Genomic DNA, 93471 nt, shown 5'->3' on the forward strand with positions numbered 1-93471 from the left:
GTCGGTCGCTGCTCGTCCGCGCCCGACCTGTCGCGCTGACCGACTCGCTGTTTCAATCCGGCCAGCCCTCCAGCCCCTCCGTGACGGACGCCTCGAGGAGCGGAGAGACACGGCCTGAATTCTAGCGTGCCGCTCCCAGCAGCCGGCGTGCGATGACCATGCGGTGGACCTCGGACGGGCCTTCATAGACGCGCATCGTCCGCACCTTCTGGGCCATCAGGGAGATCGGCAGTTCCTGCGTCACGCCCATGGCGCCGAACGCCTGCTGCGCATGGTCGATCACTTCGGTCGCCATCTCGGTGGCGAAGACCTTGATCATCGACGCTTCCATGCGCACGTCCCGGCCTTCGTCCTGCTTCACCGCCGCGTCCATCACCATCAGTCGGCAGGCATGCAGCTTGGTGGCCGCATCCGCCACCCACCATTGAACGGCCTGGCGATCGGCAAGCTTCTGGCCGAAGGTCACGCGCTGGTTGGCATGGGCACACAGCATGTCGAGCGCGCGCTGCGCCATGCCGATGCACCACGCGCCCATCTGCAGGCGCCGCACCGTGAGGCGGAGCTGCATCGGCGCAAAGCCGGCGCCGAGACGACCCAGCACCTGGCTCTCGTGGACGCGGCAATCCTCGAACACCACTTCGTAGGTACGCTGGCCGGCGAGCATGGGAATGGCGCGCGCCACCACGAGGCCGGGCGTGCCCTTGTCGACCAGGAAGGCCGTGATGCCGCCGCGCGACCCGAGATTGGGATCGGTCACGGCCATGACGATGGTGAAGTCGGCCTTGGCGATGCGGCTGATCCAGATCTTGCGGCCGTTGATCACCCAGTGGTCGCCGTCCTTCACCGCCTTGGTCTTCATGCCCGCGGGATCGCCGCCGGCGCCCGGTTCGGAGATGGCGATCGCCGATACGGTCTCGCCCGCGGCGTAGGGTTCGAGATACTTCCGGCGCTGCTCCGGATTGGCCGTCGCCAGCAGCATGTGCAGGTTGGGCGAGTCGGGCGGAAAGGTGAACGGCACGCAGGTGTAGCCCAGCTCCTCGTTCACGCCGACCAACGCCACGTTCGGCAGGTTGGCGCCGCCCACCTCTTCCGGCACGTCGAGCGCCCACAGGCCGAGATCCTTGCACTGCTTGAAGAGCTTGGCGTTCTCCTCGTCGGACAAAGCCGCAGGCTGGCCGGCAGCGAATCGTTCGAGGATGTTCTTCTCGAGCGGTATGAGTTCGTTGGCCACGAACTTCTTCACCAGATCCCGCAGCATCTGATGTTCTTCGCTGATCTTATCCATAGCAATCCCCTGCTGAACCCTGGCCGGACCCTATCCGACCGTCCTGTTCTTGGCTCGCGACACGGCCGTTCCGCTTCGCCCTGCGGTCGGACGACGCCTCAAGTCGGCCGGCCGATGCCCTTGTTCACGAACGCCAGGCTGTAGGCATTCCGAACGTCGAGCCCCTTGGGGAAGACATCGACGTCGGCCATCTGATCGTAGAAGGCCTGCCACCGTCCCTCGCTCATCGCGCCGATGCCGCCCGTGAGAGCATCACCCGACAGCACGATGCCGCGTTCGTTGAGCACCTTGACCGCATATTCGATACGATCGTCAGTCTGGTCCGGATTGTCGCGCTTGATCAGCGCGTTGGCTGCATCGGTTTCCGGCCCGCCCTTCAGATACTGCGACCAGCCTTCGAGCGTGGCATCGACGAACCGCTGGATCAGGTCCTTCTTCTCAGTGGCGAGCTTGCGCGAGATGGCGATCGTCTCCTGATAGGCGCTGAAGCCGGCGTCGGCGATCAGCATCACCTCGGGCGGCCGGCCGAGCGCCTGGCCGATCGAGTAAGGTTCCGACGACAGGAAGCCCTGCTGCACGGCATTCGGATCGGCGAGGAAGGGCGCCATGTTGAAGGTATAGGGCCGCAGCTGGCTGTCGGAGAGCCCGAACTTCTTGCGCAGATAAGGCCAGTAGGTGACGCGGCCACCATTGCCGATCAGCAGGGTGCGGCCCTTGAGCTTCTCGAAACTGTCGAAGCCTGTGCCCGGATGCGCGATCAGGACCTGCGGGTCCTTCTGGAACAGCGCCGCGATGGTGAAGAAGGGCGCGCCCTCGCGCACGAAGGTCAGCGCCTCGAAGCTGTTCGACATGATCATGTCGACACGTCCGGCCAGAAGAAGCTGGCCGATATTGAGGCTGGGCCCCCCGGGCCTGAGCTCGCATTCGATGCCGTACTTGCGATAGATCCCGGCGGCGATGGCCTGATAGTAGCCGCCATGTTCGGCTTCGGCGCGCCAGTCGGTGTTGAAGCTCAGGCGATCGAGGATCTGTGCCCGAGCCCGTCGCACCAGCGGGACGAGCAGCGGACCGGCCAGCCCCAATCCCAGCGCCCTCCGCCGATTGACCCGCCACGCTCCTGTCATTGGTCCTCCGCCCGGATGCGCCAATCGAACTCGATAGCCAGGATCTCACGCAAGGCGATGGTGGACAGCGACAGCGCATCGACCGACGGAATCCAGTTGTCCCAGAAAGGACGCGTCTGCGGCAAGGCCCGGAAATCGGTGGGAAAGGCCGAAACCGGAAGCTTCTCCCGCGCCGCGATCAGCAGCGCGCGCGGCATGTGGAAGGCCGAGGTCACGAGCGCCACGCGTCCGTCGCCCACCATCTGGTGGACGTTGCGGAGATTCTCGATCGTGTTGATCGACTGCCCCTCGGACACGATGGCTTCCGATGGCACGCCGAGGTCGATCAGGAACAAGCGCATGGCCGACGCTTCCGTGGCGGCAGCCTCGCTGTCGCGCGCCATGAAGCCGCCGCCGCTGACGATGATGCGCGGGGCCACGCCCTGCCGGAACAGCCGGGCCGCCAGCCACATGCGATCCGCCGCATCGTTGAGATCCGGGAATGGCCGCTGCGGCAGGACCGCCGGTGCGATGCCGCCTCCGAGGACGACGATGGCGTCGAAGCAGCAGTGCGGCGGCGCCTGCTCGGCGGCACGGGCCCGCTCTTCGAGACGACTCATCATGGCGTCGGCCACCGGTGGGAAGGACAGGACCAGCGTCTGGGTCACGGCCAGGCCCAGCACCACCGCAGCCAGCCTCACCCAGCGCAGAAGGCGCAGAAGAAGATGGAGGATCGCTCCCAGCGCCAGCGAGGCCGGCGGCAGGACGAGCTCACTCAGGATCTTCAGGACGATGAAACCGGTCATGGCGTGTAGTCGTGGCCGCTATACTAGTCCGCATCGGAGCTGGCAAAGCATGGAGATCATCTCCACCCCTTCCCTGCCGACGCGGCCCGGGGCCGCGAATGCCCTTCCGCCGCTCGCCCCGCCTACTTGGAGCCGGCGTCGCTCTGCCGGCTGCGGTGCGAGACGTGCCACGGCAGCAGCAGGCCCTCGGCATAGTCGACCGCGAAGAACAGCGCCGTCCCGAACAGGCCGAGCAGGACCAGCGACACGAACACGCTTACCGTGTCGAACTGCCCCTGCGCCATCAGGATCTGGAAGCCCAGCCCCTGGCTGCCGGCGACGAACTCACCGACGATGGCGCCGACGAGCGCAAAGGAGATCGCCACCTTCATGCCCGCGAACAGGCTCGGCAGCGCACAAGGGAAGCGGATCTTCACCAGAATCGAAAGCGGCGATGCCTTGGAGACCCTGGCGAGGTTGAGCATGTCGGGATCAACCGACCGCAGCCCCAGTACCATGTCGATGACGATGGGAAAGATCGCCAGCATGAGGGCGATCGCGATCTTGGGCTCGGTCCCGGTCCCCATCCAGATGACGAACAGCGGGGCAAGCGCCACCTTCGGGATCGAGTTCAGAGCCACCAGCAGCGTGTACACCGTCCGCTCGATGAGCGGCGAGGAAACGATGACGACCGCAAGCAGGACCCCGAGCACCACGGCGAGAGCGAAGCCGACGCAGGTCATCGTCAGGGTGAAGCCGAGATTGCGCAGGTAAACGCCCGGCGTCGCCAGGAAGTTGGACAGGATCGCCGACGGTGCCGGGAGAATGAGCGGCGAGGGATGGAACAACCGCACGCCTCCTTCCCAGAGCAGCAGCGCGGCAGCGATGACAATGACGATGTCGCGGGCTTCGCGAGCGGCAAACAGGCGCTTCAACATGCCCTACTCCTTGACGATGCCAAGCTCGGCGAAGTGATGACGGATGCGCGCAACATAATGAGCGAAGTCGGCGCTCTCGCGCACCACCAGGGATCGCGGCCGCGGCAGGTCGATCGTGATGGTGTCGACGACCATGCCGGGCGATCTGCCCATCATCACCACGCGATCGGACAGGAACACCGCCTCCGCGATCGAATGGGTGATGAACAGGAGCGTCTTGCGCGTTTCCTGCCAGATGCGCGCCAGCTCGATATTGAGATCGTCGCGCGTCATGGCATCGAGCGCACCGAAGGGCTCGTCCATAAGCAGGAGTCTGGGATCGGTCAGCAATGCCCGGCAGATCGACGCACGCTGGCGCATGCCGCCCGAAAGTTCCCACGGGAAGCGGCGTTCGAAAGCACCGAGGCCGAAACGCGCCAGGAGGGCTGAGGCCCGTTCGCGGTCGCGGTCCGTCGGCTTGCCCCGGAACTCCACCGAGAGCAGGACATTGTCGAGGATGGTTCGCCAGTCCAGCAGGACATCGCGCTGGAACACGACGCCCAGATTGTCCGGTGGTCCGCCGAGGGAGTGTCCCTCGATCAGGATGCGGCCGGAGGAAGCCTCCTCCAGTCCCGCGACGAGCTTCAGCAGCGTGCTCTTTCCGCATCCGGACGGGCCGACGATGCTGACGAACTCTCCGGCGTGGATGTCGAGATCGACGTCCACGAGAGCCGGCACCGGCCCCCGTGGCGACGCATAGACCTTCCCGACCTTCTGGATGGCGACGTGGATGTCTGCGCCACGTCGGGAACCGATCTCCATGACTACTGCAGCAGCGCGTTGGTGAAGTAGTCGTCGGCCTTCCAGCCCGGCTTCACGACGCCTGCCGCCTCCAGCGACTTGAGCGCCGCCTCCCAGTCCTCCTTCGCCTGCCAGCCGATCGGCTTGCCCTTGGTGGCCGGCGTATCGAAGTAGTCGAGCGTGAGCTTGATCTGCTCGCGCAGCACCTTGGGATCGAGCTTGGCGTCCGGCCGTTCGGCAATCATCGCCTTGACGCCGTCGTCGGGATTGGTGCGCAACCGTTCCCAGGCGCGCTGCTCGATCTGGATCAGCTTGCGCAGCGCAGCACCCTTCTTCTCGATGGTGTCGTCGCGGGCCACGAGTCCATAGCTCGGATAGGAGATGCCCGCGTCGGCCGCCGAGAGGCATTTCGACGGGCGCGAGGCCTCGGCGATCGGCAGCGCCGAATTCGCCGTCGACAACAGGCCGTCGGCACGCTTGGCGATATACGTCCCCCACAGGGCGGCCGGATCGACGAAGTCGACCTTGACGTCGGCTCGGGTCAGCCCGCCCGATTTCAGGTAGCTGTCGATGAGCGGCGCCCACGGGCTTGCCGCGAACACCACCAGCGTCTTGCCCTTGAGATCGGCCACCCGGTTCAGGGGCGCATCACGGTCGACCAGCACGCAGAGATCGGTCTTGCGCTCGAATACGGCGATCGAGCGCAGCGCCGCCCCCTGGCCGCGTGCGGCGCCCAGCAGGCCGACCTGCACCTGGCCGACATCGGCCTGCCCGGCGTTCACGAGCTGGATGGTGTTGCCTGACCCGCGGCCGTCCTGGATGTCGACATCCAGGCCGGCCTCTTTGAACCATCCGGCATTCTTCGCCAGATGCATGGCCGCCTGCACACCCCAGGGCGAGAAATCGAGGCGCACCGACAGCTTTTCCTGTGCACTCGCCGAACCCGGCTGCAGCCCGACGACGGCCAAGGCGGCCGAGACCGCCGTTACCCAAAGAAGTTTCCTCATCTATGTCCCCCTTCTTGATCCCTTCCTCACATAGGTCAGCACCATGTCCACGACGTGCTTGCGCCGGACCGAAACGCGATCGCGCGTGACCAGCTTGCGATCGAGCAGCCAGGACAGCGTGTGCTGGTTCGACAGGAAAAAGTAGGCAAGACCCGAGATCGAGAGATAAAGGTCGATCGCATCGATGTCGGACCGAAAGCTGCCGTCCGCCTTGCCTCGATCGAGGATGTCTTCGAGCGTATCGAGCAGGCCTCGATAGAGCGGTTTGACCCGCCTGGACTTCTTGAGATGGCTGGCGTTGTGAATGTTCTCGACGCTCATCAGCCGAATCATGTCCGGCGTGGCGACGAAATGATCGTAGGTGCTGATGACGAGCTGCCGGAGGGCATCGACCGGCGACAGAGCACGCAAATCCGTATCCTTCTGGTACGATCGCAGATCGATGTAGATCTGCTCGATCACCGCCAGATACAGCGCCTCCTTCGAATCGAAATAATGATAGATCAGGTTGTTGTTGACGCCGGAGGTCGCCGCGATGCGCTCGATCCTGGCACCGGCAAAGCCGTTGGCAACGAACTCGGCCCGTGCCACGGACAGAATGCGCGCCCGCGTCACCTCGGCGTTCCGCCTCTTCTTGGGCGGGCTGGTCTTGCCCTCAGTCGGCATCGACTGTCGCCGTATCCCGCGACGCAAGGCGGCGGCGCGCCCGCAGGGCAGCCGTAGCATCGGCATCGATCTGCCCGCCATCGAGCACGACTGCATAGTGGCGCGCCGCGAATGCCGCCGTGATCTTGCCGTCGAGCAGATCGTCGAGCACCACCGCCGGGTCGCGCTCCAGCGGGTCGCCGAAACCGCCGGCGCCAGCCTGCTGATGGACGACAAGCGTGCCGGTACCGACCGTCGTCGTGATCTTGCTCGGCAGATCCCGCCGGTTGCCGTCGATTTCCATGTAGTTGCTGGAAGGCCCGCCGGGTTCACCGCCGGCGAGGCCGTAGGGCAGGAACTTCACGCGGTCGGTGCGGATCTGCAGCAGCGCCTCGGGCGCCAGGATCCGGTAGCTGCGCCGGATTCCGACGCCGCCCCGATAGCGACCGGCACCGCAACTGTCCGGCACCAACGCATAATCCTCGATGCGGACAGGATGTTCGGCCTCCATCACCTCGACCGGCATGTTGGACAGGTTCTGGGACGCGTTGGTCACGGCCTCGAGGCCGTCCTTGTTCGGGCGCGCGCCCCAGGCGCCGCAGATCATGTCGACGATGATGAAGGGTTCACGATTGGGTCTCAGTCCGCTGATGCAGATGACGCTGTTGCCGCCCTCGCCCGCCGCCGGGACCTTGTCCGGAACGATCTGCGCCAGAGCGCCCAGCATGGCGTCGAAGACGCGGTACCCGGTCAGCGCGCGCGCCGCGCAGGCCGCCGGCATCACCGGGTTGAGGATCGAAGCTTCCGGCGCCCGGACCTCGACACAGCGGAACATGCCGACATTGCTGGGAACGTCTTTGGCCAGTACGCAGCGGACGCTGAGATAGGTCAGGGAGTTGGTGAAGCTCAGGGTGGAGTTGAGCGCACCGCGGACCTGGGGTGAGGAGCCGGTGTAGTCGACCAGCAGCGTACCGTCGTCGCGGACGGTGATCGCGACCTCGATCGGGATCGGCGTCTCCGAGAAGCCGTCGTCATCGATGTGATCGAGAAAGCGATAGATGCCCTTCGGCCAGGTCATGATCTCCTGCCGCGTCAGGCGCTCGGCGTAGTCGAGCAGTTCCTGCATGTAGGCGTCGACGGCATCGGCGCCATACCGCTGGATCAGCTTTTCCAGCCCGCGCCGGCCGACCTGCGCGGCGGCGAACTGCGCGGAGAGATCACCCCACACGCGATCAGGCACGCGAACATTGATCTTGAGCAGCGCCTCCAGCGTCGTGTTCAGCACGCCGCGCTCGTAGAGCTTGAGCGGCGGGATGCGCAGACCTTCCTGAAAGATCTCGGTGGAATCCGAGGCGTTTGAACCAGGCACGCGCCCGCCGACATCGGTGTGATGGCAGATCACGACGGCGAAGGCGCGCCGCTTCCCCTCATGGAAGATCGGCACGAACATGAAGATATCCGGCAGGTGCATGCCGCCGTGATAGGGGTCGTTCATGATGACGACATCGCCTTCGTGCAGATTGCCTTCGTAGGCCTTCAGCACGCTCTCCATGGCCTCGGGGATGGCGCCGAGATGCTGCGCGATGGTCTTCGCCTGCGCCACCATCTGGCCATCGCCCGCGCACAGCGCGGCCGAGAAATCCATCACGTCCTTGACGATCTCGGACCGCGCGATCCGCACGACCGTGTAGGCCATCTCGTCGGTGATCGAATCGAGGCCGTTCTTGATGACGGCGAACGTGATCGGATCGATGTTCATTCTCCAAGCTCCAGCACGACGCTGCCCATCGCATCCTTGTGCACCGTCGCGCCCGGCGGAACGACGATGGTGGCGTCGAATTCTTCGACGATGAGAGGACCTGGCTGCGCCGTCGCACCGAGCGCCGCCCGATCCACAACGTCGACCGTCACCGGCGGTTCGCCGCGCACGAACGACACACGCCGCTGACCAGCACGCCCGCCAGCGGAGCGCCAGCCGATCTTCATGTCGGCGAAGTCGAGCCGGTTCTCGCGCAGGCCGCGGCCCGCCACCCGCACCTTCATGAGCTCGACCGGTGTCTGGTCGCGATAGCCATAGGTCTTCAGGTATTCGAGCATGAACCGCTCCCGGATGAGATCGAGATCGTCACCCTCGAACGGAACGGTGAGTTCCGTCGCCTGTCCTTCGTGGCGCAGGTCGGCCTCCCAGACGAAAGCGCGACGCTCGGGCGGGTAGCCGTCCTGCGCCAGCCGCTGGGCCACATCGGCCTGCAGCCGCTCCTTGATACCGGCGAGGGTCCCGCGATCCATGCGGTCGAGCCGGCTGACGACGGTCGCCAGCGCCGTGTGCTCGATGTCGGAGGCCAGCATGCCGACCGCGCAGAAGATGCCGGAGAGCGGCGGCACGATCACGCGCGGGATGCCGAGCTGGCGTGCCAGATCCGGCGCATGGACGCCGCCGTTGCCGCCGAAGGCCATGAGCGCGAGGTCACGCGGATCCAGTCCGCGCTCGACCGTCACGGCACGCACCGCCCGGGCCATCGCCGCGTTGGCGACCGCGCGGATGCCATGCGCAGCCTCGTCGACGGCGAGGTCGAGCGGCCGGCCAACGTAATCGGCGATCGCCCGCTCGCTGAGGCCGCGGTCGATGGTCAGCCTGCCGCCGGCCAAGCCGTTCGGATTGATATAGCCCAGCACGACGTTGGCATCCGTGACGGTAGGACGATCGTTGCCCAATCCGTAACAGGCGGGGCCAGGCACGGCGCCGGCCGATTGCGGTCCCACCACCAGCAGACCGCCCTTGTCGATGCCGGCAATGGAACCACCGCCCGCCCCCACTTCGGCGATGTCGATGGCCGGGACCTTCAGCATGTAGCCGCCCGCCTTGACGAAGCGGCTGGATGTCGAGATGCCGTCGCGGAATTCGTACTCCGACGTCATGGAGGGTCGGCCATCCTCGATGACGACGGCCTTGGCGGTCGTTCCCCCCATATCGAAGACGATGACATTGCGATCGCCGCGCGCCTCGCCCAGACGGGCCGCACCGATGACCCCGCCCGCGGGCCCCGACGCCACGACGAGGACGGGCTTCTCGCACGTCACACCGGCGGCGAGCATGCCGCCATTGGACGTCATGACGAGGATCGGCGCCGACACGCCAATGCCGCGCAGGCCGGTCTCGAGCTTGCGCAGGTATTCCTGCATCGCCGCCAGAAGGTAGGCGTTGACCACTGTCGTACTGGTGCGCTCATACTCCTTGATCTCCGGCAGCACGGCGCAGGACGTCGTCACCAGCAGACTCGGGAAGCGCTCGCGCAGGATCGCCTCGGTCCGCTGCTCATGGGCGGGATTGCGATAGCTGTTGATATAGGCGATCGCGACCGCTTCGATACCGTCCGCGACCAACGCCTCTGCCGCCGCGATCACGTCGTCCTCGACCAGAGCGACCACCACGGAGCCATCGGCGGCGATGCGCTCCGTCACTTCGAGCCGATGGCGACGGCGGACCAGCGGCTTCGGCTTGTCCCAGGTGAGGTCGAACATGTCGGGCATCCGGATACGGCCGATCTCGAGCACGTCGCGGAAGCCGCGCGTCGTGATCAGGCCCGTCCGCGCCCCCGAGCGCTGCAGGATCGTGTTGGAGCCGACCGTGGTGCCGTGCAGCACCTCCGTCACGGCGCTCGCCTCGATGCCAAGTTCGACGAGAAGCTGGGCGACACCCTCGACGACTGCCCGGCTCGGATCGTCCGGCGTGGAAGAGATCTTGCTTTGGTGAATGACGCCCGCAGCGGTCGCCAGGGCGATGTCAGTGAATGTTCCGCCGATATCGATCGCGACCTTCACCTGTCCGCCCATTTGAGGACCCGCCATGGAGACTCCAGCAAGTAACTAAATGATTAGTTAATTATGGAGATGGCAATTGCGGGCCGTCAACGCCGAATCGCACAATGGAGCGTGCGATGTGAAAGGACGGATTGCAGGCAAAGAAAAAGGGCGGGCGCGACTTCCGTCGCGGCCCGCCCTGAATCCTACGCGCGGATGCTTTAGATCGCTTCCTTCAGATCCTTGGCGACGCGGAAGGCAACCTTCTTCGACGCCTTGATCTTGATCGCTTCGCCGGTCGCCGGGTTGCGGCCCATGCGCGCCGGACGGCTGCGCACCTGAAGGATGCCGAGGCCGGTGATGCGGACCTTGTTGCCCTTCTTGAGGTGCTTCACGACCAAGGTGATGAATTCGTCGAGGGCGCCAGCGGCGTCCTTCTTGGTCATGCCCGTCTTCTCGGCCAGTTCGGCCGCGACCTTGGACAGCGGGACGGTCGGGTTGGAGGGTTTGGTAGCCATAGTGAGGGGTCCCTTACATTTTTTCGTTTCGCCAGCGGGCCCTGACGCCCCAGGGCTTGCGTTGACGGGCCCAAGGTTATCCACGAATCGCGGTCTCGCAAGCCCTCAATGCGCGAAAAATGTCGATTTCTGGGGCTTTTTCGGCCATTTGGACGGTCATCCACAGATTGCAGAGAGTGCGTCGCGTGCCAGCGCCCGATTTGATCCCGACTTTCACCACCGCCGTGAACACCTGGCAGTGCGACGAAAACGACCATCTGAACGTCCAATTCTACACCGAGTTCGGCCACGAGGCCTCGGCCCACCTGCTCGCCACCCTCGGCCTTGGGCCCCGCGCGCAACGCGACCGTGGGCTGCTTCTGCAGCCCCGCTGGGATCACATCCGCTACCTGCGCGAGTTCCGCGTGGTCGATACGGTCGAGGTCCGGTCGGCGCCGACCGAGGTCGGCGACCGCCATCTCGTCATCTACCACGAAGTGCGCAATCCGGCGGACGGCAGCGTGGCCTCGACCGTCACGCGACGCGTCGACAGCGACCGGTCATGGCCGGCAGCCTTTCGCCAGCGCGCCCGCACCGCCTGCATCGAATTGCCGGCATCCGCCCGCCCGCGCAGCGTCGGCTCGCTGGCCGTGCCGGCGATCACTCTGGCCGAAGCGCCGCGCACCGGGTTGATCGAAGTGGGGCGGACGGTCGTGAAGCCCTTGGAATGCGACGAGCACGGCGTCTTCCTGCCGCGTCATCAGTTCGGCCGCTATTCTGACGGCGCACCGTTCCTGTGGAATCATCTCGGCTTCAATCGCGCCGCGATGCAGGAGCGGCAGGAAGGATCGGTCGTGGTCGAGATGCTGCAGCATTACCGGACTCCGCTGCGAGCCGGCGACCTCGCCGTCGTCATGAGCGGTCTTGCCGACTTCAGCGACAAGATCCTCAAGTTCACCCATTTCCTGTTCGAGGCGGAAAGCGGCACACTTGCTGCTTGTGCCGAGGCGGTGGGCATGAAATTCGACCAGAAGATCCGCAAGATCATGACCTTCTCGACCGAGGATCAATGCCGACTCGCGGCGCGCAAGCTGCACCTCTTCGCCTAGGGAGCTGTCATGGACGACAAGACGAGAACCGCTGCCGGCATCGCTGCCGGATTGCAGGGCCTGAAGTACGACGACAAACGACTCGCCGAGATCGCGGCCGAAGTCGAGGCGCTGAACGACGCCGTGCGCAAGGCCGCCACCGAGCGGCTCACCTTCGATGACGAGCCTGCTGCTTTCGCCAGCCTGATGGAACGCGAGGCGCGGCAATGAAAAGGGACGCGCTCGCTCTCGAGGATCTCAGCACCATCGCCGATGCGATCGCCGCGCGCCGCATCAGCTCCGTCGAGGCGACGGAAGCCTGCCTGGCACGGATCGAAAGCTGGCAGCCGCGCACCAACGCCTTCCTGCGTCTCCACAAGGACAAGGCACTCACCCAGGCCAAGACGCTCGATAGCGAACTCGCGGCGGGCAAACGGCGCGGCCCGCTGCACGGCGTGCCGATGGCGCACAAGGACATGTACTACCGCAAGGGCGAGATCTCGACGGGCGGCAGTGGCATCCGCCGCGAGTGGCGCGCCCCGGTGACGGCGACGGTGTTGCAGAAGCTCGATGCAGCCGGTGTCGTCGAACTCGGCTTCCTCAACATGGCCGAGTTCGCGGCCGGTCCGACCGGACACAACGTCCATCACGGCCACTGCCGCAATCCGTGGGACGGCACCCGGGTAACGGGCGGCAGTTCGAGCGGCTCCGGCTCCGCGGTCGCAGCCCGCATGGTCTATGGCGCGCTGGGCTCCGATACCGGCGGATCGATCCGGCTGCCGGCCGCTGCCTGCGGCGTCGTCGGCATGAAGGCGACCTATGGTCGTGTCAGCCGGGCCGGCGCAGTGGCGCGGTCCTGGAGCCTCGATCATGTCGGTCCGCTGACCCGGACCGTGCGCGACAATGCCCGGCTGCTGGCCGTGCTCGCCGGGCACGATGCCAACGATTCGACCAGCAGCCAGAAGGCCGTGCCGGACTACGAGGCGCTGCTCGACGGCGGCGTCTCGAGCCTCAAGATCGGCCTCGCCCTGCCCGACGACGGACCGGCCGCACTCGACGCCCAGATCGGCGCCGCCGTGCAGGCCGCAGCCGATGCTCTCGGCAGGATCGGGGCGAAGATCTCGGCGGTGACGCTGCCCGATTTCACGGCGCTCTATCGTGCCGCCGAGGTGATGGTGAAGTGCGAGGCCGCGGCCATGCATCGGCCGTGGCTTGAGAAGCAGCCGGAAGCCTATGCCAACCAGGTGCGCACGCGCATGGAGGCCGGCTTCTTCATCCCGGCCACGCAGTATATCGACGCACTTCGCCTACGGGCCCATTTCGTTGCCGAGTTCCTGGCGACGATGGATGGACTCGATGCGGTCTTGTTGCCGGCCATTCCCTTTCCGATTCCGACGATCGAGGAAACGGATGTCGAGGCCAAGGGCGGACCGGCAACGCTCAGCATGGTCGGCCGTTTCACCGGCCTCACCCGGCCTTTCAATACGCTCGGCGTGCCGGCGCTGTCGGTGCCGTGCGGTTTCGATTCGAACGGCCTGCCGATCGGGCTGCAGCTCGTCGGTCGGCCGTTCGACGAAGCCCTGCTGTATCGCATCGGCCACGCTTACCAGGGCGTTACCGATCATCATCGTCGTGTTCCTGCATGATGACGTTGCGAACGGCAATCAATGCCCGATGGGTGCACCTTCATTCACGCACCTCATGAAGATGTGAGCAGAATGCATCCTCGCGCCTGAGGCGCGATCCCAATCCGACCCCATTTGGTGTCTAGATCGATTCCAAGTCTGGAGCGATCACCACCAACTGGGGATGGACCATGACAATCAGGCTCGTCGAAGCCTTCGTGGCTACTTCTCTCCTGGTCTGCGGTACCGTCCTTGCCCAGACCTCCGGCGGTTCCTCCTCGCCGCTCGGCATGACGACCCCGCTCGGCATCGGGCCGAGCTCGAGCGTCCAGCAGACGGGGATTCCCCTCGGGGCCATGGAGCTGCCGTCGCCCGGCATCAGCCCGACTCCCGCACCCTGTTCCGCTGTCGCGGATCCAACGATGGGCCAGGGCGTCGGCGCGAGCGCATCGGCAGGCTCCTCCTCCAGCGCGACATCGTCGATGTTCGATGGCGGCGGAACGACCGGCGCGGCATCGAGCGGCTGCGCGACCTCCAGTGTCGATCCCTCGACCACGTCCAACGCCTCGACGTCGGGCATGCCGGGGATCGGCTCGGGCTCCGGCGCCAATCGCATCGGCATCCCGCTCGGTTCGACGGAACTGGGCGCGCAAGGCCTGGCGCCACCGCCGGCGATATCGACAATCACCACACCGATCACGACACCGTCATTTGCGCCGCCATCGACCACGCCCATGTCTGCTGCGCCGCCCATGACTTCGTCGGGCAGCACGGCCCCCTGTCCGAACACGACTCCTGCGTCATCCATAACAGCCAATTCTTCGTGCTGAAGGGCGTTCCGATGAAATGGAAGATCATCCCCACGGCCGTCGTGCTGCTGGCAATCGGCGGCACGATCGCCATCACGCATCGCCTGCCGTTCCAGGCCTCGGCCCATGCCGCGGCAGCGCCACCAGTCCCGACGGCACCGGTCGTGGCCAGCCAGGTCGCGAGCCACGACGTGCCGATCTACCTGCATGGGATCGGTACGGTGCTGGCCTACAACACGGTGCTGGTCCGCAGTCAGATCCAGGGGCAGCTCACACAGATCGCCTTCAAGGAGGGACAGCCCGTGCATGCGGGCGATCTGCTGGCGCAGATCGATCCGAGACCGTATCAGGCCCAGCTCGATCAGGTGACGGCCGCACGGGACCGCGACGAGGCCCAGCTCAAGAATGCCGAGGCCAATCTCACGCGCTATACGCAGCTCGGTCATAGCGGCTGGGCAACGCCACAGCTGATCGACACCCAGACCGCACAGGTCGCACAGCTGCACAGTGCCATCAAGGCGGACGATGCCCTGATCGAAGCGGCCAAGGTACAGCTCGGCTACACCCGCCTGACATCGCCCATCGACGGCGTGACCGGGGTGCGGCAGGTCGATATCGGCAACATCATCCATCCCGGCGATCCCAACGGCCTGGTCGTGGTGACGCAGATCGAGCCGATCTCGCTGATCTTCACCTTGCCGGAAACGGACCTGCCGCGGATCCAGCAGCAGATGGAGAAAGGGCCGCTGTCGGTCCTGGCCTACAGCCAGGACGACACGATCAAGCTCGATGAAGGCAAGCTGATCCTGGTCGACAACGAGATCCAGCAGACCACCGGCACAGTCCGCCTCAAGGCGGAGTTCGGCAACAAGGCGCACCGGCTGTGGCCGGGAGAGCTCGTCGATGCCTGGCTGCATCTCGAGACGCGGCACGGCGGCCTCACCGTCCCGGCCTCGGCCGTACAGCAGGGCCAGAACGGTACCTACACTTATGTGATCAAGCCCGACGACACGGTCGAGGTCCGTCCGATCAAGGTCGCGCAGATCGCCGGCGGCCAGGCGCTGATCGATGCCGGCCTCGTGGCCAACGAGCGGGTCGTGACGGATGGCCAGTACAAGCTGCAGGCCGGCACCCACGTGACCATCCTGCACGGCAAGGCCGCCGAGGAGGCCGCCGCCCAGAGCGCGCAGCAGACGCCGATCCCATGAATCTCTCCGCCCCCTTCATCGCGCGCCCCATCGCCACGGCGCTGTTGATGGTGGGGCTGCTGCTGGGTGGTCTCGCCGCCTATCCCCTGCTGCCGGTGGCGGCGCTGCCCAACGTCAACTATCCGACGCTGCAGGTCACCGCTCAGCTGCCCGGCGCCGACCCGCAGACGATGGCCTCCTCCGTGGCCACGCCGCTCGAGCTGCAATTCGGCCAGATCCCGGGCCTTACTCAGATGACCTCGGCGAGCGCGCTGGGCTATACGCAGATCACGCTTCAATTCGATCTCAGCCGCCCGCTCGACGCCGCCGCGACCGATACGCTGTCGGCCATCAACGCCGCCGCGGCGCAGTTGCCGCTCAACATTCCCTATCCGCCGACCATCCGGAAAGTGAACCCGGCGGACACGCCGATCCTCGTGCTGGCCGTGACCTCGGATACGCTGCCGCTGACGCTGGTCGATGCCTATGCCGAGAACATCCTGCTGCAGAAGATCTCGCAGATCGCCGGGGTCGGGCTGGTCGGCATCGGCGGCCAGCAGAAGCCCGCGATCCGCGTCCAGGTCGATCCGCAGGCCCTGGCGGCGCGCGGCATCGGACTGGAGGATGTGCGCAATGTGCTCGCCCAGGCCAATGTCGATCTGCCCAAGGGCACGCTCAACAGCCCGCGCCAGACCTTTACGCTCAACACCAACGACCAGCTCCTCAACCCCGAGGCCTATAACTCCCTGATCCTGGCCTACCGCAACGGCGCGCCGGTCTATGTGCGCGACGTCGGCAAGGCCATCGACGCGCCGGAGAACGACCTCATCGCCGGCTGGTACAATCACAAGCGCGCGATCATCCTGCCGATCCAGCGCCAGCCCGGCGCCAATGTCATCGACACCGTCAACCGCATCAAGGCGATGCTGCCGGTGCTGCAGGCCTCGATCCCGTCGGCGATCTCGGTGAACACCATCTCCGACCGCACCCAGACCATCCGCGCCTCGGTCAGCGACGTGGAGATGACGCTGCTGCTGACCGTTGCGCTGGTGGTGATGGTGATCTTCATCTTCCTGCGCGATTTCTGGGCCACCATCATCCCGGCCATCACCGTGCCGCTGTCGCTGATCGGCACCTTCGCGGTGCTCTACGAGCTCGGCTACAGTCTCGACAATCTGTCGCTGATGGCGCTGTCGATCGCCGTGGGCTTCGTGGTCGACGACGCGGTGGTGGTGATCGAGAACACGGTGCGCCATCTCGAGGACGGCATGACGCCGATGCAGGCCGCCCTGCGCGGTGCCGGCGAGATCGGCTTCACCATCGTCTCCATCACCCTGTCCCTCATCGCCGTCTTCATCCCCCTGTTCCTGATGAGCGGCTATGTCGGACTGCTGTTCCGCGAGTTCGCCGTCACGGTCAGCGTGGCGCTGATCCTGTCGCTGCTGATCTCGCTCACCCTCACCCCGATGATGTGCGCCTACCTGCTCAAGCCGCACAAGCACCAGCACGGACGGCTCTACCAGCTCTCCGAGCGCGCCTTCGACGGGCTGCTGCACCTCTACGAGGCCGGACTCAAGGTCGTGATGCGGCATCGCTTCGTCACGCTGATGTCGGTGTTCGTCACCATCGGCCTCACCGGCTATCTCTATGTCGTCATCCCCAAGGGCTTCTTCCCGCAGCAGGATACCGGCCTCATCGTCGGCCTGTCCGAAGCCGCCCAGGACATCTCCTATCCGGCGATGCTGCAGCGCCAGCAGGCCGTCATCGACGCCGTGCTGCAGGATCCCGCCGTCGATTCGATCGGTGCCGCGATCGGCGCCGGCGGCGGCAACACCACCATCAACAACGGCCGGCTGTTCATCGCCCTGAAGCCCAACGACCAGCGCGACGCCTCCGCCGACGAGGTCATCCGGCGGCTGCAGACGCGGCTGGCCGGCATCCAGGGCATCACGCTCTACATGCAGGCGGCGCAGGACATCACGGTCGGCGGCCGGCTCTCAAAGACCCAGTATCAATACACGCTGACCGATGCCGATCCCGGTGAACTGAACCACTGGGCCGCCCTCTTCCTCGACCGCATCAAGGCCCTGCCCGGTGTCCTCGACGTGACGACGGACCAGGAGAATGCCGGCCCTCTGCTCGACATCGCCGTCGACCGCAACGTCGCCTCGAGCCACGGCATCCTGCCGGCGACCATCGACAACACGCTCGACGACGCGTTCGGCCAGCGCATTGTGTCGACCATGTACACCATGCTGAACCAGTATCACGTCGTGCTCGAGGTGGCGCCGAAGTTCCAGCTCGGACCCGAGGCGCTGAACGATATCTACGTGACCGCTTCGAACGGCCAGCAGGTGCCGTTGCGCACGCTGGTCAGGAGCGTGACGCGGGTGGCGCCGCTGGTGATCAACCACCAGGGCCAGTTCCCCTCGGTGACGATCTCCTTCAACCTCGCGCCCGGTACGGCGATCGGCCAGGCCGTGGCCGCGATCCAGCAGGTCGAGAAGTCGCTCGGCAAGCCGCTGTCGTTGGCGACCAGCTTCCAGGGCAATGCCCAGGCCTTCCAGTCCTCGCTGTCGAGCACGCCGATCCTCGTCCTGGCGGCGCTGATCGTGATCTACCTCATCCTCGGCATGCTGTACGAGAGCATCATCCACCCCATCACCATCCTCTCGACCCTGCCCTCGGCCGGGATCGGCGCGCTGCTCCTGCTGATGGCCTTCCATTTCGACCTCAGCGTCATCGCCCTGGTCGGCATCATCCTGCTGATCGGCATCGTCAAGAAGAACGGCATCATGCTGATCGACTTCGCGCTCGAGGCCGAGCGCCATCACGGCATGACGCCGGAAGAGGCGATCTACCAGGCCTGCATCCTGCGCTTCCGGCCGATCCTGATGACGACGATGGCCGCCCTGCTGGGCGCGGTACCGCTGATGCTGGGCACGGGCGCGGGCTCGGAGATCCGCCAGCCGCTGGGCTATGCCATCGTCGGCGGCCTGGCCGTCAGCCAACTGCTGACGCTCTACACGACGCCGGTCGTGTTCCTCTATCTCGACCGGTTTACGAAGCGGCGCCGGCGGGGCGAGGCCGAGGCCGCGCATCCCGCCGCCACCGCGCCGACCGCAGCCGAGTAGGAATCGATCCTCCCCGGCTGCGTCGAACGATGCCGTTCAGACGGCGAGGTTCACCGTCACGCTCTTCCTCTGCGTGAAGCTGTCCAGCATGCCTTCGAGCGAGAACTCGCGGCCGATGCCGCTCTGCTTGAAGCCGCCGTAGGACATGCCGGGCGTCTGGCCGCCGCCCTGATTGACCTGCACCCAGCCCGACTCGATCGCATGGGCGGCGCGCAGGCCCTTGCCGATGTCGTGCGTCCACACATAGGCGGCGAGGCCGTAGTGGCTGTCGTTGGCCATGCGGATCGCCTCCGCCTCGTCGCTCCAGCGGATCGCCACCAGCACCGGCCCGAAGATCTCCTCGCGCGCCAGCCGCCAGTCGTTCGAGCGGTCGGCGAACACGGTGGGGACGGCGAAGTAGCCTTCGCTCAGCGGTCCGGTCTTGGGCGGCAGGCCGCCGAACACCAGCTTGGCGTCGGCGCGCTCCATGCCGTCCTGCACGTACTTGCAGACCTTGGTGAACTGCTTGTTGTTGATGATGGTGCCGATGTCGCTCGCCTCGTCGAGCGGATCGCCGATCTTGAGCGCGGTGGTCTTCTTCTCGAGCTTCTTCAGGAAGGAATCGAAGATGTCCTCGTGCAGGAACAGGCGCGAGCCGGCGGTGCAGCTCTGGCTCTGGCGTGTGAAGCGCATGGCGGCGATGATGCCGTCCACCGTCCAATCCTCGTCGGCGTCGGGATAGACGATCGACGGGCTCTTGCCGCCGAGCTCCAGCGACACCGGCACGATGCGCTCGGCCGCCGCGCGCATGATCACCTTGCCGACCTCGGTCGAGCCGGTGAAGGAAAGCTTGCGGATCTTCGGGTGATTGGCGAGCGCGGCGCCGCAGTCGGCGCCGTAGCCCGTCAGCACGTTGAGCACGCCCGCCGGCACGAACTCCTGGCAGATGTCGGCCATCATCAGCACGCCGAGCGGCGCATCCTCGGCCGCCTTCATCACCATCACGTTGCCGGCGCACAAGGCTGGCGCGATCTTGAGCGCGCCCAGCATCACCGGCGCGTTCCAGGGGATGATGGCGCCGACGATGCCGATCGGCTCGCGACGCGTATAGGAGAGAACATGCTCGCCGAGCGGCACGGTCTCGCCCTTCAGCTCCGAGGCGAGACCGCCGAAATAGCGGAAGATGTCGGCGGTCAGCTTAGCCTCGCCGCGCGCCTGCGTGCGCAGGGCATTGCCGGTCTCCAGCGCGATGGTGCGCGCCAGCTCCTCGACGCGCGCCTCGATCGCCTCGGCGATCTTCAGCAACAGCTTGCCACGCTCGCGCGGCACGACATTGCGCCAGGCCGGCAACGCCTTCTCTGCTGCCGCCACGGCGGCGTCGACATCGGTCACGCCGGCGCGCGGCACCTCGGCGATGCCGGTACGCTTGGCGGGATTCTCGACCGTGAAGCGCTCGCCCGAGGCGCTGCCGACCCATTTGCCGTCGATCAGCATGCCCTTGGGGCTGTAGGTACCGGGGACGGCGGGCTGGGGTTTCAACTGCGTGGCGGTGGTCGACATGGGGTCCTCCGGGGTCCAAAAAAACGGGCCGGAGTTTGGCCCGCAGGATCGGCCGCTACAAGGCCGCCGGCAGCACCCGCGACACCCCGAGGGCCGCGATGCGGAGCCCACAGAAAGAGCTCACTCGTCCTCGCCGACCTCCGACAGCAGCCGCCCGTCCTCCGTCCGGCCGTGCAGTTCCGCCAGGGTCGGGAAACGCGGGGACACCGGCTCGGCCTTCTTCTTGCGGTCGGACTTCCTGCCGCCATCGTGCAGCCCGATCTGGGCCATCAGCGCCACCGACCGTAGGGCATTGCTGTAGGAACCTTCCATGTGTGCAGCGGCGCGGATTTGGTCGATATAGTGCAGCAAGCGCTGCGGCGTGACCTCGACCGGCGTTGCGGGACTGTCGGGCAAAAACGCTTTTTCGGGAAATGCCTCGACTTCGACGCCAAGCTCCTGATCCATCACGATTTTACGATCCCGTCCGGCGAGCCTTCCCGAACGTTCCCGAATTCCCGAAACGCCGCGGCGATCGCGAAGGCTCTCCTGTGGCGATGGTGGCAGCTGGCTCGGCGTGGGGTGATAGATCTTCTGATGCTTGTGCCAGTGCACGATGCGCAGATACTCCTCGCCCTCGACGGCGTAGCGCTCGATGCAGCCTTCGCCCTCCAGCTCGGTCAACCAGGCAACCAGGAGCGGCTGCACACCGAAGTCCGTCGGATAGAGGATCTGCGCTAGATCCTCTATCTCGGCGTAGCAGCGCCCCTCGTCGTCGACGACCGTCCACAGAAGCACGAACAGCAATCGTGCGTCGCGACTGACGCGCCCCATGCTGGGTGAGCGGGCGAAATGCGGCTGGATGGTGCGAATACGGGACATGGATGGTACCGCCGGGAACAGGATCGGATAACTCCATGATTGCTTTTTTCGCAATTTATGTCAATGCCGTTACCGCATTTCCAGATGCGACGGGATCCGTACCCGCCCTGCCTACAACGCCTTCTCGAAGACGATCTCGCCATCTCCCCGCCGACCGACCTCGATCCAGCCGTCGCGCCGGTAGAAGCGCTCGGCGCGCGTACCAGCTCCTGTGGTCAGGCGCGCCTCTCGATGGCCGGCCTCGCGCAAATCCTCGCAGGCCAGAGGGAGCAAAGCGCGCGCAATGCCGCGCCCTTCGAAGTCGGGATGGACGAACAGGCCGAAGATTGTCCCATCGCGGATGTCGGCGACGGCGAAGCCTTGAACGCACCCCTCTTCTTCCCAGACCCAGAACGCGCCGTTGTCGTAAATCCAGTCCGCGGTATCGGCGACGGCAGCGGCATTCGCCGGCTCCAGCCGGTTCTCGCGAACGGCATTGCGGACTTCGGTAATACGAGCGCGATCGGCGAAGGCAGCCTTGCGAATCATCCTGTCGATCCAGAATCAAACATTCATAAAGCCATGTACCGCTGGTTCTGCTTCAATGCGGTACGTGGTCGGGCTTCTCGCCCGGCGCTTGCTTTCTTACGGCCTCAACCATCAACCGCAGGGCGTCATCTTCTATAGCACACAACTTGGGAGACCGTCGTGAAGTCGCTGGTTATCCTGGCGCTTGTCATCAGCGGCAGGAGGAGCACTCCGCGCCACTACAGTCATTGCCTTGGACTGTGTGTCGGTCTGGTGATCCTCGCGTCGTTCGCCGCATTTGGGGCGCCAGCATGGGCGCAACAACAGCTGACGGCCGACACTGCCGCAACCACCCCGGCAGGCGCCAGCTTCACCGCACCGGCCGGCTGGCGCCTCACCGAACACACCTCGCTGCGAATGCTCGAGCCACCGGAAGGCGACTCCTCTCTCGTCATCGTCGACGTACAGGCAGCCGACGCTACCGCAGCACTGTCAGCCGGCTGGAAGGCTTGGCATCCCGACTCCACCCGGCCCCTCAAGATCGCGCTGCCCCAGGCGCCCTACAACGGCTGGGAGGAGCGCCATCTCTATCGCTACGAGACCTCGCCCAACGAGAAGGCGGTGGCTTATGCTCTGGCCTGGCGCGCCGGCAGCCAATGGACGGTCGTGGTCGTTGAGGCGAGCCAAGCGACCTTCGAGAAACGCCAGGCCCAGTTCTGGCTCACGGTCGGCAGCCTGCGGCCCAAGGGCTACGCGCGCGAGATGTTCGCCGGCAAGGTGGCGCACAAGCTCGATGCCGAGCATATCGGCGCGCTCCAGGAATTCGTGCGCACGGCGATGTCCGAGCTCGGCATCCCGGGGGTCGGATTGGCGCTGCTGGACGGCGGCCAACTCGTCTATGCCGGCGGCTTCGGCGTCAGGGCGCTGGGTCGACCGGATCCGGTCGACGGCGACACGCTGTTCCTCGCCGCTTCCGATACCAAGGCGCTGACCACGCTGCTGCTCGCCACCCTGGCCGACGATGGCAAGCTGCGCTGGAACCAGCCGGTCACCGAGATCTATCCCGACTTCCGGCTCGGCGACGCCGCGACCACGCGCCAAGTGCGGGTGCGCCATCTGGTATGCGCCTGCACCGGCCTGCCGCGCCAGGATCTCGAGTGGCTGTTCAATTTCGCTGATGCGACGCCGGCCTCGTCGCTGGCGGTGCTTGCGACCATGCAGCCGACCAGCGGCTTCGGCGAGGTGTTCCAGTACAGCAACCCGATGGCGGCCGCCGCCGGATTCATCGGTGGCGCGCTGGTCACCCCCGGCCAGGAGTTGGGTGCTGCCTATGATTCAGCGATGCGGCAGCGGATCTTCGATCCGTTGGGCATGACGCGCACGACCTTCGACTTCGCACGCGCGCTCGCCGACAACCACGCCAGCCCGCACGACGACGATCTCGACGGCAAGCCGACCGTGGCGCGCATGGACATGAATTATTCGATCGTGCCGATGCGGCCTGCCGGCGGCATGTGGACCAGCGCGCGCGATCTGGCGCGCTACCTCGCGCTCGAGCTGGCCGACGGCACGCTGCCCGACGGGCGCCGCCTGGTCTCGGCCACGAACTTGCGCGAGCGCCGCAAGCCGCAAATCCAGACGGGCGAGGATGCCAGCTACGGCATGGGGCTGGCGGTCGACACGCGCTATGGCATTCCGGTGATCAGTCACGGCGGCAGCATGTTCGGCTACAAGAGCGAGATGGTGTTCCTGCCCGAGCACGGCGTCGGCGCGGTGGTACTGACCAACGCGGACTCCGGTGGCTGGCTCACCGGCCTGTTCACGCGTCGGCTGCTCGAAGTGCTGTTCGACGGCAGGCTAGAGGCGGCCGAGCAGTTGAAGGTCGGCGCCGCACAACGCAAGGCCGATCGCGCCAAATGGCGCGAGCGTCTCGTGATACCGCCCGCTGCGAACGACGTCTCGAAGCTCGCGGCCGCGTACCAGAACGAGGCGCTCGGGCGGTTCCGGGTGCGCACCCAGGACGGCGCGACGGCATTCGACTTCGGGCCGTGGCGCAGCGCCATGGCCTCGCGCCATAACGACGACGGCACGACGTCCTTCATCTCGATCGATCCGACGGTCGACGGCTTCAATTTCGTGGTCGGCGCCAAGGACGGCAAGCGTGCGCTGACGGTGCGGGACGGCCAGCACGAGTACGTATTCGTCGAAGCGGTGCCGTAGCAGGTGTGCGAGGCGCTATCTCGACGAGATGCCGCTACAGGCATTTAGCGAGGTCATCGAACAGGAAGCAGACACAGCGGTGCAGGACTTCGCGGATTCTGACCTGCCGCGAGGTGGGGCGCGCCTTCACACCGATTGAAACTTCACTGTAAGGGCCTTGATCAATCCGTTTGGGCGTCTTTCCGACGTAACCGCTCTCGTTCAAAGTGGCGCCCGCGCTGTCGGGGGACGCGCTTCGGGGCGAGGGACAAACATGGGGAGACTCTTGCGGGAGAATCCTGAAAAGACGATTCGTGGCCTGCTGATCGAGTTCGAACGCGACCGCCGCGAGCCGGACCGGTGGGAGAGCTACTGCCTGATCTGCGCCCTCGGCTACATGGTCGGCGGCGACGACGAGGCCGCCGTCCAGCAAGTGGCTTTGGCGCGACTCCCGCATGAGCTGCGCCCACCCGCGCGCTTCAAGCTGATCCCGGCGACGCACAGGGCGCTGAGCACGAGCGACTTCTGCATCGCTCTCGACGAACTCACGCAGGACGATGCTCCACGACGCCGACGAGCTCGGCGTACCTCGCCCCGTCACTAAGATTCTGTCAGGCCAGCGCGCCAGGCGCGAAGGCCATCACGACGTCCTTTTGGCGGGCGCACGCCAGGCCTGAAGCAGAAGACGGCGCTTGCTATGCGGTGTGAGCGACAGTTCCTCCGCGAAGCCCGGCTCCCAGGCCATCGCGCGGATCAGACCCAGCATCACCGGAACCTGAAGGGCCGCCGCGAACAGGCCGCAGACTGCGGCGACGAAGCAGACGAAGCCGTCCGAATCGAGCTTCAGCAGCTCCATCGAATCGGCCGCGATCGCGGCACCGCTGCAGACGATCGCGAACAGCAGCGAGCGGATCAGGGCCATCGAGAGCTCGAGTCGAAGCGTCTCCGGCCGCACCCGCGACCTGCCGAGCGCGAACACGAACATCGTCGCAGCCGCAATCCACGTGGCGAAGCGGGCAGCGGCATAACCCGCGGCAAAGCCCATCACCACGCCAACGAGCGATGGGAGAAGAGGGAAGCCGGTGACCATTGTGGACAAGGAACCTCTGAGTCGTCTCTACCAGAGCAGGCTTACGGCACCATGAGCCGCGCGGATGAGCCTCGTCGTCGAGCGCGCATCCGCAGCGACATCCCTCTGTCGCTAACCTTTCCGAATCGAAATTTCCAGAGTTCTGGCTGCAGATTCTATGCGGAGCCGCGCTCCGAAGCCGACGACCGCACCAATTTCATTGCCAGAACGAAGACGATCTCGATCTGTGTATCGCACCTGCAGCAGTGCGCTGCCGCGACAGCGTACCCCTTACTCATTACGAGGTCAGATACAGCCAAAGCTCCACCTTCTCCGCCGGCGTCGTCTTGTCGAAAGGAGAGGACAGGAAGAGCATGATCTCCGGCCCGACCACATCGAACGTGTGCACGTTGCGGTCCGGCGCCCACTGATAGACGGCGCTCAAGGTGTTGGGCTGGATCTTGCCCATGTAGAGGAAAACGGTGTGGGCCTTGGTCGGACCAACCAGCACGTTCACGCGCCGGTATTTCGTGACATTCAGATAAGTCTCGCCGTTGGCGCCGAGCGGCACCTCGTATCCGCCAGGATAAAGGCTCGGCCAGTCGATCGTCAGCAGTGGCGAGGACCGATCGACGAACAGTGTCTTGGGAATCTCGATCTCGGACTGTGGACGCAGGATCGTTGCCATGAAACGTCTCCTCGGTGTCGTTGTTCGGAGCCGTCGACGCGTGTCACGGAACGCACTGACGCGCCGTATCAGCCGCCGGACTATCCGCTGCGCCCACCAACTTGGCCTTGAGATGAATCAACGGTGCGACTGCACCGCACGCCATGGCCACGGGAGGCAATCGCCCATGACAACGATTGCCTGGCGTCGGCGATCGCCCTCGCGAGGGCGAAGGCTCTACGTCTTTGCCTTTGCCGACTTCCCCTTCTTCTTCTCGGTCAGCTCGCCGTACCTCATGCCTTCGAGCTTGATGCCGTCGGGATCGAGGAAGAAGACCGCGTAATAATCCTCGTAATATTCGTCGGCGGGATCGACGATCGTCACGCCTTCCTTCTCCAGCCAGGCCTGCAAGGCATCGACGTCGCGTCGATTGCGCAGCTGGAAGGCGTAGTGATGCAGACCGACATCACCGATCTTGTAGGCCTTGCGGCCCTCGGCCTCGGCGATCCAGTAGCGGGTATGGCCGTTGGTCCAGCCGATCGTGCCAGGATACTCGTCGGAGATCTCGAAGCCGAGGAATGTGAAAAGCTTGCCGTAGAACGCCTTGGATTTTTGGTAGTCGCTGACCCTGATGGAGATGTGGTCAATGCCGACAACGCGGCATTCGGTCTTTGGCATGACAGCCTCCTCTTCCTGACAGGTGGACAACCGGGCAAGACCTCTTAAGTTGCCTCGCAATGCGTCTTTCCATTCTCGACCAGTCGATTGCCGTCGCGGGACGTCCCCACGCCGAATCGATCCGCAACACCGTGGCGCTTGCCCGGCATTGCGAAAGCCTGGGCTACGACCGCTTCTGGGTGTCGGAGCACCATAACCATCCCACCATCGTCGGCAGCGCGCCAGAGATCGTGATGGCGGCGATCGCCGCCACGACCGAGCGAATCCGCATCGGCAGTGCCGGCATCATGCTGCCGCACTACTCGCCGTTCAAAGTCGCCGAAGTGTTCCGCGTCCTCGACGCCCTCGCCCCCGGCCGCATCGATATGGGTCTGGGTCGTGCGCCCGGATCGGACGGCCGCACCGCCTTCGCGCTCAATCCTGCAGCCAACGAGCGTCCCGAGCATTTCCCGGCCGATGTTCGCGACCTAATGGCCTGGGTGCGCAATGAGCCGCTGGTCCAGGGGCATCCGTTCGCCGCGGTGAAGGCCTATCCGCAAGGCCCGACGGCGCCGGAGACCTGGATTCTGGGAAGTTCCGATTATGGCGCGCAGGTCGCGGCCCTGTTCGGCCTGCCTTACTGCTTCGCCTGGTTCTTCAGCGACGGCGCCGGCGGAGAGCGCGCCATCGAACTCTACAAGAAGAACTATCGGCCAAGCGCGCAGCATCCCGAGCCGCATGCCGCCCTGTGCGTCTGGGCGTTGGCGGCGCCCAGCATGGAAGAGGCGCAGTACCATCTGACATCGCGCGCCCTCTCGCGCATCAACCGCGACAAGGGTCTGCTGGGTCCTCTGGAGGCGCCCGACGTCGCGGCCAAGGCGGTGCTGGGTCCTCACGAGAAAGCGAAGATGGAGCAATTGCGCCGCGATGCCTTCGTCGGCACCGGTCCCGAGGTGGCGGCTCGTATCGAAGAGTTGAAGACTCGGGTCGGAGTCGACGAGATGGTCGTCGTCACCTGGACTCACGACGAAGCGGTACGGCAACAGAGCTACAGCCTGCTAGCAAAGGCCTGCGGTTTCGCACCGGTCACTTAACCGGTAGGCCAAAAGGAACTCCTCGGTCGCCGCCGCGTTGCCGCAATCGGCTCCATATAGCGATCGAGGAGGTCTGACGATGAAGACTTACCGTCGCGTCTGTGCCCTCGTTTCGCTGTGGCTGGTCGCAAGCATCGCCACGGCTCACGCACAATCCGATCCACCCGCCAATCCGCCAGCCGATCCGCCGGCCCGCGTGGGACGCCTGGCCTTCCTGCAGGGCGTCGTTTCGTTCCACGATGCCCAGCAGGACGCCTGGTCGCCGGCCGCCCGCAACATGCCGCTCACGACCGGCGATTCGCTGTGGACCGAACCGGACGGCCACGACGAGATCACCGTTGCAGGCCTGCGGGCGCGCATGGATGGCGATACGCAGCTCGACATGCTGGCGCTGGACGATAGCCAGACCCGCCTGCAGCTCGATCGAGGGCGGCTCGATATCCGGACCTTCGCCTTCGACAGGAACACGCCCTATCGGATCGTGACGCCGCGCGGCACCGTCAGCCTGCTCGATCAGGGCGACTACTATCTCCATGCCGGCTCGACCGACGATCCGACGGTGCTGGGCGTCCGCGCCGGCACCGCCGAGATCGAGACTCCCGACGGCCAGCGCCTCACGGTACCGGCCGGCCAGGAAGGCATCGTGAGCGGCGCCGGCGGGGCGCTGCAGCTCCGCCTGGTACAGACGGCGCCGCCGCCGATGCCAGCCTATTGGGCCGACCGCGATCGAGCCGTCAGTTACCAGCCGCCGCCTTACATGCCGGCCGATGTCACCGGCTATGAGGATCTGGCCGTCTACGGTACGTGGAGGGTCGATCCCGACTACGGCGAGGTCTGGTATCCGAATGCGATGCCGGCCGACTGGCAACCCTACAGCACCGGCTATTGGCGCTTCATCGTGCCCTGGGGCTGGACCTGGATGGATGCGCACCCGTGGGGCTTCGCGCCCTATCATTACGGCCGCTGGGCGCATCGCGGCGACCGATGGTGCTGGATACCGCCCTATCGACGCGAACGACCGGTCTATGCGCCCGCACTGGTTGCCTTCGTGGGCGGCGCCGAACTCGGTGCGGCGCTCGGCGGCCATGTGCACGCGCCGGTCGGCTGGTTCCCGCTGGGGCCGCACGAGCCCTACGTTCCTCCCTACACGGCCGATCGTGGCTACTATCGTCGCATCAACGCGTCGGCCGGCGTCGAGCAGGCGGTGCTGGACGAGCATTGGCGACACGCCCGGGAGCACGAGGCGCTGCACGACGAGCGGTCGGTGAACCGTGCCTTCGCCACGGTCGTGCCGGGCGCTGCGTTCGTCCGCTCGCAGCCGGTGTCCCAGTCGGCATTGACGATCGCTCCGAACAAGCTGGCCGCACTCCCGGTCGCACCCGTCGCGGCGCCGCCCGCGCCATCTCACGCCGTCGCGACGACCGGAGCGGCAGCCAGGCCGGACTCTCCACCGCCGATCACTCTGCCGACAGCGCGGACACCGCTTTCGGGCATGGAGACGTTGGGCCGCCCCACGGCAGTCGAACATCCTTCCGCGCCGGGTCCAAGGATCGTCGGCACGCAGGCGCCACCAACCGGCGGCAAGTCAGCGCTTCCGCCACTCGCACCGCATGTCGCGCCCGCACCCGCCTCTCCGGATATCCTGCGGCCCAGCGACACGCACGCGCCGGCTCCCATCCAAGCGATACCGCATGCGGGCGAAACACCGCGGATCGTGACGGTGCCGCATCCTGCCGAGCCGCATGCGCCGGCAGCGCAGATCGTTCATCCGCTGCCGTCGCCGGCGCCGCAGCCTCACATCGCGACGCCGGTACCCGCCCGGCCGCCTGCGCCGCCGCAGCAAGCCCTGGCCCCTGTCCATCCGACAGCGCCTCCCGCACCGGCCCCGCATCCCGCACTCTCGGGCGAACACGAGGGACGGAAGTAGTAGCGCTGATGGCGGCGCGGCCTCAGAGGATCTGATTGCGCAGCGCCGTCTCGCCGCGCCCCAGCCGATCGAGGTTCTCGACCAGGATGTCGATGACATTGTCCTCGTAGCGTCGCGTCTCGCCCGCCGTATGCGGTGTGATGAAGACGTTGGGCATGTCCCACAGCGGCGAGGCCGCGGGCAGCGGTTCTTCCGCCGTGACATCGAGCGCCGCCGCCCAGATCTTGCCGCCTTTCATGGTCTCGATCAGTGCCGCCTCGTCGGCGACCTTGCCACGCGCCACGTTCACGAACACCGAAGACGGCTTCATGGCGGCGAAGGCGCCGGCGCTCATCAGCCCGGTCGTCTCCGGTGTGAGCGCGCAGGCCAGCGCCACGAAATCGGCCTGCGGTACCAGCTTGACCAGGTCGGTCATGGCATGGATCGAATCGGCGCCGTTGGCGCCCTGCGCCGGATCGCGACGGATGCCGATCACCTTCATGTCGAAGGCCTTGGCCAGCTTGGCGAGATGGCTGCCGATGCGGCCCATGCCCACCACCAGCAGCGTCTTGCCGCCGAGCTCGTCCTCGCGCTGCGTGAGATCGCCGATCATGCCGCGCCACATCTTCTTGTGCTGATTGTCGCGGGCCTCCGGGAGGCGGCGCGCGACGGCCAGAATCAGGGACATCGCATGTTCGGCCACGGCCCGGGCATTGACGCCCGACGCGCTCGCCAGCCTGACCTGCTTCGCCGCCAGCTGTTCCTTCGAATACTGGTCCACGCCGGCGCTGATCGACTGGATGAATTTCAACTTGCCGGCCTGCGGGATGAGATCGTTGCGCCACATGCCCGACACCACCACGACATCGGCCTCGCCGACACGCTTCTGCAGATCGTCATAAGACCAGACCTGGAAGTTGCGGATGCCCGTCTTGCGCGCCTCGAAACGCGCCGACATTTGGTAGGCCGCGTGCGCGAAACAGATCGTGAGCTGGTCCTTGGACGGAAACATTGGCACTCCCCCGACACAAAATGCGAGACTGCGGGCGTACCGCACTCATCGGAGAATTGCCATGGCCATGCGCCGCAATCTGCTTCGCGACCGCCTCGATGCCGGGGAGCCGACCGTCGGCACGCACATTCTCTCGTGCTGGCCGACGCTGGTCGAGCTGATCGGCCATTCGGGGCAGTACGACTATGTGGAATTCACGGCCGAGTATGCGCCGTTCGACATGCATGATCTCGACAATCTCGGCCGCGCCTTCGAGGTCGCCGGTCTCGGCGGCATGATCAAGATCGAGCAGACGCAGTACACGCACCAGGCCATGCGCGCGATCGGTTCGGGCTTCCAGAGCGTGCTGTTCGCCGATATCCGGACCGTGGAGGATGCCAAAGCCGCCGTCGACGCGGTGCGGGCCGAAACGACCATGGCCGCCGGCGCGCGCGGCCGCGGCCGGCTGGGCGTCGGCATGCGGCGCGATGTCGGCGTGGTGCGTCACGGCGGACAACCGGCCTATGTCGAAGCGCTGAACGATGTCGTGATCGCCATCATGGTCGAGAAGAAGTCGTGCGTGGACGATCTCGACGCCATCCTGTCGGTCCCGGGCATCGACATGGTGCAGTTCGGAGCCTCCGACTTCTCCATGAGCATCGGCAAGCCGGCGCAATACGGCGATCCCGAAGTGCTGGCGGCCGAGACGAAGACCATCGAGACCGCTCTGAAGAAGGGCCTGCATCCGCGCGTCGAACTGCGCGATCCGTCGGGGGCGGAGAAGTACCTCAAGATGGGCGTGAAGCATTTCTGCATCGGTTGGGACGTGCGCATCCTAGCCGACTGGTGGGACAGCAAGGGCGCCGAGATGCGCGGCCTGCTCGACGGCAAGGCGGCGGCAAAGGCAGAGACCGTCAGCAAGGTCCGCGGCAACTACGCATGAACACGTCGGTCGAGGCGCCGCCGCGCGCCCCTCGCCATCCCGCCAGCCGTACGCTCCATGGCATCACCATCACCGACGATTACGCTTGGCTGAAGGACGAGAACTGGCAGGACGTCCTGCGCGATCCCGGCCGGCTGGATCCCGAGATCCGCGCCTATCTCGAGGCGGAGAACCGCTACACCGAATCCCTGCTCGGGCCGTTGCAGCCGTTGCGGCAGGAGCTGGTGCGCGAGATGCGCGGCCGCATCAAGGAGGACGATTCGAGCGTTCCCGTGCCCGACGGGCCGTTCGCCTATGGCTCGAAGTATCGGCAGGGCGGCCAGCATCAGCTCATCGGCCGCCAGCCACGCGATGGTGGTGATTTCCAGACCATCCTCGATGGCGATGCGCTGGCCAAGGCGTCGGGCTACTTCCACTTCGGCGGCACGCGCCACTCGCCCGATCATCGCCTGGAGGCCTGGAGCGCCGATCTGCGCGGCTCGGAATATTTCACCGTGCGCGTGCGCGACTGGCAAACCGGCGAGGACCTGCCCGATGTCGTGGAGCAGACCAGCGGCAGCATCGTATGGGGACGCGACTCACGCTTCTTCCTCTATGTCAGGGTGGACGAGAATCACCGGCCGCTGCAGGTCTTCCGCCATCGCCTCGGGACGCCGCAATCCGCCGACGCCCTCGTCTACGAAGAGAAGGACACGGGCTGGTTCACGCGCGTGGAGGAAAGCGCCAGCGGCCGCTTCTGCATCATCGCCGGCGGCGACCACGATACCTCCGAGCAGCAGCTCGTCGATCTTGCCGACCCGGCGGCGACGCCCCGTCTCGTCGCGCCGCGCGAAAAGGGCGTGCAATACAGTGTCGCCGATCGCGGCGACCAGCTCTTCATCCTGACCAATCTCGACGCTATCGACTTCCGCATCGTCACGGCGCCACTGTCGGCGCCCGGCCGCGAGAATTGGCGAGAGCTCGTACCGCATCGGCCCGGCGTCTATGTGCTGGGCATCGATCTCTATGCCGGCCATCTCGTGCGCCTGGAGCGTTCGCGGGCACTGCCCTCGATCGTGATCCGCGACCTCGGCGACGACGGCGAGCATTCGATCGCCTTCGACGAGACGGCCTATTCCCTCGATGTCAGCGGCGGCTACGAGTTCGAGACGACGACGTTGCGCTTCACCTACTCGTCCATGACCACGCCGGCCGAGGTCTACGACTACGACATGGCGCGCCGCACGCGTGTCCTGCGCAAGCGCCAGGAGATCCCATCCGGCCACGATCCGTCGGCCTACGTCACGACGCGCCTGATGGCCAGGGCCGCCGATGGCGCCGAGGTGCCAGTCTCGATCCTGCATCGGCGCGATCTCGCGCGCGACGGTAGCGCCCCGCTGCTGCTCTATGGCTACGGCTCCTATGGCCTCGCCATGCCAGCCTCGTTCGCGGCCAATCGCCTGTCGCTGGTGGATCGCGGCTTCGTCTATGCCATCGCCCATATCCGCGGCGGCACCGACAAGGGCTGGTCCTGGTATCTCGACGGCAAGCGAGAGAAGAAAACCAACACCTTCGACGATTTCGTCGCCTCGGCTCGGGCCCTGATCGATGCCGGCTATACGTCGGCGAAGCGCATCGTGGCGCATGGCGGCAGCGCCGGCGGCATGCTGATGGGCGCGGTCGCCAATCGCGCCGGCGAGCTGTTCGCCGGCATCGTCGCCGAAGTACCGTTCGTTGACGTGCTCAACACCATGCTCGACGACAAGCTGCCGCTGACGCCACCCGAGTGGCCCGAATGGGGAAACCCGATCACCGATGCCGCGGCGTTCCGCACCATCCTGTCCTACTCGCCCTACGAGAATGTCGCGGCCAAGCCCTATCCGGCCATCCTCGCCATGGCCGGCCTCACCGATCCCCGCGTCACCTACTGGGAACCGGCCAAGTGGGTGGCACGGCTGCGCGCCACCATGACCGGCGGCGGCCCGGTCCTGCTGCGCACCAACATGGGCGCCGGCCATGGCGGCTCGTCGGGGCGATTCGACCGGCTGGACGAGGTTGCGCTGGCCTACGCTTTTGCCCTCCGGACCGTCGGCCGCGTCTGATACGCTGCGCAAAAATGAATAGGCAACCGTCCGGCTCCCCGCCGGCCGGCTCAAGAGCGACCATTCCAGGAGGAGCGCCATGAGCGTAATGATCGACAAGCTGCTGAGCGATGCGGTGAAGCAGGGAGATGTGCCCGGCGTGGTCGCGGTCGCGACCGATGCCGCCGGCACGACCTATGAGGGCGGCTTCGGCAAGCGCGTGCTGGGCCAGTCGGATGAGATGACTCCGGATACGGTGGTGTGGCTCGCCTCGATGACCAAGGCCGTCACCGGCGCCGCGGCCATGCAGCAGGTCGAGCGCGGCAAGCTCGGCCTCGACTCCCCGGCAAAGGAAGTGATCCCCTATCTTGGCGAGGTCGGCGTGCTCGAGGGCTTCGATGCCGACGGCAAGCCCGTGACGCGCGCGCCGCGTCGCGACATCACGCTGCGTCACCTGCTGACCCATACGGCCGGCTTCTCCTACGAGATCTGGAATGCCGACATCTGCAAGTACCAGCAGGTTATGGGCGTGCCGGGCATCACCGGCTGCGAGAACAAGGCCCTGACGACCCCGCTGCTGTTCGATCCCGGGGAGCGCTGGGACTACGGCATCAACATCGACTGGGCCGGCAAGATGGTCGAGGCGGTCAGCGGCCAGAAGCTCGGCCAGTACCTGCAGCACAACGTGCTCGGACCGCTGGGCATGGACAGCACGGCCTTCTTCATCTCGCCCGGCATGCGCGAGCGGCTGGCGCGCATCCATCATCGCGGGCCCGACGGCGGGCTGACGCCGGACCTGGCGCTGGAGATTCCGCAGGAGCCGGAGTTCGAGATGGGCGGCGGCGGACTCTACGGCACCGCCGGTGACTACCTGAAGTTCGTGCGCATGATGCTGAACCAGGGCAAGTCCGATCGCGGCGAGCCGGTCGTGAAGCCCGAGACCGTGGCGATGATGTCGCGCAATGCTATGGGCGACACCAAGGTCGTATCGCTCAAGCCGGCGATCCCGCCGCTTTCCAACGAGGCGGAATTCTTCCCCGGCATGGACAAGCAATGGGGCCTGAGCTTCATGATCAATAACGAGGAAGCGCCGACGGGCCGGTCCGCCGGCAGCCTTGCCTGGGCCGGCCTCGCCAACACCTACTACTGGATCGACCAGAAGAAAGGGGTCGGCGGCGTCTATGCGACGCAGATCCTGCCGTTCGCCGACGTGAAGTCGCTGCCGCTGTTCCACGCCTTCGAACAGGCCGTGTACGAGGCCTGACCGTCGAGCATCCTACTCGGCGAGCGTAAAGAGCTCCGTCTCCTCGCGCACGCCGCGCAGGCGGTGGCGTCCAACCGAGATCAGGTGCGGCCGGCTTCGGTCGGCCGCCGCGGTGAACGACTGGCTGACCAGGAGGTTGTGACCGAGCTCCTTGCACAGCAATTCGATACGCGACGACTCGTTCACGGCCGGCCCGATCACCGTGAAATCGAGCCGGGCGTCGGCGCCGACATTGCCGTATTGCACCGTGCCGACATGAAGCGCGATATCGAGGCCGGGCGTGGCCTTGCCCGTCGCGGCGCGTTTCTCCGTCAGCATCTCCATCAGGTAGAGCGCCTCGGCGGCCGCCGTCAGCGCCAGCGCACAGGTCTCGTCCGGCCCCCGCGACGCGGTCGGGAAGATCGCGAGCAGCCCGTCGCCCAGATATTTCAGGACCTCGCCGCCGCGGCGCGCCACCGGCCGCACCATGCATTCAAAGCATTCGTCCAGCAGGGCGATGAGTTCGTCGCCAGGCAGCGTATCGGCAAAGCGGGTGAAGTCGCGCAAGTCAGTGTAGAACACCGCGGCTTCGACACTCTGGACGGTCCCGCGGCGCACCGAGCCGGACAGGATGCGCGCGGCGGGATCCGACCCGAGATAGGAGGCGAGCAGCGCCTCGCCCATCAGCCGGGTTGTCGCGGCCTTTGCCGCCAGCGCGAAAAGCGGCAGCAACTGGTCCAGGATCTGCCGATCAGCCTCGCTATAACCGCCCCTCCGGTCCGTGGTGAAGGAACTGGCCATCCACAGACGATTGGCCGGCTCGGCCTCGTCCGGACCGCGAGCCTCGGGCATCAACTCGCCAAAGGGAAAGATACGCCCCTGCCATTCGGTCATGCCGGCATCCCGCAACTCCGCAAACACCGGGAGCTCGTCCTCTTTCGGCGGTTGGCACAGGTCATGGCCTCGGGCGGCCAGTCCGTCACGGAGCATTGCCATGAAGGGACTCTGTCTAAGCACAGGGTCGTCGATCTCGCCGTGCTGAAACACGAAATGCGTGCTGGGCCCAGTCTCCCGATCCCAGATCATGCTGCGCGCGCGCACCAGCGGATGCAACGTGTTGCCGCCAACGAAGATGCGCGCCACGACGACACCGATGGCATTCAAGCGACGCGCAAACCCGTCGACCAGTTCTTCCGGCGGCAGATTACGCAGGCCGGCATCGATCAGCCATGCGGCGACCTCGTCCGCTCCGGCGAGACTGTTGCCCATGGCCGTCACCGCTTTACCGTCGCGACCTTGCCGCCGGCCTGTTCGGCATTCATCTGCCGGAACAGGCCAACCGCGTGGGCATGAAACGCCCGTTCCTCGGGGCCGGCCAGGGCCTGCGGCCGGCGTTCGTCGTCGAAGTGGCCGAACCTGTCCTCGCCCCGCACCAGCATGGCGGTGACGCGCACGGGGCTGCTGCAGCGCGCCGAGGTCGGGATGTAGCTGATGCCAAGTCCGATACGCCGGTCGCTGGAACGGTTGGGCCGTGAATTGTGGACCAGATGCGTATGGTGCAGGGAGAACTGCCCGGCCTTCACCGGCATGTAGACCGTGCCACTGCGGTCGAAGTCGACGGCCAGCTCCTGACCGCGCGACAGCAGGTTGTCGGTGTCCTGCATCTCGGCGTGACGAAGCTGGCCGAGCTTGTGAGAGCCTGGCACCACCTCCATGCAGCCGGCCTCGATCGGAGCATCCGTGAGCGCCACCCAGGCCGTGACATGACAGGCCGGCTCAAGCGCGAAATAGGTCGAATCCTGGTGCCAGCTCACATAGGCGCCGGAGCCGGGATCCTTGGGCCAGACGCTGAGATGGAACAGGCGGATGTCGGGCCCGATCAGGTCCTCGACCGCATCCAGGATCTGGGGCGCGTGCACGATCTCGTCGACCCAGGGGAAAAGCAGGTGCGGCTTGAAGTTGTGGCCGCGGGCCATCTTCTGGCCCTCGGCGCGCTCGAACGCTTCGAGCTGCGCGCGCCAGCCCTGCGCCTGCTCCCTGCTGAAGGCATCGACCGGGCAGACGAAACCATCGCGCTCATACTGCGCGACCTGCTCGGGACTGAGCTTCTTGTATGTCTTCTGGATCATGTCAGTGCGCCGTCCAACCGCCGTCGACGAAGAGAAGCGTGCCCGTCACGAAGGAAGAGTCATCGCTCGCCAGGAAGAGTGCTGCCTTGGCGACTTCCTCTGGCTGGCCGATGCGCTTCATCGGATGCCGCTCGGTCCAGCCTCGGCGGGCCGCCTCTGGATCGGCCTGGCGTTGCAATGACCGTGCCGGCATCGGCGTGTCGATCACGCCCGGCATCAGGGCATTGACGCGGACGCCCTGCGCGGCGTGGTCGACGGCGATGGTCTTGGTGAAGGAGGCGATGGCGCCCTTCGAGGCGACATAGGCTGCGTTCTTGCCCAGGCTGGACTGCGCCAGCTGCGAGCCGACGGTGACGATCGCGCCCGATCCCGCCGCGATCATGGGTTGGATGGCATGGTGGACCCAGAGAAAGGTGCCCTTGACGTTGATGGCGAAGGTGCGATCCCAGGTGGCCTCGTCGATGCGGTCGACCGTGCCGCCGAGCGACACGCCCGCGGCCGTCATCAGCACGTCCACCTTGCCCCACTTGTCCAGGATACGATGCACGCCGGCACGCGCCTGATCGGCCTGGCTGACGTCGGCGGCGATGGAGACGGTCTCTCCACCCTTCGATTGGATGTCAGTGGCGACCTGCTCGAGCCGCTTCTCGTCGAGATCGACCAGCGCGACCTTAGCGCCCTCGGAAGCAAACAGGAGGGCGGAGGCGGCACCGATGCCGGAGGCCGCGCCCGTGACGATCGCAATGCGGTCCTTGAGTTTCATGGCGCGAGTGTAGACCCGGGTCGTAGCGGTTCTCCAGCGGCTCCGCAGGTCGGCTGACGGTAGCTTCGTTCCCGCAAAGTGCGCTAATCAACAGACGATGACTGCCGTTTCCGCCGCGCAACCGCGGTCTGCCCCTGCCCTCGCCATCGTGATCCTGTCCGTGGCCGCCTTCGCGTCGGCGGCGAACATGCGTGTCGTGGATCCCCTGCTAATCCAGCTTTCCGCCGAGTTCGGCGTGACGGTGGGCGAGGCGTCGATCGCGGCGACGCTGTTCCTGCTGGCCAACGGCGTGTTCGTTCTGGTCCACGGGCCGTTCGGCGACCGGCACGGCAAGATGCCCGTCGTTGCGCTGGCCTGCATCGGCGCCGCGCTCTGCTGCATGGCGAGCGCACTCTCGGTCTCGCTGCGCATGCTGGCGGCCACGCGCTTCCTCACGGGCGTCACCAGTTCGGCCATCATTCCTCTCGCCATGGCCTGGGTCGGCGACAATGTCAGTTACGAACGCCGTCAGGCGACGCTGGCGCGTTTCCTCAGCGGTCAGACGCTGGGTCTCGCGGCCGGCGCGGCGCTGGGCGGCGCGGTGGGTGATTGGCTGGGATGGCGCGCCGTCTTCTGGGTGCTGACGGTGACCTATCTGATGGCGGGCGCCGCGCTGTTCACCACCATGCGGGCGCGACCGGAGATCGCCCTGCCCGGCCTTCGCGCCGAAGGTTCCATGATCGCGCAGATGCTGGGGGTGCTGAAGCGGCCCTGGGCACGCGTCGTCATCATCGTCGTGGCCTTGGAAGGAGGCGCCTTCTGGGGTTGCTTCACCTTCGTCGGCGCCGATCTGCACCAGCGCTTCGGCCTCGGTTATGCCTTCGTCGGACTGGCAGTCGCGGCGTTCGGCGCCGGCGGATTCATCTATGTCACTCTCGCCCCGCATCTCGTGCGCCTGCTCGGCGAGCGTGGTCTTTGCCTGTGGGGCGGAACCGGACTCGGCATCGCCTTCGCCATCCTGGCGATGGCGCCCAGCGCGACGGTGGCGTTCGTCGCGATCATCGGGCTCGGCATCACCTTCTACATGCTGCACAACACGCTGCAGACCAACGGTACGCAGATGGCGCCCGAAGCGCGCGGCTCGGCCCTGGCGATGTTCGCGCTGTGCCTGTTCGTGGGCCAGGCGATCGGCGTGCCCATCGCCGCCCCCATTGTCGATCGCTACGGCGCGCCGCCCATCTTCTGGGCGGCGGCGCTGTTCCTGCCGGCGCTGGCGTGGTGGTTCGCGATGGCGCTGCGGCGGCGCCTCTAGTTCTGCGGCGAGACGCGGAACTGATACGGCTCCTCGAGCGACGCGCATTCCTCGGCGGTCAGCGTCAGGTCCGTCGCCTTCGCTGCCGAAGTAAGCTGCTCCAGGTCGGTGGCACCGATGATCGGTGCACCCATGTAGGGCTTGGCCAGTAGCCAGGCCAGCGCGACCTGGGCCGGCGTCGCCCCTTTTCCGGCGGCAATCTTCTTCAGACGCTCGACGATCTCCCAATCGCACTCGCGATAGGTTCCGGCCTGGACCTGGGCATCGTTCTTCGACCGCTCGGTGGCGCCGCCGCCCTCCTTGCTGCGATTGCCAGCCAGGAAGCCGCGCGCCAGGGGCGAATAGGGAATGAGGCCGACACCCTGCTCGTGGCACAGCCGATTCATCTCGCGCTCTTCCTCACGCTGGATGAGGTTGTAGAGATTCTGCATGGCAATCGGCCGTGCATAGCCCTTCCAGTCGGCGATCATCACCATCTGCGCGAACTTGTAGGCCGGCATGGTCGAGCCGCCGATGTAGCGCACCTTGCCCGAGCGCACGATCTGGTCGAGCGAGTACATGGTCTCTTCCAGCGGTGTATGCGGATCGAGCCGGTGGACCTGATAGACGTCGATATAATCGGTTTGCAGACGCTTCAGCTGTTCGTCGACCGAAGCCATCAGATGCTTGCGGCCCGTGCCCTGGTCGTTGGCGACGGGGCTCATGCGGATGCCGACCTTGGTCGACAAAACGATCTCCTCGCGCCGTACCATCTTGAGCAGCGTGGCGCCCATGATCTCTTCCGAGCGACCGAAATTATAGGTGTCGGCCGTATCGAAGAAGGTGATGCCGACATCGAGCGCGCGCCGGAAATAGGTCGGTGCCTCCGTCTCGTCGAACTTGCCCCAGCCGCGGCGCCCCTTGGCACCCCAGGAATTGCCGCCTAGACAGATGCGGCTGACGATCAGGCCGGAACGGCCCAGCGGTCCATATTTCATCGAGATCCCCCTTGCTGGCGCGACCATAAGGCGCCACCTTCCAGCAATGAAGGTGCTGATCGAATATTGCGGCGCTTGAGGCTACAAGCCGCAGGCCCTCCGTGTGAGGGCTCGTCTCGAACAGCTGGGCGCAACCGACATCGAGATGCGCCCAGGCAGATCCGGCCAATTCGACGTCTCCGTCGATGGCACACTCAAATATACCCGCAGCAAGACCGGCCGCTTCCCGACCGACGATGAAGTCGAGTCCCTGATCGGCTGACTGCGCTTTCAGACATGCCTGCGGTTTCCCGAGCCGACGCGGTTCATTCCAGGCCGCGTCTCCCCGGCCGGATGTTCATCGATCTTGTGACCCGTGAAGATTGGCTCTGGGTCGCTCCCACCATTTGGGCGTTGCCCGATAGACAAGCCAAATGAAAAGGCCGTTCCAGAGCAAAGCGCCAATCAGAAGCGGAAACACCAGTTCGGTGCCGATGTTCCGGAACCAGAACCACCCCGGTATCGGAAGAACGGTCATTGCGGCAGCCCAGACAGCCGCAGAGAGACACCAGATCCATACAGCCCGAAAATCGGACGATATTGGAGCGTTCGCCTTGATCACACGCCATGAAACTGACGCAGCGATCATGGATGCCATTCCAAGCGCAGACCAGAGCAGTGCGCCGGGCCAAGCATTGGAGGTTTGCACACTATGCCATCGGCCTACAAACGATAGTCGATGCCAATCGGTAAGTGCCAACGCCGCCAGCTCGAAGAAGATGTAGCCTGGCACATAGGTCCACCAACGAAGCCACCGAGACAATACTCGTGGCCGCGTCGGGTCTGGTGTTCCATCAGGCTGCACGTTCAGCCACTAAAGTCGCATGGCAGATTGTCGGCAAGCTTCGGTCTGTCTTTCTCCAGGTGCCTTGCGGAAACAATGCCGCGCGCCGGGCGCAGTCAAAAGATCTCCGCAGGGAGCAGAATAAGGCGAGAGCTTGGGAGACTGTCAGCCCAGCACTTCCTTGTTCACGATGTTCGCCGCGTTGGGGCGGCCGTCGAACACCGAGAGGATGTTCTCGATGGCAGTGACGGCCATGCGGTCGCTGGCCTCCTGGGTGACGCCGGCCATGTGCGGGCTGAGGATCACGTTCTCGAGCGTGAACAGCTTGTTCTTCGGATCCGGTGGCTCCCTGTCGAGCACGTCGAGGCCGGCGCCGCGCAACTTGCCCGCGCTGAGGGCCGTGTAGAGCGCCTCCTCGTTGACGATGCCGCCGCGGGCGGTGTTGACGAGGAAGGCCTCGGGCTTCATCAGCGCCAGCGTCTCGGCGTTGAACATGTTCACCGTCTCCGGCGACTTCGGGCAATGGATCGAGACGAAGTCGACCTTGGGCAGGATGGCCTTGAGATCGGTCACCTTGGTCGCGCCGGCCTTCTTGATGTCGGCCTCGGAAATGTTCGGGTCGAGCACGTAGGTATCCATCTCGAACGCCACGCAGCGCTTCACGGTGCGCGAGCCGATCCGGCCCATGCCGACGACCAGCACCGATTTGCCGGAAAGATCGGACGGCAGATCGGACAGGCGCTGGCCCCAGCCATTCTCGCGGACGAAGCGGTCGTACTTCTTCACCAGCCGCGCGGCCGCCAGCATCATGTACATCGCATGCTCGGCCACGGAGACCGAGTTAGCGATGCCGGTCGTCATCAGCGGGATCTTGCGCTTGTTGAGGGCCGGAATTTCGACAGCGTCGAACCCGACGCCCAGACGGGCCACCACCATCATGCCCGGCGCCGCGTCGAGCTCGGCCTGGCGGAAGGGCGTCGCGCCCAGCGTCACGGCATTGGCGTCCTTGAGCTTGGGATGCAACGACGGCACCGAATCGTCGGTGAGGATTTCGTAGTCGACATCGTCCCGCTTCTTCAGGACATCGAGGCCAGCCTGCGGCATGCGGCCGACGATCAGCACCTTCTTACGGTTCTTGCCGGTGTTCGGGCCCGTGGACATCGTTTCCCCTATGATCATTGCAAACGAACGGCCACGATCCTAGAGCCCGCAGACACCGGATGCTAGGGGAGGTAGTTCAGCGGCAATCGCGTGGTGGACTTGATCTCCTCCATCGCGAACATGGAGGTCACGTCGGAGAGTTCGATCTTGGCGATCAGGCGCTTGTAGAATGCATCGTAGGCCTCGATATCCGGCAAGGCGAGGCGGATGAGGTAGTCGATCTCGCCGCTCATGCGATAGCAATCCATGACCTCGGGAAAGGAAGCGATCGCCCGGGCGAATCGGGCCAGCCACTGGGCGTTGTGCTGGGCCGTTCGCACCGCCACGAACACCGTGACCCCGGCATTCACAGCCTTGCGATCGAGCAGCGCCACGCGCGCCCGGATGATGCCCTGCTCCTGCAGGCGATTGATGCGGCGCCAGCAGGGCGTCGTCGACAACCCGACGCGCCGCGCGACTTCCGCCAGCGGCATGTCGACATCGTCCTGCAAGCAATCCAGAATCTTACGGTCAAAGGAATCGAGCGATAATTTCGCGGCCACGAGGAGTTCCGGGGAATGTGTTTCTCCAGATTGCCGGAGGAGACGCAAAGCTCGCAAGCCGTTTTCAGGCGGAACCGCTAAAATTCGCGCCATGATTCGCCGCTTCACCGACCATCCCGCCTCGGTCAACGAAACCTACTTCCAGCATATGGGCATGGCCTTCAGCTTCGGCCGGCACATGCTGCTGGGTAGTCTGGCCTGCTTCGTGCACGGTCTCCTCCCCTGGTTGTTCCTGACGCGAGGCAGCGACACAATCCGCGCGCTGCATCACCGCATGGTGACCCACCGCGTCGTGCGTCCCGCCCAGAGCGAGGCCCAGATCGTCGCGGCCGAGTGAGTCAGCAACCCGTTGCGTCGTCGTCGCGTTTACCAGATCGGACGAGCGCAAGGGGGATGCCCATGGAGACGCCACTACGCCTGACGTTCCACGGTGGAGAGACGAGTGAGGCGCTAAGCACCCTCATCCGGGAACATGTCGAGGAGCTGGAGCGGCTGTATGGCCGCCTGACGTCGTGCAATATCGTGGTCCAAGTGCCGGACCGACATCACCGAGTCGCCCTGTACGCGGTGAACCTTCATATCGTCATGCCCGGTAGCATCGATATCAACATCGATCATATCCCGCAGAACGACGATCGCTTCGCCATCCCGCAATTCGCGGTCACCGACGCCTTCCGCCGCGCCAAGCGCGCGATCAAGGAGCGCGCCCAGAAGCTGCGGGGCGACGTGAAGACCCTGCGCGAACGGATCGAGCGCACGGTCGACCAGCCCGAAGGCTGATCGCCCCTTTCAAACCGATGAAATGACAGGCGTTGGCAGGATCGCAGCCAGTGCCTGTTTGAGCGCGGTCGGAGACGAAGCCGTCAGATCCTTGGGGACTTCGTGCGCGACCATCCTGCGCACCTGCGTGGACAAGAGCTCGCGCAGTTCGCCCAGACTGCGGCTTGGCGCGACGAGGATCAGGCGGTCGAATTCACCCCGGCCGCACATATCTTCCAGCGTCTGCGCCAGCGTCGCGGTGAACTCGTGCTTCTCCATCTTGTGCGGATCGTGCGGCGGCTCGTAAGCATGCCGTACGCCGCCGCGCGCCGACGCGAAGCTGCGACCAGGCCGGTCGGTCACGATGTCCCGTGTCTTGCGCCGGCTGGTCGGCGAGATCATGTCGAGCTGGCTCGCTGGCATGAGCTTGCGATTGTCCTCGCTGGGCTCGAGGAAGCGGGCTCGTGCGCCGTCGGCAACGACGATCAGCGTGCGCTTGCGGAGCGGGTCCATCCTGGGCGCCGCTGGAATTCGCGCCCTGCGTCGGGGCTTCATCACCGATTTCACCATCGACCTCTCCTTCAGGACGAAAACGCGAGCGGCCGGCGGCGCGTTGCCCTGGCGCTAGCAACTATCGCCCGGCAGGAGATGCAGCAGCGGTCGCGCAAGATGGAGGATCTGGTAAGCGACACCAGGCGTGCCTTCGATCGGCGCAGCCTCCGACAGCACGATTCGAATAACACGCCAACGGCGAGGATCGACACCGATGACTGCGGCGACGACATCGGCGGCTCCAGCGCGAGAGCGATTGCGGTCGATTTCGCTGGCAAAGGCAGCCGTCAGGTCGGCGTCCACGGGAATTTCGGCTTCCTCTAGGAGCGCGAACCGCGCCTCCTGTCCGGGCCCCTTGCGCGCCTCCAGGACGAACCTCGTTTCGATATCGGCCCGGCCGAAACTGTCGGTCACGACCCGATAGCGCCCATCCATCAGGAAGGCGGCAAAGGCGTCGGCATCCTGCCAGAGATAGAGCGAGGAATAGGAGCTGGCGATCGCGCCATAACGTCCCTTCTCGCGCAAGAGGAACGCCTTGAAGAAGAGGCGCGGCGTGTCGTTCCAAAGACTGCCGCGCGCGGCCGCCCGTTCACGGATGAGGCCGATGTCGTAATTCGCGGGCAGGCGATGGAGGTAGTGCGCGACGATCATGGCAGCGCCTTCGCGTATTGGGCCAGACCATGGCCGAACGACCAGTTTTCCGGCACCACCTCGACAAGGTTGATGAAGATGTCTTCGGGACGCAGGCCGGGGTCGGCCGTCAACCGCTCGACGATGCGCCGGTAAAGCGCCTGCTTCCGGTCGGCCGGGCGCGTATTGCTCACGGTAAGCTGGATGATCACCAGATCGTCGCTGCGCGCGATGCCGAGATAGGTCCGTCCGAACAGGAAATCCTCTTCGTCATGCTCGGAGATCGTCATGAAGCGATCGTCCTCGGGCACATCGAACGTCTCGCGCATGGCCTGGTAGAGGCCATCGAGGATGGCCTTGCGATAGGCGGCCGGCTTGCCCCGTCGCAGGGAGACACGTGTCAGCGGCATGTGGGCTCCTGAGTGCTGTTCCACTCGCCTCAAGTTAGGCTGACCTTGATAATTTCGAAATGACATGAATATATATTTCAATCATTTTCAAAACGAATAACTGACGATCATGAAGACACTCGATATCGACTCCGTCCGAGCTTTCGTCCTGGTCGCCGATCTCAAGAGTTTCACCCGCGCCGCCGAGGCGATGGATACGACCCAGTCGGCGGTGAGCCTCAAGATCAAGCGGCTGGAGGACACCCTTGGACGGCGACTTCTGGAGCGGACGCCGCGCACCGTCCGCCTTTCGGTCGACGGAGACGACTTCGTCGGTCGGGCCCGCTCGCTGATCGAGGCACATCAGGAGGCGCTGGGATCGTTCGGCGTCGAGCGCCGGCGACTGGTCATCGGCATCAGCCATCACATCGTCGGCGCCGAACTGCCGATCTTGCTGCGCCAAATGAACCGCAGCGATCCAACGCTATCGATGGAACTGAGAATTGCCTCGTCGCAGGATGTGCTGATCGAACTCGACGCGGGTCGACTGGATGCCGCCATCGTCTTGCGTCACGACAGTCGGCGCCGCGGCGGCGACGTCGTCCTCGACGAAGCGTTCGGATGGATGGCCGCTCCGGATTTCACTCATGTTCCGGGTCAACCGCTGCGGCTGGCGACGCAGGCCGCTCCCTGCAGCGTGCGCGAGATGGCCGTCCAAGCCCTCGACAAGGCGCGGCAGCCGTGGACGGAGGTTTTCGTCGGCGGCGGAACCATGACCATCGGCGCCGCGGTGTCAGCCGGCCTGGCCGTGGCCGCCCTCGGCCGCCGCGTGGCGCCCCCGGGGACGATCGATATCGGGCCGCAACTCGGTCTGCCCGCCCTGCCGACGCGCCAGGTGATGCTCTACTCGGCCCTGGTGGACAGGCAGGCCCGCAGCGCGCTCAAGACCCTCGCAGCTGCGATCCGATCCACCATCGACTGAACGGCTGTCAGCGTGGCCCGCGTCTTGCGATACCCTTTTCGTCCAGCCGTTCGCGCAGCAGGCCGATACGGTCGCCGCCCCAGAACAGCTCGCCCTCGAAGACGAAACTCGGCACGCCGAAGATGCCGGTCGCCTCGGCCTCAGTGCGCAAGGCATCGTGCCGCGCCCCACCGTCGCCAGCCAGGAAGTCCGCGAAACCGGCCGGTGCTCCCACTTCGCGCAGCAGCGCCTCCACGGCCTCGACGTCCTCCGGATCGACCTCGCGCCGCCAGAAGCGATCGAACGCGAGGTCGTTGTAGGTCCTGAACACCCCATGCTTCTGGGCATAGAGCATGCCCGTCTGAAGCGGCCGATCGAAGTAGATCTTCTTCGGTCCCCTCAGGGTCAGGCCCTGCTTGTTGGCGAAGCGGCGGGCATCCATGTAGGCATAGCGCACCCGCCGCCAATGGTGCGGATCGCGCTCGGCCACGGATCCCTGGAAGGACGGGATGTCCAGCGTATAGGGGCGCCAGTCGAGGCGAAGATCGTAATCGGCCTCGAGATCGTAGGCCCAGGCTTTCGCGACGAATGCGTAGGGACTGACATAGTCGCTCCAGAGCGTGACCGTGGGCTGCACGCTCACGCCCTCGCGGTCTCGCGCCGCCACAGCCACCAGAAGAGCCCGCCGACCACGACGACCATCAGCGTGCCGACCAGCAGCAGCATCGCCGAGTCCTGGATCCAGGCGACGACCGGGACGGCCACCGCGAGGAACACGCCGACGACACAGATCCGCCATGCCCGGGCATGGACCCCGGCGACAAAGGTCCCGAGCGCCAGCAGGATCAGCAGCGACAGGCTTGTGGCATTGTCGTTCTCGACCCCGCGCACCTGGGGCATGAACATGAGCCACATCGCCGCCAGGAAGGCGAGCCAATGCAGCACCTGGGTCACGACCAACCGCAGATGCTCCGCGCCACCGTCTCCCGGCCGCCAGCCGGAGAGCACGCAGGCGAGCCCGTATACCGGCGCGAGCGCTATCCAGTAGGAATAGGTCGCTGGCCCGCGAAAGCCGGTCAGCACGATACCGCCGACCGCAAGCACCAGCATGGCCACGTACGGCAGCTCACGCAGCAGCCAATGCCGGTTGTCGGCGCTCACCGCGCGTCCTTCGCCAGCTTCTTCTCGACGACCCGCGACCACAGCGTCGCGCCCAGCGTCAGGATCTCGTCGTTGAAATCGTAGCCGGGATTGTGAACCTCGCAGCCGCCTTCGCCGGCACCGTTGCCAATGTTGATGAAGGCGCCCGGCACCTTCTCCAGCATGTAGGAGAAGTCCTCCGACGCCATCACGTAGGGGCCCTCGCGGTTCATGTTCTCCTCGCCGACGATCTCGGCGGCAACATCGGCAATGAAATGCACCGCGTCCTTGTCGTTCACCAGCGGCGGAAACACGACGCGCACGTCCGGTTCGGCCTTGCCGCCCAGCGACTCGGCGATGCCGCGCGAGATGGTCTCGATGCGCTCCTTCACCAACGCCATGGTCTCCTTGCGGAAGGCGCGGATGGTGCCGCGCAGCACGGCTTCCTGCGGGATGACGTTGTAGGCGTCGCCAGCATGCATCTGCGTCACCGAGATCACCGCCGAATCGAGCGGCGCGACGTTGCGCGACACGACGCTCTGCAGGGCCGAGATGATCTGGGTAGCGATGATGACCGGATCGATGCCCGATTCCGGGCGCGCGCCATGGGCGCCTTTGCCGGTGATCTTGATGTCGAACAGACCGCCACCGGCCATCTGCGGGCCGGAGCGGATGGCGAACTTGCCGACCTCGAGCTTGGGACGGTTGTGCATGCCGAAGATCTGTTCGCACGGGAACTTCTCGAACAGCCCGTCCTTGACCATCGCTTCGGCGCCGCCACGCCCTTCCTCGGCCGGCTGGAAGATGAAGTGGACCGTGCCATCGAAGTTGCGGGTCGCCGACAGGTACTTGGCGGCGCCCAGCAGCATGGTCGTATGGCCGTCATGGCCGCAGGCATGCATGCGGCCTTGATGCGTGCTGCGGTGGTCGAACGTGTTGTGCTCGTCCATCGGCAGTGCGTCCATGTCGGCACGCAGGCCGATGGCGCGCGGATTGTTGCCGACGCGGATGGTGCCGACGACGCCGGTCTTGCCGATGCCGGTCGTGACCTCGCAGCCCCATTCCTTCAGCTTGCCGGCCACAATCTTCGACGTCCGCTCCTCCTCGAAGCCCAGTTCGGGATGGGCATGGATGTCGCGGCGGATGGCGGTCAGCTCGGCGGCAGAGGCGGCAATCTTGGGCTCGATCTTGGCGGACATTCAGGACTCCAACAGGAAAGACGTGATTACACGACGAAACTCCGCCCCATGCACCCCCGGATATGCATGGCCGCCGTCCGGCAGGACATAGGCCCGCGCATCACGGATCAGGCGGACGAGCTCCTCGGTGAAATAGAGCGGTGTGACGGTGTCGTCGCGGGCGCAGATGGCAAGCGTGCGCGCCCGGATCTTCTGCAGCTGCTCGCGCCGATCATGGGCGACAATGGCGGCGATGCGGGACAGGACGATCTCCGGAACCGGGATCGTCTCCGTCGCCTTGGCCTCGGCGGCCGCCAGATCGGCATCATGATCGCGGACCCAGGCCGGCATGTTGAGCGCCAGCGCACTGGCCTTGAGATAGGCGGCCGGTCCCAGCTCGCGCAGCATCAGGGAGCGAACCTCGAACAGGCGGCGGAAGAAGGCATCGGTCTTGGCCCAGGTCGAGCTCAGCACCAGCCGGTCGATGCGCTCGGGATGCTCGATCGCCAGCACCTGTCCCATTGCGCCACCGGTGGAGTGGCCGCACCAATGGACCTTGTCGAAGCCCAGCCCCTCGATGAGCTGCAGCGCGTCGTCGGCCATCTGGGCAACGCTGTACTCGATCCGGGAGAGGGTGCTGCGCGCCGTGCCGCGATGGTCATGCACCACGACCGTGAAGCGCCGGGCGAGCTCGGCCACGTTCGCGCCCCAGAAGCGGCCGTCGCCGCCCAGGCCCGGCACGAGGAAAAGCGGCGGTCCGTTGCCCAGCCTTTCGTAGTAGAGCTCCGCCCCATCGCGAAGTTTGAACTGCGCCATTTGCGTCCCCTGTCCAGCGGCGCGGCAGTATGCGCACAGACGGAGCGAGTTGAAAGCATTGCCCTCCTTGGCGGGATGATTAAGCTCTCGCGTCCCGAAACACTGCTAGAGGAAGTCGCACGATGCGCCGTCTGCCGTTTGCCGCCATTGCCCTGCTGGCCCCGCTGGGCGCCTGCGTGCAGCAAGGGCCGGCAACCGCGGTGTCGGCGCCGATCGCGCGGCCGTCGCCTGACGATCTAGTGCCTCGCGGCATCGCCTATGCCTGCGAGAACCAAAAGGAAGTGACCGTCGTCTACGCCAAGAACCGGGCGACGGTGACGTTCGAGAACAAGACCTGGCGCACCGAGTACCAGCCCACCGGCGACGGCTTCCGCTACGCCGATTCTTCCGTTCAATGGGTGGGACGCGACGACCTCGCGGCGCTGCGCGAGAATTCCTCCACCAGTCGTCCCCTCGCCTTCAACTGCCGGCCGACGCGGCGTACGACGGCTACCTGAGCCAGAGGCGGATGCCGTAGCCGACCAGCGTGGTGACCCCGACGCCGGCGGCCCACAGGCCGGCGAACCACAGCCACTGGCGCAGAGTCGGCATGCGCGCCCCCGTCAGTGATAGCCTTCGTGTCCCGTCTTGCCGCGGAACACCCAGTAGGCATAGCTCGTGTAGGCAAGAATGATCGGCACCATGATCACCGCGCCGACCAGCATGAAGCCGAGGCTGGCCGATGGCGAAGCGGCGTCCCACAGCGTGACGGCACGTGGCACGACGTAGGGATAGAGGCTGATGCCAAGCCCCGTCAGTCCGAGTGCGAACAGGGCGAGCGCGATCAGGAACGGCCAGTAGTCACGACGCTGGCGCAAGGCGAAGAAGAAGGCCACCGACGCGATCGCCACCAGCAGCGGCACTTGCGCCGTGAAGAGGACCTGCGGCCAGGCGAACCATCGGGTCGCATAGTCGTTGCTGAGGAACGGCGTCGCAGCGCTGACCGCCGCCATGCCGACGATGGTACCGATGCCGAGGCGTAGCGCCAGCCGCTGGCAGCGCGCCTGCAGGACACCATCGCTCTTCATGATCAGCCATGTCGCGCCCAGCAGCGCATAGCCACAGACGAGGGAAACCCCCACCAGCACGCTGAACGGCGACAGCCAGTCCCACCAGCCGCCGGCATAGGTACGATCCCGGACCGCGATGCCCTGGAGCAAACCGCCCAGCGTGATGCCCTGCGCCAGCGCCGCCACGAACGATCCGAGGGCAAAGGCGAAATCCCAGAACGGACGATGGCTGGCATCGCGCCACCGGAACTCGAACGCGACACCACGGAAGATCAGGGCCAGCAGCATGGCGATGATGGGCGTATAGAGCGCCGACAGGATGATGCCATAGGCGACCGGGAAGGCAGCCATCAATCCGCTGCCGCCCAGCACCAGCCAGGTCTCGTTGCCGTCCCACACCGGGGCGATCGAATTCATCGCTCGGTCGCGCTGCTGTCCAGGCGCGAACAGCGGAAACAGGATGCCGATGCCGAGATCGAATCCGTCCATCACGACGTAGGCGAAGATGGCGAAGGTGATGATGAAGGCCCAGATCGTCGGCAGGTCGACGGGAATCGGCATCATCAGGCCCTCCTGCCGGCGGCGACAGCCGGACCTGGCGTGATGCCGGCCGCACGTACCGGCAACTCCTCGGGCCCGCGTTCACCGCCCTGCGGCCCTTGCCCCATCAGCTTCAGCACGTAGAGGATGCCGGCGCCGAACACGATGAAGTAGACCGCGATGAAGGCAAGCAGCGACGAGGCGACGGCTGGCGCCTGCAGGGGCGAGACCGATTGGACCGTGCGCAACAGGCCATAGACCGTATAGGGCTGGCGTCCCACCTCCGTCGTCACCCAGCCGGCGATTACCGCGACGAAGCCCGACGGCCCCATCGCCAGCGCCAGGCGATGCAGCCACGGCCAGTCGTACAGGCCGCGCCACAGGCGAGCCAGCAGGCTCCACGCCCCCAGCAACAGCATCAGCATGCCGAGGCCGACCATGATCCGGAACGACCAGAAGACGATGGGCACCGGCGGCCAGTCGCTGCGAGGAACCGTATCCAGCCCGCTCAGAGGCGCATCGAGGGCGTGCTTGAGGATGAGTGACGAGAGCTTGGGGATCGAGATCTCGTAACGCACCTTGGCCGCTTGCTCGTCCGGCAGGCCGAACAGGATCAGGGGCGCGCCATCGGCATGGCTCTGGAAGTGGCCTTCCATGGCCATGATCTTGACCGGCTGATGCTCGAGCGTGTTGAGCCCATGCTGGTCGCCGAGCAGGATCTGGACCGGCGCCGTCACGGTGATCATGCCCATCGCCATCGAGAACATGACCCGCACGCCCTCGCTCTTGGCCTGGCGCAACAGGTGCCAGGCACCGACGCCACCGACCGCAAGCGCCGTCGTCAGATAGGCCGCGGTCACCGTGTGGGCGAGGCGGTAGGGGAATGAGGGATTGAAGATGATGGTCAGCCAGTCCTGCGGCACGAACTGGCCGTTGGCGGCGATGGCATGGCCGACCGGCGTCTGCATCCAGCTGTTCGCGGACAGGATCCAGAAGGCAGAGATGAAGGTTCCGACGGCAACCGCGATCGTCGCCGCGAAATGCAGGCCGCGACCGACGCGGTTCATGCCGAACAGCATGACGCCGAGGAAACCGGCTTCGAGGAAGAACGCCGTCAGCACCTCGTAGGCCATCAGCGGTCCGACGATCGGCCCGGCCTTCTCGGAATAGGCCGACCAGTTGGTGCCGAACTGATAGGACATGACGATGCCCGACACGACGCCCATGCCGAAGACCAGCGAGAAGATCTTCAGCCAGTACTTGTATACGGTGAGATAGACCTCGCGTCCCGTCACCAGCCACATTCCCTCGAGCACCGCAAGATAGCTCGCCAACCCGATCGAGAAGGACGGGAAGATGAAGTGAAAGGATACGGTGAAGGCGAATTGCAGCCGCGCAAGCAGCGTCGCATCGAGAGCATCGAGCATGGCGCCTATCTCAATCCGGTCAGCGGCGTCAGACGATGCGGGACGCTGACGCAGGCGCTTTCAGCGCAACCGCCAGCAGGTCGAGCGCCGCCGACAGGTCGGCCTGCGAGCGCGCGGCTCCGAGTGCGATGCGTATCGCGTGTTCCGGCACACCATCGACGCTGAAACTGTCACTTGTGACAACGGCGAGTCCCTGTCGTTGCACGTAGGCGGCAAACTCCATGCGATTCCACAGCGACGGCAGGGTCAGCCACAGATGATGGCCCTTGGGATGCGCCTTGTAGTCGAGGCCGGCGAGCGCGCGGGCCGCGAGCTTCTGCCGCGCCGCCGCCTCGGCGGCAATGGCGGCGATGATGGCATCGGCGCTGCCATCGGCGAGCCAGCGCAAGGCCAGGGCGACGGTAAGCGGCACGGGCATCTGGGCGACGGCACGGGCCGTGTTGGCAAGAGCGGTCGCGGTGGTGCGATCGGGGCTCAGCAGGAAAGACACGCGCAAGCCCGGCGCGATGCATTTGGAAAGGCTGGCGGCGAGATAACCGCACTCCGGGACGAGCGTGGTGATCGGCGCCAGCCTTGGATCGAGGCTGCCATAGGCATCGTCCTCGAACAGGAGCAGTCCGCGACGGCGAATTACCGCGGCGAGTTGCTCGCGCCGGCTCGCGCTCAAGGTCGTCGTGGTCGGATTGTGGATGGTCGGAATCAGATAGACGGCCTTCGCCGCATGGCGCTTGCACGCCTCCTCCAGCGCCGCCGGCGACATGCCGCCGCGGTCGCTGTCGACGCCGACCAGACGCACCTTCGCGGCAACGGCAGCCGCCTTGAATCCCGGATAGGTCAGGCGGTCCGCCAGTACGACGTCGCCGGGCTTGGTGAGCGTCAGCAGGAGGCACATCAGCGCCGTCTGCGTGCCGGGCAGGACAAGCAACGTATCGGCATGCGCCGTCGCGACGCGGCGCTTGAGCCATGTCGCTGCCACCGCCCTATCCTGTTCGCTGCCACCGGCGGGCTGATAGCTCATGAAGTCGCTGAGCCCGTAGTCGCGCTGAAGCCCCTGCAGGCCGCGCATGATGCGGCCTTCGAGATCGGCTTCGACTGGCTCGGGCGGCAGGTTCATCGACAGGTCGAACTCGATGCCGGCAGCGGCGGCGCGAGGGGCGTGCAGGCGACTTTCGGCGACGAAGGTTCCCTGCCCCACCCGGGCCTCGGTCAGGCCGCGCCGATGGGCCTCGCCATAAGCGCGCGTGACGGTGGTGAGGTCGATGCCGAGAGCCTGGGCGAGCGCGCGATGCGTCGGCAGGCGCTGGCCGCGATGCAGGCGACCCGAGGCGATATCCGCCGCCAAGGCCTCGACGATACCTTCATAGACCGGCCCCCGCCGGTCATTCAGTGTAGGGCGCCAATCCATACAATCTGGCTCCTTCGTCATTGAATGTATGGCCTATTGTACGGATATACAATCCGCTTAATGACGGAGGGACATCGTGACCGACTCCAACGTGACCAACGGGACCGCTCTGCTACGCGGTCTCCTCGGTCGCTGCCCGGCATGCGGCGAAGGCCATCTCTTTCGCGCCTTCGTGAAGGTCGCCGAACACTGCGAACGCTGCGGCGAGCCGTTCCATCATCACCGGGCCGATGATTTTCCGGCCTATGTCGTGATCGTGCTGGTCGGGCACATCATCGTGCCGCTCGCCATGATCGTCGAGATCGCCTATTCGCCGCCCTACTGGCTGCATACCCTGATCTGGCTACCGCTCGTGCTCGTCCTCAGCATCGGCCTGCTGCAGCCGATCAAGGGCATGATCGTCGCCTTGCAATGGCAGATGGGCATGCATGGCTTCGCCGCAGCAAAGCTCGCGCGGCGCTAGTTCCAGGCGGCAAAAAGTTCGGTCATCGCCTTGCGGTCGAGGCCGGCGCGCAGGCAAGTCTCGAGCAGCACGCGCGCCTTCAACGGGTGCAGGCGCCCGCCCCAGATCAGCCCGGCCTGGCGCAGCGCGATCTCCGAGCTTGGACCGCCATAGGTCTTCTCCAAGAGCGGCCCTCCGCCGGCACGCGGCGACACGACGGTCGGCATCGCTGCCGCAAGCCTGATCAAAGTGTCTGTGGCACGCTCGGGCGTGTGACCTCCGCCCATGGCCCCGATGACGGCGCCGCGATAGCCGAGATGATCGGGTGCGGCGATCATCGCCTCGATCAGTCGCCCCGGCTCGTCGATCGACATCCACAAGAGCGCGATGGGCAGGCCGGCACCGCCCGGAACCTTCCCCAGTCGCGCGTGCGTTGCGTTCATGGCGTCCCGCACCGGCAGCGACAGCGGCACCACGCGGTCCTCGGGCAGGGCGGCGAGTGGTCCGGTCTGGGGCGAGGCGAAGGCGTTGAGTCGCGTCGGATGGACCTTCAGCACGTCGGCGGCGGCATAAACCTCGTCCAGCATCGCGACGACGACGCCGAGCGCCCTGGCATGCTTGCGGACCCACGGATCGGCAGCGACGCGCACCGCGGCCAGGAGATTGCCGGGCCCATCCGCCGATGTCAGCGACGGGTTGCGCATGGCCGCGGTCACGACCACCGGGATATCGAGATCGAGCAAGAGATCGAGCAGGAAGCTGGTCTCCTCCAGCGTGTCCGTTCCCTGGGTCACCACCACGCCGTCGGCATCGATACCGCGAATCTTCGCCGCCAGCGCATGGAGATGCTCGAAACCCAGCGAGTGGCTGCCAACGCGCGAAACCGTCTCGGCCCCGATCTCGGCGACGGTGGAAAGCAAGGGCACCGCGGCAACGAGATCGTCGGCGCCGAGCCCCATCTGCATGGCGCCGGTGGCATCGGGGCGGGTGGCAATGGTGCCGCCGAGGGCGAGGATATGGATACGCGGTTTGCTCATGGTTCCAGCTTCAGTGACTTGAAGAAACGTTCGGCCTGCGGCCCGCCTGCCGTGCCGGCGGGACCGAGGAAAGCGAGGGAAACGAACCGCCGGCCTTTCAGCAGGACCAGTTCGCGCAGTTCACTGCCGCCGCGCACCGGCCCGACCGAGTCCACGGCAGTCGCGCCGCCAACCGTGCGCCACTCGACCTTGCTCCACTTGCCTCCGTCGAGACTGTGCGCTCGGCTATCGAGCGCGGCCTGCAGGATGATGCGCGGATTGTTGGCATCGACGTCGCCAGGATAGAGCGCGCTCTGGGCGACGTAGGAGAAGCCGCCGGCCTCGACGCTGTAGGAATGGAGCTGGAACGGTGTGCCGCGGGCGGACACGTCGCTCACGATGCGATGGTCGGGAATGCCAGGCATCTGGACGGTGAAGACATTGTCCTCGACTTCAACGCCGTACCAGACGTCGGGCAGCTTGAGCGGCTTCTGGGCATGGGCGGTGGTGGCGAGCACGAACGCCGGCAGCGCGGCCAGGAGCAGCGCTCGCCGGCTGGGTGCACACCCCCAGCGTCGCAACGGCTTCATCCTTACTCCGCCGCAGCCTGGAAGCCGAACTTCTCCCTCGCCTGTTCGGGCGTGTAGTAACCGCGGGCAATGTCCTGGGCGATCAGTTCTGGCCTGCGCCGCGTGGGATCGCCGAACCCGCCACCGCCCGGCGTCGAGACGCGCACGACATCGCCGGCGCCGATCTCGATGTCCTGGTCCTTGGATAGGTGAGGCGGGCGGTAGCTCTTGTCGCCTTGGGTCACGAGGACGGTGTTGGTGCTGCCGTCCTGGCCGCCCAGCACGCCCTGCGGACCCGTGCGGCCATGGTCCATCACCATGGAGACCCGCGCCTCGCCGCGGCGCAGGCGGATGGCGTAATTGATGCCGAAGCCGCCACGAAATTCGCCGGCGCCACCCGATCCTTCGCGCAACGAGAATTCCTCGAACAGCACCGGATAGAACTGTTCCAGCACCTCGACCGGCGGCATCTTGGAGATGCCGATGGTCGAGCAGCCGTTGCTCAATCCGTCGCCACCCTGGAAGCCGCCGTAACCGCCACCGGTGAAGAGATACATGATGTAGCTGCGCTGGCGTTCCGGATCGTAGCCGCCAACGCCGAGATTGCCCGAGGTGCCGGCCGGCGCCGCGAACAGGAGGTCCGGGATCGCCTGCGTGAGCGCCGCGAACACCGCCTCGGCGATGCGCTGGCTCACCTCCGCGGCGCAGCCCGACACCGGTCGCGGATACCGGGCATAGAGGAACGTGCCCTCGGGCTCGATGATGTGCAGCGGCTCGAACGTGCCGGCATTGATCGGCACGTCGGGAAACACATGCTTGATGGCGAGATAGATCGCCGACTTGGTCGTCGCGATCACGCTGTTCATCGGTCCGCGGCAGGGCGGGCTCGAGCCGGTCATGTCGAAGGTGAGATCCTCGCCCTTCTTGGTGATCTTCATCCGGATGGTCAGCGGCTGGTCGACGACGCCGTCGCTATCCACCTGCGAGCTGCCTTCGTACACGCCATCGGGAATGTCGGCGATCCTGGCCCGCATCTGCCGCTCGGCGCGGTGACGCATCTCGCCGATCGCCTGCCGTACCACCTCGGCGCCATAGCGATCGATCAGCGCGGTCAGGCGCTGCTCACCGGTCGCGAGCGCCGCCGCCTGCGCCTTGATGTCGCCGATACGCTGGTCGGCAATGCGAATGTTGCTGAGGATGATGGACAGGATCTCCTGGTCCATCTCGCCCTTCTTGAAGAACTTGACCGGCGGCAGCCGCAGCCCTTCCTGCTCGACCTCGGTGGCGCTGGCGGAGAAACCGCCCGGAACCATGCCGCCGACATCCGGCCAGTGACCGGTATTGGCCAGCCACGCGAAAAGTTCGCCCTTGTAGAAGAACGGCTTCACGAAGCGCACATCCATCAAGTGCGTGCCGCCGAGATAGGGGTCGTTGACGATGAACACGTCGCCCGGATCGACCCTGCCTGCATAGTGGGTTTTCACCCGTTCGATGACAGCCTGGGTCGAGAATTGCATGGTGCCGACGAATACCGGCAGGCCGAGTTCGCCCTGCGCAATGAGTGCGCCGTCGTGTGCATCGTAAATGCCGTCGGATCGGTCCATTCCCTCGGAAATGACCGGGGAAAATGCAGAACGCACGAAAGCCAGGTCCATTTCGTTACAGACCTGGATCAGGCCGTTCTGGATGACCGTCAGGGTCACGGGATCGAGATTCGACATGATGAATCAGTAGCACAGCCCATGCCGACCTGCGCTATGATGAGCACGAAATTTCCCACTCCTTTTTGGATGACGCCATGAACGCTCCCCTGGATGCGGACGATCTCAATTTGATGAAATTTGGCATCGGCCAGCCGGTCCCGCGGCAGGAGGATCCGACCCTGCTGAAGGGCCAGGGCCGCTATACGGACGACATCAACCTGCCGAACCAGGTCCATGCGGTGATGGTGCGCAGTCAGGTGGCCCATGGCGTCCTGAAGGGCATCGACGCCGAGGAGGCGAGGGCCATGCCCGGCGTGCTGGGCATCTGGACCGGCGCCGATCTCGCCGCGGCGGGCTCAGGACTGCTGAAATGCATCATCCCCTTCCCCAACCGCGACGGCTCACCGATGAAGAAGCCGGACCGCCCCTCGCTGCCGACCGACAAGGTCCGCTTCGTCGGCGACCCGGTGGCGATCGTCGTGGCCAAGACGCTGGCCCAGGCCCGCGATGCCGCCGAGGCGGTCATGGTGGATATCGAGTCACTGCCCGCCGTCACCGACGCCCGCGCCGGCTGCCAGCCCGGCGCGCCGCTTCTCTATGACGATGTGCCGGACAATGTCTGCCTCGATTACCATTTCGGTGACGCCGCGAAGGTGGCCGAGGCCTTCGCCAAGGCCGCGCACGTCACGAAGCTGCATCTTCTGAACAACCGGGTGGTCGTGGCGGCGATGGAGCCGCGCTCGGCGATCGCCGAGTTCGAGCCCGAGTCGGGCCGCTACACACTGCATGCCTGCAGCCAGGGCGTGTTCGGCCTCAAGAACCAGCTCGCCAACGACGTCCTGAAGGTCCCGCCCGAGAAGGTGCGCGTCCTCACCGGCAATGTCGGCGGCTCGTTCGGCATGAAGGCGTCCGCCTATCCGGAATACGAGCCCCTCTTCCATGCCGCCAAGCTGCTGGGGCGTCCGGTCAAGTGGACCGACGATCGCTCGGGCTCGTTCCTCAGCGACCAGCACGGCCGCGACCATGAATTCGACGCCGAGCTGGCGCTCGACAAGGATGGCAACTTCCTGGCGGTGCGCTTCACCGGCTACGGCAACATGGGCGCCTATCTCGGCACCGTGGCGCCGATGATGGGAACGCTCAACATCGTCAAGAATTCGACCGGCGTTTACAAGACTCCGCTGATCGAGGTGAGCACCAAGTGCGTGTTCACCAACACCACACCGGTCAGTGCCTATCGCGGCGCCGGCCGTCCCGAAGGCAACTACTTCATGGAGCGGCTTGTCGACACGGCGGCGCGCGAGATGGGCATCGACCCGGTCGAGCTGCGCAAGCGGAACCATGTTCCACCCGAGGCCATGCCGCATAAGACCGGCGGCGATACGCTCTATGACTCGGGCGAGTTCACGACCCTGCTCGACAAAGTGCTGGCGGCTTCGGACTGGAACGGCTTCGACAAGCGCAGGGCCGAGAGCAAGGCGCGCGGCAAGCTGCGCGGCCGCGGACTTGGCAACTACCTCGAAGTGACGGCGCCGCCGCAGAATGAACAGGGCGGCTTGCGCTTCGAGCCCAACGGCGACGTGACCATCATCACCGGCACGCTCGACTACGGCCAGGGCCACTGGTCGCCCTTCGCGCAGGTGCTGACGGAAAAGCTCGGCATCCCCTTCCATAAGATCAAGCTGATCCAGGGCGACAGCGATCTGCTGATCGCCGGTGGCGGCACCGGCGGCTCCAAGTCGATCATGGCGTCGGGCGCGGCGATCGTCGAAGCCTCGGACAAGGTGATCGAGAAGGGCAAGCAGATCGCCGGCGTCGCGCTCGAAGCCTCGGCGGCCGATATCGAGTTCAAGAGCGGCCGCTTCAACATCGTCGGCACCGACCGTGGCATCGACATCATGGAGCTGGCCCAGAAGCTGCGCGGCGGCCTCGCGCTGCCTGAGGGCGTGCCGACCACTCTCGATGTCACCCACGTGCACAAGGCCGCGCCGTCCGCCTTCCCCAACGGCGCCCATGTTGCCGAAGTCGAGATCGATCCTGAGACGGGCGTGATCGAGGTGGTGAAGTACACCATGGTCAACGACTTCGGCACGGTCATCAATCCGCTGCTCGTGGCGGGCCAGAGCCACGGCGGCGTCGTGCAGGGCATCGGGCAGGCGATCATGGAGCAGACCGTCTACAGCGACGACGGCCAGCTCATGACCGGCAGCTTCACCGACTACGCGTTGCCGCGCGCTGACAACGTGCCGTCCTTCGCGATCGGCTTCCATTCCGTGCCGGCGAAGACCAACGCGCTGGGCGCCAAGGGCTGCGGCGAGGCCGGCTGCGCCGGTTCGCTGCCGTCGGTGATGAATGCCATCGTCGATGCGCTGGGCGGCAAGCACATGAACATGCCCTGCACGCCGGAGAAGGTCTGGGCCGCGCTCAACGACTGAGCGCGCCCATCTGGCGCTGTTGGCCGAGTCGCAGGGTCACCATCTTTCCTTGGTGATCCTGACCGGGAGATCGCGCCCGATGTCGACCCAGGGCAGGCGGCCTTCGACGCCATAGTGGTGCGTCGGCGTCACCGACTGCGGGTCTTCCAGGCTCCCGACGGCGAAGGCGATGTCGTCCCGGCTATCGTAGCCCAGCGACAGGGGCGTGCCACAGAGACCGCAATGGGTGCGTACCGCGATCGGCGAAGAGCGGAACACTGTCGGTTCGCCCGTCCAGTGCACCGCGCTGCGCGGGAACCAGACCAGAGTCGCGAACGCCGCTCCGGTCCACCGGCGGCACATGCCGCAATGGCAATGATGTACGGCGCTGGCCGGTTTCGACGCCGACCAGCGCACTCCGCCGCACAGACACCGTCCCGTGATCATCTCGGATCAACGGGAGGGCGCCCGCGGTTGTTGCATCAGGCCGGCGTGAACATCGGCAGCGGCGGGCCATCCTCGGTCGGCTTGAAGACCAGCTTCACCGCCTGCTCGCACTTCAGCTTGTCGAAGTCGCAATCGACGATATTGGTCACCATGCGCGGCCCCTCGGCCAGCGTCACATAAGCCATCGCATATGGCACCGGGGCGCGCCGCATCACGCTGTAGGAATAGATGGTGCCCTTGCCCGAGGCCTCGACCCACTCCGTCTTGTCGCTGAAGCAGAACGGGCAGATCGTGCGCGGATAGTGATGGGCCTGGCCGCAGCTCGTGCACTTGCGCACCAGCAGCTTGCCCTTTGCGGCCGCATCCCAGTAGGGCTGCGTTTCGGGGCTGATGGCCGGCGCCGGCAGCTTGCGTTCCTTGGTGTCGGCCATGACTTACTCCCTCTCCAGAATGACCGTCGCGCTGCCGTGGCGCAGACCGAGCGAGCCGCCGGTGCCATGCGCGACGGCGAGATCGCAGTTCTTCACTTGCACCTTGGGATGCGCCTCACCGCGCAGCTGGCGCACGGCCTCCAGCACCTTGGTGAGGCCGCCGCGGTTGGCGGGATGGTTGCTGCACAGTCCGCCGCCGTCGGTGTTGAACGGCAGCTTGCCGACACCCGAGATCAGGTTGCCGTCGGCCACGAACTTGCCGCCCTTGCCCTTCTCGCAGAAGCCGAGATCCTCGAGCTGCATCAGCACCGTGATGGTGAAGCTGTCGTAGATCGAGGCGTACTTGATGTCCGACGGTTTGACGCCGGCTTCGGCGAAGGCAGCCGGACCGGTGAAACGCGCGCCGGAATAGGTGAGATCCACCTTGCCGCCCATCTGGGTCTTGATGAACTCCGAGGCACCGAGGACCTTGACCTTCGGGCGCTTCAGCTTGGCCGCAATCTCGGGTGCCACGACGACGATGGCGCCGCCGCCATCGGTGATCACGCAGCAATCGAGGCGGTGCAGCGGATCGGAGATCATCGGCGAGTTGACGACCTCCTCGACCGTCACGACGTTCTTCAGCAGCGCGTGCGGATTGTACTGCGCATGCTGCGAGGCGGCGACCTTGATCCAGGCGAGCTGCTCGGAGGTGGTGCCGAACTCATACATGTGACGCATGGCGCACATGGCATACATGTTCACCACGGTCGGGCCATAGGGGAACTCGAAGGGTTCGTCCGGCGTCGGCGTGCCGCCGCGGCTACGCGGCACCGTACCGGTCGCCATGCCCTCGGCACGCGGCCTTCCCGCCAGTGTGATCAGCGCCACCTTGCACTTACCGGCCGCGATCGCCTCCGCGGCATGGCCGACATGGAGAACGTACGAGGAGCCGCCGGTATCGGTCGAATCGACGTGGCGCGGCCGCAGCCCCATGTACTCGACCATCGACATCGGTCCCAGGCCCGGCGCATCGCCGGCGCAGAAATAGCCGTCGACATCGTCCTTGGTAAGGCCGGCGTCCTCGAGCGCGCCCTTGGCGACCTCGGCATGGATCTGCGCCAGCGAGAGATCCGTCGCGAGACGCGTCGGATGCTCGTAGATGCCGGCAATATACGCTTTGCCCTTGATGCTCATCGGGCACCATCTCCTTGCTTCATGTTGCGGCGCATCGTGAGGGATTAGCCGCTCACGGAAAAGCGACAACTTCCGTCCTGAGGAACCTGCTATGGTGATGTCATAACAGACACAATGGGGAGAGAGATATGCGCTTTCGGCTTCTGGGAATCGTCGTCGCGGCGTGCTTGGCCATCGCGGGAACGGCGAGTGCGCAGGACAAGATCAAGCTGCAATGGTTCGCGCAGTCGGCCTTCAAGCTGACCACGCCCGGCGGCAAGGTCGTGATGATCGACCCCTGGCTGACAGGCAATCCCAAGACGCCTCCCGAATGGAAGGACCTCGACAAGCTCGGCAAGATCGACGTGATCCTGGTCACGCACGGGCACGGCGATCATCTCGGCGACGCGGTGCCGCTGGCCAAGAAGAACGAGGCGCCCGTCTGGGGCCCGGCCGGCATGGATCAGTTCCTGACAACGCTCGGCGTACTACCCGCCAATCTCGCGCCGCGCTTCGGCAAGGGCGGTACGATCGAACCGGTACCGGGGCTCAAGGTGACGGCGGTGCATGCCGAACATTCGTCGGAAATGATCTTGAAGGATCCGGCGACCGGCAAGGACACCAGCTACCCCGCGGGCGAGCCGGTCGGGTTCATCCTGCAGTTCGCCAACGGCTTCACCATCTATCACATGGGCGATACGGCGCTGTTCAGCGACATGAAGCTCTACGGCGAGAAGTACAAGCCTGACCTGCTGCTGATCCCGATCGGCGGCCACTTCGTCATGAATCCGGCCGATGCGGCGTTTGCGACCAAGGAATGGATCAAGCCCAAGATGGTGTTGCCGATGCACTACGGCACCAACCCGTTCCTGAAGGGCACGCCGGCCGAGTTCAAGGCTGCCCTGGGCCAAACCTCGATCAAGGTGCTCGACGACTGGCAGCCGGGCGAGGTGAAGGAATTCTGACCGGAGCGGAACCGGCTGCGGTGGCGCTCAGCTTGCCGCGGCCGCCATCGGCATCGCGGGCCGCACGTTCAGGCCGTCGTCGAGCAGGTTGACGTCCGAGGCCGACCAGCGGGCCACGACGCGGTCGCCGATGTCGAGCGGGTCGCGGAAAAATTCGTCGTCCACCATGTGGGCGACGAATTCCTCCTCATCGCCGAGATCGATCGTCACCTTCACATAGGAGCCCTGGTTCTCGATCGTATGGACCTCGCCCACGATCGCATTGAGCTCGTTGGGCGGCAGGCTGCCCGCCGGCAGCTTCTCGATGGCGATGCGATCGCGGCGGATCGAGCCATACAGCTCGGCTCCGCGTGCTGGCTGCCTGCCGTCGATCGGGAATGCCAGACGCGCCCCCTGCCGCGACGTCAGGACGGCGGTACCGTCACTCACCCCCTCGACCACCCCGCACAGCACATTCTGTCCACCGACGAAGCGCGTAACGTAAGCATTGCGCGGCGCCACGAAGATATCGCGCGCGCTGGCGGCCTGCTCGATATGGCCGTTGGCCATGACCACGACCATGTCGGCAACCGCGATCGCCTCAAGCTGCGTGTGAGTCACATGGATGAAGGTGATACCCAGCTCCTTCTGCACACGCCGCAGCTCGCCGCGCATGCGCAGGCGCAGATACTCGTCCAGCGCCGACAACGGCTCATCGAGCAGCAGCACGCGCGGGTTGGTGATCAGGGCGCGCGCCAGCGCCACGCGCTGCTGCTGCCCGCCGGAGAGCTGCGGCGGCAGGCGATTGGCGAACTTCTCGAGCTGGACTTTGGCCAATAGCTCGCGCGCCGTGGCATGGCGCTCGGACAGGCCGGCGCCGCGCATCTTCAGCGCGAAAGCCACGTTGTCGAGCACCGAGCGATGGGGGAATAGCGCATAGCTCTGGAACATCATCGCCGTGCCGCGCTTGATCTGCGGCAGCCCCAGGACGGATGTCCCTCCGATGCGGATGTCCCCTTTGCTCGGCATCTCGTGTCCGGCGATCATGCGCAGGATCGTCGTCTTGCCGCAGCCGCTGGGACCCAGCAGGCAGCAATAGGCGCCGTGCGGGATCGTCAGGCTCAGGTCCTTGACCGCCACCGTCTCGCCGTAGCGCTTGGTGACGCCGACAACAGCAACCTCTCCGCTTCCGTCCGGATTGGCCATGGCTTTACTCCGTTGCTGTCACAAGCTCGCCGCGGGCACCGAGCGCACGACGTCTCTGGATGAAGGCGATCGACGACAAGGCGATCACGATCACGATGAAGGACACGATCGTGGTCACCGCGCCCACGGCGTAAAGAGTGGGCGACGTGACGTTGGTGGTCATGGCCCAGATCTCCAGCGGCAATGTGTTCTCGCTGCCCGCCGTCAACGCCGTGCGCGCCAGTTCGTCGTAGGAAAGGGTGAAACCGAACAGTGCCACGCCGATGATGCCCGGCAGCAGGATCGGCAAGGTGACCTCGCGGACCTTCTGCCAGCTCGTCGCGCCGAGGTCGGTTGCAGCTTCCTCGTAGGATCGATTGAAGCGGCCGAGGATGGCGAACATGATCAGCAGGCCGAACGGCAGCGTCCAGGTCAGCTGCGCGCCAAGGCCCGAAACAAACCAGCTCGTCTCCAGACCAAGCAGGCGGAACGTAAGCGCGATGCCGAGGCCCACGAACAGGCCGGGCATGATCAGGCTGGCGATGGCAAAATAGAAGGCGAAGGCGGAGCCGCGGAAACGGCGGCGGAAAGCCAGTCCCGCCAGAACCGAGACGACGACCGTGATCACTGCGACCAAGACCGCAAGACCGATCGAGCGCTGGAACGAGCCGGCGATGTCGCCGACGCGGGTCTGCGAAATGAGCGCCTCGAACCAGTGCAGCGAGACGCCATTTAAGGGAAAGGTCATGCCGCCGCTGGGGCCCTGGAACGACAGGATGTAGATCACGATCATCGGCCCATAGAGAAACAGCACGAAGAGCGTGAAGAAGGCGGCGAAGGCGTAGAAGGTCCAGGGTCGCTTGTCTTCCATGGCTTCCTTTCAGCCCGCCAGTTCCTTGCGGACGTCCACCAGCCGCAGGATGCCGGCCACCATCAGCGTGACGATGATCACCATAATGATGGCGCTGGCCGCGGCGGGCGGATACTGCAGCGCCGCCACCTCGTTCTGCAGCGCGGAGACGACCGAGGCGCTCTGGCCACCGCTCATGGTGCGCACCACGAACGAGTCGCCCATGACCAGCGTGACGACGAAGATCGAGCCCAGAGCGATGCCTGTCTTGGAAAGCGGCAGCACGATCTCGGCGACGACGCGAAAACGTCCGGCTCCGGCATCGCGCGCTGCCTCGAGCAGGCTTTTGTCGATGCGCGCCATCGAGTTGAAGATCGGCACCACCATGAAAAGGGTGAAGAGGTGCACGTAGGCCACCACCACGGCGAAATCGGAGAACAGCAGGAATTCGAGCGGCTGGTTGACGATACCCGCTCCTTCCAGCGCCTGGTTGAAGATGCCGTTGCGCCCCAGGAAGGGAATCCACGAGATCATGCGGATGATGTTCGAGGTCAGGAACGGCACCGTGCAGATCAGGAACAGCCCGATCTGCCACAGCAGGCTGCGCACATGGAAGACCAGGAAATAGGCGATGTTGAAACCCAGGATCAGCGTCACCGCCCACACGATCGCCGCGAATTTCAACGAACTCAGATAGAGCCGAAGCGTCACCTCGGACCGGAACAGGTCGGTGTAATTGTCGAAGATGAAGGCCGGGATGATGTCGCTGCGGTCGAAGTCGAAGAAGCTCACCGCCAGCACGACCAGCATCGGCAGGCCGAAGAACAACGCCAGGATGATCATGAGCGGCGTGATCTGGAACCACGATGCGAGCTCGCCGGTATTGATCGCGTGCTCGTCCGCCGCTTCCGCGGCCGCGGGCTCCGCAGCCGCCGCCAGACCGCTGGCCGTCGAGTCGAGGATCGTCATGGCCAATCCCCCGATCAGGACGAAACGAATTCGTTCCAGCGCCTCGTCAGATAGCGGTCTTCGTCCATCACCGTGTTCCAGCAGGCAATGTGACCCATGCGATCCCAGATGGCGCCGCCGTCGCGGGTGGCGCCCTTCTTCTCCATCAGAGCCCCATACGGGTCTTTGATATCGACCGCGGCCGGCTTGCCGTCGTACCAGTAGTCCCATTCCTCCGCGGTCAGGAACTTCTTGGCCGTCGACGGCACCGCCGAATAATAGCCCTGCTTGGCGATGAAGCCGCCCTGCCAGCCCGAGTTGAACCAGTTCATGTACTCGTAGGCGCATTCGAGCTTTAGCCCGCTGAGATGCGCCATCGGCGCGAGACCCACGGTCCAGCCGCGATAGCCTTCCTTGAGGGGCACAAAGTAGCAATCGATGCCGCGTGACCGCACCGCCGTCACGGCCGGCGACCACATCGATTGAATCACGACTTCGCCCGAGGCCATCAGGTTCACCGACTGATCGAAGGTGCTCCAGAAGGACCGGAAATGGCCGCCTTTCTTGAGATCGATCAAGATCTTGATGGTCTTGTCGATCTCCTCCTTGGTCATGTTGCCCTTGTCGCCGTACTTGAAGTCGCCGCGCGCCTCGATCGCCATGGCAGCGTCGATCACACCGACCGGCGCATAATCGACCAGAGCCGTCTTGCCCTTGAACTTGGGATCGAGCAGGTCCTTCCAGCTCGTGATCTTGTCGCGACCGCCGACCAGGTCGGGCCGGATGCCGAGCGTATCGGCGTTGTAGATGGTGGGGATCATGGTCAGCCACTCGGTCGGCTTGCCGGCCAGTTTCTTGGCATCCTTGCCGTCGTAGAACATGGCCTCGAGCGGTGACAGGCCCTGCGAGGAGACCGGCTGCCCGTTGGGATAAGTACCCTTGGTGAACAACGGTACGGTTTCGTCCCAGTATTTGTACTTGGCGACCGGCACCGGCTGCAGCACGCCCTTGCCCACCAGATAGGGCATCTTGGTGCTGTCGATGTTGTTGATGTCGATGGTGTTGGGTTGCGTCAGCGAGCGGTTGAGCTGCACGTCATCGGTGATCGCCTGCATGACGATCTTGAAGCCAAGATCCTTGGTGGCCTGATCGCCGATCTCCTTGATCGCGGCATAGGACCCACCGGCATGGACCAGCGTGACGTCCTTGGTATTCTGCGCCCACACCGTGGGAAATCCGAGAAGGACTTCGGTGGTTGCCAGCGTGCCGCCGGCCGCTGCTCCCTTGAGGAGCGTACGACGATTCAGGCGACGATGATTTCCAGAAATTTTGCGGGTCATTCTGCCAGCTCCCGAGCGGTGTCGACACAAGCTGAGTCCCGACAATGCGACGCAAGAACTGTGCCCGCATTCGTTGAACCATCGTACGATCTCGAACACGCCATCGATTAAGGCGCGCACGGCCATCACAATGGTCATGGGCGAAAAGCAAAGGCGCGCCGCGATGACGGCGCGCCTGCAGATGGTTCAATTTTGAGCGCTCGCGCCTAACGAAGGCGCAACGACTCAATCGCCAGCAACGTCACGCGCACCGGGCGTACGCGCCCGGAACTCCTCAGGGACCGCACGGCCGGCGTCGGTAAAGGCCTTCTGTACCGCCGCCACGTTCGGACCGAAGATGCCCTTGCGATTCGACCGCGCCCATTCGTTGGAAGCGACGATCGTATCGAGTGAGCCTTGGAAGCGCGGCATGACATAGCGTGCGAACAGCTCATAGGAGCGCATTGTTGCCTCCCGGCTCGCCCATTCATGCGCTCTGAACAGGATGCCGCCGAAGCCGCCGTTGGAATAACCCAGCAGCCGCTCGATGCCGTGCGCCACCGTATCCGGCGTGCCGACCAGCGTAGTGCCCATCTTCACGCCCTCGCGCAGCGGATCGTCGGCGCGGCCGGGCGGGCGGCCCAGCGTATCCTCGAAATAGGTGACGGTCTCGCGCCGCTCGCCGGCATTCACCTCGCGCAGCGCCTGCTCGTCATCGTCGGCGATATGGGCGTTGACGACGATGCGCCACTTGGAGCGGTCGGCGGTCTTGCCGTGTTTGGCGGCCGTTTCCTCGTAGATTGCCCATTGCTTGGCCATCGCCTCGGGTCCACCCGGCAGACCGGCGCCGATTGAGAGCACACCGACCCCATGCTTGCCGGCGGCGATCATGCCCGATGGCGTGATGGTGCTGGCGCAGGCGATCGGGAAGTGCGGATAGCTGTAGGGCGCCAGATGCAGGCGCGCCTCTCTCAGCTCGAACCAGTCGGTCTTCATCGTGACCGGCTCCTTGCACTCGAGCAAGCGCATGATCGCCTCCAGCGACTCCTCCATGCGCCGGCGCTGCGTCGAGGGCTCGATGCCCATCATATAGGCGTCCGACGGCAACGCGCCGGGACCGCAGCCCAGCATCGTCCGTCCGCGCGACATATGGTCGAGCTGCACGAAGCGGTTCGCCACCATCAGCGGGTGATGATACGGTAGGCTGGTCACGCCCGACCCGAGGCGGATATAGCGCGTGCGTTCGATCGCGGCGGCCATGAACACCTCCGGCGACGCGATGGTCTCCCACCCGGCCGAGTGATGCTCGCCGACCCATGCCTCGTCGAAGCCGAGTTCGTCGATCCACTCGATCAGCTCCATGTCGCGCGCCATCGACAAGGTGGGATTCTCGCCCACGCGATGGAACGGCGCCAGGAAGATGCCGAATGTCAGGCCCTTGTGATTGCCGGTTTGCGCCATTGTCTCTACCTCCGTTCGCAGGACGGTAGCACGACGGCCGACATTGACCGAGGCCGTTGCCCGCGATAGGCGAAGAGGCTGTCATGAGCACGGCCGATAGCTTGCCGCTGGAGCGATTCACGATCGTCGAGGTGAATGACCGCGACGTGCCGCTCTGCTTGCGTTTGGCGTCATCGCTTGCGGCCAAGATCGCGGCCGATCTCGGCGCGACCGTGCTGAAGGTCGAACCGCCTGGCGGCGATCCTGTCCGCCGTGCCCCTCCGCTTCTGCCGCAGGGCGAAAGCGCCCTGTTCCAGTTCCTCAATACGTCAAAACGGTCACTGCTCCTCGATCTCGCGACCGATGCCGGCCGAGCCGCGCTCGGCAAGCTGACCGACACAGCCGATGCGGTGCTGTTCGAGGAGCCCGCATCGATCGCATCCCTGGCACGCGCCGGCCGCGCGACGGCGATCGAGATCGCCGCTTTCCCGCTCGAGATGCAGGCCGCGCATCGCCCCGTGAGCGAGTTCACGATCCTGGCCCTCGGCGGCCTGCTGCACATGGTGGGTGAGCCGGACCGCAAGCCGCTGCGGCTCGGCGGGCATCAGGCGAGTTATGCCGCCGGTCTCACTGCTTTCACGGGCCTCGCGGCCGCACTCGCCGCCCGTGACGCGGATCGCGCCGCTCCCTCCATCCGCGTGTCGCTGGCCGAAGTCGTGCAGTGGGTGAATTGGAAAGCGGCGTCGGGTGCTGCCGCCTCCGGCCAGTCACCGGGACGGGAGGGCAAGCGCTCGGAGTTCCAGATCGTGCCCTGCCGCGATGGCCATGTGGCGGTGGTCTATACCGTCACGCAATGGCCGGCGACGCGGGCGCTGATCAACGATTCCCGGCTCGACGATCCGAAATTCGCCAATCGTGCTGGCCGACGCCAGCACGTAGCGGCGCTTTACGAGATCATCGCGCCATGGTTCGCCGACAAGACCCGCGCGGAGATCCAGGTGCTCGCCCAGGCGAAGGGTGTACCGTTCGGGCCGATCTTCGCACCGGCCGAACTCCTGAAGGCCGACCAGTACGTGGCCCGCGGCTTCCTCGCCGACATGACTCATCCGACGCTCGGAGCGCTGCGGCTGCCGCAGCTTCCCGTGCAATGGAACGGGCGATCCTTCGCACCGCGACCGGCCCCCGAGTTGCCGAGACCAGGGCTGCCAACATGACAAAGCGTCCTCTCAGCGGAGTCCGCGTCCTCGATTTCGGTCTGCTGACCGCGGGCGCAAATACCTCAGCGATGCTGGCCGATCTCGGAGCCGAGGTGCTCAAGATCGAGTCGGGCGCCTATCTCGATCCGTTCCGCGTCGTCGGCAAGATCGACAATGACGATGGCTGGTGGAATCGCTCGCCGCAGTTCCGCTTCACAAATCGCAACAAGCGCGGCCTGGCCCTGAATCTCAAGGACCCGCAGGGCCAGCGGGTGATCCGCGCGCTGGCGGCCCAATGCGACGTGGTAGTCGAGAACTTCCGCCGCGGCGTCCTCGATCGTGCCGGCCTCGGCTACCGGGATCTGAGCGCCGTCAATTCCAGGATCGTCTTTGCCGCCATCTCGAGCCAGGGCGACACCGGGCCCGAGCGCATGAACGTCTCGTTCGGCAGCACCCTCGACGCCACCTCCGGTCTCGCCGCGCTGACCGGCTATGAAGACGAGGAGCCGCGGATTTCCGGCATGGACGTGAACTATCCGGACCAGATCGTGTCCCTGTTCGCGACCGGGATCGTCATCACCGCCATCATGGAAGCGCGCCGCACGGGCAAGGGTTGCTTCCTCGACTTCTCGCAGCGCGAAGTGGCGTCTTTCACCATCGGCGAGGAGATCCTCGCCGCGGCCGCCGATCCGCAGCGTCGCTGCCGCCGCCAGGGCAATCAGGCCGAGGGCATCGTGCAGCAGGACACCTATCTCTGCAGTGACGGCCGTTGGATCGCCGTCACCTGCGACAGCGAGCAGCCGGACCTTGCTGCCTTCTGTGCCGGCCATGCCAGCGCCGATGCCGTGGCCGAGCTCCTGATGCGTGGCATCGCCGCCGCGCCCTGCAACGACGGGAACGATCTGCTGCAAGATAAGGCGCTTGCCGGCGTGACATTGGCCCGCGACCGGCGCGGCACGTTGGTGAAGGGCCTGCCTTATCGACTCGACGGTAAGGGCATCGCGGTCGAACGGCCGGCGCCCGATCTCGGCCAGCACACCGACGAAGTATTGCGCGGCCTGCTGGGTTACGACGACGCCATGCTGGACGAACTGGACAAATCGGGCGTGACCTCCACCACGCCGACCATAGGAGAGGTTTGATGGCGCGCGCCGAAGTGCAGAAGCTGATCGATCGCATGGCGATTCCCGTCATCGCCGCGCCGATGTTCCTGGTTTCCAATCCCGCACTGGCGCTCGCCTGCTGTGCCGAAGGCGTGATGGGCAGCTTCCCGGCCCACGGGACGCGCAGCCGCGAGGAGTTCCGCGCCTGGCTGGACGAGATGGAGGTCGGCATCAAGCGGCTCGAGGACGCCGGGAAGAAGCCTGCGCCGTGGGCCGTGAATCTCGTGGTACATCCCTCGAACGACCGCTATCCGGGTGATCTCGAACTGGTCGAGAGGTACCGGGTCCCGGTCGTGCTGACCTCGAAAGGCGCGCCCGGCGACGCCATCAAGCGCATCCATGGTTGGGGCGCGGTGGCGTTGCATGACATCGCCAACCGCCGTCATGCCGAGAAGGCGCTGGAGGCCGGGGTCGACGGGGTGATCGCTGTCGCCGGCGGCGCCGGCGGCCATACCGGCACCATCAACCCGTTTGCCCTCATGAATGAGATCCGCCAGCTCGGCGAGGACTTCGCCGTCGTGCTGGCGGGTGGCATGTCGACGGGCCGCGATGTGCTGGCGGCGCAGGCGATGGGCGCCGATCTCGCCTATATCGGCACCCGCTTCATCGCCACCCGGGAGGCGATGGCGGCCGCCGCGCACAAGCAGATGATCCTCGAGACGCGCGCGACCGATGTCTTCCTCACCGCCTCCATCGACGGCGCGCCGGCCAACTGGCTGACGCCGAGCCTTCTGGCTGCCGGCATCGACCTCGACGTGTTGCGCACGACGCTGCCCGGGAAGATCGTTGCAGCGCAGGAAAACAAGAAGCGCTGGAAGGACATCTATACCGCCGGCCATGGCGTCGGGAACATCGAGGATATTCCGTCCGCCTCCGACCTCTGCCGCCGCCTGATTCAGCAATATCGCGAGGCGAAGTCGCAGATGAGCGGTGCGGTCATGCAGCGCGCCGTGGCATAGACTGGAACCGCTGCTCTGCTCTAGGCTTCGCCCTCCAATTCCAGGAGTTCAGCGTGAAAACCAAGGCAGCAGTTTGCTTCGAGGCCGGCAAGGCGCTCGAGATCGAGATGGTCGATCTGGAGGGACCGAAGTTCGGCGAGGTGCTGGTCGAGATCAAGGCCTCGGGCGTCTGCCATACGGACGAGTTCACGCGCTCCGGCGGCGATCCGGAGGGGCTGTTCCCCGTGATCTTCGGCCACGAGGGCGCGGGCGTCGTGGTCGATGTCGGTCCCGGCGTCGTGTCGCTCAAGAAGGGCGATCACGTGATCCCGCTCTACACGCCGGAATGCCGGCAGTGCAAATCCTGCCTGTCGGGCAAGACCAATCTCTGCACCGCCATCCGCGGCACGCAGGGCCAGGGCGTGATGCCCGACGGCACGTCGCGCTTCTCGCTCAACGGCAAGAAGATCCATCACTACATGGGCTGCTCGACCTTCTCCAACTACACGGTGCTGCCCGAGATCGCGCTGGCCAAGATCCGCGCCGACGCGCCGTTCGACAAGGTCTGCTACATCGGCTGCGGCGTGACCACCGGCATCGGCGCGGTGATCAACACCGCCAAGGTCGAGCCCGGCGCCAACGTCGTGGTCTTCGGGCTGGGCGGCATCGGCCTCAACGTGATCCAGGGCGCCCGCATGGTCGGCGCCAACATGATCATCGGCGTCGATCTCAATCCGGCGCGCGAGGAACTCGGAAAGAAGTTCGGCATGACGCATTTCGTCAATCCGGAGACGCTGGAGGGCAAGGATGTCGTGGCCCATCTGGTCGAGATGACCGACGGCGGCGCCGACTACAGCTTCGAATGCGTCGGCAACACGAAGCTGATGCGCCAGGCGCTCGAATGTTGCCACCGCGGCTGGGGCAAGTCGGTCATCATCGGCGTGGCCGGTGCCGGCCAGGAGATCTCGACGCGGCCGTTCCAGCTCGTCACCGGGCGTCAGTGGCTCGGCACCGCCTTCGGCGGCGCCAAGGGCCGCCGCGACGTGCCCAAGATCGTCGACTGGTACATGAACGGCAAGATCGACATCGACACGCTCATCACCCACGTGATGCCGGTCGAGAAGATCAACGACGCCTTCGATCTGATGCACAAGGGAGAGTCGATCCGCAGCGTCGTCACGTTCTAGAAAAACGGGGAGGAAACCAATGACGGTGCGCACGATCGGCGGCGCCACCATACAGAAAGTCGAAGAGATCTGCGGGCCGGGCTTCAAGCCGGCCCGCATGTTTCCCAAGTTCGTTCAGGAAGCGTTCGACGCCCAGAAGCACTGGATGGTGCCCGAGCATGTCGAGCCAGGCAGCGATCGGCTGGTGGGCAGCGTCCACAGCTGGATCGTGAAGACGCCGAAGCACACCATCCTGATCGACACTTGCCTCGGCAACCACAAGCAGCGCCACAATCCCGGCTGGAACAATCTCGACACGCCGTTCCTCGAGCGGCTCAAGGCCTGTGGCTGCCCCGCCGAGTCGGTCGACTTCGTGATGTGCACCCATCTGCACGTCGATCACGTCGGCTGGAACACGAAGCTGCAGGACGGCCGCTGGGTGCCCACCTTCCCCAACGCCCGCTATCTCTTTGCCAAGCGCGAGTATGCCCATTGGGAAAGCGAACGCCGGGCGCAGGGAGCGGGCAAGGTCAATGACGGCTCGTTCGACGACTCGGTGCTGCCGGTCGTCGAGGCCGGCAAGGCCGTGATGATCGAAACCGACCATCAGCCCGATCCGCTGCTGACCTTGAAGGATTATCCCGGCCATACGCCGGGATCGGTCGGCATCAACCTGAAAGATGGCGGCAGGCAGGCGACCTTCTCGGGCGACATCATGCATCACCCGATCCAGGTCTATCATACCGACTGGTCGAGCCAGTTCTGCTGGAACCAGGAGCTCTCGGCAAAGAACCGTCGCAAGCTCCTCGAGGACTGCGTGGAGAGCAACGCCCTCTTGTGCCCGGCCCACTTCCCCGGCGCCAATGCCGGATACATCAGACCGCAAGGCGACGCCTTCAGGATCGAGTGGGACCGATGACCTACCGGCGGAGATGGCCATGAAGCTGGAACCCTTCCTCTCCGGCCTCTGCTTCGGCGAAGCGCCACGCTGGCATGACGGCCGGCTGTGGTTCTCCGACTTCTATATCCATCAGGTCCGCGCCGTGGACGAGAGCGGCAAGGCCGAGACCGTCGTCGAGGTGCCGGGGCGGCCGTCGGGCCTCGGCTGGCGACCCGACGGCACGATGCTGATCGTCAGCATGACGGACCGTCGGTTGATGCGCTTCTCGACCGGCACGCTCTCGCGGGAAGCCGAGCTCGGATCGCTGGCGACCGGCCAATGCAACGACATGGTCGTCGACGGCCATGGCCGGGCCTATGTCGGCAACTTCGGCTACGACCGCCACGCCGGCGAGGCGCAGCGCACCACCTGCCTGATCCGCGTCGATCCCGACCGATCGGTGCACCGGGCGGCGGACGATCTGCTCTCTCCCAACGGGACGGTCATCACGCCGGACGGCGGGACGATGATCGTGGCCGAGACTTTCGCCCATCGCCTGACCGCCTTCGATGTTGCAGCGGACGGGACGCTGTCCAACAGGCGGCTGTGGGCCACGATCGAGGGCTGCTATCCCGACGGCATCTGCCTCGATGCCGAGGGCGCGATCTGGGTCAGCGATCCCTTCGGCCATCGCGTGCTGCGCGTGCTCGAGGGCGGCCGCATCACGCACAGCATCGATCTCGCGCCGCGCGGCGCCTATGCCTGCATGCTGGGCGGGCAGGACCGGCGCACGCTCTATGTCATCACCAATTCCGGCAGCGGGCCGGCGATGGCCGACAAGCGCGACGGCCGGATCGAAGTCCTGCGGGTGGACGTGCCGGGCGCAGGCTGGCCCTGAATCGAACTGAATGGGGGAAGCGATGAAAGGTCCTGACGACGATCCAGGTCTCGAGGGCAAGGTGGCCATCATCTCCGGAGGCGGCGCCGTCGGTGACGGCATCGGCAATGGCCGGGCCGCCGCCGTGCTGCTGGCCCGCGCCGGCACCAGGGTGGTGGTGTCCGATCTCGACAAGAAGCTGGCCGAGCGCACGGTCGAGATGATCAAGGCCGAGGGCGGCACGGCCGTCGCCGAGGCCTGCGATGCCACCCGGGAAGCCGACTGCCGCCGCCTCGTCGACGCCGCGGTCGATCACTGGGGCCGGCTCGACTTCCTCGACAACAATGTCGGCATCGGCAGCCGCGGCAGCGTCGTCGACGAGAAGCCGGAGGAATATCGACGCGTGATGCAGGTGAACGTGGAGACGATGTTCCTGCTCTCCAAGCACGCGATCCCGGCCATGATCAAGACCGCCAAGGGCGGCGCCATCGTCAACATCTCCTCGATCTCCGCGCTCCGGCCGCGCGGCCTCACCACCTACACGACCTCGAAGGCCGCCGTCATCGGGCTGACCCGGGCGATGGCCGTCGATCACGGCAAGGACGGCATCCGGGTCAACTGCATCTGCCCCGGGCCGATGTACACGCCCATGGTCTATGCCCGCGGCATGAGCGACGGTGCCCGCACCCAGCGCGCCCGCGCCTCGGTGCTGAAGGTCGAAGGCACCGGCTGGGACATCGGCTATGCCGTGCGCTTCCTGATGAGCGCGCACGCCCGCTACATCACCGGCCAGGTGCTCGTGGTCGACGGCGGCGTGACGCTGCAGGGACCGGAGCGGGATTCGGAAGGTCATTAGCTGGGGGCGCGCCACTCCAGTGGCGCGTCATATATCGAACCAGCAACAGAACGCGTCACTGGAGTGACGCGGCCCCGGCGAAAAAAGGAGGAAAGACAATGGCCCGCCTGCCCTATCTCGAGCCCGACCAGGTCGCACCGGAATACCGCGACATGCTGAAACGCAACACCAACCTGCACAAGCTGCTGGTCAACAGCCCGGACATGGCGCGCGCCTTCAACGGCATCGGCAACTTCATCCGCTTCAAGAGCAAGCTCGATCCGCGCCTGCGCGAGCTCGCCATCCTGCAGGTGGGATGGATGGAGAAGTCGGAATACGAGTTCACCCACCACGTGAAGATCGGCAAGGAATTCGGCGTCACCGACGAGGACATCCAGGGCCTGATGGCCGAAACCGACGGCAAGCCGTCGAAACTGGAGCCGCTCGCCAGGGCGATCCTGAAAGGCGCGCGCGAGATGGTGCGCAATCTCGCCATGTCGGACGCGACCTTTGCCGAAATCAAGCAGCATCTCGGCAACGAGGAGATGACCGACCTCGTCCTCACCATTGCCTTCTACTGTGCGGTCGTACGGGTGCTCGCCACCATGCAGATCGACAACGAGCCGTACTACAAGGAAGTGCTGACTCAGTACCCGCTGTCGTGACGAGCCGAAGCCAGGAAATACGAGGGAGGAACGCATGCGCCTGAAGGACAAGGTCGCCATCGTCGTCGGGGCCGGACAGAGCCCGGGCGAGGGCACCGGCAACGGGCGTGCCACCGCCCTCACCTTCGCCCGCGAGGGGGCCAAGGTGCTGTGTGTCGACCGCGATCTCGAGTCGGCGCAGGAGACGGTGAAGATGATCACCGACGGCGACGGCTACGCCGAAGGCTTCCGGGCCGACGTGACGCGCAGCGACCAGCTCAAGGACATGGTCGAGGAGGCGCAGCGGCTGTGGGGCCGCATCGACATCCTGCACAACAATGTCGGCGTGTCGCTGGCCGGCGGCGATGCCGAGCTGCTCGAGATCACCGACGAGGCCTTCGACCGCTGCGTCGCCATCAATCTGCGCGGCACCATCATGGCCTGCAAGCACGTGATCCCCGTCATGCGCCGGCAGAAGAGCGGCGCGATCGTCAACATCTCCTCGATGGCCGCGATCACCACCTATCCCTATGTCGCCTACAAGGCGACAAAGTCGGCGATGATCGCCTTCACCGAGCAGCTCGCCTACCAGAACGCCAGATATGGCGTCCGCGCCAACGTCATCCTGCCCGGCCTGATGAACACGCCGATGGCCGTCGATACCCGCGCCCGCACCTTCAAGAAGAGCCGGGCGGAAGTGGAAGCCGAGCGCGATGCCAAGGTGCCGTTGCGCGGCAAGATGGGCACGGCCCGGGATGTCGCCAATGCCGCCCTGTTCCTCGCCTCCGACGAGGCCAACTTCATCACCGGCGTCACGCTGCCTGTGGATGGCGGGGCGAGCGTGCAGACGGGATAAGGCACGATGATTGCGTAGCCGCGGCCATCGAGAATGGGGGATCACATGATTGGACGTATCGTCGCCAGCGCCATGGCGGCACTGGCGACCGCACTGGTCGCGGCATTGGCGATCTGCAGTGCGGCTCAGGCCCAGGATGCCGACCATCCCAAGGACAAGACGCTGGTGGTGGGCTCCGATTTCGGCGTCGCGCCCTGGATGGTGCGCGGCGCCAGCGGGCCGGAAGGCTTCGGCGTCGACATGATCAAGGAAGTCGCCAAGCGCATCGGCCGGCCCGGCGTCGAGGTCGTCGATGTCAATTTCTCCGGCCTGTTCGCGGCGCTGTTCTCCAAGCGCATCGAGTTCACCGTCAATCCGCTCAACATCACCGCCGAGCGCGCCGAGAAGATGCTCTATACCGAACCGTTCTTCGCCACCGGCAACGGCTTCATCATCCGCGCCGCCGACAGCATGAACGGCTTCGAGGATCTCAAGGGCAAGCAGCTTGCCGTCAATCGCGGCACCATCTCGGATACCTGGGCCACCGCCAATGCCGAGAAGTACGGCTTCGAGGTCCAGCGCTACGACACCTTCCCCGATTCGGTGCAGGCGGTGATCACGCGGCGCGCCTTCACGGCGCTGAACGAGATCCCGACCACGGTCTATGCCGCCAGCCAGAACAAGGCGATCAAGGTCGGCTTCAAGGACTTCAACGGCCGCAACTTCGGCTATGCCTTCCGGCTCGACGACACCGCCTATCGCAACACGGTCGAAATGGCGATCGAATGCATGAAGAAGGACGGCACGCTCGTGAAGCTCTACGAGAAGTGGTACGGCTCCAAGGTCGATCCGGGCTCGTCGATCAGCACGATCTTCCCGGGCTACGGCCCGCCGGGCTTCAAGAACTACGATCCGACGCCGCACGAATTGGCCTGCAAATAGAGTTGTCATCCCGAGGGCAACGCCCGAGGGATCTTTACGATTTCAGTAAAGATCCCTCACCAAAGCGCGCGTCCGACGCGCGCGACTCGGGATGACGCCGGAACATGAAACCGCTCCTCGACAATTTCTTCAATCTGCAGATCCTGGCGCAGTACGGGCCATCCGTGCTGCAGGGATTCTGGATCACCGTCGCGGTCGCGCTGCTGACGATCCTGTTCGGCGTCGGCGTCGGGCTGGCGCTCGCCATCGTGCGCGCCATGCGCATCCGCGCCGCCGACGCGGCCATCACGCTGTTCGTCGACATCTTCCGCACGCTGCCGCAGCTGGTCGTCATCGTGTTCATCTATTTCGGCCTGCCCTACGCCGACATCCAGCTCTCGCCCTTCGCCGCCACGGTGATCTCGCTCGGCGCCGTGCTGGCCGCCTTCGCGACCGAGATCTTCTGGGCCGCCATCCAGGCCGTGCCGCAGGGCCAGTGGGATGCCGCCCGCTCGCTGGGGCTGGGCTTCTTCCGCATCCTGTTCCTGGTGATCCTGCCGCAGGCGGTGCGCATCGCCGTCCCGCTGCTCACCAATCGCGCCATCGCCATCACCAAGGGCACGGCGCTCGGCACCGCGGTGTCGCTGCCCGAGCTGCTGGGCCGCGCCCAGAGCGCGATGGCGATCGCCGCCAACCCCTCGCCACTCACCCTGGCCGCCGCGCTCTATCTCCTGTTCTTCGTGCCGCTGGTGGTCGCCAGCCGCTGGCTCGAAGGGCTGGGGCCGCGCAGCCACTGACGGCAGGACCGGCACCATGGACGCCCTCCAGCTCTTCCTCGACAACTTCGCCGACTGGGACAGTTTCGTGCGCATCTGGCCGCTGCTCTGGCAGGGCCTGCAGCTCACGGTCCTGCTGGCGGTCGTCACCCTGCCGATCGCCATCGTGGTCGGCCTCGCCATCGCCGTCGCCTACAGCTTCCACCACAAGGTAGTGAATGTCCTGCTGCTGATCTGGATCGACCTCTTCCGTTCCTTTCCGGTGCTGGTGCTGCTGATCCTGATTTTCTACGGCCTGCCGTTCCTCGGCCTGAAGCTGCCCTCCTTCGCCGCCTGCGTGCTGGCGCTGACCCTCAACAACTCGGGCTACTACGGCGAGATCTTCCGCGCCGGCATCGAGGCCGTGCCGCCCGGCCAGCGCGAGGCCGCCCGCGCGCTGGGGCTGCATCCGCTGCAGATCATCTTTCTCGTCATCCTGCCGCAGGCGATCGCCCGCGTGCTGGCGCCGCTCGCCTCCAATTCGCTCGAACTGGTGAAGACCACGTCGATCGCCGCGCTGGTGGCGCTGCCGGAGCTGCTGCGCTCGGCCCGCGTCGCACAGGAACAGACCTACAATCCCACTCCGCTCACGGCGGCGGCGGTGATCTTCTTCGTCCTGCTCTGGCCCTTCGCACGCTGGGTGGCGAAGCTGGAGCGCGACATGCTGATGAGGCAGAGATGAAACGACTCGAGGGCAAGACGGCGCTGATCACCGGCGCCTCCTCCGGCATCGGCCGCGCCATCGCGCGGAAATTCCACGCCGAGGGCGCGCGGCTGCTGCTGATGGACATCACCGAGCAGGTCGTCGAGGGCGGCGAGCCCACGCACCGGATCCTCGACGTGCCCTTCTTCCAGGGCGATGTCTCGAACGAGGCCGATGTCGAGGAGGCGGTGCGCCGCGCCGCCGAACCGACGGGCCGCCTCGACATCGTCGTGAACGACGCCGTCGTGCGGGTCGGCAAGCCGCTCACCGAGACCAGCCTGGACGAATGGAACCGGGTGATGGCGGTGAACGTGACCGGCGTGTTCCTGATGTGCCGCGCCGCCGTGCGCCGCATGCTCGGCCAGGAGATCCGCAACGAGGCGCGCGGCCGCATCGTCAATATCTCCTCGCAGCATGGCATGATCGCCTCGCCCGAGGATTGCTCCTACGGCGTCTCCAAGTCGGCGGTGGTCTACATGACCCGCCAGATCGCCTCCGACTACGGCAAGGACAGCATCATCTGCAACGCGGTCGCGCCGGGGAAGATCCTGACCGGCAAGGGCGGCCGCGCCGTCGAGCCGCGCTGGATCGACTACAGCCACGAACGCACGCCGCTGCCGCGGCTCGGCCGCTCGGAGGATGTCGCCAACGCCGCTCTCTTCCTCGCCTCCGACGAGGCCACCTTCATCACCGGCGAGAACCTGATGGTCGATGGCGGTTGGATGGCGCGCTGAGCAGCGGACCTCCTGGCCCGCTTTTGCCCGTGACTGGGCCTGGGCCCACGGTCTAGCTACGCCTTCGCCATCCGCCCGGCCTCATGGACGGGGTAGCTCGCGCCTCTGCCCGTCCCCATCGGGTTGCATCCCCACAGTGAATACGCGTCGCACTTGCAAATATGCATGCATCGGCAGTATTGTTCCTCATCGCTGGAAGGGGGGAGCACCATGCGATCCATGCTTTTGGCCCTGGGGTTGTGTTTTCTGTCGATTTCAAGCCTGGTTCAGCCGACGAGCGCAAAGACCCTGGACATCGACCCGGTCGCCCAGCAGACGCCGGAATGGTGTTGGGCGGCGGCCTCGCAGATGGTGCTGTCCTACTACAACGCCCCCAACCTCAACCCCGGGGGTAATTTCCAGTGCGGAGTCGTCGGCGCACAGGGCGGCATGTGCTCGTACAATTGCGGCATGTGTCTCGGTGCGGGCGGCACCACCCAGCGCATCGCGGCGGTCATCCAGGCCTACCTGATGGCCGCCCAGATGATGACCGGGTTCAACGACCCCGGCTTGCACATTTCGACGACCGGCGTGCTGTCGCCTCAAGAGATCATCGACATGATCGACAACGACGCGCCGATCATCGCCGGCATCAGTCCGGGCTCCATACCGTATCCGCCTGGCCTGGGGTTCAGCCAGCACGCCGTTGTCGTCGTGGGCTACACCGGTACGGCGAATGCCTTGAATGTCATCCTCAACGATCCCTACCCCTATCCACCGTACGCGGTTCCCTACCTCCAGGCTGGAGGACAGGCGCTTCAGCCGGGACGTTATCGGATTCCCTATGGCCTGTTCCTCAGCGTCTTCCACTACGGCAACTCGATCTTGTTCAACTGAGATCCGTCGCCACGCCTACTTTGCCAGCCGCTTGCGCCTGGCCTCGTACGCCTTGAGATGGGCATGGGCGATGGCGAGGACGGGATAGTTCCCGCCCTTTCCGCGCATCAGGAGATCGCCGATCACGTGGTCGACCTCGACGGGAAGACCGGCTTCGACATCGCGCAACATCGAGGCGGTGAAGGGCGAGCCCGACGCGGTCAGCACGGTCCGGGCGCGCTGCAGGGCAGCCGGCCGCGGCGCGAAGCCGTTGGCGGTGGCGATGGCGGCGATCTCGTCGAGGAGAGCCCCCGTGATCGGCGCTCCGCCGCCGGCGACGATGTCACCGACGGTCGCCCGCATCAGGCAGGTGATGCCAGCCGCGGTGGCGATGAAGATCCATTTCTCCCACATGTCCTGCAGGATGGTCGCGCTCAGGGTCGCGGCGACACCCGCAGCCGCGAACTCCTTGGCAATCGCCGTCGCACGCGGCGAGGTCGAGCCGTCGAGCTCGCCGAAGCTGAGCGCCAGCGTATCGTTCAGATGCAGGATGCGACCTTGGGGATCGAGCGTGAGGGAAATCGCCACCTGGCCGCCCAGCACGTTCGCCGCGGTAAAGCGCTTGGAGAGGACGTCGAGATGACCGATGCCATTCAGGAACGGCAGGATCGCGGTCGCCGGGCCGATCGCAGGGGCGATGGCGTCGAGGGCAGCATCGAGATCGAATGCCTTGCAGGAGAGCAGGACCAGATCGTAGGGCGGCTGGCCCTTGAGGCCTTCCGATGAGACGGTGGGCGGCGCGGCCATGCTGATATCGCCCAGCTTGCTCTTCACCACGAGGCCTGTCTTCGCCAGCTGAGCGGCGCGCCGCTCCCGCACGAGGAACGTCGCGTCGCGCCCTGCCGCAAGCCACCGTCCGCCGAAATGGCCACCGATCGCCCCAGCACCCACCACGAGGATTCGCATTATCTGGTCCCTTTATAGAACCAGATGACCATAGCCGGTTTCTCCGCAGGATCGCCCGACAAATTCTCGGTCGGTCCCGAGGATTCCTCCCGAATTCCGCCTCCGTCATCCGGCAGGGCAATCGCCTATGGTCCTATCTCTCCCTCGTCCTGAGCGAAGCGAAGCACAGCCGAAGGACTTCTTTTCCTGCGTCAACATTGAACGAAGCACCGCCAAGACAGGCCCCTCGACTACGCTCGGGGTGACGGCTGAAACCTCACAGGCGTTGCCCTGTGCAGAAACCGTATCGGCCTGTGGCAGGAGTTCCCGTCGTCCTGGGCGAAGCCGAGCGGAGCGAGGCGCAGTCGAAGGACCTTTTCTTCTGCGTCCATATTGAACGGAACACAGACAGGACAGAGCCCTCGGATACACGGGGATGGCGATGGAACTCCATGGGCGATTGCCCTCCCTCGTCAGGCAGGTAGTTTGTCCCTGCGACCGCAGGCTTTCAGGCCGCGGTCCCTGAAAGAGTCGCCGAGAAGAAAGAGAGTCCCATGGCCGCCCTCACCGCCATCGAACGCTGCCGGCATTTCGGTGTGGCGGACATCCGCGGCCTCGCCTACATGCCTGGGCCGAGCGATTACACCCCGGCCGGAAACTCGGGCGGCCTCTACGAGACCTCCGACTTCTACACCAATGTCTTCACACAGCTTTGGGGCTTTGAAATCGGGAGCGGATCGGAGCGGCAGGGTCGTGGGGATCTCCAGCGCGTCCGCGAGCAGCTCGGAGTCAATTTCATCCATTGCTACGACTGGGCCGCGCCGATCGCTCAGAACGGCAAGCCGTTCCTGGAACACGCGACCTTCCTGGAGGCATGCCATCATCTCGACATCAATGCCACCGTGCCCATCAGCAACTACACGATGGACCTGCTCGGCCAGCGGCGGATCGACGAAGCGCGCGACAATGTCCGTCGCATCGTCGAGGAGATCTATGTCGGCGCACCGGTGAAGGCACCGCTGCCGGGCGCCGGCCTCTGGAAGATCTTCAACGAGTACGAGCTCTCCTTCGATCGCAATCCCGAGCACGTCGTCACCGTCATGGCCTGGATCGCCGAGTGGGAGCGCGAGCATGACGTCATCGACGAGAATCGCCTGCCGATCATGGTCTGCACCTCGTTCGCCCTGAAGGACGGCATCGAAGGCGCCGCTGCCCTGAAGGATGTGCGCGACGTACTGCTGAAGCGCGGACCGATCGGCGATGCGGAGCCTTCGGTGTTCTGGAACGAGCGCATCGTCTTCGCGACCAATCCCCAGAATCCGGCCCGCGATATCGCGGACTATCTCGACCGTCGCCTGCCCGCCTACTGGACCCGGCACGGCGTTCCAGCGCCACCGGTGATGTTCACCGAGCTGGGCTCCAGCATCGAGCAGGCCGGCGGCGAGCCCCAGCAGGCGCAATGGTTGGCCGAGCAGCTCGACGTCTCGAAAGCTGGCGGCAGTGACGGCCTGATGCTGGGCGCCTGCGTGTTCCTGAACGAGGAGCGGCCGTGGGAGCAAGGCGCCGAGCGCAGCTTCGGCCTGCTGCGCTTTGGACCGGACAAGGGTTGGGGATGGCCGCGACAGAATTATCGGGCTCGTACCGCCAATCCGGTGTGGGATCCGAAAGGCTGGTGGTGGCTGAAGGAAGCGACCTATCCGGTCGAGCAGCAGACAGAGAAGTTGAGCTATCGAGTCGTAGAAAAGACCTGGAGCGGTCGTTCACGGCAATAGACAGGTGACGATTGTGTTGCAACTCCATCCCGATCGTCCCGGGATCGGCATCCCCGCACCGAGCACCATTGCGCTCGGTGCGGCAAAGATTGTCAGATCGACACAGTCACAGTTCAGTCGTGAACCTACGCTACGTTCTTACTTGCCGCCCGCGCGGGCCGTCTCCGACGTCGGCGCCGGGATGGAGTTACGCTGCAGAGCATCCTTGAAGTAGGCGATACCTTCCGCATAGTTGCCCTTGCGGCAATCCTGCAGAGCCACTTCGGGAGCGGCCGGATTGCCGTACTTCGACGAGCCATTGTACTTCGCCCAGGCATCGTAGAGCTGCTGGCACTCGGCCATCTTCTCATTCGTTGACTGTGCAAACGCCGGCGCGGTCGCTCCGAGCGCAATTGCAAATCCGGCCAAAGCAGCGGCTTTCAAAGAGATCGAACGAATAGTCACTGACGTACCTCCAGTTAGGTTAACGTCGTTCACTTAGTGCGGCGGACTCGTCTCCACCACCGCCGCGATTTCACGGAAGACATGTGTAATCGCCGCAACGTTACGCGCGGTGAAGTCATCGTCGGCAAAGTGATTTGGTGCCGTGTGACATACGTGGGTTGGTGTCGCTCGATCATCCCAAAGTGTTCTTCAGGATACCGAGTAACGTGCGCAGCCAGCGTGAACAGACAATCGCCTCGCTTCATCGGAGCGCGCCACTCCAGTGGCGCCCTCATGATGCAAGAGCGCATCTGGAGTTGCGCGCTCCAATGAGTCTGAAGTCATCGACGTGTTCTTCAGGATACCGAGTAACGTGCGCAGCCAGCGTGAACAGACAATCGCGTCGCTTCATCGGAGCGCGCTATTCCAGTGGCGCCCTCATGACGAAAGAGCGCAACTGGAGTTGCGCGCTCCCTTGAGTCCGACCACCGCTCGGGCGATGGGCTTTCGATCTATCCGTTCGTCTCCCGCGAATCCGCCGGTGCCTGGTTGCGCTCGGTCATGCCGTAGTCACGCACGACCGATGCCACGCGCAGGCGGTAGTCGCGGAAGACGCCGCTGCGGCCGGCCCTCTGCGCCTGGCGATGATGCTCCAGGGTGCGCCAGGCCTTTACCGCTTCCTCGTCGCGCCAGAAGGACAGCGAGAGGATCTTGGTCTCGTCACTGAGGCTCTGGAACCGCTCGATGCTGAGGAAGCCGTCGATCTTCTCCAGATCGGGCCGGAGCTGTGCGGCGATATCGAGATAAGTCTGCTTGCGCCCGTCGGCGGGCCACACTTCGAAGATCACGGCGATCATCGGATCTCTCCCTTGAGGCTGCGGCCCACGGCGTCGTACAGGCGCCGGCGCCCGGTTTCGAGATGCATCAGGTGCGTGCCGGCCTCGAGCTCGAGGTCGACGCGCGATGGCGCGGCCTGCGCCGCATCGAGGATCATCGCGGCATCCGTCCCGCGGCAGAGGGAATCCCACGCGCCACGAACGATGGTGACCGGCCGCGTCAAGCGGGCCGGATCCCAGGCGAGACGCCCGGCCCAGGCCTCGGCGATGTCGGCACGCGGGCCGTTGGGGATGCGCACCGCGGGCGGCGTACGCGTCGCCGCGCCGGGATCGCTCGCAAGGTAGGCCGGCGCCCAGCGATCGAAGGCCACCAGCACCGGCGGATGATCCTTGGGCACGTCCTCGACGAAGCGCGCATATTGCGCGTCGGTGCCAACGTCGCTCCAGGCCGGCAGCGTGATCGACGCCCCGCCGACGCGTCGCGCGATCGGCCCGAACAGGATCAGCCGGTCGACGGCATCCGGTTCGGCGATGGCGGCAAGGGCTGCAGGCATGCTGCCCCAGGAATGCGCGACCAGAGAGACGGGTTGCCCACCCGTCTCGCGGCGAATCAAAGCCAGCACAGCAGCGACCTGCGTCGCGGCGTGTGCGGCACGGCCAAGCGGCGCATGACGGTCGGCGGGCTCGCTCATCTCGGCATAGCGCCCGCTCTCGCCGAAGCCCGCGAAGTCGAATGCCCAGGCATCGAAGCCACGGGCATTCCAGTCGTCGAGCCACGATGCCGGCCAGCGGCCGCCGCCGAAATCGAAGCCGACACTCAAGGCCGAGGGGAAGGTGGCGCCATGGACATAGAGCACCGCCGGCGCGCCGATCACGGGCTGCCGGCGGACGAACAGCGACGGGCAGGTGGCCGTCGCCGGGAGGCGGAAGGTCTGTTGGGTCATGCCCGGGAGATAGGCGCTTCCCGCCGTCTGTCATTTCGGCCAATGCCGAAGGGAAGCCCGGGACAGGTGGGACAGGCGGGGACACCCGGGACATCGGGACAGAAGCACGAAAAGCCTTGTGCCATCGCCATTCCCGCTGTCCCCGGCCATCGGGACGCGCGCGAGGACGGCTAGTCCAGCCCGTTGCCGCCATAGAGCCACTCGAGGATGTCGTACCATTCCGCCTGGCTCTTGGCGCTCATGATGGCATTGCGCAGCGCCGCGTGCGGGCCGCTCGGATGATAGACATGGTCGCCCATGGCCCGCGACATGAGCTGTACGCGCGCGGTGCGCAGCACGCGCCGGTCGCGATAGCGCAGCAGGCCCGATGAAACATCGCCTGCCGCGGCCAGCGAGTCGGCCAGGCACACCGCGTCCTCCATCGCCATGCAGGCACCCTGGGCCATGTACTGGAGCATCGGGTGCGCGGCATCGCCCAGCACGGCGACACGGCCGTCGACCCAGCGGTCGACTGGCTCGCGGTCGCACAGCACCCACATCTTCCAGTCGATGCCATGGCGGATGATGGTCTGGGCGCGCGCGCAGACATGCGTGAAGCCGCGCTGCACCTCTTCCACCGGCACCGGCTTGCCGGCGACCGGCTCGGGCGCGTCGTTGTGGTAGGTGACGACGAGGTTGAACACTTTCCATCCCGACAGCGGATAGTGGACGATGTGGCACTTCGGTCCCGCCCACAGCGTCGCCGCGTTCCAGCGCAGATCCTCCGGCATCTGCTCGGTCGGGATCACCGAGCGATAGGTCGTGTGGCCGGACACGCGCGGCTTGCCGTCGCCGACGAGCTGGCGCCGGACGTTGGACCACAGCCCGTCGGCGCCGATCAGCGCCCGGCCCGTCACGGTCTCGCCCGTCGCAAGCCTGGCCGCGACGCCGTCGCCATCCTGCTGGTAGCCCGCGACCTCGCTGCTGACGCGCAGCCCGATCAGCGGATGCTCCTGGCAGGCCTTGAGCAGAACGCCGTGCAGGTCGCCGCGATGCACGACGGCATAGGGATTGCCGAAGCGTTCGCGGAACGCCTCGCCGAGATCGATATGCGTGATCTCGCCGTCGGCCATCGCATCCATCAGCCGCAACTTGTCGATATAGACGGCCATCGAGCGCGCCGCCTCGCCCACGCCCAGCCGGTCGAAGCAATGGAAGGCGTTGGGGCCGAGCTGGATGCCGGCGCCGATCTCGCCCAGCCGCGAGGCCTTCTCCATCACCAGCGACGGGATGTCCTTCTGCGCCAGTCCAAGGGCGGTCGCCAAGCCGCCGATGCCACCGCCGGCGATGAGGATGGGTCTCGTCTCAATCATGCCCAAGACTCCCTCGCCGCGCCCGGGATGACAACGGCATTGTCACCGACCGACGGCGCCGCTTACTTCTCCCGTGTCATCCCGAGCCGCGGACGCCGCATTCCTTCCCCGGGCACACACCGCAAGAGATCCTTCGCTCACGCTCAGGATGACACCACCTCCCTCATCGACGCACCTGTCCTTCCTCGACACCACGCCGACGCCACCACCCGTGTCATCCCGAGCCACCGGCGAGGGATCTCGTCTGGATCGGTCGCCGCGAAGGATCCTTCGCTCACGCTCAGGATGACACCATCTCCCTCATCAACGGACCTGTCTTTAACGTGCCTGTCTTTCCTCTACATCACACCACCCGTGTCATCCCGAGCCATCGGCGAGGGATCCCGGGGCATCGTCTAGCAAGGGCCGGCGATGACCTTCTCGTCGTGCAGGCGGGCAATCTCGTGGTCCGGCAGGCCGAGGATACCCGACAGGATTTCGTCGGTGTGCTGGCCCAGCTTAGGGGCCGGCTGCGGTGCCTCGCGCGGTACGGCACCGAACTGCAGAGGCGTCGCCGCCACCGGATAGCGGCCGATGCCGGGCTGGTCGATCACCGTGAAGAGCGGATTCTCCTGCACGGCGTCCTTGTCCTGCAGCAGCTCGCGAAAGGTCAGGTAGGGCGACCACAGCGCGCCTGCCTTCTTCAGTGCTGTCCCGACCTCGTCGGCCGTACGCGCCGCCACCCATGGCTCGATCACCGCACAAAGCTCGGCGCGCGCATTCCAGCGGCCGGCGTCGGTCTTGAGATCGTGGCCCGTCCTGCTCTCGATCGCGGCGAACGCTTCGGCGAAGCCGCCGGCCGCCGCCAGCGCATCGACATGGCGGTCGGAGAAGATGCAGATCATCACATAGCGACCGTCGCGGGTGCGGAAGTCGCGACCGAAAGTGCCGAAGATCTCGTTGCCGAAGCGCGGCCGATCGACCTCGTTGATCGCCGCCTCGCCGAGATAGCCCAGCGCCGACGTGGCCGCGAGCGCCATGTCCTGCAGCGGCAGCACGATGCGCTGTCCGTGCCCGGTCAGGCGGCGATGGCGCTCCGCCGCCAGGATCGCCATCGCTCCGGCATAGGCGGTCGCGAGATCCCACGGCGGCGCGACCGCATTGACGGGGCCCTCGTGGCCGACCGGACCCGTGACGAGCGGAAAGCCGGTGATGGCATTGACGGTATAGTCGACCTGAGCCGAACCATCGCGCGTGCCGACGATGTTGAGCGCGATCAGGTCGGCCCGCTTCTTCGAGAGTTCTTCGTAGGAGAGCCAGCCGCGCGCCGGCATGTTGGTGCTGAAGATCCCGGCGCCTTCGCCCGGCGCGGTGATGAGCGCCGTCAGCAGTTCGCGTCCCTTTGGATTACGCAGGTCGACCGCGATCGAGCGCTTGCCCTTGTTGAGGCCGGCCCAATAGATCGAGCGGCCGTCCTTGGTGACCGGCCAGCGGTCGCTGTCGAGCCCGCCCTGGATGTCGTCGAAGCGAATCACGTCGGCGCCGAGCTGCGCCAGGGTCATGCCGCCGAGAGGCGCGGCAATGAAGGCCGAGCCCTCGACGATGCGAAGGCCCGCAAGGATACCGGTCATGAGCGTTTCCGTTGCCTATGCTTTTGCTTTTTTCACGTCGGGCAGGTTGTTCTTCCGCTTGTCCAGCCACCAGCCATACTCGGGGTTCCACAGGTCGAAGTTCGGATCGCAGCCGAGTTCCTGCGCCGCATGCAAGGCCCAGAACGGATCGTAGAGCGCCTGCCGGCCGATCGCGATCAGGTCGGCGTCGCCCGCCTGCAGGATCGCCTCGGCCTGCGGACCATCCAGGATCAGGCCGACGGCCATGGTCGGGATGTCGGCGCCGCGCTTGACGGCGGCGGCGAACGGCACCTGGAAGCCGAGCGCGCGCTTGACCGGCAGAGCGGTCGAAAGGCCGGTGAGTCCGCCGGAAGACGTGTCGACGACGTCGATGCCCAGCGCCTTCAACTCCTTGGCATAGGCGATGGTGTCGTCGACGTCCCAGCCGCCGGCGCCGTCGACGGCGGAGACGCGGATGAACATCGGCTTGTGCTCGGGCCAGTTGGTACGGACGGCCTTCGCGGCGGCCAGCGGGAAGCGCATGCGGCCGGCGCGGTCACCGCCATACTGGTCGTTGCGCTTGTTGCTGATAGGCGACAGGAACTGCGCCAGCAGATAGCCGTGCGCGCCATGGATCTCGATCACATCGTAACCGGCCGCATCGGCGCGCCGCGCCGCCTCGCCGAACTTCTTCACGATCGCGTCCATCTGCGGCACGTCGAGCGCCACCGGCGTCGCCGAGTAGCGTTCGCCGGCCGACAGTGCCGACGGTCCATAGACCTGCCAGCGCTGCCAACCTGCGTCCTTCGGTCCGAACTCGTCCGGCTTGTCGAACTGGCGCGGCGAGGACGCCTTGCGGCCGGCATGGGTGATCTGAGTGGCGGCCAACGCGCCTTCCTGCTGCAGGAAGCGCGTCAGGCGCTTGTGGCCCTCGATCTGGCTGTCATCCCATAGGCCGAGATCGCCTTGGGTGACGCGGCCTTCCGGCACGACGGCGCAATTCTCGGTGAAGACGATGCCGAACTTGCCGAGCGCGAACTTGCCGAGATGGACCAGGTGATAGTCGTTCACCTTCCCGTCCACGGCGCGGTACTGGACCATCGGCGACACCACGGCGCGGTTGGGAGCGACCACGCCCCGCATCTTGAGGGGCGTGAAGAGCAGCGGTCTTTGCAAAGGTCGTTCTCCCTCAGCGGATGGCTCGTGCGGCCCGGAACATAGACCGGCCGATGGGCCCAGCCTATCCTTTGTCCCATGTTTGACCTCGTCATCCGAAACGGAACCGTGATCGATGGCTCGGGCGCCGCGCGCCGCGTGGCCGATGTCGCCGTGCAGGACGGCCGGATTGCCGCCGTCGGCCCCAAGCTCGGCGCCGCCAAGCGCGAGATCGACGCCGCGGGCCTGATCGTGGCCCCTGGCTTCGTCGACATTCACACCCACTATGACGGCCAGGCGACCTGGGACCCGTTCCTCACGCCCTCGTCCTGGCATGGCGTGACGACGACGGTGTTCGGCAATTGCGGTGTCGGCTTCGCGCCGGTGCGATCGGGACAGTCGCCCTATCTCATCAACCTCATGGAAGGTGTCGAGGACATTCCCGGCACCGTGCTGGCCGAGGGCGTGAAGTTCGACTGGGAGTCCTTCCCGCAATATCTCGATGCGCTGGCGGCGATGCCGCGCGCGGTCGATGTCGCGGCGCAGCTGCCGCACGGCGCGCTGCGCTTCTACGTGATGGGTGATCGCGGTGCCGATCATGGCGAGGTGCCGAACGAGCGCGAGATCGAGGCAATGGCGCGACTCACCGAGGAGGCGTTGCGCGCCGGCGCGCTGGGTTTCACCACCTCGCGCACCACCAAGCACCGCGCCAAGGACGGCCGCTACACGCCGTCGCTGTCGGCGCGCGAAGCCGAACTGCTGGGCATCGCCCAGGGCATGAAGCGGGCGGGCAGCGGCGTGCTGCAGGTCAATTCCGATTTCGGGCCAGGCGAGTTCGAGGCGCTGGAGGCCGCGGCGAAGCTCGCCGGTCGCCCCCTGTCCTGCCTGCTGGTGCAGGTGGATGCCAAGCCGACGCTGTGGCGCGAGACGCTCGACCAGATCCATGGCGTACGTCGGGCCGGGCGCGCCGCCAACGCGCAGGTCGGCAGCCGTCCCATCGGCGTCATCATGGGGCTGGAGACGACCGTGCATCCGTTCGCCGCGCATCCGGTGTGGCGGGAATTGCGTGACCTTTCGCCGGCCGACCGGTACGCCCGTCTCGCCACCGACACCGCCCTGCGCGAGCGCCTGCTCGCACCGCGCACCGATGGTGGGCCCGCCGCCTTCATGGGCGAGTCGTTCGACAAGATGTTCCCGCTGGGCGACCGGCCGGACTACGAACCCGACGCGCGCAATTCGATCGCCGCCATCGCCGAGCGCACCGGCCGTACGCCGCAGGCGGTCGCCTTCGAGGAACTGATGGCGCGCGGCGGCAAGGGCCTGCTGATGCTGCCGTTCGAGAACTATGCCTATGGCAATCTCGACGTGGTGCACGAGATGATCACCGACCCCGCGACGGTGCTGGGCGTGGCCGATGGTGGCGCCCATGTCGGCGTGATCTGCGACGCCTCCTCGCCCACCTCGCTGCTGACCTTGTGGGGCCGCGACCGCACGCGTGGGCCAAAGCTGCCGCTCGAATTCCTGATCGCCAAGCAGACGCGCGGCACGGCCGAGGCCTACGGCCTGCTCGATCGCGGCCTGCTGGCGCCCGGCTGCAAGGCCGACATCAACGTGATCGACTTCGAGGCCCTGAGGCTCGGCCGGCCCGAAGTAGTGTACGACCTGCCCGCCGGTGGCCGCCGCCTGATCCAGCGCGCCTCGGGCTATCGGCATACGTTCGTCTCGGGCGTCGAGACGGTGCGCGACGACGAGCTGACCGGCGAGCGGCCGGGACGGCTGGTGCGAGGCCCGCAGAAAGCGAGCTGACGACGGACCGCCCGTCATCTCCCAAAAAGAGCTCGCGAGAATCCGCCTGGCGTGCAGCTCCTGCAGCGTTTCAGGCGATTCCTCGCGAGGACCGGGCGAACGACGAAAGAAGGAAGACAGAAAGGGGCACACGCCCCACTGTAAACCCAGGCCTCTTCAACCAACGATTCCGGTCGTCATCGCCCCAAATCGCTTGAAAGCGGACGGCTGGTCAGAAGTGCTCAAGCCCAGGGGAGCGCGCAACTCCTGTTGCGCTCATCCTCATGAAAGCGCCACTGGAGTGGCGCGCTCCGATGAGGTCAGACTCGGGGGAGCGCGCAACTCCTGTTGTGCTCATCCTCATGAAAGCGCCTCTGGAGTGGCGCGCTCCGATGAGGTCAGACTCCGGGGAGCGCGCAACTCCTGTTGCGCTGATCCTCATGAAAGCGCCACTGGAGTGGCGCGCGCCGATGCGCTCAGACTCGGGGGAGCGCGCAACTCCCGTTGCGCTCATCCTCATGAAGGCACCACTGAGTGGCGCGCGCCGATGCGCTCAGACTCGGGGGAGCGCACAACTCCCGTTGCGCTCATCCTCATGAGGGCGCCACTGGAGTGGCGCGCTCCGATGAGTTCGGCCGGGTTCAAGCTCAGGGGCGCGCCCCTCAGGCGAGCTTCATGCCCTTGGTTTCCGGTGTCGCGACGATGATGACCGCGGCGAGCACGAAGGCCGGGATCGTCGTCGCCATGCCGAGGATGAAGTTGCCGTCGCTGGACGCCAGGGCGCCGATCAGATAGGGCGCCAGGATGCCGCCGAGCCGGCCGCCGTTATAGGCGATACCCATGAACGTCCCTCTTCCCGCCTGAGGAGGCGCCAGCTCCGCGGTCAGCGGTCCAAGACCGGCGAAGATCCCCGTGATGCCGAAGCCGGTCCAGAACATCGCGACGATGAGCCAGGTCGGCGACGTCTCGTAGATGAACACACCGACGGATACAGCGCCGATCAGCAGGTATCCGAGGAAGGTGGGCCGCCGGCCGAAGCGGTCCACCATGGCCGCGAATACCAGGAAGCCGATCAGCGATCCGAATTGCTGCGACAGCGTGAAGCCGAGGCTCTTCACGAAGGCGAGATGCTTGGCGCTGACAAGGAAGGCCGGTGTCCAGGTGAACACGCCCCAGTAGATGTACTGGGCGAAGAAGATGAAACCGAAGGCCAGCGCCAGGCGCGGAAGATACGACACGCTTCCGCGCGCCTTCTCCGCCCGTGGCTCGGGCAGCTGCTTTGCCCGATTCAGCCAGATCGGCGATTCGGGCGTCTTCAGCGCCAGCGGCAGTACGACGAGCGCGGGAGCGAAGCCCAGCAGGTATACGACTCGCCAGCCATTGCCATCGAGGCTGCCCATGACCGAATTCACCACCGCCACGACGGCGATGGCGAGCATCGATCCGAGCGGCAAGCCGATCTGCATCAACGCACCGCCCTTGCCGCGATGGCGTGCGTCCCAGGTCTCGGCGACCAGGGCGGCACCGGATGTCCAGGCCCCTCCCATGCCGAGCCCTGCCGTGAATCGAAGCGCCGCCAGCCAATCCGCGGATGGGGCAAATGCCGTCAGGCCGGAGAAGACGGAATAGATCGCCACGCTGATCATCAGCGCCCGCACGCGTCCGATCCTGTCGGCCACCCAGCCGAAGCCGATGCCGCCGACGACCAGGCCGGCGGCAAGCAGACTTCCGATCGCGCCGGCATTCTCCTTGGACAACGAGAAGGCGACGATGAGCGCCGGAATGGTCAATGCGAGCATGAACGTGTCGTAGACGTCGAACATCCATCCGAGGCCTGCGAGAGCCAGCGCACGCCATGCCGATGGAGAGACGTCGCGATACCAGGCGCCCGACGCTGCCGGTTCGGGACGAGCAACGCCGGTCGTCGCCCGGTGATTGACACCGCTCATGAGCGCCCTCCTCGATTTTTGTTTTCCGCGGCCTCGATGATGGCCAGGGCCGTCGAGGCACGCTCAGCAGACGCCGATGCTGTCCTGTTTGACGGAAGCCAACAACGCTCATGCGACCATATCGACACGAGAGGCACCGACCTGCGAAAGGATCGCGCCCTCATGAGGGCACCACTGGAGTGGTGTGCTCCGATGAGGTCGGGACGGCCGGCGCGGGACATCACCATCTCGCGGTACGGCCGATATCCTTGGGCATCAGGCTCGGGGGAGCGCGCAACTCCAGTTGCGCTCTTCGCTCATGACGGCGCCACTGGAGTGGCGCGCTCCGATGAGGTCGGGACGGC

Annotated in this window: 90 protein-coding genes and 1 pseudogene (1 of these 91 only partly in view); 38 read left to right on the forward strand and 53 right to left on the reverse strand. The window is 65.6% G+C overall.

Features of this window, described 5'->3' with window-relative positions:
• Positions 1 to 125: the 3' portion of an acyltransferase family protein gene (locus tag B5D62_RS10600; protein ID WP_085933839.1), read on the forward strand. Its footprint begins 994 nt before the window's first position; 125 of the gene's 1119 nt are visible here — the last part of the coding sequence; the start codon falls outside the window, past its left edge; its stop codon occupies positions 123 to 125.
• Here B5D62_RS10600 and B5D62_RS10605 read toward each other — a convergent pair.
• The 10 genes from B5D62_RS10605 to B5D62_RS10650 form a co-directional block, all read right to left on the reverse strand.
• Positions 122 to 1285 (reverse strand): acyl-CoA dehydrogenase family protein, encoded by a 1164-nt coding sequence (locus B5D62_RS10605; RefSeq protein ID WP_085933840.1) that lies wholly within the window; start codon positions 1283 to 1285, stop codon positions 122 to 124. The two genes, B5D62_RS10600 and B5D62_RS10605, sit on opposite strands and share 4 nt — an antisense overlap.
• Positions 1286 to 1383: 98 nt before the next feature.
• Entirely contained in the window at positions 1384 to 2409 is a 1026-nt protein-coding gene (locus B5D62_RS10610; protein ID WP_085933841.1) for an ABC transporter substrate-binding protein, read from the reverse strand.
• The gene (locus B5D62_RS10615; RefSeq protein WP_085933842.1) at positions 2406 to 3194 is read right to left on the reverse strand and encodes a YdcF family protein; all 789 of its coding nucleotides are present in this window, start codon (positions 3192 to 3194) and stop codon (positions 2406 to 2408) included. Before B5D62_RS10615 ends, B5D62_RS10610 begins: the two co-directional genes overlap by 4 nt.
• 122 nt (positions 3195 to 3316) lie before the next feature.
• Positions 3317 to 4111, reverse strand: a complete 795-nt coding sequence (locus B5D62_RS10620; RefSeq protein ID WP_085933843.1) for an ABC transporter permease — start codon at positions 4109 to 4111, stop codon at positions 3317 to 3319.
• Between the two features lie 3 nt (positions 4112 to 4114).
• Positions 4115 to 4912: an ABC transporter ATP-binding protein gene (locus B5D62_RS10625; RefSeq protein WP_085933844.1), complete on the reverse strand. Its 798-nt coding sequence runs from the start codon at positions 4910 to 4912 to the stop codon at positions 4115 to 4117.
• 2 nt (positions 4913 to 4914) lie between these two features.
• A complete protein-coding gene (locus B5D62_RS10630) occupies positions 4915 to 5898 on the reverse strand; it encodes an ABC transporter substrate-binding protein (protein WP_085933845.1) in 984 nt (327 codons plus the stop codon).
• Positions 5899 to 6564 carry a TetR/AcrR family transcriptional regulator gene (locus tag B5D62_RS10635; protein WP_085933846.1) on the reverse strand — a complete coding sequence of 222 codons (666 nt, stop codon included), beginning with the start codon at positions 6562 to 6564 and terminating at the stop codon, positions 5899 to 5901.
• Entirely contained in the window at positions 6554 to 8302 is a 1749-nt protein-coding gene (locus B5D62_RS10640; protein ID WP_085933847.1) for a hydantoinase B/oxoprolinase family protein, read from the reverse strand. Before B5D62_RS10640 ends, B5D62_RS10635 begins: the two co-directional genes overlap by 11 nt.
• Complete coding sequence (locus tag B5D62_RS10645) at positions 8299 to 10392, reverse strand: hydantoinase/oxoprolinase family protein (RefSeq protein WP_085933848.1); 2094 nt, start codon at positions 10390 to 10392, stop codon at positions 8299 to 8301. The genes B5D62_RS10640 and B5D62_RS10645 overlap by 4 nt, the downstream gene beginning before the upstream one ends.
• A gap of 173 nt (positions 10393 to 10565) precedes the next feature.
• Complete coding sequence (locus tag B5D62_RS10650; RefSeq protein ID WP_085933849.1) at positions 10566 to 10862, reverse strand: HU family DNA-binding protein; 297 nt, start codon at positions 10860 to 10862, stop codon at positions 10566 to 10568.
• Positions 10863 to 11047: 185 nt separating this feature from the next.
• Here B5D62_RS10650 and B5D62_RS10655 point away from each other — a divergent pair, with 185 nt between their 5' ends.
• From B5D62_RS10655 to B5D62_RS10665, 3 genes are read left to right on the forward strand one after another with little or no spacing between them, the layout of a single operon-like run.
• Positions 11048 to 11950 (forward strand): acyl-CoA thioesterase, encoded by a 903-nt coding sequence (locus B5D62_RS10655; protein ID WP_170920887.1) that lies wholly within the window; start codon positions 11048 to 11050, stop codon positions 11948 to 11950.
• A gap of 9 nt (positions 11951 to 11959) precedes the next feature.
• A complete protein-coding gene (locus tag B5D62_RS10660) occupies positions 11960 to 12160 on the forward strand; it encodes a hypothetical protein (RefSeq protein ID WP_085933851.1) in 201 nt (66 codons plus the stop codon).
• Positions 12157 to 13575: an Asp-tRNA(Asn)/Glu-tRNA(Gln) amidotransferase GatCAB subunit A gene (locus B5D62_RS10665; RefSeq protein ID WP_085933852.1), complete on the forward strand. Its 1419-nt coding sequence runs from the start codon at positions 12157 to 12159 to the stop codon at positions 13573 to 13575. Before B5D62_RS10660 ends, B5D62_RS10665 begins: the two co-directional genes overlap by 4 nt.
• Positions 13576 to 13696: 121 nt before the next feature.
• On the opposite strand, the gene B5D62_RS10670 is transcribed toward B5D62_RS10665, so the two are convergent.
• A complete protein-coding gene (locus B5D62_RS10670) occupies positions 13697 to 14362 on the reverse strand; it encodes a hypothetical protein (protein ID WP_085933853.1) in 666 nt (221 codons plus the stop codon).
• Positions 14363 to 14395: 33 nt separating this feature from the next.
• On the opposite strand from B5D62_RS10670, the gene B5D62_RS10675 reads away from it, so the two are divergent.
• Together B5D62_RS10675 and B5D62_RS10680 are read left to right on the forward strand one after the other, a co-directional pair.
• On the forward strand, positions 14396 to 15571 hold the full coding sequence (locus B5D62_RS10675) for an efflux RND transporter periplasmic adaptor subunit (RefSeq protein ID WP_085933854.1): 1176 nt from the start codon (positions 14396 to 14398) through the stop codon (positions 15569 to 15571).
• On the forward strand, positions 15568 to 18684 hold the full coding sequence (locus B5D62_RS10680) for an efflux RND transporter permease subunit (protein ID WP_085933855.1): 3117 nt from the start codon (positions 15568 to 15570) through the stop codon (positions 18682 to 18684). The genes B5D62_RS10675 and B5D62_RS10680 overlap by 4 nt, the downstream gene beginning before the upstream one ends.
• Before the next feature lie 36 nt (positions 18685 to 18720).
• On the opposite strand, the gene B5D62_RS10685 is transcribed toward B5D62_RS10680, so the two are convergent.
• From B5D62_RS10685 to B5D62_RS10695, 3 genes are all read right to left on the reverse strand, one after another.
• Complete coding sequence (locus tag B5D62_RS10685; RefSeq protein WP_085933856.1) at positions 18721 to 20223, reverse strand: aldehyde dehydrogenase family protein; 1503 nt, start codon at positions 20221 to 20223, stop codon at positions 18721 to 18723.
• A 120-nt stretch (positions 20224 to 20343) separates the two neighbouring features.
• Positions 20344 to 21084 carry a hypothetical protein gene (locus B5D62_RS10690; protein WP_085933857.1) on the reverse strand — a complete coding sequence of 247 codons (741 nt, stop codon included), beginning with the start codon at positions 21082 to 21084 and terminating at the stop codon, positions 20344 to 20346.
• A gap of 111 nt (positions 21085 to 21195) precedes the next feature.
• Complete coding sequence (locus B5D62_RS10695; RefSeq protein ID WP_085933858.1) at positions 21196 to 21612, reverse strand: GNAT family N-acetyltransferase; 417 nt, start codon at positions 21610 to 21612, stop codon at positions 21196 to 21198.
• Between the two features lie 159 nt (positions 21613 to 21771).
• Between B5D62_RS10695 and B5D62_RS10700 the strand changes: the two genes are divergently transcribed.
• Positions 21772 to 23811 carry a serine hydrolase domain-containing protein gene (locus tag B5D62_RS10700; RefSeq protein WP_218191032.1) on the forward strand — a complete coding sequence of 680 codons (2040 nt, stop codon included), beginning with the start codon at positions 21772 to 21774 and terminating at the stop codon, positions 23809 to 23811.
• 253 nt (positions 23812 to 24064) lie between these two features.
• A complete protein-coding gene (locus B5D62_RS10705; RefSeq protein ID WP_139373835.1) occupies positions 24065 to 24394 on the forward strand; it encodes a hypothetical protein in 330 nt (109 codons plus the stop codon).
• A gap of 36 nt (positions 24395 to 24430) precedes the next feature.
• On the opposite strand, the gene B5D62_RS10710 is transcribed toward B5D62_RS10705, so the two are convergent.
• From B5D62_RS10710 to B5D62_RS10720, 3 genes are all read right to left on the reverse strand, one after another.
• Positions 24431 to 24889, reverse strand: a complete 459-nt coding sequence (locus B5D62_RS10710; protein ID WP_139373836.1) for a hypothetical protein — start codon at positions 24887 to 24889, stop codon at positions 24431 to 24433.
• A gap of 268 nt (positions 24890 to 25157) precedes the next feature.
• Positions 25158 to 25547 (reverse strand): hypothetical protein, encoded by a 390-nt coding sequence (locus tag B5D62_RS10715; protein ID WP_085933861.1) that lies wholly within the window; start codon positions 25545 to 25547, stop codon positions 25158 to 25160.
• A gap of 216 nt (positions 25548 to 25763) precedes the next feature.
• Positions 25764 to 26204, reverse strand: a complete 441-nt coding sequence (locus B5D62_RS10720) for a VOC family protein (RefSeq protein ID WP_085933862.1) — start codon at positions 26202 to 26204, stop codon at positions 25764 to 25766.
• A 59-nt stretch (positions 26205 to 26263) separates the two neighbouring features.
• On the opposite strand from B5D62_RS10720, the gene B5D62_RS10725 reads away from it, so the two are divergent.
• The gene (locus B5D62_RS10725) at positions 26264 to 27277 is read left to right on the forward strand and encodes an LLM class flavin-dependent oxidoreductase (RefSeq protein WP_085933863.1); all 1014 of its coding nucleotides are present in this window, start codon (positions 26264 to 26266) and stop codon (positions 27275 to 27277) included.
• Between the two features lie 79 nt (positions 27278 to 27356).
• Complete coding sequence (locus tag B5D62_RS10730; RefSeq protein ID WP_085933864.1) at positions 27357 to 29204, forward strand: DUF6600 domain-containing protein; 1848 nt, start codon at positions 27357 to 27359, stop codon at positions 29202 to 29204.
• A 22-nt stretch (positions 29205 to 29226) separates the two neighbouring features.
• Here B5D62_RS10730 and B5D62_RS10735 read toward each other — a convergent pair whose 3' ends face one another.
• A complete protein-coding gene (locus B5D62_RS10735; RefSeq protein ID WP_085933865.1) occupies positions 29227 to 30195 on the reverse strand; it encodes a D-2-hydroxyacid dehydrogenase in 969 nt (322 codons plus the stop codon).
• 61 nt (positions 30196 to 30256) lie between these two features.
• Between B5D62_RS10735 and B5D62_RS10740 the strand changes: the two genes are divergently transcribed.
• From B5D62_RS10740 to B5D62_RS10750, 3 genes are all read left to right on the forward strand, one after another.
• Positions 30257 to 31117 (forward strand): HpcH/HpaI aldolase family protein, encoded by an 861-nt coding sequence (locus tag B5D62_RS10740; protein WP_085933866.1) that lies wholly within the window; start codon positions 30257 to 30259, stop codon positions 31115 to 31117.
• Positions 31114 to 33198 (forward strand): S9 family peptidase, encoded by a 2085-nt coding sequence (locus B5D62_RS10745; RefSeq protein WP_085933867.1) that lies wholly within the window; start codon positions 31114 to 31116, stop codon positions 33196 to 33198. The genes B5D62_RS10740 and B5D62_RS10745 overlap by 4 nt, the downstream gene beginning before the upstream one ends.
• A 79-nt stretch (positions 33199 to 33277) precedes the next feature.
• Positions 33278 to 34441 carry a serine hydrolase domain-containing protein gene (locus tag B5D62_RS10750; protein WP_085933868.1) on the forward strand — a complete coding sequence of 388 codons (1164 nt, stop codon included), beginning with the start codon at positions 33278 to 33280 and terminating at the stop codon, positions 34439 to 34441.
• Positions 34442 to 34453: 12 nt separating this feature from the next.
• On the opposite strand, the gene B5D62_RS10755 is transcribed toward B5D62_RS10750, so the two are convergent.
• The 3 genes from B5D62_RS10755 to B5D62_RS10765 are packed head-to-tail and all read right to left on the reverse strand — an operon-like array spanning position 34454 to position 37312.
• Entirely contained in the window at positions 34454 to 35689 is a 1236-nt protein-coding gene (locus tag B5D62_RS10755; RefSeq protein WP_139373837.1) for an adenylate/guanylate cyclase domain-containing protein, read from the reverse strand.
• A gap of 5 nt (positions 35690 to 35694) precedes the next feature.
• Positions 35695 to 36549 (reverse strand): phytanoyl-CoA dioxygenase family protein, encoded by an 855-nt coding sequence (locus tag B5D62_RS10760; RefSeq protein ID WP_085933870.1) that lies wholly within the window; start codon positions 36547 to 36549, stop codon positions 35695 to 35697.
• Position 36550: 1 nt separating this feature from the next.
• Positions 36551 to 37312, reverse strand: a complete 762-nt coding sequence (locus B5D62_RS10765; RefSeq protein WP_085933871.1) for an SDR family oxidoreductase — start codon at positions 37310 to 37312, stop codon at positions 36551 to 36553.
• A gap of 97 nt (positions 37313 to 37409) precedes the next feature.
• Here B5D62_RS10765 and B5D62_RS10770 point away from each other — a divergent pair, with 97 nt between their 5' ends.
• Positions 37410 to 38603: an MFS transporter gene (locus tag B5D62_RS10770; protein WP_085933872.1), complete on the forward strand. Its 1194-nt coding sequence runs from the start codon at positions 37410 to 37412 to the stop codon at positions 38601 to 38603.
• On the opposite strand, the gene B5D62_RS10775 is transcribed toward B5D62_RS10770, so the two are convergent.
• Entirely contained in the window at positions 38600 to 39580 is a 981-nt protein-coding gene (locus B5D62_RS10775; RefSeq protein ID WP_085933873.1) for an aldo/keto reductase, read from the reverse strand. The genes B5D62_RS10770 and B5D62_RS10775 overlap by 4 nt on opposite strands.
• A 91-nt stretch (positions 39581 to 39671) precedes the next feature.
• Between B5D62_RS10775 and B5D62_RS10780 the strand changes: the two are divergent.
• A pseudogene (locus B5D62_RS10780) lies at positions 39672 to 39842 on the forward strand (Rdx family protein); the annotation flags it as partial.
• A gap of 726 nt (positions 39843 to 40568) precedes the next feature.
• On the opposite strand, the gene B5D62_RS10785 reads toward B5D62_RS10780, so the two are convergent.
• Together B5D62_RS10785 and B5D62_RS10790 are read right to left on the reverse strand one after the other, a co-directional pair.
• A complete protein-coding gene (locus B5D62_RS10785; protein WP_085933875.1) occupies positions 40569 to 41564 on the reverse strand; it encodes a hydroxyacid dehydrogenase in 996 nt (331 codons plus the stop codon).
• A 62-nt stretch (positions 41565 to 41626) separates the two neighbouring features.
• Positions 41627 to 42106: an Lrp/AsnC family transcriptional regulator gene (locus B5D62_RS10790; RefSeq protein WP_269435094.1), complete on the reverse strand. Its 480-nt coding sequence runs from the start codon at positions 42104 to 42106 to the stop codon at positions 41627 to 41629.
• A 91-nt stretch (positions 42107 to 42197) separates the two neighbouring features.
• On the opposite strand from B5D62_RS10790, the gene B5D62_RS10795 reads away from it, so the two are divergent.
• Both B5D62_RS10795 and B5D62_RS10800 read left to right on the forward strand, forming a co-directional pair.
• Positions 42198 to 42443 carry a DUF6356 family protein gene (locus B5D62_RS10795; RefSeq protein ID WP_085933877.1) on the forward strand — a complete coding sequence of 82 codons (246 nt, stop codon included), beginning with the start codon at positions 42198 to 42200 and terminating at the stop codon, positions 42441 to 42443.
• Between the two features lie 62 nt (positions 42444 to 42505).
• Positions 42506 to 42886: an HPF/RaiA family ribosome-associated protein gene (locus tag B5D62_RS10800; RefSeq protein WP_085933878.1), complete on the forward strand. Its 381-nt coding sequence runs from the start codon at positions 42506 to 42508 to the stop codon at positions 42884 to 42886.
• Positions 42887 to 42895: 9 nt separating this feature from the next.
• Here the strand turns inward: B5D62_RS10800 and B5D62_RS10805 are convergent, their stop codons facing one another.
• From B5D62_RS10805 to B5D62_RS10815, 3 genes are all read right to left on the reverse strand, one after another.
• Positions 42896 to 43378, reverse strand: coding sequence for a host attachment protein (locus tag B5D62_RS10805; RefSeq protein ID WP_170920888.1), 483 nt, complete (start codon positions 43376 to 43378; stop codon positions 42896 to 42898).
• Between the two features lie 111 nt (positions 43379 to 43489).
• Complete coding sequence (locus B5D62_RS10810) at positions 43490 to 44068, reverse strand: DUF4865 family protein (protein WP_085933880.1); 579 nt, start codon at positions 44066 to 44068, stop codon at positions 43490 to 43492.
• Positions 44065 to 44457 (reverse strand): tautomerase family protein, encoded by a 393-nt coding sequence (locus tag B5D62_RS10815; protein ID WP_085933881.1) that lies wholly within the window; start codon positions 44455 to 44457, stop codon positions 44065 to 44067. The genes B5D62_RS10810 and B5D62_RS10815 overlap by 4 nt, the downstream gene beginning before the upstream one ends.
• A 109-nt stretch (positions 44458 to 44566) precedes the next feature.
• Between B5D62_RS10815 and B5D62_RS10820 the strand changes: the two genes are divergently transcribed.
• Complete coding sequence (locus B5D62_RS10820; RefSeq protein ID WP_085933882.1) at positions 44567 to 45418, forward strand: LysR family transcriptional regulator; 852 nt, start codon at positions 44567 to 44569, stop codon at positions 45416 to 45418.
• 7 nt (positions 45419 to 45425) lie between these two features.
• On the opposite strand, the gene B5D62_RS10825 is transcribed toward B5D62_RS10820, so the two are convergent.
• The 4 genes from B5D62_RS10825 to B5D62_RS10835 are packed head-to-tail and all read right to left on the reverse strand — an operon-like array spanning position 45426 to position 48531.
• Positions 45426 to 46040 carry a DsbA family protein gene (locus tag B5D62_RS10825; RefSeq protein WP_218191033.1) on the reverse strand — a complete coding sequence of 205 codons (615 nt, stop codon included), beginning with the start codon at positions 46038 to 46040 and terminating at the stop codon, positions 45426 to 45428.
• Positions 46037 to 46558, reverse strand: coding sequence for a hypothetical protein (locus tag B5D62_RS33730; RefSeq protein WP_218191034.1), 522 nt, complete (start codon positions 46556 to 46558; stop codon positions 46037 to 46039). Before B5D62_RS33730 ends, B5D62_RS10825 begins: the two co-directional genes overlap by 4 nt.
• Positions 46555 to 47736, reverse strand: coding sequence for a M20 aminoacylase family protein (locus B5D62_RS10830; protein WP_085933884.1), 1182 nt, complete (start codon positions 47734 to 47736; stop codon positions 46555 to 46557). The genes B5D62_RS33730 and B5D62_RS10830 overlap by 4 nt, the downstream gene beginning before the upstream one ends.
• Positions 47737 to 48531 (reverse strand): alpha/beta fold hydrolase, encoded by a 795-nt coding sequence (locus B5D62_RS10835; RefSeq protein WP_085933885.1) that lies wholly within the window; start codon positions 48529 to 48531, stop codon positions 47737 to 47739.
• A 122-nt stretch (positions 48532 to 48653) separates the two neighbouring features.
• Here B5D62_RS10835 and B5D62_RS10840 point away from each other — a divergent pair, with 122 nt between their 5' ends.
• Complete coding sequence (locus B5D62_RS10840) at positions 48654 to 49028, forward strand: MliC family protein (RefSeq protein WP_085933886.1); 375 nt, start codon at positions 48654 to 48656, stop codon at positions 49026 to 49028.
• Positions 49029 to 49133: 105 nt separating this feature from the next.
• Here B5D62_RS10840 and cydB read toward each other — a convergent pair whose 3' ends face one another.
• From cydB to B5D62_RS10855, 3 genes are read right to left on the reverse strand one after another with little or no spacing between them, the layout of a single operon-like run.
• Positions 49134 to 50141 (reverse strand): cytochrome d ubiquinol oxidase subunit II, encoded by a 1008-nt coding sequence (gene cydB / locus B5D62_RS10845; RefSeq protein WP_085934717.1) that lies wholly within the window; start codon positions 50139 to 50141, stop codon positions 49134 to 49136.
• Positions 50142 to 50143: 2 nt separating this feature from the next.
• Complete coding sequence (locus B5D62_RS10850) at positions 50144 to 51547, reverse strand: cytochrome ubiquinol oxidase subunit I (RefSeq protein ID WP_085933887.1); 1404 nt, start codon at positions 51545 to 51547, stop codon at positions 50144 to 50146.
• Between the two features lie 28 nt (positions 51548 to 51575).
• Positions 51576 to 52952 (reverse strand): aminotransferase-like domain-containing protein, encoded by a 1377-nt coding sequence (locus B5D62_RS10855; RefSeq protein ID WP_085933888.1) that lies wholly within the window; start codon positions 52950 to 52952, stop codon positions 51576 to 51578.
• A gap of 76 nt (positions 52953 to 53028) precedes the next feature.
• Here B5D62_RS10855 and B5D62_RS10860 point away from each other — a divergent pair, with 76 nt between their 5' ends.
• On the forward strand, positions 53029 to 53415 hold the full coding sequence (locus tag B5D62_RS10860; RefSeq protein WP_139373838.1) for a DUF983 domain-containing protein: 387 nt from the start codon (positions 53029 to 53031) through the stop codon (positions 53413 to 53415).
• Here the strand turns inward: B5D62_RS10860 and B5D62_RS10865 are convergent.
• Genes B5D62_RS10865 through B5D62_RS10875 form a run of 3 tightly spaced genes read right to left on the reverse strand, consistent with a single transcriptional unit; the run spans position 53412 to position 56700 of the window.
• Positions 53412 to 54431 (reverse strand): asparaginase, encoded by a 1020-nt coding sequence (locus B5D62_RS10865; protein WP_085933889.1) that lies wholly within the window; start codon positions 54429 to 54431, stop codon positions 53412 to 53414. The two genes, B5D62_RS10860 and B5D62_RS10865, sit on opposite strands and share 4 nt — an antisense overlap.
• Positions 54428 to 55000 carry a hypothetical protein gene (locus tag B5D62_RS10870; protein ID WP_085933890.1) on the reverse strand — a complete coding sequence of 191 codons (573 nt, stop codon included), beginning with the start codon at positions 54998 to 55000 and terminating at the stop codon, positions 54428 to 54430. The genes B5D62_RS10865 and B5D62_RS10870 overlap by 4 nt, the downstream gene beginning before the upstream one ends.
• A 2-nt stretch (positions 55001 to 55002) precedes the next feature.
• Positions 55003 to 56700, reverse strand: coding sequence for a hydantoinase B/oxoprolinase family protein (locus B5D62_RS10875; RefSeq protein ID WP_085933891.1), 1698 nt, complete (start codon positions 56698 to 56700; stop codon positions 55003 to 55005).
• A 77-nt stretch (positions 56701 to 56777) separates the two neighbouring features.
• Between B5D62_RS10875 and B5D62_RS10880 the strand changes: the two genes are divergently transcribed.
• On the forward strand, positions 56778 to 59117 hold the full coding sequence (locus tag B5D62_RS10880) for a xanthine dehydrogenase family protein molybdopterin-binding subunit (protein ID WP_085933892.1): 2340 nt from the start codon (positions 56778 to 56780) through the stop codon (positions 59115 to 59117).
• Positions 59118 to 59153: 36 nt separating this feature from the next.
• On the opposite strand, the gene B5D62_RS10885 is transcribed toward B5D62_RS10880, so the two are convergent.
• From B5D62_RS10885 to B5D62_RS10895, 3 genes are read right to left on the reverse strand one after another with little or no spacing between them, the layout of a single operon-like run.
• Positions 59154 to 59543: a GFA family protein gene (locus B5D62_RS10885; protein WP_085933893.1), complete on the reverse strand. Its 390-nt coding sequence runs from the start codon at positions 59541 to 59543 to the stop codon at positions 59154 to 59156.
• Positions 59544 to 59578: 35 nt separating this feature from the next.
• Positions 59579 to 59974, reverse strand: coding sequence for a Zn-ribbon domain-containing OB-fold protein (locus B5D62_RS10890; RefSeq protein WP_085933894.1), 396 nt, complete (start codon positions 59972 to 59974; stop codon positions 59579 to 59581).
• 3 nt (positions 59975 to 59977) lie between these two features.
• Positions 59978 to 61150, reverse strand: coding sequence for a thiolase domain-containing protein (locus tag B5D62_RS10895; RefSeq protein WP_085933895.1), 1173 nt, complete (start codon positions 61148 to 61150; stop codon positions 59978 to 59980).
• A gap of 128 nt (positions 61151 to 61278) precedes the next feature.
• On the opposite strand from B5D62_RS10895, the gene B5D62_RS10900 reads away from it, so the two are divergent.
• On the forward strand, positions 61279 to 62094 hold the full coding sequence (locus B5D62_RS10900) for a metal-dependent hydrolase (protein WP_085933896.1): 816 nt from the start codon (positions 61279 to 61281) through the stop codon (positions 62092 to 62094).
• A gap of 27 nt (positions 62095 to 62121) precedes the next feature.
• On the opposite strand, the gene B5D62_RS10905 is transcribed toward B5D62_RS10900, so the two are convergent.
• The 5 genes from B5D62_RS10905 to B5D62_RS10920 all read right to left on the reverse strand — a co-directional run bounded on the left by B5D62_RS10905 (position 62122) and on the right by B5D62_RS10920 (position 67836).
• On the reverse strand, positions 62122 to 63279 hold the full coding sequence (locus tag B5D62_RS10905) for an ABC transporter ATP-binding protein (protein WP_085933897.1): 1158 nt from the start codon (positions 63277 to 63279) through the stop codon (positions 62122 to 62124).
• 4 nt (positions 63280 to 63283) lie between these two features.
• Positions 63284 to 64129 carry an ABC transporter permease gene (locus B5D62_RS32870; protein WP_139373839.1) on the reverse strand — a complete coding sequence of 282 codons (846 nt, stop codon included), beginning with the start codon at positions 64127 to 64129 and terminating at the stop codon, positions 63284 to 63286.
• 9 nt (positions 64130 to 64138) lie between these two features.
• On the reverse strand, positions 64139 to 65077 hold the full coding sequence (locus B5D62_RS32875) for an ABC transporter permease (RefSeq protein ID WP_139373840.1): 939 nt from the start codon (positions 65075 to 65077) through the stop codon (positions 64139 to 64141).
• 14 nt (positions 65078 to 65091) lie between these two features.
• Positions 65092 to 66396, reverse strand: coding sequence for an ABC transporter substrate-binding protein (locus B5D62_RS10915; RefSeq protein ID WP_085933898.1), 1305 nt, complete (start codon positions 66394 to 66396; stop codon positions 65092 to 65094).
• A 225-nt stretch (positions 66397 to 66621) separates the two neighbouring features.
• Complete coding sequence (locus tag B5D62_RS10920; protein ID WP_085933899.1) at positions 66622 to 67836, reverse strand: LLM class flavin-dependent oxidoreductase; 1215 nt, start codon at positions 67834 to 67836, stop codon at positions 66622 to 66624.
• A gap of 83 nt (positions 67837 to 67919) precedes the next feature.
• Here B5D62_RS10920 and B5D62_RS10925 point away from each other — a divergent pair, with 83 nt between their 5' ends.
• From B5D62_RS10925 to B5D62_RS10990, 14 genes are all read left to right on the forward strand, one after another.
• Positions 67920 to 69029: a CoA transferase gene (locus B5D62_RS10925; RefSeq protein ID WP_085933900.1), complete on the forward strand. Its 1110-nt coding sequence runs from the start codon at positions 67920 to 67922 to the stop codon at positions 69027 to 69029.
• Complete coding sequence (locus B5D62_RS10930; RefSeq protein ID WP_170920889.1) at positions 69026 to 70153, forward strand: CaiB/BaiF CoA transferase family protein; 1128 nt, start codon at positions 69026 to 69028, stop codon at positions 70151 to 70153. The genes B5D62_RS10925 and B5D62_RS10930 overlap by 4 nt, the downstream gene beginning before the upstream one ends.
• Entirely contained in the window at positions 70153 to 71133 is a 981-nt protein-coding gene (locus tag B5D62_RS10935) for an NAD(P)H-dependent flavin oxidoreductase (protein ID WP_085933902.1), read from the forward strand. The genes B5D62_RS10930 and B5D62_RS10935 overlap by 1 nt, the downstream gene beginning before the upstream one ends.
• 53 nt (positions 71134 to 71186) lie before the next feature.
• Positions 71187 to 72299: an S-(hydroxymethyl)glutathione dehydrogenase/class III alcohol dehydrogenase gene (locus tag B5D62_RS10940; RefSeq protein ID WP_085933903.1), complete on the forward strand. Its 1113-nt coding sequence runs from the start codon at positions 71187 to 71189 to the stop codon at positions 72297 to 72299.
• 19 nt (positions 72300 to 72318) lie between these two features.
• A complete protein-coding gene (locus B5D62_RS10945; protein ID WP_085933904.1) occupies positions 72319 to 73197 on the forward strand; it encodes an MBL fold metallo-hydrolase in 879 nt (292 codons plus the stop codon).
• A gap of 19 nt (positions 73198 to 73216) precedes the next feature.
• A complete protein-coding gene (locus B5D62_RS10950; protein ID WP_218191036.1) occupies positions 73217 to 74056 on the forward strand; it encodes an SMP-30/gluconolactonase/LRE family protein in 840 nt (279 codons plus the stop codon).
• Between the two features lie 22 nt (positions 74057 to 74078).
• Complete coding sequence (locus B5D62_RS10955; RefSeq protein ID WP_085933906.1) at positions 74079 to 74891, forward strand: SDR family NAD(P)-dependent oxidoreductase; 813 nt, start codon at positions 74079 to 74081, stop codon at positions 74889 to 74891.
• A gap of 98 nt (positions 74892 to 74989) precedes the next feature.
• Positions 74990 to 75535 (forward strand): carboxymuconolactone decarboxylase family protein, encoded by a 546-nt coding sequence (locus B5D62_RS10960; RefSeq protein ID WP_085933907.1) that lies wholly within the window; start codon positions 74990 to 74992, stop codon positions 75533 to 75535.
• Between the two features lie 34 nt (positions 75536 to 75569).
• Positions 75570 to 76370: an SDR family NAD(P)-dependent oxidoreductase gene (locus tag B5D62_RS10965; protein WP_085933908.1), complete on the forward strand. Its 801-nt coding sequence runs from the start codon at positions 75570 to 75572 to the stop codon at positions 76368 to 76370.
• A 45-nt stretch (positions 76371 to 76415) separates the two neighbouring features.
• A complete protein-coding gene (locus B5D62_RS10970; protein WP_218191037.1) occupies positions 76416 to 77291 on the forward strand; it encodes a substrate-binding periplasmic protein in 876 nt (291 codons plus the stop codon).
• Positions 77292 to 77395: 104 nt separating this feature from the next.
• Positions 77396 to 78067 (forward strand): amino acid ABC transporter permease, encoded by a 672-nt coding sequence (locus tag B5D62_RS10975; RefSeq protein ID WP_085933909.1) that lies wholly within the window; start codon positions 77396 to 77398, stop codon positions 78065 to 78067.
• 16 nt (positions 78068 to 78083) lie between these two features.
• On the forward strand, positions 78084 to 78767 hold the full coding sequence (locus B5D62_RS10980) for an amino acid ABC transporter permease (protein WP_085933910.1): 684 nt from the start codon (positions 78084 to 78086) through the stop codon (positions 78765 to 78767).
• Complete coding sequence (locus tag B5D62_RS10985; protein ID WP_085933911.1) at positions 78764 to 79522, forward strand: SDR family NAD(P)-dependent oxidoreductase; 759 nt, start codon at positions 78764 to 78766, stop codon at positions 79520 to 79522. The genes B5D62_RS10980 and B5D62_RS10985 overlap by 4 nt, the downstream gene beginning before the upstream one ends.
• A 210-nt stretch (positions 79523 to 79732) precedes the next feature.
• Positions 79733 to 80398, forward strand: a complete 666-nt coding sequence (locus B5D62_RS10990; protein WP_170920890.1) for a C39 family peptidase — start codon at positions 79733 to 79735, stop codon at positions 80396 to 80398.
• Between the two features lie 15 nt (positions 80399 to 80413).
• Here B5D62_RS10990 and B5D62_RS10995 read toward each other — a convergent pair whose 3' ends face one another.
• Entirely contained in the window at positions 80414 to 81343 is a 930-nt protein-coding gene (locus B5D62_RS10995) for a ketopantoate reductase family protein (RefSeq protein ID WP_085933913.1), read from the reverse strand.
• Between the two features lie 533 nt (positions 81344 to 81876).
• On the opposite strand from B5D62_RS10995, the gene B5D62_RS11000 reads away from it, so the two are divergent.
• The gene (locus B5D62_RS11000; RefSeq protein WP_085933914.1) at positions 81877 to 83094 is read left to right on the forward strand and encodes a hypothetical protein; all 1218 of its coding nucleotides are present in this window, start codon (positions 81877 to 81879) and stop codon (positions 83092 to 83094) included.
• 138 nt (positions 83095 to 83232) lie between these two features.
• Here the strand turns inward: B5D62_RS11000 and B5D62_RS11005 are convergent, their stop codons facing one another.
• From B5D62_RS11005 to B5D62_RS11030, 6 genes are all read right to left on the reverse strand, one after another.
• Entirely contained in the window at positions 83233 to 83436 is a 204-nt protein-coding gene (locus B5D62_RS11005) for a hypothetical protein (RefSeq protein ID WP_085933915.1), read from the reverse strand.
• Positions 83437 to 84029: 593 nt separating this feature from the next.
• Complete coding sequence (locus B5D62_RS11010; protein ID WP_085933916.1) at positions 84030 to 84374, reverse strand: antibiotic biosynthesis monooxygenase family protein; 345 nt, start codon at positions 84372 to 84374, stop codon at positions 84030 to 84032.
• A complete protein-coding gene (locus B5D62_RS11015; protein ID WP_085933917.1) occupies positions 84371 to 85297 on the reverse strand; it encodes an alpha/beta hydrolase in 927 nt (308 codons plus the stop codon). Before B5D62_RS11015 ends, B5D62_RS11010 begins: the two co-directional genes overlap by 4 nt.
• 170 nt (positions 85298 to 85467) lie before the next feature.
• Positions 85468 to 86649 carry a 3-hydroxybenzoate 6-monooxygenase gene (locus B5D62_RS11020; RefSeq protein WP_085933918.1) on the reverse strand — a complete coding sequence of 394 codons (1182 nt, stop codon included), beginning with the start codon at positions 86647 to 86649 and terminating at the stop codon, positions 85468 to 85470.
• Between the two features lie 395 nt (positions 86650 to 87044).
• Complete coding sequence (locus B5D62_RS11025; protein WP_085933919.1) at positions 87045 to 88259, reverse strand: CoA transferase; 1215 nt, start codon at positions 88257 to 88259, stop codon at positions 87045 to 87047.
• Between the two features lie 15 nt (positions 88260 to 88274).
• Positions 88275 to 89414, reverse strand: a complete 1140-nt coding sequence (locus B5D62_RS11030) for an NADH:flavin oxidoreductase/NADH oxidase (protein WP_085933920.1) — start codon at positions 89412 to 89414, stop codon at positions 88275 to 88277.
• A gap of 108 nt (positions 89415 to 89522) precedes the next feature.
• Here B5D62_RS11030 and B5D62_RS11035 point away from each other — a divergent pair, with 108 nt between their 5' ends.
• Positions 89523 to 91199 (forward strand): N-acyl-D-amino-acid deacylase family protein, encoded by a 1677-nt coding sequence (locus B5D62_RS11035; RefSeq protein WP_218191038.1) that lies wholly within the window; start codon positions 89523 to 89525, stop codon positions 91197 to 91199.
• Between the two features lie 641 nt (positions 91200 to 91840).
• Here the strand turns inward: B5D62_RS11035 and B5D62_RS11040 are convergent.
• On the reverse strand, positions 91841 to 93127 hold the full coding sequence (locus B5D62_RS11040) for an MFS transporter (protein ID WP_085933922.1): 1287 nt from the start codon (positions 93125 to 93127) through the stop codon (positions 91841 to 91843).
• Positions 93128 to 93471: the final 344 nt, after the last annotated feature.

The sequence above is a fragment of the Enhydrobacter aerosaccus genome (genome assembly GCF_900167455.1).
GTDB lineage: Bacteria > Pseudomonadota > Alphaproteobacteria > Reyranellales > Reyranellaceae > Reyranella > Reyranella aerosaccus.

Coding starts and splice junctions, on each gene's coding strand:
- B5D62_RS10605 (WP_085933840.1), bottom strand. CDS start 1,285: ATGGATAAGATCAGCGAAGAACATCAGATGCTGCGGGATCTGGTGAAG.
- B5D62_RS10610 (WP_085933841.1), bottom strand. CDS start 2,409: ATGACAGGAGCGTGGCGGGTCAATCGGCGGAGGGCGCTGGGATTGGGG.
- B5D62_RS10615 (WP_085933842.1), bottom strand. CDS start 3,194: ATGACCGGTTTCATCGTCCTGAAGATCCTGAGTGAGCTCGTCCTGCCG.
- B5D62_RS10620 (WP_085933843.1), bottom strand. CDS start 4,111: ATGTTGAAGCGCCTGTTTGCCGCTCGCGAAGCCCGCGACATCGTCATT.
- B5D62_RS10625 (WP_085933844.1), bottom strand. CDS start 4,912: ATGGAGATCGGTTCCCGACGTGGCGCAGACATCCACGTCGCCATCCAG.
- B5D62_RS10630 (WP_085933845.1), bottom strand. CDS start 5,898: ATGAGGAAACTTCTTTGGGTAACGGCGGTCTCGGCCGCCTTGGCCGTC.
- B5D62_RS10635 (WP_085933846.1), bottom strand. CDS start 6,564: ATGCCGACTGAGGGCAAGACCAGCCCGCCCAAGAAGAGGCGGAACGCC.
- B5D62_RS10640 (WP_085933847.1), bottom strand. CDS start 8,302: ATGAACATCGATCCGATCACGTTCGCCGTCATCAAGAACGGCCTCGAT.
- B5D62_RS10645 (WP_085933848.1), bottom strand. CDS start 10,392: ATGGCGGGTCCTCAAATGGGCGGACAGGTGAAGGTCGCGATCGATATC.
- B5D62_RS10650 (WP_085933849.1), bottom strand. CDS start 10,862: ATGGCTACCAAACCCTCCAACCCGACCGTCCCGCTGTCCAAGGTCGCG.
- B5D62_RS10660 (WP_085933851.1), top strand. CDS start 11,960: ATGGACGACAAGACGAGAACCGCTGCCGGCATCGCTGCCGGATTGCAG.
- B5D62_RS10665 (WP_085933852.1), top strand. CDS start 12,157: ATGAAAAGGGACGCGCTCGCTCTCGAGGATCTCAGCACCATCGCCGAT.
- B5D62_RS10670 (WP_085933853.1), bottom strand. CDS start 14,362: ATGGATGACGCAGGAGTCGTGTTCGGACAGGGGGCCGTGCTGCCCGAC.
- B5D62_RS10675 (WP_085933854.1), top strand. CDS start 14,396: ATGAAATGGAAGATCATCCCCACGGCCGTCGTGCTGCTGGCAATCGGC.
- B5D62_RS10680 (WP_085933855.1), top strand. CDS start 15,568: ATGAATCTCTCCGCCCCCTTCATCGCGCGCCCCATCGCCACGGCGCTG.
- B5D62_RS10685 (WP_085933856.1), bottom strand. CDS start 20,223: ATGTCGACCACCGCCACGCAGTTGAAACCCCAGCCCGCCGTCCCCGGT.
- B5D62_RS10690 (WP_085933857.1), bottom strand. CDS start 21,084: ATGTCCCGTATTCGCACCATCCAGCCGCATTTCGCCCGCTCACCCAGC.
- B5D62_RS10695 (WP_085933858.1), bottom strand. CDS start 21,612: ATGATTCGCAAGGCTGCCTTCGCCGATCGCGCTCGTATTACCGAAGTC.
- B5D62_RS10705 (WP_139373835.1), top strand. CDS start 24,065: ATGGGGAGACTCTTGCGGGAGAATCCTGAAAAGACGATTCGTGGCCTG.
- B5D62_RS10715 (WP_085933861.1), bottom strand. CDS start 25,547: ATGGCAACGATCCTGCGTCCACAGTCCGAGATCGAGATTCCCAAGACA.
- B5D62_RS10720 (WP_085933862.1), bottom strand. CDS start 26,204: ATGCCAAAGACCGAATGCCGCGTTGTCGGCATTGACCACATCTCCATC.
- B5D62_RS10725 (WP_085933863.1), top strand. CDS start 26,264: ATGCGTCTTTCCATTCTCGACCAGTCGATTGCCGTCGCGGGACGTCCC.
- B5D62_RS10730 (WP_085933864.1), top strand. CDS start 27,357: ATGAAGACTTACCGTCGCGTCTGTGCCCTCGTTTCGCTGTGGCTGGTC.
- B5D62_RS10735 (WP_085933865.1), bottom strand. CDS start 30,195: ATGTTTCCGTCCAAGGACCAGCTCACGATCTGTTTCGCGCACGCGGCC.
- B5D62_RS10740 (WP_085933866.1), top strand. CDS start 30,257: ATGGCCATGCGCCGCAATCTGCTTCGCGACCGCCTCGATGCCGGGGAG.
- B5D62_RS10745 (WP_085933867.1), top strand. CDS start 31,114: ATGAACACGTCGGTCGAGGCGCCGCCGCGCGCCCCTCGCCATCCCGCC.
- B5D62_RS10750 (WP_085933868.1), top strand. CDS start 33,278: ATGAGCGTAATGATCGACAAGCTGCTGAGCGATGCGGTGAAGCAGGGA.
- B5D62_RS10755 (WP_139373837.1), bottom strand. CDS start 35,689: ATGGGCAACAGTCTCGCCGGAGCGGACGAGGTCGCCGCATGGCTGATC.
- B5D62_RS10760 (WP_085933870.1), bottom strand. CDS start 36,549: ATGATCCAGAAGACATACAAGAAGCTCAGTCCCGAGCAGGTCGCGCAG.
- B5D62_RS10765 (WP_085933871.1), bottom strand. CDS start 37,312: ATGAAACTCAAGGACCGCATTGCGATCGTCACGGGCGCGGCCTCCGGC.
- B5D62_RS10770 (WP_085933872.1), top strand. CDS start 37,410: ATGACTGCCGTTTCCGCCGCGCAACCGCGGTCTGCCCCTGCCCTCGCC.
- B5D62_RS10775 (WP_085933873.1), bottom strand. CDS start 39,580: ATGAAATATGGACCGCTGGGCCGTTCCGGCCTGATCGTCAGCCGCATC.
- B5D62_RS10785 (WP_085933875.1), bottom strand. CDS start 41,564: ATGTCCACGGGCCCGAACACCGGCAAGAACCGTAAGAAGGTGCTGATC.
- B5D62_RS10795 (WP_085933877.1), top strand. CDS start 42,198: ATGATTCGCCGCTTCACCGACCATCCCGCCTCGGTCAACGAAACCTAC.
- B5D62_RS10800 (WP_085933878.1), top strand. CDS start 42,506: ATGGAGACGCCACTACGCCTGACGTTCCACGGTGGAGAGACGAGTGAG.
- B5D62_RS10805 (WP_170920888.1), bottom strand. CDS start 43,378: ATGGACCCGCTCCGCAAGCGCACGCTGATCGTCGTTGCCGACGGCGCA.
- B5D62_RS10810 (WP_085933880.1), bottom strand. CDS start 44,068: ATGATCGTCGCGCACTACCTCCATCGCCTGCCCGCGAATTACGACATC.
- B5D62_RS10815 (WP_085933881.1), bottom strand. CDS start 44,457: ATGCCGCTGACACGTGTCTCCCTGCGACGGGGCAAGCCGGCCGCCTAT.
- B5D62_RS10820 (WP_085933882.1), top strand. CDS start 44,567: ATGAAGACACTCGATATCGACTCCGTCCGAGCTTTCGTCCTGGTCGCC.
- B5D62_RS10830 (WP_085933884.1), bottom strand. CDS start 47,736: ATGTCCGCCAAGATCGAGCCCAAGATTGCCGCCTCTGCCGCCGAGCTG.
- B5D62_RS10835 (WP_085933885.1), bottom strand. CDS start 48,531: ATGGCGCAGTTCAAACTTCGCGATGGGGCGGAGCTCTACTACGAAAGG.
- B5D62_RS10840 (WP_085933886.1), top strand. CDS start 48,654: ATGCGCCGTCTGCCGTTTGCCGCCATTGCCCTGCTGGCCCCGCTGGGC.
- cydB (WP_085934717.1), bottom strand. CDS start 50,141: ATGCCGATTCCCGTCGACCTGCCGACGATCTGGGCCTTCATCATCACC.
- B5D62_RS10850 (WP_085933887.1), bottom strand. CDS start 51,547: ATGCTCGATGCTCTCGATGCGACGCTGCTTGCGCGGCTGCAATTCGCC.
- B5D62_RS10855 (WP_085933888.1), bottom strand. CDS start 52,952: ATGGATTGGCGCCCTACACTGAATGACCGGCGGGGGCCGGTCTATGAA.
- B5D62_RS10865 (WP_085933889.1), bottom strand. CDS start 54,431: ATGAGCAAACCGCGTATCCATATCCTCGCCCTCGGCGGCACCATTGCC.
- B5D62_RS10870 (WP_085933890.1), bottom strand. CDS start 55,000: ATGAAGCCGTTGCGACGCTGGGGGTGTGCACCCAGCCGGCGAGCGCTG.
- B5D62_RS10875 (WP_085933891.1), bottom strand. CDS start 56,700: ATGTCGAATCTCGATCCCGTGACCCTGACGGTCATCCAGAACGGCCTG.
- B5D62_RS10880 (WP_085933892.1), top strand. CDS start 56,778: ATGAACGCTCCCCTGGATGCGGACGATCTCAATTTGATGAAATTTGGC.
- B5D62_RS10885 (WP_085933893.1), bottom strand. CDS start 59,543: ATGATCACGGGACGGTGTCTGTGCGGCGGAGTGCGCTGGTCGGCGTCG.
- B5D62_RS10890 (WP_085933894.1), bottom strand. CDS start 59,974: ATGGCCGACACCAAGGAACGCAAGCTGCCGGCGCCGGCCATCAGCCCC.
- B5D62_RS10895 (WP_085933895.1), bottom strand. CDS start 61,150: ATGAGCATCAAGGGCAAAGCGTATATTGCCGGCATCTACGAGCATCCG.
- B5D62_RS10900 (WP_085933896.1), top strand. CDS start 61,279: ATGCGCTTTCGGCTTCTGGGAATCGTCGTCGCGGCGTGCTTGGCCATC.
- B5D62_RS10905 (WP_085933897.1), bottom strand. CDS start 63,279: ATGGCCAATCCGGACGGAAGCGGAGAGGTTGCTGTTGTCGGCGTCACC.
- B5D62_RS32870 (WP_139373839.1), bottom strand. CDS start 64,129: ATGGAAGACAAGCGACCCTGGACCTTCTACGCCTTCGCCGCCTTCTTC.
- B5D62_RS32875 (WP_139373840.1), bottom strand. CDS start 65,077: ATGACGATCCTCGACTCGACGGCCAGCGGTCTGGCGGCGGCTGCGGAG.
- B5D62_RS10915 (WP_085933898.1), bottom strand. CDS start 66,396: ATGACCCGCAAAATTTCTGGAAATCATCGTCGCCTGAATCGTCGTACG.
- B5D62_RS10920 (WP_085933899.1), bottom strand. CDS start 67,836: ATGGCGCAAACCGGCAATCACAAGGGCCTGACATTCGGCATCTTCCTG.
- B5D62_RS10925 (WP_085933900.1), top strand. CDS start 67,920: ATGAGCACGGCCGATAGCTTGCCGCTGGAGCGATTCACGATCGTCGAG.
- B5D62_RS10930 (WP_170920889.1), top strand. CDS start 69,026: ATGACAAAGCGTCCTCTCAGCGGAGTCCGCGTCCTCGATTTCGGTCTG.
- B5D62_RS10935 (WP_085933902.1), top strand. CDS start 70,153: ATGGCGCGCGCCGAAGTGCAGAAGCTGATCGATCGCATGGCGATTCCC.
- B5D62_RS10945 (WP_085933904.1), top strand. CDS start 72,319: ATGACGGTGCGCACGATCGGCGGCGCCACCATACAGAAAGTCGAAGAG.
- B5D62_RS10950 (WP_218191036.1), top strand. CDS start 73,217: ATGAAGCTGGAACCCTTCCTCTCCGGCCTCTGCTTCGGCGAAGCGCCA.
- B5D62_RS10955 (WP_085933906.1), top strand. CDS start 74,079: ATGAAAGGTCCTGACGACGATCCAGGTCTCGAGGGCAAGGTGGCCATC.
- B5D62_RS10960 (WP_085933907.1), top strand. CDS start 74,990: ATGGCCCGCCTGCCCTATCTCGAGCCCGACCAGGTCGCACCGGAATAC.
- B5D62_RS10965 (WP_085933908.1), top strand. CDS start 75,570: ATGCGCCTGAAGGACAAGGTCGCCATCGTCGTCGGGGCCGGACAGAGC.
- B5D62_RS10970 (WP_218191037.1), top strand. CDS start 76,416: ATGATTGGACGTATCGTCGCCAGCGCCATGGCGGCACTGGCGACCGCA.
- B5D62_RS10975 (WP_085933909.1), top strand. CDS start 77,396: ATGAAACCGCTCCTCGACAATTTCTTCAATCTGCAGATCCTGGCGCAG.
- B5D62_RS10980 (WP_085933910.1), top strand. CDS start 78,084: ATGGACGCCCTCCAGCTCTTCCTCGACAACTTCGCCGACTGGGACAGT.
- B5D62_RS10985 (WP_085933911.1), top strand. CDS start 78,764: ATGAAACGACTCGAGGGCAAGACGGCGCTGATCACCGGCGCCTCCTCC.
- B5D62_RS10990 (WP_170920890.1), top strand. CDS start 79,733: ATGCGATCCATGCTTTTGGCCCTGGGGTTGTGTTTTCTGTCGATTTCA.
- B5D62_RS10995 (WP_085933913.1), bottom strand. CDS start 81,343: ATGCGAATCCTCGTGGTGGGTGCTGGGGCGATCGGTGGCCATTTCGGC.
- B5D62_RS11000 (WP_085933914.1), top strand. CDS start 81,877: ATGGCCGCCCTCACCGCCATCGAACGCTGCCGGCATTTCGGTGTGGCG.
- B5D62_RS11005 (WP_085933915.1), bottom strand. CDS start 83,436: ATGGCCGAGTGCCAGCAGCTCTACGATGCCTGGGCGAAGTACAATGGC.
- B5D62_RS11010 (WP_085933916.1), bottom strand. CDS start 84,374: ATGATCGCCGTGATCTTCGAAGTGTGGCCCGCCGACGGGCGCAAGCAG.
- B5D62_RS11015 (WP_085933917.1), bottom strand. CDS start 85,297: ATGACCCAACAGACCTTCCGCCTCCCGGCGACGGCCACCTGCCCGTCG.
- B5D62_RS11020 (WP_085933918.1), bottom strand. CDS start 86,649: ATGATTGAGACGAGACCCATCCTCATCGCCGGCGGTGGCATCGGCGGC.
- B5D62_RS11025 (WP_085933919.1), bottom strand. CDS start 88,259: ATGACCGGTATCCTTGCGGGCCTTCGCATCGTCGAGGGCTCGGCCTTC.
- B5D62_RS11040 (WP_085933922.1), bottom strand. CDS start 93,127: ATGAGCGGTGTCAATCACCGGGCGACGACCGGCGTTGCTCGTCCCGAA.